Raw genomic sequence first — 115343 nt, forward strand, 5'->3', positions numbered from 1 at the left:
TATATTGCTGCGCAAGATTATCATTGTAGATTTTAATCCAATTACTTAGAAATTGAATAAAATAACCTGAAACCCTCATATCATAACCTCCAAAAGACAGGTCATTTTTGTTTCTTTGTTGTATTAAATAATCAATTAAGGGTTTTGTTTCTTGATTATTCCACGGAGAAAGAAATTCAGATAATATTTCATTTGAATTCATATACGGATTGATTGAACTTTCTGCAGAAACAGCAGCTCCCTCACCAATATTTCCTTCGAATAACACAACATCAAATCCTAATTCTTCGTGCAAGTATTTTATTAATCTTACTTTGGACTGGCTATATTCAGAGATGCCATGTGAACTTTCACCGAGAAATACATACTTTTTGTCCTTTAAAATTGGCGACAAAAATTTCAAGTCTGAATAATCATTGGATGTCAACGAGTTAATTTTATGACTATGGGTTATTAACCATGATTTTTCAGCATTTTTATGAGTATAAATGACAGATATTACTACGATAATAAGGAGAACTATAATCGTAAACGAGTATTTATTGAAGTTCTTAATGACTTTTCACCCCTCCAAATTTAGCATTATTTGTAATTACTTCTTTTATATAGGTTCGTTATGAAAGAGTCTATATCCTTCATGAGACTATATAAATAATCATCCGAAATTTCAAAGACTAATTTCAAAGGGAGCAATGATATGAAAACAATTTTATTAATCCAATTCGCTCTTTTTTCAACGTTTATTGGTGATATTTCACATAATGATTTAGATCAAAATACGAATAATAAACATACGATCTCTACTTATTACAAATGGGGACAAGTTGCTATTCAAAAAACAAAAGAACAATATCCTCAAGCTAAAATTATTGATTATTTTCACATTGGAAAAGTTTCCATCACAGATTACTCTATAGAAAAGTTTAGATTTTGGATAAAAGATAGTAATAAAGAATTTGGAGTGTATGTTGATCTTAAAATTAATAATTCAACTGGAGAATTAATTGAAATTCAGTTTAAAGAAACAAAAACCGAACTGACCCAAGGCACTTTATCAGCACCGTGAACAGTTCGGCTATTTTTATGGATGAATAAGTACTTATCAAGTTTTGTATGTGATTTCAGTAAAATATAGGTGGTCAACATCGTAAAGAAACGTATTCTTTCATTTTCATTGCATGTTTCCCTTTCTTCTAAACGTTCCTCCCTTTTTTACTATTATAAAAACTACAGGAACTAATATAGGTATCATTGAAATAATAGCTAGAGACACCGCTAAATGGTTTTCAACCCACTTAAGATTGCCCAAAACATAGCCTAAAGTAACCCAAAAGAACGTCCATAGAACTGCGCCTATACTATTGAATTTTAAAAAAGTATAAAAGGGATAATTTGTATACGCACTTACACAAGGAATGGTTGTTCGCATAAACGGAATAAACCGAGAAAAGATTATAGAAATATTTCTATAACGTTGGATAAATGCTTCTGCTGATTGAACTTGGTTCTCCTTTAAGAAATTCAGCCTCGGTTTTTTTTGCTGCCATTTTCTTATTAAAGTACCTATATAATAGTTCTGACTATCTCCACTTATTGTTACAAATATAAAGAGAGCTAATAAAATCCATAGATTCAATTCCCCTACTGCAGCTAGTGCAGCGCTTGCAAATACTATAGAGTCCCCCGGCAAAAATGTTAAGACGATAAACGCGGTTTTTAAATAAACAACGAGAAATAAAAAAATGTAAATTTGTACACCATATATATCTGTTAAATTATCTAAGTTTTTATCTAAATTAGAAATGATATGCCCTATGTTCATTATTTCTTCTCACATCCTTGTTATTTAAAGTTTAGTATATGATGAAGAATCTTATAAAATCCTTAAGTTTACTCCCCCCTTTACCCCTCTTAAATAAAACAAGACAATTTAGATACAAATTTAATTGCGTATAGACTTTATTATCTGATAATATAAATTTAGAATATTAAGCATCTATAGTAGTCCACCCTGTTTTAAATTGAGTGGATTTTATTTTAACTATAATCCTAGTAAACCTCTAAGTCTTATTTATTTTAATTGTGGGGTGTATATATGAAAGAGATATTTATAAGAACTGATCTACAGCGTAATTGGCTGCACAAAATTAAAACATTACGAGCCGAGCTTTCCGCAGATTCTTTAGAAATTGATAAAAATGCTCTTTTTCCAATAAGAAACTTTGAAACTCTCAGAAAAGCGGGTTATCCCAAAATTACTTTACCTAAAGAATATGGCGGAGAAGGTTTTTCTGTGTATGACATGATTCTTCTTCAAGAAACGTTAGCAAGCTATGACGCAAATACTTCGTTAGCAATTGGCTGGACACTAGGCATTATCGGCGAGCTTTATGAACATAAGCTATGGGATCCAGCACTATTAGAATCATTTTCAAAAGAAGTACAGAAAAATATCTTTATTAATCGGGCCGTAAGTGAAGCTCATACCGGTAGCCCAACGCGGGGCGGCCGTCCTGCTACACATGCTGTACGTGCAAAGAATGGTTGGACTATAAACGGCCGTAAAATTTTCACAACTGCTTCACCAATTTTAGACTATTTCCTAGTAAGCGCTTGGATTGAGGAACAACAAATAATCGGCTTTTTCCTCATCAATAAGGATGTTCCCGGGTTATCAATCGAAGAAACTTGGGATGTAATGTCCATGCGAGGTACGGGCAGCCATGATTTAGTGCTTGAAAATGTCCAGGTGGAAGCTTCAGCACTTGTTGAATATCCGCAAAGTCCCTTTGGAGGCACGCATATCAATGGCTGGATTTTGCAAATCCCTGCCACATATCTTGGGATTGCCCAGGCTGCACGTGACTATGTAATAAACTTTGCCAATCATCATCAACCTAATAGCTTGAATGCGCCGATTGCTACTCTTCCTAACGTACAGCAGCATATAGGAAATATTGAATTAAAGCTGGATCAAGCACGCTTTACTTTATATGGGGCTGCCGAGGCATACGATGATTTAGAAAGGCGTCCATATTTAACAAATGAACTGGCTGTGGCGAAACACACTGTTACTAACGCAGCAATTGAAATTGTAGATATTGCTATGCGAATTGCAGGCGCAAAAAGTCTTCAGAATTCAAATCCTTTACAACGCTATTATCGAGATGTCCGGGCTGGTCTTCATAATCCACCAATGGATGACATGACTATTACGAAGCTGGCACAAACCGCGATTGACCAGGGTAAACAATCAAAATCATAATCATAAATTCCATATAAACAAAAATAAAAAAGCCTATAAAATCTTAGTAAAAGAATTTACAGGCTTTTTATCAACTTTTGTCTTGTTCATCTATTAGTTCACCAGGAAATATTGTTAATTCATTTATAAAGATCTCTTTGGCCAAATAAAATATGAAATCGATATTACAAAGTCAATACCTATTATCAAAGTCCATAATTGTAGGATTTCATAAAAAGGCGCATTTTGTACGTGATTATTTGTTATTAAAATCATACCAAATAATAATAATGCACCTATTATATAAGCAAAAACATGTTGTCCAAATGATTTCATACCATGACGAGCAAATTCCATCCCATATCTTTTAACAGGTTTAGAGCCATCTTTCATAATATAATACCGAAATTTCTCATCAAGCCAAGCAATCATGCTTTTACCAAATGCGATAGAACTGCCAATATAAACAGCGGCGATAGCATGTGCAGCTGTAGGCTTAGCACCAAAGTAAATATCCAATCCTGCTACAACCAGCAATATTAAATCGATTAAAGGGACAGACGTAAAAAACAATAGGCTTAACTTTTTTCGCTTAAATACATACCTTAAAGTCAGTCCGACTAATATAACCACCCAAAATGCGATTTCACAAGCAACGATCAACCAGGCGATCAAGTTCAATTCTTCACCTCCACTTTTCTCTTGTACTTCGTTCAATGTTACAAGTTACGTTCTCTTATAAATTTTCTTTGGAAATTAGTCCTGTACTTCATTATTATTACTGTATTTTACAAATAGCAATTTGACAATCGTTTTTTAAAAGAAATTAAAATATTCTGTTACTGTCATTTTTTTCATTTTTATATAGACTAGCAAGGTTTATAAAATTGCTCTTATATAAATAAACTAGATAAGGTTAATTGAAATTAAGTAAAAAATTGTAAGGATTTTTTAAAACTAAAATGGTGCCTGCCCATTTTTATAAAAAATGAGTCAGACACCATTAAATAATTGTTCTAAACTATTATTTCTCTTAGTCTTACGCAGCTACATCTCGTTTTGTAAATACACCAAATGCAAGAAGCATAAAGACAATAAAGTAAATTAATAACATTGTAATAGAGAATCCTAGTGTCATACCATCAACCATTGGGATTCCATCGAAGTATTGAGATAGATCTGTATTAGCAAATAAGATGTATTTAGCCCAATTATACTGAGCGGCAATAATCGCTGTGACAGTACTACCCATAAATAAAAGGAAAATCGATAAACCTGTAGCTAATGAACTATTTCTAAATACAGCTGAAATCATAAATGCCATAGTAGTAATCATGATAACATCGATTGAAGCCAACAAATATCTTTTGATTAAATATAGAAGCATATTCTGCTCTACAACTGTTCCATTGGCATATGCAAGATGTGCATTATTCCCATCACCTGTACCGAATAATGCAAATCCTAAAATGGCAGCGCTAATAAATAAGATAGCTAATAAAAATACATCAAATATAATAACAGTTAAATATTTGGATAACAGAATTTTCGTTCGTTTAATAGGACGAATAAGCAACAGCTTGATTGTTCCCCATCCAAACTCGCTTGCCACAATTCCGGCTGCGACAATAATCGTAAACAATCCAGCAAATGAAATGAATGACGCACTGTCATAAATAAATGACCAACCTGTTTCAGCTTGCTCAGGAGGTAAATTATGATCTAAACGATATTGATTAATAGCTATATCTCTTTCTAAGCTTTGCTTATAGGTATTTGCTGATTTTGGAAGACCTTTCATTTCCTTCTTATACTCTTTTGTTTCCTGTTGTAATTCCTGCTTCCATTGCGGATTTGTACTCTGGCCTGAATCTCCATACACCTTTGTCAGAATGCCAGTCCCTAACACCGCAAGGACTAGTAGCCCAATCATTACGTAAGTTCCAGGTCGTTTAAATATTTTAATCCATTCATTTTTTATAAGATTAAGCATGCTTCTCCCCCCCTGTCGTAACTTCCATAAAGCGATCTTCTAGCGTTTTTGCTATTGGTTTTACTTCGTAAATTGAAATGCCTGCTTCAGTGAATTTTTGAATCATTTTTGGTACTTCTTCTTTTTCAAGCTCAATTTCATATCCTTTGTCCACTTTTTCATATGGAATGTTATCTAGTATACCAACATTCTCCAAATTGACCTCGAAGAAGTATTTTTGTTTTGTGTCATTTACATAATCGTGAACTTTTTGTATGTCTACGAGCTTCCCATTTTGGATAATTGCTATACGATCACACATCATTTCCATTTCAGATAATAGATGGCTCGAAACAATTACCGACATTCCTTTTTCTTTCGTCAGCTTTTTCAAATGATCTCGAATTTCTCTTATTCCCGCTGGGTCAAGACCATTTGTAGGTTCGTCTAAAATCATTACTTTTGGGTCATGAAGCAAACTTTGGGCCAGGCCTAATCGTTGTCTCATTCCAAGTGAATACGTTTTAACTTTATCGTGAATGCGTTCTTTTAAACCGACAAATTCGACTACTTCGTCGATCTTTTGCTTTGATATACCTTTTATCATACGAGCATATTGCATAAGATTCTGATAACCAGTTAAAAATTTGTACATCTCTGGATTCTCTACGATTCCTCCAATATTCATCAGAGCCGCTTCGAATTCTTTTTCTACATTTTTGCCGCAAATTAAGATTTCGCCTGATGTAATTCCCATCAATCCTACCATCATACGAATAGTTGTTGTTTTTCCCGCTCCATTAGGTCCAAGAAAGCCAAATACTTCTCCCTCTTCAATAGTGAAGCTCAAATCATCAATAATTTTCTTCCCTTTGATTACTTTCGTTACATGGTTCAATTGTACAACCGGACTAGCCATTCATCTTCGCCTCCATATTCTTTGCAGTATCCTTAAACCAATCTAATACCGATAGTCCTTCTTCTTCTCTTAACTCCTCTACATTTTTCTGACCAATTATGTTCCCGTGGAAAATGACAATCGCTTCATCAAGTAGAGGTTCGATTTCATCGATTTCATGTGTCGCAATAATCATTGTTTGTAAATCAAAATTAATGTAGGACAATAAGCTCTTCACGATGGAATCGCGAACCATTGGATCAAGACCTGAAAATGGCTCATCTAAAAGAAGTACAGGTGCATTTCTTGAGAGCGCCAAAACAAGTTTTAACCGGCCCCTAGTTCCCTTTGATAATTGTTTTATCTTTTTTTCTCGTTCCAGCTTCATTTCTTTCAATAATTCTTCGGCTTTTACAGAATCAAAATCAGTAAATTGGGTTGCATAATAATCTACCATATTCGCTACTGTAAAGCCTGGATAAAACATATCAAGTTCAGTTAAATAAGCCACATTTTTAGAAATTTTTCTTGATACTTCTTCATTTCCAACTTCCACTTTGCCGCTATTTGGATAAACAAGACCAGCAATCATTTTTAGAGTAGTGGACTTCCCACTGCCATTAGGTCCCAGTAGCCCATAAATTTTGCCTGTTTCGAATGTAAGAGAAACATTCTTTAAAGAAAATTCTTTTCCATACTTTTTCGAAACATTGCTTAGTTTAACGGCCATCCTGCTCCCCCCTTAAATATTGCTTTAATCCTTCCGTTATATCTTCTTCCGAGAGCCCAAGTCCTCTCATGCTTTGGACAAAACGATCAATAATTTCTCGTTGTAACTGAGTTTTTAATGAATCCACAATCTCTTCATTTTGTGTGACAAATGTTCCTTGGCCACGCTTCGTTTCCACAATTCCCATCCTTTCCATCTCACTATACGTTCTTTGGACTGTGTTAGGGTTAACACCTGATACGATCGCCATTTCTCGTACAGACGGAAGTTTCTCGCCTGGTCTGATCTCTCCTCTTACGATTTGGGATGACAAATGATCGGCTATTTGGATATAGATGGGCTTTGATGCTTGAAATTCTTTTGTCATCTTCTACACCTCAACTTTCCGGTCGAGAAGCAGGCAGGATATTACAAATAATCCAACAGAAATAGCCACATACAAAACAAGAGTTAAAACCGGTAAATTCATTGTATTTAATCCAAGCGTATAACCCGCATGACTGTATTTAAAACTCGCACCCATTATAACGGGGATCTTCCATTTAGTTAATATGTCTTGTAAAACATCGATACTTTCTAAAAAAGAAGAAATTAGGCTCAGCAGTATGAACAAAACAAACACGAAGAGCCAGCGCCAATTTTTCATTTTCGGATATTTACCTAATGAGTGATAAACCGTCCAATAAAAAAAACACCAGAGAGAAAAATATAAGCTTATCAATACTAAACCGGCGTTTAGTGTGGTCAATTCGATAAATAAATCTGCTTTATCCAAAATAAATAAATCTTTGAAGAACAGATAGATCACTAACCCAACACAAGTTATAAATAATTGAGCGATCAGCTGATATGCAATGGAAATAACTATCTTTGACAGAATCAATAATTTGCTGTTTTGAGGGTTATAAAGCCATAATTGGGTTTTCCCTTCTAAACGAAGCATAGATAGTAGCATCCCCGGCAAGAAAAATACATGAAAACCAAGTAGCATGATGACGGCTATCGGTAGAAAAGATAATGGCTGGTGAAAATAAACTTCTAAGGCGAATGGTAAAATCAAAAACAACGCAAGAAATCCAATCCATAAAAAGAACCAATTTTTCGAAATATGAAAGTCCTTTTTCAATAGCCCTTGAAAAGCTAACATGTAATACACATCCTTCTGTCACTCTGTCTTAGTGTCCTAATTAAATAGTACACTAAGACAGAAATAAAAATCAACAGAAATTTGAAGAAAAATTATATAACTGTAAAATAAAGTATTAATCTATAGCATGCTATAATTCTTTTCTAATTCTCTTTAATAAATTCAGTGCATCTTGAGTCGATTGAATTAAAGCTGGTCTACCCTTCTTGACCCTTAACTTCATAGCTTCTATAAAACAGGTTTCTGCTTCATCTAATCTCTTTAACTCTAAGAGACATTTCCCTTTGTGCTGCAAAACAAAGTCCAGATATTCATCGGTTTTATTTTCTTTGCCTAATTTCATCGCAAAATTAAAATGCTCTATAGCTATTCCATGTTCATTATCATACTTATACGCCTCGCCAAGTCGAATGGAAGTAATAATTTCTTTTGTTGTGCTTTTTTCTTTCTGAGCATACAAAAGACAGTACTTTAAACAAGCAATGGCCTTCTTTTGCTTTCCATTAATTCTATATAAATTGCCTAATGCTCAATTTAAAATATATAATTCCTCCTCTTTCAAATCCTGTTTCAATAAGCATTGAGCTTGAATAATCAAATCTTTTACTTTAGAACCGTCAGTAGGTTTTTCTCTTAAATAATCTGTTGAATCAAAATATGTTAGATTATTTATCTCATTCATTTTTTCCCTAAAACTTTGTATCGTCAACTTAAAGTCCCCCTTGGAAACTCGTTCAGTCTATATATTAATACAATAACTCCCAATTAAAAACCTTGTTTTTTCAGAAAATAAAATAATTTCTCCACTAGTATGTTTTACAAAGTAGTTAACATATGATACAGTACTATTATGTTATACAAAGTAGTGAGGCGAGCAAATGAAAGAAACCCAATTGTTAAAGGGCGTACTGGAGGGCTGTGTCTTAGCCATCATTAAGCGACAACAAGTTTATGGCTATGAGCTGGTACAAATTATGAGGGATTATGGATTTACTACAATTGTCGGCGGGACCATCTATCCTTTGCTACAGAAATTAGAAAAACAAGGGCTTATTAAGAGCAAGGAGTTAACTTCACCAGATGGGCCTAATAGGAAATACTTTTTTATCACAGCTTATGGTGAAGAGCAATTAATGAATTTTGAAGAACAATGGAATTCATTAATAATAAAGGTTAACCGAATAGTAGAAAATGAGGAGAGTGAATAAAGTGGCAAATTCTTCAGCCGAACAATTGGTTGAACAAAATAATCATCTTAGAGAACTGTTGTCCAAAGAAAATAAGGCGTACTATGAAGATATTTTAATATATATGCGTACTCTTGGTCTTTTCTATAATGAATTGGAAACAGAAAAGCAATTAATGATGATATTACAAGATATATTAGAAGCACAGAAACATGGTGAATCTGCAGAAAGCTTTTTTGGAAAACATCCTAAAGAATTGGTAGACCAAATAACAAAACAGTATGATAGACCCTCTTGGAAATCCATCTTTAAAATGAGTGGCTGGCTATTCTTAATTAGTTCTTTGTTTGTATTCATAGGAAGTTTTACAGCTCCCCTTTTACAAATAAACATCTTTGTTCTTTCAATGAACGGGGTGTTTTCAATTGCTTTGATCTATGGTGTGTTTAAATTAATACATGTGAGTATTTATATGAAGGCAAAATTACCGAAGTTTATACAATTTTTCATATTATGGTTGATATCTATGCTATCATTCGGCGTCTTTTTCCTCATTCAGTTTTATGCACCTAAGCAAGGTATCGTGAAAGTTGGTCCTCCAATAGATTGGATTCTGATCATTGGTGTCGTTTTGACTGCTGTCTTGTATATCTCTACCAAAAAAAAACGAGAATTCTATGGCGCCCTTGCTTTTATCTTAACCTTAGGAATCTTTGGTCTATTATTTAGAATTCCTCAAACAAGAGAGTATCTGCAAAATGATCAAAATCAGATTTATATGATGCTTGGCGTTATTCTCCCATTTGCTTTATTTATATTGATTAATTTGTTTACACTCTGGAAAATGAAGGATGATCAAAAGGCATAATTTTTTTAAAATTTGGTTGAAAGGCAGAAAATCTTTTGAAATCTTTTTATATTCTTTGTAGAATAAGAAGAGAAAGATTTAACGAGGAAACGAGGTTGTCTCATGTCATTACAACATCCAGATAAAAAAACTTATTCACCTGAAGAACTACTAAAGGAAATACAGCGATTAGCAGAACTCTTACAAAAAGAGGATTTGACAGAAGAAGAGTATCTCAAAGAAAAAGAGAAACTCATGGAAAAATTAAATAAATAATTAAACAGGCAATTCTTAAGTTCTTCGGACTTAAGAATTGCCTGTTTTCTTTTCTACTACAATACTTTTTCTAAGAAATCCTTTGCACGCTGTGTGGAAGGATTGTTAAAGAAGTCTGTTGGTGCAGCATCTTCAATGAGTTGGCCACCGTCCAAGAAGAATATCCTGTCTGCCACTTCACGAGCAAATCCCATTTCATGCGTGACGATCAACATGGTCATCCCTGTTTTAGTCAACGATTTCATTACATCTAGCACTTCTTTGACCATCTCTGGATCTAGCGCTGATGTAGGTTCATCAAATAACATAAGATCAGGTTCCATCGCCAATGCTCTTGCTATGGCTACACGCTGCTTTTGACCGCCAGATAACCGATTTGGGTATTCATCTTTTTTCTCCAAAAGACCTACTTGCTTTAACAGCTCTTCTCCCCTTTTTTCAGCATTCTCCTTTGAGATTTTCAATACTTTCATGGGAGCATACGTCAAATTCTCCATTACCGTCTTATGTGGAAACAGGTGAAAATGCTGGAATACCATGCCTACTTTTTCACGGATTTTCAATAAGTCTGTTTTTTTCTCAGTGATCAACTGATCGTTAATTTGGATATCACCGCTGGTTGGTGTTTCTAGCATGTTGATACAGCGTAAAAATGTTGATTTACCAGAGCCGGATGGGCCGATGATCGCAATTATTTCTCCATCTTGAACAGTTGTTGAGATTCCTTTTAGCACTTCATTATTGCCAAATGTTTTGTGCAAGTCTTGTACTTTAATCACCTATTCTCATCCTTTTCTCAACCAATTTTCCTGCATATGATAGTATCAGTACAATAATATAATAGATTAAACCTGCTACTAGCAATGGCTCGATATAGTGGAATGTAGCTCCACCCACAATATAAGCGCGTCTCATAATATCGAGTGCTCCAATTACTGTAACGATAGCGGATTCTTTTGTTAGCGAGATGAACTCGTTCATTAAAGCAGGAATAATATTTTTTAATGCTTGTGGCAAGATAATGTCTTTCATCATGCTCGTATAGGATACGCCAAGCGCTTGGGCAGCTTCACTCTGCCCTTTATCTACGGCCATAATACCGCCACGAATAATTTCTGAAATATAAGCAGCTGAATTAAGTGAGAAAGCTAATATTGCTGCTGGCATAGGGCTTATGTCAATGCTTGGGAACATTTGCGGAATTCCCATATAAATAATGATTAATTGCAAAACAAGCGGTGTACCGCGGAATACAGATGTATAAAAATCTGCAAGCCATTGTAACGGTTTTATTCCGCTTAACTTAATGAGTGATAATAATACACCCAAAATAAAGCCAAAAACACATGCGAACGCGGCTATCTCAAGCGTCACGCCAATCCCTTTTAATATATAAGGGATGGAGTCTGCAATGGCTGAAAAATCTAGATTCATCTAAACTACCTACTTCCCTTAATTAATCAACTTTGAACCATTTGGCTTTCATCTTATCGATTTCTCCAGAGTCATTTAATTCTTTTACAGCTTTATTGAAATCTTTCACTAATTTACTTCCTTTAGGGAAAGCTGCTGCTTTTTTCTGGTTATCGACACCGTCAATCGTCGAGAATTTTAGATCTTTATTTTGTTTAACATAATTTTTAGCTACAATATCTTCTAGTACAATGGCGTCTAGTCTTCCTAATTTCACTTCTTGAATCAATTCTGGTACTCTGTCCCGTGTTTCTACTTTTACGCTTGGAACTTTATCTGCAATTTCGTTGGCTGTATCTTCTTCAATGGATGAAACCTGCGCACCGACTTTTTTACCTTTCAAATCCTCAAGTTTGTTGTATGTCACATCTTTTTTAGTAATCAGATAATCTTCTGTATCATAGTAGGAATCCGTAAAGTCCACCACTTTAGCACGTTTTTCATCTGGGGTAATACCCGCCATCGCAAAATCAATTTTTTTTGCTTGTACGGATGGAATTAAACTATTAAACTCCATATCTTGTATTTTCAATTGATAACCCATTTTTTTAGTTACTGCATTGGCGAAATCAACGTCAAATCCAATAATTTCATCTGACTTTGCTGCATCGATGTATTCAAATGGTGCGAAGTCTGCTGATGTGCCCATCACTAAAACCTTTTTTTGATTGTTATCGGAAGATGAACCATCCTTGCTGGAATCTGATCCGCACCCTGCGAGAGTTAATGATAATACTGCTGCTGCTGTAAATAACCATTTCTTTTTCATTGTCCAAATCTCCTATCTCGTCATTGTTTCAATAAAACCACTCTATGTAACGTCGTGTTTTATTATGAATTCAAATGAATAATTATAGATTTTAATTTATAATTATAATAACATATTAATAAAAAAATAAAAGTATTTTTTGCATAAAAATAAATAGATTCTATTAAAAATATATTAACAGAATCTTTAATTAATTACAATTGCATTTGTATTATTTTGTCTAATTACCTTATTCCTCAGGCAATAATCATCTCGGATTCAATTGATAATGTTATGAAGGCAGTCTAAAGCAAGATTCAGCGAGGTTTCTATCAGAAAACTCATTTAGTCGTGATACTCTGCATTTCCAATCTGTATTTTATGATGTCAACGAGTTTATTTCGTTAATTTATTGCCATCCCATGCATTGGCGTATTCTTCATTATCCTGTATGAAATTTATTTTATACAGCTAGCCAAATTAAATTTACCTACATTTGAAAACCCTTCTTCAAACTAACCACCATTCGGACACTCATTAAAACGATAGCTTATGCATTCCATCAATGAATGTTTTTTGTATGAGAATAGTCAGATTAATACAAACTGATATTAACATTTACTTCGCAAAACCTGATTATGAGGAAATTGAAAGGAGTATTCATCAATGCCACTTGTCACAGTACTTGGAGGAGAAACATTTGAAGTTGAAGCTGGTAAAAAATTAGTTTTAGCCCTTGAAGATAATGGAATAGAAATCTTTCACCAGTGTGGTGGAAAAGCTAAATGTACTACTTGTAGAGTGGAAGTCTTAGCTGGAGAATACAAAGACATTTCGAAAGTAGAAAAAAACGCCTTTGCTATTAAGAATATTGACGAGAATTTATATGAAGACTGTTTACGTTTATCTTGTCAAATTCGTGTCATTGAAGACATAACTGTTAAGCCAATTATAACTTCAGAAAATAAAAAAGGCTCTAGAGGACCTAGACCTGCAGATTAACTATGCTTAGATAAAAAACGCGGTGTTTAAGGCAATACCGCGTTTTTTTTATAATTGAATTATATGATTATTGTAACCTTTCTTAGCTTTTTTAAAGCTACGTTACATTTTGATAACCAGGTAGTTGGATATCAATAAAGCATCAATTGGCTTCTTGCCAATTTCTTCTCGATTACTCTTCCAAATCTAAACCTATTCATTAGCTATATGCATAGTAAAATACTTTTTAACCTTCGTTTAAAGTGTAATTCTTCCTCAACAAAGGCACTTCTATATCTATTGTTTTTTATACATAAAAAACCAGTTCCATTTAGGTACTGGTTAAATGCTTTATATTACCTCTATCGTAATTTGTAAATTTTTACCTTTAATAAACAACTTACCATTAGTATGGCTTCAAACAAAAAGAAACCTATGACCACATATTTCCCTACATCGATAATGTAATATCTAATTGAACTTAATGGACCCGTCGGCAAATGCATCGTAAAGCTTAAGTACATACCAAATGTAAAGTTTCTTGCCCATTGTGAAGTTTGGTATTGAAGTATGCCCTCTTTTATTCCATATGCCTTCAACCGTTCAATTAAACGTAATATTTCAATGCTCTCTACTATAAGAAATATAAGTGAGACAATAATCCAAAGTACAAATAAGCTTTTGCCGTCTGATATTTTCGTAATACATAACGATAATCCAGTGATTGAAAGAGCTCCGTGAATAATACAATTTGTGCTTTTCCACTCTTTTATCTGTTCACGAAATGATTGTGAACGCATCGCTCTTATAAAAAGCCATATGCTCAGGCAATAAAGGATCAGATCTATAAGCAAAATGAATGAAATACTCCCTTTATTAAATAGGTCCGGGAATAATGTAAAACCTGCAATCACTAACGATTGGGTCGCTACGCTTGGCAATAGTGCTACACCATTTATCTTATTTGCAAAAGATTTATTTTTAAATAAAAATAAGTAATTCCGAACTACTATGACAATATATCCTACATACAGAAGAATAGCCATAGAATAGAGAAATATTTGATCCCATTTCATCTGAGATAAGTGATTGTCCATATTCAATAAAACAATGGATGTAGCAGCAATCCATGTCCCTATTCCAAAACTGTTGATTGGGTCTATAATATGTTTCTTTGCAAAATCTCCTCTCTTTAGATTGAGAAGCAATAAAACAAATAGTAAAGTATAGATGATGAATAAAACACAAGCATATATCAAACCAATCACTTCATGATAATGGGGAAATAACTGAATAATACCGATTGATAAAATCCCCATTGCCATCACCACAGCTCCTGCAGGGGTAGGAATAGAAACTTCACTTACTTTAAAAAATAAATTCAAGAGAATAAATATACAGACTATCGTAGTTAGTACCATCATAATAACACAACCCTTAACAGAAAATACGTCTTCTAGTATACCTCCATTCTTAATTAGATACAAAAAAGCCCCGCTCTCGTTAAGAAAACAGGGCATACGATTACTTTACTTTAAACCATTTATTCTTCAATTCTTCTACTTTGCCTTCCCTTTCTAGCTCTTCCATAGCACGGTCAAATTTCTCTGTTAGTTTACTACCTTCAGGAAAAGCAGCTGATTTGGATTGATCTTCTTGCTCCTCAATAACATAATAGGTTAAATCCTTATTATCTTTTAGATAATTGTCTGCTACTATATCTTCTGTTATGATGGCATCTATTCTCCCTAACTTTACTTCCTGAACAAGTTCAGGAATACGATCTCGGCTTACTAATTTAACACCTTTGTACTTTTTCGCTAATGTTTTCGCTAATTTCTCTTGAATAGATGCAGTTTGAGATCCCAACACTTTCCCTGCAAGATCTGAGTCTTTTTCTATACCGCTTCCTTTCTTCTTAAGAATGTATTCCTTTGTATCATAGTAGGAACTTGAGAAATCGACTACCTTATCACGTTCTTCATTTGGCGTCATACCAGCAAGTACGAAATCTACTTTGTTCGCTTGAAGCGCAGGAATAAGGCTACTAAACTCCATATCCTTCACTTGAACTTGATAACCTAATTTCTTCATAACCGCTTTGGCTAGATCAATATCGAAACCTATTATTTCATCAGAAACTTTCGCATCAATATATTCGAAAGGTGCATAGTCTGCTGCTGTGCCCATAACAAGAACTTTTTCTTTATTTTCTGCTTGTGCATCTGAATTTTTCTCTGTATCTTTTGTTCCACAGCCTACTAACAATACTGCTAGCAAGGCTATTGCAGCAAATAACCATTTTTTCATTCTACTCACTCCGTTTATCCATATATTTTTGTATTGCATGATCAAGCATTGTTAAGCCCTCATCTATTTGTTCTTTCGTTACTGTTAAAGGCGGTATCATTCGTATCACATCGTTGTCATTACCACAAAGATAAAAGAGGACGCCTTCTTCTAGTGCATTATCCAATATCTCCTTTAATGCTATCCCATCCCCTAACCCTGTTTTTGGATCGATTATGTTAATACCAATCATTAAGCCAATTGCTCGAACTTCCCCGACCACGTCATATTTTTCTTGAATGTCCTTTAAAAATTCGACTGCATAAGCCCCTACTTGTTTTGTATTCTCGAGCAAGTTTTCTTCTTTCATTACTTCAAGCGTTGTTAAAGCAACTGAGCATGAAATTGGATTACCACCGAATGTCGTCCCATGTGAGCCCATTGGCCACTTCTCCATAAGTTCTCGGCTTGCAACAGTTGCACTTAGAGGCAGACCTGAAGCAATCCCCTTCGCTATTGCCATAATATCTGGTGTGACACCGAATGTTTGTGCAGCAAACCATTCTCCTGTGCGCCCGAAGCCAGTTTGAACTTCATCGAATATAAGCAAAATACCATACTGATTGCAAAGTTCCCGGAGTTTTTGTAGCCATTCTTTCGGCGGTATAATATAGCCCCCTTCACCTAGCACAGGCTCTACAATAAATGCCGCCACTTCTTCCGGTGTAACCTGATGCTTAAAGAGTGTCTTTACATTTTTCTCAAGCAGATCCACCGTATATTGAATTGAATCAAAGCCTCTTGGAGCTTCATTTACATTGGCATACGGTATCGTATAGACATTAGATGGGTTCAAAAATTTACGGTATTTACTTTTGGATGTTGTCACACTTAATGCACCAAGAGAACGGCCATGAAAACAACCTGTGAAAGAAATTATATAAGGTCGCCCTGTAGTAAATTTCGCTAATTTGATTGCTCCTTCAATTGCTTCAGTGCCACTATTTCCATAGAAAAAGCAATCTAAATTTCCCGGTGTGATTTCCGCAAGATTCTTCGATAACTGTAATATAGATTCATACATAATAACGCCAGATGGACCATGGACTAATTGATCTGCTGCATCTTTTATACTTTGAACAATTTTCGGATGACGATGACCAGTATTTGCTACAGCAATGCCTGCAGTGAAATCAAGATATGTCTTGCCGTCTGCTCCAAAATAGTAACACCCTTCTTCCTTTATCACCGGTAAATTTGGATGATCCTTTGCCATACTAGGAGCTAGATAATCGCCCATCTGTTCATATAATTCTAACCAACTCTCCATGATGTCCTCCTTATTAACTGAATTGACTTTATATTATATTTATAAATATAATAGCATAAATATTCATTTAGTAAAGAGTTTTTTAAATTGTTAGAAACAGTATATAAAAAAACGCATCTCTTTTTTTGAAATGCGTCCTTGTTACTTTATGTTAAATATCTAAAAGTGTGCCTAATTGTCCTTTTTCTTAGACGATTTAAAAAGTGTAATGGTATTACTTATGAAGAGTTGCAGTTATAGGAGCTAAATTCTTAGCACTAATAAAACTCGTAAAATCAAATTGCAAAATTGTATTTTTGAAATTGAAATTTTCTATTTTCTCTTCTCCAGCAATATTAAATGTAGATTGGTAGCTTATTGTTTTTCCGTCGATTATCTTAACTTTATTATGAGAAACACTATGATTAGTAAGACCAGGTGAATAAGCATCCTCTTTTCCATTTAAGTATCTGTTATCTATCAATCTAAATGAATATTGTAGGTTGTTTGCTATTATATCTAACCGATGCTTATTCAATTTTCCTCTAAAACCCATTAGATGATAATCAATAATAATTTGATTGTTCACTCTTCTTATTTGCTGTACTTTCATAGCAAGTTTTGATCTTTTACTTTTAATCATGAATGGATGGTCAGCAAATTGATGATTCACATATGGCTCACTAATAGTTAATTGCGGATAAAAAGTAAGTTTTGTACTATCAGCACGGAGTTTATCCATTACAACCCGGATGGTACTATGTGAAATATTACCTTTCATTTTTTCAAAGAGGGTTGTTCCATTTTCAAAATGATATATATTTTGATTGTTATCTACTGCTTTCATTATATAAATATCATCGTTTTTATATATCTTTTCGGTTTGATAGATCAGAGAAGATGTAGCTTTTCCTGTAAGAATTTTATTTGTATTAATTTTTAAATTATACTTTGGATAGTTTTTATTTTTAATTAATAAATCAGTTCTGTATTTTTCTTGCTGAATTGGAATATTAAATTTCCATTCACCCTTAATCCCATTGATAGAATGAATAGTAATAGGTAAATTAAATCTCTTTTTGATCTTCTTATATGGATAGTCTACTTTCCACTGAAAATTATATCCCTTATTTACTTTCGAAAGTCTAGTTGTCATTCCATTTGTCCAAGAGTCATGATCGCCTTTACTATGATTAAAATTGACATCAAAGCTAACTTCTCCTTTTTCATTATGACCACTATCCACTTTATTATTTACAAAACCCGTAATAGAAACCATATTTCCATCAAAGTAAGCACTAGTTAACTTTACGGTCACTCCATTCTTTTTGGTAGACTGATTTAGTTCTGTCACAGCATTTTTATTCGCTAATATTACTCCTATAGAATCGTTAAAACCTTTAAAAATTTGACTTATTAATGGTGTGTTTGCTAAAACTTTATTCATCGTTGGATTATACAGTCCTAAAATAAAAGAAATGAAGAGAATAACAGCTATAGCTGCAGTATGTCGAAGTACTTTTCTTCTTTTAATTTTTTGGGAGTTTATCCCTTTTTCTATCGACTTAAAGACTTTATCCTTTGGGACTTCTATATTCTCTATTGCTCTTATGATTTTCTTTTTATCCATAATATTCCTCCTCATTTTTATAGATTTTTTTTAACTCTGCTTTACCTCTTCTTAAAAAAGTTTTTGCTGTGCCTTCAGGTATTTCCATGAGCTCGCTAATCGTTTTGATAGAGTAATCAAAATAATAAAATAATATTATGGCACTTTTATAATCGTGCTTTAGCTGATGTATAGCTTGTAACAAGCTCATTGACTCGTCTTGGTCAAAACGCTCTCTTTGGGAAAAATTTGATATTACTTCATCTGTTACAAAAATATTATTGTTGTTTCTTTTTAAAATCTGACTAGAACATCGGATAATAATTCTCGTAAACCAAGTTAAAAAGTATTCTGGGTGCTTCAGAGATTGAATACTTTTAAAAGCTTGAAATGTCGCCTCCTGCACGACATCGAGAGCATCTTCCTTATTATGTACATAAAGGAAAGCAGTCCTATAAATACGCTCATAATGCTGCTTTATCAGTTTTTCAAAGGCATTCTTATTTCCTTTTATCGCCTTTTTTATAAGTTTTTCATTATGTAAATCCATTCCTCATTCAACTCCTTTCACATATTAGTGCTATTACATTGAATAAAAGTTTCACTAGTTTTAAATGTTTTTATGAAGAGCTCCTATATTATACTGCTAAGTATGCAAATCACTGAACCAATAAAAAAGCCACACTTATAATAAGTGTGGCAATGTTCTTAATCTATTTTCCTACGATTAATAATAATTCACGAATCGTTTTACATGCAATAGCAGTGGATGCGCCTGTTGGGTCATAAGGAGGGGATAACTCCACAACATCTGCTCCTACCACATGATTCAAATCATCAAGTACCTTTAATCCAGTTAACAATTCTTTATACGTAATCCCACCTGGTTCAGGTGTTCCAGTGCCTGGGAAAGTGCCCGGATCTAATACATCGAGATCGATAGTTATATATATAGGAAGATTCTCTAATTTTTTTACGATTTCAGGTAAAGTTTCTATTGAAAAACGTTCCATATAGGTATGGTCTTTCGCCCATTCGAATTCTTCTTTAAGGCCTGAACGAATGCCAAATTGAAAGATGCGTCCGTCGCCTAAGAATTCATGGCAGCGTCTAATAACAGAAGCATGTGATAGTTTTTCACCCATATAGTCTTCTCGAAGATCTGTGTGTGCATCAATATGAATAACATGTAAATCCGGGTATTTTTCGTATGCGGCTTGGATGGTTGGGTAGCTTACCAAGTGCTCTCCACCGACCATTACAAACTTTTTCCCGTCATTAACAAGGCCTCTTGTAAATAGTAGAATTTCATTCATTGTTTTTTCAGTATTACCAAGTGGTAAATCAAGATCGCCAGAATCATGCACAGCAATATCTTCTAAGTCTCGATCAAGGTAAGGAGAATACGTTTCTAACCCATATGAGTCAGGGCGAATAGCTTGCATTGCAAAACGGGTACCTGGACGAAAACTAGTTGTCCCATCAAATGGAATCCCAAATAGAGCCAGTTCAGACTCCTCATAGCTGTTGTCACAGCCAATAAATGTTGATATATTCATTGTTTTACTTTGCAATCTTCAATGCCTCCCTTACATAGCTAGGCAATGCAAAAGCCCCAAGGTGTAAATCTGTATTATAATATTTCGTTTTCAACCCGAATGCATTCCACTTTTGTGCATCTAAATTAGTAATTGGGTGTTTTGTTTTTGATGCAAATCCGAATAGCCAATGGCCTGAAGGGTATGTTGGCATATGATATTGGTAAACTTCTGCAATTGGGAAAATGGTTGATAGTTTATGCCTTGCTTTTTTCATATTGTCCGCATACTCTGCAAAATAAGGTGATTCATGTTGATTGATTAAGATTCCATCAGTATTTAAAACTCTGTAGCATTCTTGATAAAAGGCAGTTGTAAACAAACCTTCTCCCACAGAAATTGGATCTGTTGAGTCCACAATAATCAAGTCAAATGATGCATCAGCAGCTTTTTTTACATAAGCTAGGCCGTCTTCAAATTTTAGAGACATGCGCGGATCTTCTTCTACCCCTTCAGCAGTGACAGGTAAATATTCTTGGCACAAGCGAAACACCCGCTCATCAATTTCCACCATAACTACTTCTTCGACTGTAGGATAACGCAATACTTCACGCGCTGTACCGCCATCCCCTCCCCCAATGATCAGAACCTTCTTGATATTTGGGTTTGTAGCAAAAGCAGGATGGACAATCATATCGTGGTAGATGAATTGGTCTTTTTCATTTACCATCATTAGTCCATCAAGTGTGAAAAATGTGCCAAACTCTTTACCTTTATAGAAATCGATTTTTTGAAAGGGCGATTGCTCACTATGCAAATGCTCATCATAGGAAATTGAAAACTTACAGTCTTCGCTCCATTGTTCTGTATACCAATTCATTATTTTGCACCTTCTAATTCATATTCTTCTGGTTTCACTTGAATTTTGCCTAATTCACGATTAGCAAATTGGCGAATTTTTTCAACGGTTCCTCGAGGAAAATCAAAGGATTCCACTTTTTTTGCTTTAAGCTTTTCAGCTAAGTAATCTCCGGCTTTCCATGGGCTAACTGACTCCCCGCACGTATAAACATCTACAGATGCAAAACCATACTCAGGCCATGTATGGATGGTTAAATGAGATTCAGATATAATTACAGCTCCCGAAACTCCATACGGATTGAAATGATGAAAAACAGATTCAACTATCGTTGCACCAGAATAGTCTGCTGCTTCACACATATATTGTTCAATTAATGCGTTATTCTCTATTATTTCACTTGGACACCCGTATAACTCAATTAATACATGTCTTCCTAAAGTATTTAATTCTAAACCCATTTACTTTTTCTCCTTTACGACCGTAATATGATTTTTTCTAGGTGAATCTGATAAAATATTACCAAAATTCTGGATATAATAATGATACTGTTCGATAACTTCTTTTGAAACGTATTCTCCAGGTATAACAAGAGGTATTCCTGGTGGGTAAATCATGAGAGAATCAGCACTTATTCTTCCTATTGCTTCGTGAATGGGTATTTCTTCATGTTCTGCATAGTAAGCCTCTCTCGGTGTTAAAAGTAAAGTGTTTGCACTAAAAGGCGTAACATGCGGGTATCGGATACTTTTCCCTTTGCCGTATTTGCGCTCAATATCAACCAAAGCAGTCACTAGCTTTTCTAGAGATTCTTTTGTATCAGCTGGAGTGATTACAGCCATAACAACATAACCTTCTGCTAATTCCATTTGAATATTATATTTTTCTTTTAGAAGCGTGTACACTTCAAAACCAGATAGTCCGCTTTCATTCACTCTGATGACAAGCTTTGTATAATCATGCAATTGACTAAATCTATGTTTTACATAGCTATTCTTTAATACTTCAAAGGAAGTATGTTCTTCTATTTCAATGATTGTTTGTTCAATGATTTCTTTTAAAGAATGATAACGAATGGCACCATATAATGCTAACTCGTGCCTAGCAACATCCAAGGAACTCATTAAAAGATAGCTAGCACTTGTCGATTGGAGCATATTCAATGATTTTTGAATTTGTTCTCTCGAAATTCGATCGCTGTTTAAAAGCAAGATAGAACTTTGCGTAAGCGAACCACCAGTTTTATGCATACTCATTGTGACCAAGTCTGCTCCTGCTTGGATGGGGTCGGGCAAAGAGTCAACAAATGATAAATGCGTTCCATGGGCGCTATCCACAATTACTGCTATATTTTGCTTATGTGCAAGTGTGCAAATTTTCTCCAAGTCATTCATCGTCCCAAAATAAGTTGGATACGTAACGAGCAAAGCTTTTGCCTTTGGATGTAATGTTAACGCCTTTTTTATCGTTCTTACAGAGACACCATGGGAAATTCCAAAGTGTTGATCCACTTCAGGCTCTAAAAATACTGGACAGGCGCCGCTCAAAATTATGCCATTCATTACTGATTTATGACAGTTTCTAGGAACCAGTATATGATCCCCTGGCTTACACGCCGATAGAATCATAGCTAAGATACCAATCGATGTTCCATTGACTAAAAAATACGCCGCTTTTGCCCTAAAAGCTTCTGCTGCTAACTGTTGTGCCTCTTGAATGACTGATGACGGATGGCTTAATAAATCCAATTCTTTCATCGAATTGACATCCATTTTCATCGTAAAGTCACTAAAGACATCGTTTAATGGGCTTTTTAAAGCTCCCATTTTATGCCCCGGCACATCAAAAGGGGTTGTATTTTTCTTTGCATAGTTAACGAGGGCTTCAAACAACGGCATCCGTTCTTGGGAACAAATATCATATTTTTCGTTAAGGATTTCTTGCAGCACTTGTGCCATTAACGAGTTGCTCCTGCTAAATCGCCTGCAACGGCTTCCCTTAAAGCACTTACTTTATCAAGCTGTTCCCATGGTAAATTTAAGTCATGTCGCCCAAAGTGTCCATATGCTGCTACCTGTTTGAACTGAGGATTCCGAAGATTAAGCATATTGATAATACCTCCAGGTGTTAAATCGAATGTATTGCGAATAGCTTGCAGTAGTTGATCTTTATCTACGGTTTCTGTTCCGAAGGTATCAATTGCGATACTTATTGGCTCACTAACCCCTATGGCGTAAGACAGCTGGATTTCACAACGTTTGGCAAATTTAGCAGCTACAATATTTTTAGCAACATAACGAGCTGCATAAGCTGCTGAGCGGTCTACTTTTGTACAATCTTTCCCTGAAAAAGCGCCGCCTCCGTGTTTTGCTGCTCCTCCATAAGTATCAACAATAATCTTACGGCCGGTAAGACCTGCATCGCCATGTGGTCCTCCAATAACGAAACGTCCTGTTGGATTAATTAATGTATTTATATCTTCATTCATTCCAAATGTGCGAATTGTTTCTTGTACAATCTGTTCGTTTATATAATTCTTGAATTCAGCCATATTTATATCTTCATCATGCTGAATAGAGAGTAATATTGTTTCTATTCTTGGTTTAGTCGGATTTGTATAGTCGATCGTCACTTGAGATTTCATATCTGGGCGTGCCCATTTAAAGTCTCCAATTTTTCTTAAGAAAGAAGCTTTTTTCATCAAGGTATGAGCGATTTCAATTGCAAGCGGCATATATGTTTCTGTTTCATCCGTTGCATAACCAAACATAATCCCTTGGTCTCCTGCTCCAATCTCCTTTAGATCACTTGAAGAATCGACACCCATTGCAATATCTGGTGATTGTGTATGAACAAGTACTTGAATATTGCAAGTATGTCCGTCAATACCGAATTGTGCATCACTGTAACCAATCTCAAGTAATGTGTCACGAGCAATTCTCTCAATATCTAATATGGCAGAAGTTGTGATTTCTCCCCCGATAATAACCATATTTGTTGTCGTAAACACTTCACATGCAACTCTTGAAAATGGATCTTGAGCTAAAGCTGCATCTAATACAGCATCCGAGATTTGGTCTGCGATTTTATCGGGATGTCCTTCTGACACCGATTCCGAAGTAAATAAAATTTTTTCAGTCAATATAATCCTCTCCTACTAAAAAATGTAAATATTAGCATACAAAAAAGCTCTCCAACCATTAGAAGGAAAGCTTCGATTAATATCAACTGCTTATCCTCTTATCGTTCACAAAACTTTGTACATTTTGTGCTCAGGTTGAGCCCCATGAACTGATAAATTTCAGTTTGGTTTGCCACCGTATCTTAGACCCCTCGTCTCAACGGTTTTTAATAAGAGCAACTTTATTTTGCTAAGGCTTATAGTAATTGAATTTTTTTTGACTGTCAATCTATTTTTAAAACTTTTTTTATTTTGTTGAATTAAAAATCTACTAAAAAAGCCCTCAATAATGATAAATAAAACCCCAAAACTCTTTTAACACTTAGAGTTTTGGGGTTCTCACGATAGAAAATTAGCGGTTCGGTACTCGAAGGACACGCATGGCATTTAACACAGCTAGCAATGTAACCCCAACGTCAGAGAATACTGCTTCCCACATAGTGGCAATGCCAAAGGCACCTAATAGCAGGAATATACCTTTCACACCTAATGCAAAGAGAATATTTTGCCACACAATCACTCGTGTCCGTTTTGCAATACCTATAGCTGCTGGTATCTTAGAAGGTTCATCGGTCATTATAACGATATCTGCTGCTTCAATGGCTGCATCTGATCCTAATCCTCCCATTGCCATTCCGACATCAGCACGAGCTAATACAGGTGTATCATTGATACCATCCCCAACAAAAATTAACTTTTCTTTAGGATTTTTCTGGGCATCAATTTTTTCGATTTCTTCTACTTTGTGTTGCGGCAATAATTCAGCATGCACCTCATCAAGCCCAAGTTTCTCGCCCACAGATTTCGCTACAGATGCTGCATCACCAGTCAGCATGATGGTCTTTTTTATGCCTAGTTCTTTTAAAGAACGAACTGCTTGAACAGAATCTTCTTTTAGTTCATCTGCTATAACAATATACCCAGCATAATTACGATTTAGGGCAATATGAACAATCGTTCCAATCTCACTAGGTTCCTTGAATGCTATGTTTTCTTTGTTCATTAGTTTTGCATTTCCAGCTAAAATTTCTTTCTCATCAACTGTTACAGCAGTACCGTGGCCTGAAATTTCATTGTACTTTTGTATCTTGTCAACGCTTAATTCTTTCCCATATGCATTTCGTATTGACTTTGCGATTGGGTGATTGGAATGAGTTTCAGCAAAAGCAGCATATTCCAATAGGTCTTCCTTCGAAATATTACCAGATGGGCAAATGGTCGTAACTTCAAATACGCCTTTGGTTAAGGTACCCGTCTTGTCGAACACAACATATTTCACATTATTCAGAGCTTCTAAATAGTTGCTGCCTTTGACCAAGATACCCATCTTAGATGCTGCTCCTATTCCACCAAAGAATCCTAATGGAATTGAAACCACCAACGCACATGGACAAGAGATAACTAAGAATACTAGCGCACGATAAATCCAATCCGAAAAAGTTGCTCCATTTAACAAAAGCGGTGGTATGAAAGCTAATGCAGCAGCTACAATAACGACAACCGGTGTGTAATAACGAGCAAATTTCGTAATAAAATTTTCTGTTGGCGCTTTTCGACTGCTAGCATTTTGTACGAGATCTAGTATTTTAGAAACTGTCGACTCTCCAAATACCTTAGTTACCTCTACACTTAATAACCCACTTTTATTGATAAACCCACTTAGTACATCAGAACCAGACTGTACCTCTCTTGGAACTGATTCACCTGTTAGCGCAGATGTGTCTACCATGGAGTTTCCTTCGATGACCTTTCCATCTAATGGAACCTTTTCGCCTGGTTTAATGACAATGATATCCCCAATCTTTACTTCATCAGGCGAAACTCTTTTTATTTCATTTCCGACTTTTATGTTGGCATAGTCTGGTCTGATATCCATCAAATCCCCAATGGATTTGCGAGAACGGTTTACAGCAATGCCTTGGAATAATTCACCCACTTGGTAGAACAGCATAACAGCCACACCTTCTGGATATTGCTTGATTGCAAACGCGCCAATAGTTGCAAGAGCCATAAGAAAATGCTCATCAAATACTTGCCCACGCAAGATATTCCTAAAGGCCCTATAGATGACATCCCCACCTACGATTAAATAAGCAAGAAGAAATAGAGCTAACTCATATATACCTGAAACAGGAGTAAACATACCAAGCGAGCCTATAACTATACCAATTCCCAGTCGAACCAACACTTTTTTTGTATTTCCAGTTTCATGATTGTGTTCATGTGGATCTTTGTCGTATTCTTCAATGGCTTTCACGTGTGGTTCAATCCGGTTAATTAGCTTCACTGCTTCATTTATCACCAATTGTTCCGAAGTGGCGGATTCGGAAACTTCTATTATTAATTTTTTCGATACAAAATCTACAGAAGAACTGGTAACTCCTTCTAATTCTCCTACACTTTTTTCTATCTTTGCTGCGCAATTTGCACAATCTAGTCCATCCAAGTACAGAGTGTGGTTATGAGTATTTCTCGCTTTCCGTCCTTTTTCTAATATATTGATGTGTGGCTCTAGCCTGTGAATATTACGCCTTGCTTCTACAATGGTATCTATTTCTTTTGCCTTATCCATCTCTATCGTCAATGTCTTCGTGGCAAAATTAACATTACACGAAGTAACGGATTGAATACCATTTACACTTTTTTCAATTTTCATCGCGCAATTTGCACAATCAAGTCCTTCTAACAGAAGTTCATGCTTTACTTTTTTGTTTTCCAATTTATTCACCCTCCTTTCTCTTTTTTCTGCTCTTTCATACAATCCCTACCCTTTTTAACCAAGCTATTTACTTTTATTTGCATTTCCATCACCTCTCAATAATATATGATCAAATATTCATATGTTAAATGTATGCAAACTTAAGCTCTTAATTACTTCACTAGCAATATATGAACAAATGCTCATATATAGTATTGACTACATTATATTCATTAACATAAAAAACGTCAATGAATAAACAGAATTTTAATTAAAATACAAATAAAAAGGATTTGGATAAATAAAAAACCTACACAAAAGTGTAGGTTTTGCCAAAGGAAAGGATTTTCCCAGCCTATTATAAGGAAATGACAAGGAATACTAGTTAGAATTTTGCTTTGATTTTTTAATCCATGATGGTGATTTTGTGTTCATAAAGTTCACCAGGATATTCAATCGACAGAAAAGAAAGTAAAGGCAATCGCAAATCCTTCGTTATACGAAAATGCACATCGTTAAGATGAATGTTGCGACCTAGCTTGTAAATAGATTCGTAAAGGGAATCCTTAGACAGCCATAAAACCCCTTTTTCTTTCTTAGAAAGGTACTCTACTACATAATCCTTATTCTCCTTATTAATAGTTAACGTTAGCATTACATCAATCCCTTCCTCTAACTACTATTCAGTAATGAATAGCCATATTATTATTTCGCAAAAAATGAACCTTATAACTTGTCAGGCCACGTAACTGCGATTTAAGTTTTCTATAATATGGTATGCGCACTGAAAAATTGACTGTTTTTTGATAAAAAAGTATTTTTGTTTAAATTCAAGAATAAATCCATAAATCAACACTAATACTTGAATACTTGAAATAAGAAATAAATACCAGTACCAATTTTGCTTAAAATACCTATTTCCTCAAATGTGCCTTGAAAAGTAAGTTATTACTATAGGCACCTGTTTCATATCAATAATAAACAAAAGAAAAATCCTTCTCATTATTTTACATTTACCATCTATCTAAAAGAATCCCCACTTGCCCTTTCTAATCGTAGAGATGAACAAATCAAAGTCAACTTATTGCCGACTAATCTATATGCTTGGATCAATAACTTACTTATTCCATATCAAAATTTTATATAGTTCATTTATCATTTACATCAGAAGAAGTAAAAAAGAAATATTAAATATTGCTCTTGCGCTTATTGAATTAGACAGAAGCTATACTATCCCAACAGGTTCTATTAGAAAATCATCATTCTTTCTGGAAGATGATGAAAATGTTATGATTGAAATTATTACTACTGTTTCTAACCTTCATGATTTTTTATCCAGATAGACCACGGAGAATGTAGTATTTAAAGTTTCAGTTCGAGCGTATTGGAGAAATTAAAATTAAAGTTAATCTAAAAGAAAGCCTATATTATTTTGAAGACAATTGTGTGAATAGCTTTTAAACTATAAAGAGGAAAAGAGGATTATGATGGATATAAAATACCCAATTGGTAAACTAAATGTTCCTGATAAAGTAACAGTTGAAGATCTACAAGAATGGCTGAGAAAAATCGAGACTTTTTCAAATCGATTAAGAGAAACAGTAGGAACATTAAACGATCAGGAATTAAGCAAAACCTATCGTGATGGTAGTTGGACAGTTCGTCAACTTGTACATCACATCGCAGATTCACAGTTGAACATGTATCAACGACTAAAACTAGCTTTAACAGATGAGAATGCAAATGTACCCGCTTTTGATGAAGAAAAGTGGGCGATACAACCAGATACAAAACTTCCTGTAGAAGCTTCCATTAAAATGTTAGAAGGTATAAATGAGCGTATCGTGTACTTAGGAAATAGTTTAACTGAAGATCAATTAGTTCGATACTTTACTCATCAGATTAACGGTAAAATAACAGTTGCGACAAAACTGGCCAAATTAGCTTGGCATGAGGAGCATCACTTAGCTCATATAAAAATCGCATTATTACAATAATACAATTTTTATGGAAGTGGCTTATCAGTTCGATGAGCCGCTTATTTTTGGGGATTATTTAACCATTCGCTACTTCTCCCCTTACATATACTTCTTCAGGATGTTTGCTTTTATTGCATCAACTCGTAGGATTGTACATATTTTTCGTAATTACTGTTTCAAATGTTCTTAGTCCTACAAATAATACATATATAGTTCAAGTCCTCTCTACCATAATCAAACTATTAAAACTAATAATAATACGATTGCCTAAATTCATTACATTTTTTAAATTCCAAACTTACAATAAAGATGCAATGACAATTATCACCATTCTATATTCATTTGTAGGATATCCAAAATTGTCATTCCCAAAAACAAAAAACCTGAGAGAAAACTGAAAAACAGTTTCTCCCAGGTTTTTATCTTTCTGTGGCATAGCAAGCTGAGGTTTTCTACCAGACAGCCCATTACTATCATTGCGTAATCCTAGAAAAATTGCCTAGAGTGGCAACTTAAAAATTATGTCAGCTAATTTCATCCATATAATAAGTGATTAATGCTTACATATTTATTTAGGATTTCCCTCTTTAGCTGGTAGTTTTAAAATATGAGATATGAAGCCGTCTGTTTTAACATCAATTACATAAGATACATTTGAATATCTTTCAGACAAGCTATAATTTTCTTCTCGCAAATCTTCTTTTAAGCCATTCTCAGTAATTATTTGAATGCCTTCCCCTTTTTCTACATAGACAACCGTATAAATACGGTGTGGTTGCTTTTTGAGCTCTCGAAGTGTAAGTACACCACGTAGTGCACGATTGCCTGTCTCTACTTCATCAAGGGCCATTTTTTTAACGCCTCCGCGTTCTGTAACAATCATTACCTTGCCTTTATGGTTTGGCGGAATAATATTTGCAGCTTTTACCATATCCCCATCCAATAAATTCATCGCTTTTACGCCAGCAGTCCTTATGCCTGCCACCGGTACTTCATCGAGTTTAAATCTTATTGCATAGCTCAGATAGGATGTTAAATAGACTTCCGCACCTGAATCTGCAATTCCAGAAGCTATTATAAGATCATCTTTCTTAAGATTCATCATTTTAAATGGCTTATTATAGCGTTGTACCTGGAAATCTGCCAAAGCAGTTCGTTTAATTTGTCCATTCTTCGTAATGCTGACAACATATTGATCGGTATTAAAATCTGCAACGCCTTCAACATTTATAATTTTTTCTTCAGAGTCTAAAGGAATGATACTTGAAATATGCTGCCCTAAATCTTTCCAACGAATATCTGGTAACTCATGGACTGGAAGGAATATATAATGACCTTTATTTGTAAAGGCCAATATATGCTGTTGCGTATTTAATTGCGCCTCGTACAGTAAATGGTCGGATTCTTTCATGGCAAAATCTTCACCATTTGAAGCATTATACGAACGAATACTTGTCCTCTTTACGTAGCCATCACTAGTAACTGTCACGACTACGTCTTCACTTGGTACTAAAACATCTAAGTCTACTTTAATTTCTTCAATTTTTTCTTCTATTTCTGAGCGTCTTGGTTCTTGGAACGTTTTTTTCACTTCTTTTAATTCCTTTTGTAGCACGCTCACAAGCTTCTTCTCGCTCTCTAATATACTCTTTAGCTCGAGAATCTTTTCTTCAAGTTCTTTCTGTTCTTGCCGAAGTTCCGTAATATCTGTATTGGTCAATCTGTAAAGCTGTAATGAAACAATTGCTTCCGCTTGAATTTCAGTAAAACCAAACTTCTCTTGCAAATTATGCTTAGCATCTTTTTTATCTTTTGAAGCACGGATAGCTGCAATAACTTCATCTAGAATTGATAGTGCTTTCATCAACCCTTCTACAATATGTAAACGGTTGTTAGCTTTATCTAAATCATACCGAGATCGTCTTACAATAATTTCTTTTTGGTGAGCGATGTATGCGTCTAATAGCATCTGTAAACTCATCATAGTTGGACGACGATTGTATATAGCAATCATATTGAAGTTATATGTAACCTGTAGATCGGTATTTTTCAATAAATATTTTAAAATCGGTTCTCCGCTGATTTCTTTCTTTAATTCAACTACTATTCTTAAGCCTGAACGGTCAGACTCGTCACGTACTTCTGCAATGCCATCTAAGCGTTTATCTAATCGCATTTCATCCATTTTTTTAACAAGATTTGCCTTGTTTACATCATATGGAATTTCAGTGATAACGATTTGCTCTTTAGCACCCTTAAGCTTCTCAATTTCTGCTTTAGCTCTAACAATGATCTTTCCTTTGCCTGTTTCGTAGGCTTTTTTAATCCCGTCAACCCCTTGAATAATGCCACCTGTTGGAAAGTCAGGTCCATGCAATACCTGCATTAGTTCTTGAACAGAAGCTTGAGGATTTTTCAAACGCATTAATACTGCATCTAACACTTCAGCTAGATTATGCGGTGGGATGTCGGTCGCATAGCCCGCGGATATCCCTGTTGACCCATTGACTAATAAATTAGGAAAACGTGAAGGCAGTACAGTTGGTTCTAAATCTTGATCATCAAAATTTGGCACTAAATCCACTGTATCTTTTTGAATATCGCGCAGCATTAGAGCTGCAATAGAAGATAAACGGGCTTCTGTATAACGCATAGCAGCAGGCGGATCACCATCGACAGAACCGTTATTGCCATGCATTTCGATTAACATGTGGCGGGCTTTCCAGTCTTGACTCATACGTACCATAGCCTCGTAAACAGAACTATCACCATGTGGATGATAGTTACCGATTACATTTCCGACTGTTTTAGCCGATTTTCTAAAGGGCTTGTCGTGTGTATTGCCTTCCATAAACATTGCATATAGAATACGGCGCTGTACTGGTTTAAGACCGTCTCTTGCATCTGGCAAAGCACGGTCCTGGATAATATATTTACTATAACGACCGAAGCGATCACCGATGACTTCCTCTAAAGGCAAGTCTTGAAATATCTCTGACTGCGTCATGTAAGATCCCCTCCATCATGTTGTATAAATTCGCTTTCTAATATCGTACTGTCTTCTTCAAGGCCAAAGTCCACATGCGATTCAATCCATTTTCTTCGTGGTTCTACCTTATCACCCATCAATGTGGCAACGCCTTTTTCTGCTCTTTCAACATCATTGATTTGAACGCGAACCAATGTCCGTGTTTCAGGGTTCATGGTTGTTTCCCAAAGCTGCTCAGCATTCATTTCACCAAGGCCTTTGTAGCGTTGAAGAATATAACCCTTACCAATTTTCTTAATTGCTTGTTGAAGATCTTTCTCTGTCCAAGCATATTCAATTAATTCTTTGCGCCCAGTCCCTTTTGATACTTTATAAAGTGGCGGCAAGGCAATATATACTTTTCCTGCTTCAACAAGTGGTCTCATATAACGGAAGAAGAAAGTTAAGAGTAATACCTGTATATGAGCGCCATCCGTATCGGCATCCGTCATGATTATAACTTTATCGTAAGCAGCGTCTTCAATGTTGAAATCTGTACCAACTCCAGCACCGACTGCATGAATAATGGTAGCAATTTCTTCGTTTTTCATGATGTCCTGAAGCTTTGCTTTTTCCGTATTGATTACTTTTCCTCGAAGAGGCAAGATGGCTTGGAAAGTACGGTCACGGCCTTGTTTAGCTGAGCCGCCCGCAGAATCGCCTTCGACTAAGTATAATTCATTTTTGGCAGCATTCTTAGATTGTGCTGGCGTCAATTTTCCTGATAAGATAGTTTGTTTTTTGGATTTTTTACCATGACGTGCGTCTTCTCTTGCTTTCCGTGCTGCTTCGCGAACTTGCTGTGCACGAATAGCTTTACGTACAAGCGATGCACTAAGCTCCGCATTCTCTTCCAAAATATACATTAATTTTTGGGATACGACACCATCGACAGAGCTACGTGCTTCTGCTGTGCCAAGTTTGCCTTTAGTTTGACCTTCGAATTGTAATAGATTTTCAGGAATTCGGACTGAGATGATGGCAGCTAATCCTTCACGTATATCTGAGCCATCCAAATTTTTATCTTTTTCTTTTAGGAGTCCGACTTTACGTGCATATTCGTTAAACACACGAGTCATTGCAGCTTTAGCGCCTGTTTCGTGTGTGCCTCCATCACGTGTGCGAACATTATTAACAAAGGAAAGGATAGTTTCGGAATAACCATCATTGAATTGAAAAGCAAATTCAATTTCAATTTCATCTAGTTCGCCTTCAACATATTTTACTGGATGCAATACATCTTTTTCTTCGTTAAGATAGGCTACAAAGGCTTCAATTCCATTTTCATAATGATATACTTCTTGTCGCTCGGTTTCTTCATCAATAAGCTCTATTTTTAAGCCCTTTAATAAAAAAGCAGATTCACGTAAACGTTCAGCTAATGTATCGAATTGATACTTAGTTGTAGAAAAGATTTCTGGATCAGGCTTAAAATGAATAAATGTGCCTGTTTCTTTCGTTTTGCCTAGATTAGCAAGTGTAGTTACGGGCTTACCGCCATTTTCAAAGCGCATGCTGTATTTATGGCCATCTCGGTAAATGGTTACATCAAGCCATGAAGAAAGGGCGTTTACAACAGATGCTCCTACACCGTGCAAACCACCACTTGTTTTATAACCACCTTGTCCAAATTTACCGCCTGCATGCAAAATGGTAAAGATTACTTCAGGAGTTGATTTACCTGTCTTGTGCATCCCAGTTGGCATGCCACGTCCATAATCTCTTACACTAATACTTTGATCTTTATGGATTTTCACTACAATATGTGAGCCAAAACCCGCTAATACCTCATCTACAGCATTGTCGACGATTTCGTATACAAGGTGGTGCAAGCCTCTGCTGTCTGTAGAGCCAATATACATACCCGGACGTTTTCTTACGGCTTCTAAACCTTCTAATACTTGAATATCATCTTCACTATAAGAGGTGATTGTTTGTTTATTTGTCAAAAAATATTCCCCCTAAACACAAACATCCGTTCTACTTTTATAAATCATATACACAATAATAGATACTGTCAACTTCTTGTTCAGTTAGACTCAGGTTTTATTGTATCATTCGTTTAATCTATTGGACAATAAGAACCGGCAATTATTGAGAAAGTTGGTCATTGTGTACGCTTACAGTCTCGTGATAAAATATTATTACAATCTAATAATACCAACTACTAATGTTGGAGGGAGTTTTAAATGAATAGTATTTTAGTTGTTGTATTGGCTTATCTAATTGGTTCCATCCCATCCGGTTTATGGGTTGGTAAAGTTTTTTATAAAACCGATATCAGACAGCACGGAAGCGGAAACTTAGGTGCTACTAATACCTTCCGTACTCTTGGAAAAAAAGCGGGTATAGCCGTTACACTTATGGATATATTAAAGGGCACACTTGCAACTATACTTCCTATTCTAGCTGTTTTCCAAGGAAGTGGTATCCATCCACTCGTTGCTGGCATCATTGCTGTCGTTGGGCACATGTTCCCTATCTTCGCTGGCTTCCGAGGAGGCAAAGCTGTGGCTACGTCTGCAGGTATTTTACTTGGCTACCATTGGCCAATCTTTATCTTGCTCCTTATCGCCTTCCTTCTTTGCTTAAAAGTGTATAAAATGGTGAGTCTAGCATCTATGTTTGCAGCTGTTGTGGCTTTTATTTACGCACTTATTTATGGTATTTTATATAATGAATATCTTTTACTTATCATTATTTCCATTATTGTAGTCTTTATTTTTTATCGCCATAGATCTAATATATCGCGCATAAAAAAAGGAACAGAACCAAAAGTAACATGGTTATAAAAAAGGAGTGTTCTTATGAAAATTGTCATGTCTGAACAAGCATTTCAGTGGTTTTCCGATGAAATGGATGTAGCGCAAGGAGATACCATTCGTTTTTATGCTAGATATGGTGGCTCAAATCCTTTCCATGAAGGGTTTTCTCTCGGCATGAGTCAAGACTCGCCAATTAATCCAAGTGCTGTATTAGAGCATAATGGCACTACTTTTTTTATTGAGCAAGACGATACATGGTTTTTTAACAACCATGATTTATATGTAGATGTAGATCGCCAATTAGATGAACTTAAATTTGATTACAAGTAGATAAAAAATGCAAAAAGCATGCCTAATTCGGGCATGCTTTTTTAAACTATTCATCCAAGAGTTATTTGATTTCTGCAATTTCTTTATATTTATTAAACCACACCGGATTAATTCGTTCAAAAGCAACTGGTCGGAAATTTTCTTTTTTCACCACAATATGTTCGGATGTTGCTGTTGCTGCAATCGTTCCATCACTATGTACGATTTCATAGCCATACACAGTACGAAGACGTTCCTGTGATACAATCCATGTACGTATAATCGCTTTTTCACCATAACGTAGTGCAGCTTTGTAGCTAATATTGACATTCATAACAGGCGATACATAGCCTGCTGCTTCTAATTGAGTCACGCTAAAGCCTAAATCATGAATCAGCTGCGTCCTCCCTAATTCCATCCATATAACATAATTAGCATGGTATACAACGCCCATTTGATCTGTCTCCGCATAACGAATTTCAATTTCTTTTTCACTTACAAACATGTTGTTCACCTCATGTTAAGTATACCGTTATTTTGAGAGAAAATCCTTCCATAGCTTTTCTTCTTTCATTAAATCTCCTTTGTCTTATAAACTAAAACAAGTGCACAAAATTATTGTGCACTTGTTTGAACCATATTATTTAGATAATTTGTTACGTAAAACCATTTGTAGGATACCGCCGTTACGGTAGTAATCTACTTCTACTTCTGAGTCAAAACGAGCAAGCGCTTTGAATGTTTTAGTATCGCCATCTGGAGATGTAGCAGTCACAGTTAGGATATCACGAGGTTTAACTTCATCTGTAATATTAACTGAGAATGTTTCTTCACCAGTCAATCCTAGTGATTCTGAGCTTTCACCATCAACGAATTGTAGTGGTAGAACACCCATCATTACTAAGTTTGAACGGTGGATACGTTCGTATGATTCTGCGATAACTGTTTTAACGCCAAGAAGGTTAGTACCTTTAGCTGCCCAGTCACGTGAAGAACCCATACCGTAGTCTTTACCAGTAAGTACAACTAAGCCTACACGGTTTTTAGCATATTTCATTGCTGCATCGTAGATATACTCTACATCACCTGTTGGCCAGTAAGTAGTGAAGCCGCCTTCTGTACCAGGTGCGATTTGGTTGCGGATACGGATGTTTGCGAAAGTACCGCGCATCATTACTTCATGGTTACCTCGACGGCTACCATAAGAGTTGAAGTTTCGTGGTTCTACGCCATGTTCACGCAAGTATTTTCCGGCAGGTGTATCTTTACCAATTGCACCAGCAGGAGAAATATGGTCAGTTGTAATAGAGTCACCAAATTTCGCTAACACACGCATACCCATAAGCTGTTGAATTGCTTCTGGTTTTGCAGATAGGTTTTGGAAGAATGGCGGATTTTGAATGTAAGTTGAATTCTCATCAAACTCGTAAAGTGAATCTGTAGAAGTTTCAATTGCATTCCATTTTTCATTTGCATTGAATACAGTTTCATATTCTTTTTGGAACAATTCACGTGTAACAACTTTTGAAAGAACGGCATTTACTTCATCAGATGATGGCCAGATGTCATCAAAGAAGACATCATTTCCATCTTTGTCTTTACCGAATGAATCTTTACGTAGGTCTACATCTACAGTACCAGCAAGCGCATAAGCTACTACTAATGGTGGTGAAGCCAAGTAGTTAGCTTTCACTAATGGATGTACACGGCCTTCAAAGTTACGGTTACCTGAAAGTACAGAAGTCACGAATAAATCTTTAGACATGATTGCTTCTTCAATTTCTGGTAATAGTGGACCTGAGTTACCGATACATGTTGTACAACCGTAACCAACTGTATTGAAACCTAGCGTATTTAGGTAATCTTGTAAACCAGAATCTTCTAAGTAGCCAGTAACAACTTTTGATCCTGGAGCAAGTGATGTTTTAACCCATTTAGGAACAGTTAAACCTTTTTCCACTGCTTTTTTCGCAACAAGACCTGCAGCGATTAGAACGTAAGGGTTAGATGTGTTCGTACAAGAAGTAATCGCAGCAATTGCTACAGCACCTGCTGGAATTTCAACATCACCCTCTGCAAATTTAGCAGTTGAAGTTTTTGTGAATTCATCTGGAGTTAAGCCAAAACCTTGAACGCCAGCTGGAGCCACTACTACTTCGTGGTAGCGTGTTTTCATATCTGAAAGCGGAATTAAATCTTGTGGACGTTTAGGGCCTGAAAGATTAGTTTCGATTTCATCTAAGTTAATTTCTAATACATCTGTGTAAGTAGGTTCTAATTCTGGGTCAAAGAACATGTTGTTTGCTTTTAAGTAAGCTTCAACAACGTTGATATGTTCTTCGTCTCGGCCTGTAAGACGCATGTAGCTTAATGATTCATCATCGATTGCGAAATAACCACATGTAGCGCCATATTCAGGTGCCATGTTAGAAATTGTTGCACGATCCGCTAAAGGTAATGCAGAAACGCCTGGTCCGAAGAACTCAACGAATTTGCCGACTACACCTTTTTTACGCAATTCTTGAGTTACTTTAAGCGCTAAGTCAGTAGCTGTTGAACCGCTTGGCAATTTTCCAGTTAATTTCACACCAATTACTTCAGGAATTGGGAAGTATGATGGTTGGCCTAACATACCAGCTTCTGCTTCAATACCGCCAACACCCCATCCAAGAACACCAATACCATTGATCATTGTTGTATGAGAGTCAGTACCCACAACAGAGTCTGGGAATGTTTCGTAAGTGCCATCAGCATTTTCATTCACGTGAACTACTGGAGCCAAATACTCTAAGTTTACTTGGTGAACGATACCTGTTGCTGGTGGTACAGCACGGAAATTATCGTAAGCTGTTTGAGCCCATTTCAAGAAATTGTAACGCTCAGCATTACGTTCGAATTCAAGATCCATATTCGCTTTAAGAGCTGCTTCGTTACCGTATTTGTCAACTTGAACAGAGTGGTCGATAACAAGGTCAACAGGAATTGCTGGATTGATCTCGTTTGGATCTCCGCCCATTTTTTTCATTGCATCGCGTAATGATGCAAGGTCAACTACTACTGGTACACCAGTGAAGTCTTGAAGAACAACGCGAGAAGGTTTGAATGGCACTTCAGCATTTTCGTCTGCATCTTTGCCCCATTTCGCTAAGTTTTCTACATGGTCTTCTTTAATTACATAGCCATCATATTGACGTAATACAGATTCTAATAAAACTTTGATTGAATAAGGAAGGCGTGATACTTGTGCAATACCAGCTTCTTCGATTGCAGCTAAACGATAATAGTTGTAAGATTTACCGTTAACTTCGAATGAAGAACGACTGTTGTGCAAGTTATTGTTTGCCATGTTCGGTTCCCCCTTTAATTATCTACTGAAAAGGGCTTCGTATAAGCTTCTTTTCTCCAATACCAATAATAATAGAAAACAACACATAAGTAAATAACATTAATTTTATAGATTGATATAAATTTTTCTTATCACTTCTCACTTTTCATAAAAAAACATAATCCCACATGATATTACTACCCTGTTACAAGGATGAATACACCTATTTTTTAGAAAAATATATAGAAGATAGGACATTTATGGGAATATAGAAATAAAGAAGTAATATATATCAAATAACCGCAGTTTTAATTATATGTGATAATTTAACTTACACAAAAATTATAAGAGTTTGCACAAGAGGTTTTGCTAATAAAAAAACGAACTAAGTATGACATTTAATCTCATACTAGTTCGATTTCTGATTAATATTTTGCCTGATTACTATTCAATAAGAAAAACTCACACGAAAATTTAGTTTTGTGTTCATTCCAGCTAGTGCTTTCCGCGGGCTTGGCTTCAACCTCCTAGTTCTCCTGCGGGGTTTCGACTCAAGCTTTTGCCGCAGCAGCCGCCGTCTCCAATTCACATCGTTAGATATAATCATCACTACTTAGGACTATGTTCTAAGAAAATGCTTATATGAATATAAAATCTAATTTTATTCAAAACTCTTAAGGAAAATATTATCGATCAAATGTAACTCCCTCTGTAACACCATCTAGCATGATTTTCGTATCTCTAGGCTTTGTTTCAGCTATTATTTCACCATTCCTAATTGAATATAGAACAGAAGCTTGTTTGCGGATTGCATCGTATTCACTCGCTGCTTCTAATACAATCAAGTTCGCTGGCTTCCCTTCTTCTATTCCATATTGTTCTTCTATATCAAGTGTTCTTGCACTGTTGTTTGTGATTAAATCAATTGAATTCACAATTTGGTCATAGCCCATTAGTTGAGTAACATGCAAGCCCATATGTAAGACTTGTAGCATATTGCCAGTACCTAGTGGATACCACGGATCAAATATATCATCATGGCCAAAGCATACGTTGATACCCTCTTCTTGTAGTTCTTTCACACGAGTAATACCTCTGCGTTTCGGATAAGTATCAAAACGTCCCTGAAGGTGTATATTTACCAGTGGGTTTGCAACAAAATTGATATCTGCAAGCTTTAATAGTCTAAATAATTTTGATGTATAAGCTCCGTTATAGGAATGCATAGCTGTCGTATGGCTTGCAGTTACTCGGCTGCCCATCCCGAGGCGGTACGCTTCGGCTGCTACTACTTCCACAAAACGAGATTGTTCATCATCTATTTCGTCACAATGTATATCAACAAGGCGATCATATTTTTCAGCTAACTGAAAGGCAGCTTTTAATGAATCCACACCATATTCACGTGTAAATTCATAGTGTGGAATACCGCCAACCACATCAGCACCCATTTTTAATGATTCTTCCAACAATTCATAGCCATTTGGGTAAGAAAGAATCCCTTCTTGTGGGAAGGCTACCAGCTGTAAGTCAATAAACTTCGCCATCTCTTCTTTTACTTCTAGCATTGCCTTTAGTGCTGTCAGATCTGGATCTGTGACATCAACATGTGTGCGGACATGCTGAATCCCCTGCGCTATTTGCCATTTCAATGCTGTTTTTGCTCTAGTTTTTACATCTTGGGCTGTTAAAGATTCTTTTCTCTCCGACCATCTTTGAATCCCTTCAAACAATGTACCGCTGACGTTCCAGTTTGGTTCGCCTGCTGTCAATGTGGTATCCAAATGAATGTGTGGTTCAATAAATGGAGGAAGCACTAGGCACCCTTGCACATCTATAATTTGTTGGTCGTTCTTTTCAATTTTTTGAGCTATTTTTACTATCTTCTTATTTTGTATATGGATTTGCCATAATCCTTCTCTTTTTCTAAGCTTCGCATTTTTAATGATCATGCTTCTTTCACCTCATTGATTGTCATTGGTTTTACACTTGAAGTAGATTCCGCTTCCTTATTTAATAGAAGGGATAACACTACATAGATTAGAGCTGCGCTGATAAGTCCGTTCAATGGCGGTATGCCCGGTATGAATTTCGCTGCTACAAAACCGATTCCCCATGATACAATTGCGTTCCAGTTGAACGCTTTAAATTTCATTGTTTCAAACTCTTTATACTTGCCTCGGTGTACGATAAAGAAATCTGCAATAATAATCGCACCAATTGGCGGCAGTGCAGCTCCAAGCATAGTGAGGAATCCAACAAAATTGTTGTATAGCCACATAGCTAGAAATGTCCCAACAATGCCGTTAACAATAACTACCTTACTTTTCTTTATTTTTGTAATGTTAGATATCCCTAAACCTGATGCATAAATGGCGTTGTCATTCGTTGTCCAAATATTTAAGCCTAGCACGATAATTGCTGGGATGATTAGCCCTTGTAAAAACATCACTTCTGAAATATCTGATTGCCCTGTTGCAATCGCTCCAATCGCCCCAAACAAGAACATTAACGTATTTCCAACAAAGAAAGCTAGTACTGTAGTGATTACACTTGTCTTTTTCGTATTTGAAAATCTTGTAAAGTCTGGCGTTAAGGTACCACCACTGATGAACGATCCTACACAAATTGTTAGAGCAGCTGCAAAACTCATTGTTTCTTTTGGCTGATGCTGCATGAGAGCGTCAAATCCGCCAAGCATGTCCACTGCATCCCACGCAGAGTAGCTTCCTAATATAACAATCAAAGGTACGGCAATAAAACTTAAGATCGTGAGTGCTTTCATGCCGAAAAAGGCAGTTGCCGTCATAAGTAATCCCATGATAATGATTAAAAGATACGTATCTATGCCAGTTGCTTTATGAACAGGTACAGCGAACATCGCAACCCCTACTCCAAACCAGCCAATTTGGGTTAAGCTTAGGATAAAAGAAGACAGATAAGAACCCTTTAATCCAAATGCGTAACGCGTCAATAAGTGTGTAGATAAACCTGTTTTCGCAGCTATATAAGCGAGAGTGCCTGTGTATGCACCTAGTAATAGATTACCTAAAAGAACAATGACAATAAATTGTTTCATTGATAAGCCTAAGCCAAGTGTTCCTCCAGAGAGCATACTAGCTGAGAAGAAAGTAAAGCCAAGCATTACTACCAACATTCTAAAGAAACCGTTTCGGTGTGACGCGGGCACCGCCTGCAATGAAAAGTCTGCGTCTACTTTTTTGTTTTCCATACAAAACATTCCTCCTGTTTTAGAACAATCTAAAACTGGTACCGAGAATAGGATCTTCGGTATCGTACCTGCAGGGAAAACAAAAGAGGCTTCTTGCCATAATTCTGACAAGAAGCCTCTTTTTCAGCATAGAAAAAGGGCATAATCTAACACCATCTTTTTCTAAGCAATTCCGCTGTCCTTGTCAGCCTCTCTGGACTGATTTAAAGGTACCAGTATTAAGTTAAATCTATTATCACAAATAACAAAGCTATAGTCAATAGATTTTTTATTTAAAGCGAAAGTGATTTTATTTTTAAAACTCTAAATTATATGGTAATGTGGGTAGATTCATTAACATCCTTCCGTTTCTCTAAAATCAAAAGTGCACCGATGACACCAATTAATGAGAAAATCACCGGTATAATAAAGCCGTATTGATAACCAGTATTTACAGACGACGAATGAAAATGATCTAAAACACTACCAAAAATGCTTGGCAATAATACAGCGCTTAAAAAACCACCCGTATTTGCAAAGCCTGATACTACGCCCACTTCTTTCATATCGAAAGAATTTCTTACCACGGCGAATGTCAACGCACTCGCTCCATTACCGTATCCAATAATAAAGAAAAGTACATAAAGCATGCCCATGGGAGGTTTACCCCCTAAAAACAAGAAAGCGGTCCAGCATGCAAAGACAAACAATTGAACAATTATATAAGGCCTTTTTATTGTACCTATACGGCTAGTTATCCAGCTTGTTAGCGGAGCGCCGATTATTGCTCCAAATAACCCAATCATGACTAGCTGGCTCGCATCCTGACGACTCATACCATATAGATGCATACCAAATGGAACTGCCCACGAACCAATGAAACCGACATAGGTACCGACCAACCCAAAATGGCATAAGAAGGTTGCCCAAGCTTGGCGCTCGGTAAAGATTCTGCGCAATAAAATCAAAGTCTTTTCTCGCTGTGGCTTTTCTTTTTTAATTGACTGCGTGATGTCTTGAGAAATACTCTTCTCCATCTTTTTAGGATGTTTAACTAGCACTAAATAGAGAAGAATCCCACATAGGCATAGTAATATGCCTACTGTTAAGAATGGAGTTCTCCATCCTGTAGCAGTAATCCATGATGAAAATGGTACAGTTGCAAATAAAAATCCAAGACTCCCACTCATACCTGCTAACCCTAGCAAACCTACAAATTCTTTCAATTTGAACCATTGACTTAATATTAGTACTAGATTAATCCAGATAGTAGCGTCACCTATTCCTACTAATAACCTCGCAAAGAAAAGGAAAAACTCATTAGAAGAGAGACTGTACATAAGGGTGCCTAGCCCATTTACAATAGCTCCACCAACCAAAAAATAGTTTGGACCAAATCGATCAGAAAGAATTCCAACCGGTATTTGCAGACCAGCGTAGGCCATAAACTGGATGCTTGTCAAAAGTCCAATTGTTGAGGCAGGTATACTAAATTCACCCATTAATTGATCTGTTATTAAGCCTGGGGCAGTTCGCTGACTTGCAATTAAAAGATATGTAACTAAAACGGTTGTGAAAACAACCCATCGGAACTTGCTATCCTGCTTTTTCAAAAGCAACACTCCTGGCTTTATAGATTTACTTTTTTCATTTTACTATACATTCTATGAAAAACTGTATTACCATTTTTTATATTTATATCGCTACTGATAAATAAAAACAGACGGAGAAATATGAACTCTTCTCCGCCTGCTTTCACTTTAAAATTTTATAATGTTACACGAGTACCTGTTTTACCTTCAAGAGCTTCTTGAAGTTTGTCGATAGAAGTGATTACGACATTTTTGCCGCCTTTTTTCAAGAACAAAATAGCAGCTTCGATTTTCGGACCCATGCTTCCTTTAGGGAAGTGACCTTCGTCCATGTAACGCAATGCTTCATCAATAGTCATTTCTAATAGGTTTTGTTGTTGTGGTGTACCGAAATGAATCGCTACTTGTTCAACACCAGTCAAGATGAATAGGTAATCAGCATTGATGTCAGCTGCAAGCAATGCACTTGCAAAGTCTTTATCAATAACTGCTTCTACACCTTTAAGCATACCATTTTCTTCAATTACAGGAATACCACCGCCACCAGCAGTAACTACTGTGATATCTTTTTCTAATAAAGCTTCAATTGCTTCTTTTTCTACAATGCGAGTTGGTTTTGGAGAAGCAACTACGCGTCTGTAGCCTCTACCGCTGTCTTCAACGAAGCTTACATTTTCTTCTGCAGAAATTCTATCAGCTTCTTCTTTAGTAAAGAAAGGACCAATTGGCTTAGTTGGATTTTCAAAAGCTGGATCGTCTTGAGAAACAACTGATTGAGTGATAACAGTTGCAACAGTTTTATTAATGTTTTTCTCTGTCATTTTGTTTTTAAATGCTTGTTGAATTAAGTAACCTAAGTTACCTTCAGTTTCGGCATCTAAAACATCAAGTGGATAGTTAGGAATAACAGATTCTGCCATTTGAGATTTAATTAATGAATTCCCTACTTGTGGGCCGTTACCATGCGTGATAACTACTGTGTTACCTTGTTCAACTAATTTAAGAACTGGTTCACAGCTTTCATTGATATTTTGTTGTTGTTCTTCAATTGTACCTTTTTGGCCTTCTTTAATAATCGCGTTACCGCCGATTGCTAAAACGATTTTGTTCATTAATTTCTCTCCTTAAAAGTAAAAATAATAATATTCTTGTCAGAAAGAAGGAGAGGACGATGCCTCTCCTTCATCATTTGATCAGACTATTGTGGGTCGATAAGACCTAATTTAACTGCATAAGCATCGATTGCTTTTTCGAAGCAAGCTAATGGTGCACGAACAGTACCTGCGCCGATTTGGCCAACTCCAGCTTCTTTGTGTGCAATACCAGTGTTGATGACTGGTTCAATTCCTAATTCAACAACTTTTCTTGCATCGATTCCTAGGCAAGAACCTTGGAAATCCCAAGTTGGAATAGAGAAGTTTGGGTTTTGGTCAATACAAATTTCAAGCATTTCATTACTTGTTTTTAGTGCATCTTCAAATCCGCCTGCACCTACAAAACGTGTAACACCAGGAGCAGCAATCATAGCAAAACCGCCGACACCGAATGTTTCAGTGATTGCGCTATCACCCATATCTGAGCATGCCATGTCTTGTGAATAGCCAGTAAAGAACAAACCTTGTGGTGTGTTTACAGGAGCAGTAAACCATTGGTCGCCCATACCTGCGATGCGGATACCAAATTCGTAACCATTACGGCACATAGCTGTTACAACAGTACCATGTTGGATAGTTCTAGCAGTATCCATAATTGATTTACCTGTCGCCATTGCAATATTTAGGAAGAATTGATCTGTATCTGCTAAGAATTTAATTACAGCTTGTTTTTCTTCTTCGCTTGCATCTGTTTTTAAGATATAAGGAGCGATCTCTTTTAAGAAAATAAGTGAACCAGCGATATTACGTTGGTGGAATTCATCACCCATTGTGATAGCTTTAGCGATCATTACGTTGATGTTCATGCCATCTTCAGTTTCTTTAAGAGCTTTAGAAAGAACTGGTCCAAGAACATCTCTCATCCAAGCTAGACGATTTGTTACTTCTTCAGAGTAAGCACCGAAACGAAGAACTTTACCGATACCTTCGTTCATTGTGCAATAAGCACGGTTTCCTCCGTCACGGTTTTCTACAACTAGAACAGGCATGCTTCCAGAAGTGATACCGCCCATTGGTCCAACAGCATTTACGTGGTGGCAAGGAATGAATTCTACTTCACCGTTTTCTAACATTTTGAAAGCTTCATCTGCATTAGATGCCCAGCCTTCGAATAATGCAGCACCTACGCAAGAACCTTGCATTGGGCTTGGCATGTTTTCCCATTTAGTTGGAGGGCCTGCATGAAGCAAGACCTTTCCGTTTAATTCTTCAATAACTGATTTTGCTGGAACCACATCTAATAAGAATGGTGCACCTGCAACAATTTTATCTAACACGGCGCGGTTAGCTTCATCGATTGTATTATATTGTCCGTACATACTATTTTTCCTCCAATTTCAAGAACTGTACTTCCACTTTTTGATTCTCTTGCTTAAGCAGATTAACGAAGAACACTTAATACTTTGCGCATTCTTTCATTTCCGCCAGCAACTGGACGCCAGTCGAACTGAACAACTCTACCATTATTAGCAGTAATTGCTTCTGTGAATTTTTTCAAACCAACATTGACTACACTTGGTTTTTCTTTCAATAATTTTTCAATTGCTTCTGAAACAGTGAAGTCTTTTGAAGCTGTTTCTTTACCAGCAACCACTTCTTTATCTTTTTCTTCAATTTGAATATCAAGCATGCCAAGTGCAGTGCGAACAGCTTGGTTGTTGCTGTCTCTTAGAATAACGCCAGCACTTTCAAGTTTTGCTTTTTGATCTGCAATATCTTGAGGATCTTGGTTAGTACCGCAAACAGTTGCAACAAAGTAAATTTCTTTGCCTTTTGCTTTTGCTTCTTGTTGAATTTTTTGGATACCAGGAACCAAAGCGCTTGCCATATCTTCATGAGAACCATAACCAAGTACAACATCGAATAAGATAATTGCAGTTGAGTCATCTTCTGCAGCTTTTTTGAAGAATTGAATTCTTGTATCTGGATCGATCATTGGGTGTGGTTTACCTTGTGTATAAATATCATCACCAAGGTCAGCTACTTCAAATCCATCTGCACTTAATAGGTACCCTTCATCATGGTGACCGCTTTGAGCCAATCCAAGGCCTCTGCTGATAAGAGTAGCAGCTTCATAACCTAATGTACCGCCAGAGTATAAACCTTTAATTGTTTTTTGGTCAGCATTTAGGTTCACAGATGGAACTTCAATAGCTGCACCATAGTAATTAGGTTTAACTGTATTGCCACTTGCAAGATCTACTGCGATAGCTGCAGTTTCTTCAAGTGTATTTGCATAATAGATGTTACCTTCATGGTTGTGTGGTTCTTCACCTAAGAAGATAGCAACTACTGGTTTTGAAACGCTTTGTAGCAATTCAACAACTTCATCGCGCACTTCTTTTGCTGGTGGCTTAGAAATCATTGTGATGACTTCTGTATCTTTGTGATTAGCCAATGCTCTGATTGCATCCAACATTGTAATTGCACCAATCTTATCTGAAAGGTCACGTCCACCTGTACCGATAGCAGAGGAAACGCCTCCGCCTAAACGATCGACTTGTACAGATACTTCTTGGATACCAGTACCAGAAGCACCAACGATACCGATGTTGCCTGGTTTTACAACGTTAGCAAATGCAACTGGAACACCAGAAACAATAGATGTACCGCAGTCAGGTCCCATTACAAGCAAGCCTTTATCATGTGCTTTTTCTTTTAAACGGCGTTCGTCTTCTACAGTTACATTGTCACTGAAAATCAAAACGTGCAAACCATTATCTAGCGCTTTGTCAGCTTCTTCTGCAGCGTATTGACCTGGAGTAGAGATAAGAGCCATGTTTGCATTTGGCAAAGCTTTCATTGCTTTATCCCAAGTTTTTACTGTTTGGAATTCTTCTTTGCTGTTGTTGATAGATTGGTTATTTAAATAAGTGTCAATCTCTTCAAGGATTTCTTCGATTTTTTCGTCTGCATCTGTATCGACAACGATACACATATCGTTTGCAGCTGCTCTTTCAAGATCTTCAGAGTATAGACCTGATGATTTGAAAATATCTTTATTCGCAGGAGTCCCCATCATTACTTGGACTTTATTAACGCCTTCCATTGTAGAAAGTTTGTTTGTGAGAAGCATTAAGTTTACTGAATCCTGGTAGGAGTTCTGTTTAATAATTGTATGAAGCATGTTGTTATGCACCTCTTTATAAAATTTGCTTTTGTAATAAGGGTGGCAAATAATTGCCCCTTATTCATATCCTTTATTCCGCGAAAGGATTTTTATGGTCATATGCATTATTGTGAATGACATCTGAAGTTAAGTACTCATAAATATCGTCAACAATTTCAATGCCATTTTCTTCGTACTTCTTAACTCTTTCAGCACTTCTTTGTCCTGGATAATAAACTTTGTCATAACCAGGTGCAGGTTTTATGTTATTCAAATCCTGCATAGTAGTAGAAATGCCTTCTTGGAATGTACTTAAAGTTGTGAAGAAATCTGGATTAATGACAATATGCAATTGGCCAAGATTACGATACTCAGTCAAATCATGGTACATAGAAGACACCTTGCCGCCAAATGGAAGGCCCAGCAAGATACCTGAAAGCACATCCACCATCATCATAAGACCGTAGCCTTTAGGACCTGCAATAGGCAATAATGCATTAACTTTAAATGGATCAGTTGTAGGTTCACCATTGCTGTCTACTGCCCAAGTTTCAGGTATTGGTTCATTTTTTGAACGCGCATGTAAAACTTTTCCCCAAGCTTGAACGGTAGTAGCCATATCAAATGTGATTTGGTCTCCATCTTTACCAGGAGCAGCAAAGGCAATAGGATTGGTACCATAGTAAGGTTCCGCTCCGCCAAATGGCACAACCATAGGATCAGATTGACAAACAGAAATTCCAATTAAATTTTCATGTGCTGCTTGCCCCACAAAGTAAGAAAGTGCCCCACTGTGGCTTATTTTCTTAACACCAACAACAGCAATGCCGTTTTCTTTCGCCATTTTGATAGCTTCATCCATAGCTAGCTTAGCAGCTACATGACCTACCCCATTGTCGCCGTCAAAAACAGCAGTACAAGGACCTGTTTTTTCGAACTTGAAGTTAGGTTTATTATTAATTCCGCCTTTAGCGATTCTTTCGGCATAATACTCAACTCGCATAGCTCCATGTGAATGAACGCCTCGAGCATCAGCATGAACAAGAACGTCTGCAACCCCATTGGCATGCTCTTCTGTGAGTCCAGCTTTATTAAGTTTTGTTGAGATTAAGTCTTTTAATTTTTCCTTTGTTACTTTCATTGTGCTCCACCCCTATGATCCCCATTTGTTTTATTCTGCAAAAGGATTTTTATGGTCGTATTGATTGTTATGAATAACATCCGATTTTAAATAATCATAAATATCATCTACAATTTCAATGCCGTTTTCCTTATAATCTGCAATCACTACATCGTTGTTTTGTCCTGGATACAATACTTTGTCGAAACCTGGAGCAGGCTTAATGCCATTCAAGTCATCCATAGATTGTGAAATATCTTTTTGGAAGCCTGTGATTCCCATAAAGAATTCTGGATTAATAACAATGTGAAGTTGACCTAATTTACGGTATTCCGAAAGGTTTTCATACATAGAAGACACTTTATTACCGAATGGAAGGCCTAGTAATACACCAGATAGTACATCTACCATCATTGCTAAACCATAGCCTTTAGGACCTGAGATTGGCAATAATGCGTTTACTTTGTAAGGATCTGTTGTAGGTTCACCGTTTCCATCTACAGCCCATGTATCAGGAATTGTTTGATTTTTAGAACGAGCATGTAGAATTTTACCCCAAGCTTGAACAGTAGTAGCCATATCTAATGTCATTTTACGATCGTCAGTGCTTGGTGCAGCAAAAGCAATCGGATTTGTACCATAGTAAGGCTCTGCTCCGCCGAATGGAACTACCATAGGGTCGGATTGGCAAACAGAGAATCCAATAAGGTTTGATTCTGCCGCTTGATTTGTGAAGTATGAAATAGCTCCACTGTGTGAAATGTCACGTACGCCTACAATAGCTACGCCACTTTCTTTAGCCATTTTAATGGCTTCGTCCATAGCAAGTTTAGCTGCTGTGTGGCCATTACCGCCATCACCATGGAAAACACCTGTTGCAGGACCTGTTTTTTCAAATTTGAAATCAGGATTTGTATTCATGCCGCCTTTAGCAATTCTTTCAGCATAGTACTCTACACGCATTGCGCCATGAGAGTGAATTCCTCTTTCATCCGCAAATACAAGAACGTCAGCTGCTGTTGAGGCATGTTCTTCATTTAAGCCTGCTTTATGAAGCTTATTTTTGATTAAACTTTTTAAATCTTCTTTGCTAACTCTCATCGTAGCACCTCTTTGCTTTCGATATTATCTCTCATTAACGGGCTTTTAACCCCACCTCAAGCTTTTAGGCATAGGTGGAGTTCCGTACAGCCCGATTGCTATATTAACCCTCAGCAGAAAATCAAAATGCGCTGAGAATAAGGCAAAATGATATTATAGTGATGCGTCACGGTTGCAGTCTTTAGAGTACACATAAGTTAATGGTTCTCTACCAACTGCATAGCCAGCTTGTTGTACATAAGGACCCATGAAAATGTAGTCGTCTTTTTTAACTGGAATCCATTCGTTGTCTAAGTTATACATACCTTCACCAGACAACAGGTAAGCGCCATGTTCTTGAACATGAGTTTCGATGAATGGGTGGCTTGCTGCAGGATCGAATGATAAGATATGGAAGTTCATATCGAAATCAATATCCATTGGTAATAAGTCTTTGATATGAACATTTGTCATATCATCGTAGTCTCTGTAGTCGATATCATTTGAATGGCCAGATACAACCCATGGTTTACGGCCTTCAAGTGGTCTATATTTTTGTTTGTAAAGGAACAAACGAGAATCGCCAGCTTCTACATTTTCTAAATACATTGCAACGCCTGGAGGGCAATATACATAGCCGCTTTCTTTTAGTGTGTACTCTTCATTGCCAGCTTTTACTTTCACTTGGCCGCTAAGTACATAAACAAAGCTTTCTACATCGTCTTGGCCGCAGAAGCCTTCGCTGTTTTTCCCGCCTTCATGCATTGTTACGATGTAATCAACGAAGCTTGCGCCTAATTTTGGTGAACCTAATATTGACATAGAGCAGTTTTCAAAACCAGGTACCACATTATTTACTAATCCTTCTGGAGCGATTAATGCATATAAACCATGTTTAATAATTGATCTGCTTGAAAGTAAGTCTTTAGGATAACCCATTTAAATACATCCCCTAATCTATTTTTTATATTATTTTTGAAGATTATTTATAGCCTAATTCATACAATGCACCAATAAGTGCTTTTACACCTTCAGCTAAATCAGCAGGCTCTGTAAATTCTGCAGGGTTGTGGCTGATTCCTTTTAGGCTCGGTACAAACAACATAGCTGTTGGTACAAACGGTGCAAAGATTTGTGAATCATGGCCTGCACCACTGTGCATTACTTTATAGTTCAATCCATTTTCTTCACATTGTTTCTCAATAAGTTCAACCACGTTTTTATCCATTGGAACAGGATCTGCGTCCATCCACATATCAATATCTGTTTCCACACCATGCTCTTTTGAAATCTCGTTCATTCGAGCAGTCATGCTTTCTGTAAAGGATACAATTGCATCTTTATCAGTATGACGTACATCAATTGTGAATAGTGCTTTCCCTGGTACTACATTGACAATGTTTGGCGTTACTTCCACTTTGCCGACTGTAGTTACAAGAGGATCTCCAACTTCTTTTGCCATATTGATGATTTCATAAATCATATGGCTTGCAGCATACATAGCGTCTTTTCTGTAGCCCATTGGTGTTGTACCTGCATGGTTTGCTTCACCAGAAATTTCGATTGTATATCTTCTTTGACCGACAATACTATTGACAACTGCCACTGATTTCTTTTCGGTCTCAAGAACGCTACCTTGTTCTACATGCACTTCTACAAATGCTTTTAGATCTTCGCGAGGTCCTTTGCTTTCATCTCTGAAGCCAAAACCTGCATTCTTCATTGCATCTACAAAAGGAACGCCTTCGAAATCGCTAATTGATTCAACTTCTTCACGTTTAGCGCTTCCAACAATGTTTTTAGAACCCCAGAATGCATAAGGGAAACGACTTCCCTCTTCTTCTGCCATTGAAACAATCTCAATGTTTCGAAGTGGCTCTCCGTAAGTTTCTTTTAAATATTTAATCGCAATAATACCAGCGATAACCCCGTATGCTCCATCGTATTTACCGCCGTTAACAACGGAATCCACATGAGAGCCGGTTAAAATTGTTTCTGATTCATCTTTACCTTTTAATGTACCGAATAGGTTGCCGACTTCATCAAAGCGAGCAGAAAGACCAAAGCTTTCCATCCACTCTTTTAAAGCGTGTTGTGCATCGACCCATTCTTTTGAGTAAAGCAGACGGGATACACCGCCTTTAGCATCCTTACCAAAACTGCCTAGCCATTCTAGCTTTCCAGCTGTTTCTTCAGGTAATGCAGAAAAATCCATTGCATCTATTGCCAAATCACTCATCTTCCTTTCTATCTTTATAGGGAAATCACCAGTACATATTCTCCAAAAATGGGGTTGAACTGTACTATGTAATTTGCGCATAGCCTGTAAAAAGCTGTGTTAATAAAATGCCGCATTTAATTTTGGACATTCGTACTTGTTTATTTTTACCCTATATCGTGATAAAAATTCCACTTCCTATTGTAAGTTTTTTTAGCCAAATAGTCTTTATGATATTTTGATAAATATTATTTATTTTTTTATCCTTATAAGACAAAACCCCACCAACATCCTCGTTGGTGGGGTTTTTAAACACAATGTGACTACTTTTCTCTCTCGCGCTTCAAAAAGTTGATGATTTTTAGACCAACTTGTACAGACAGAGTTTCCTCTGAATCATCAAAATTAATGCCAGTTATTTCTTTTATTCGATCCAATCGATACATTACAGATTTATAATGGATGAAAAGAACTTTTGCAGTCTTAGATGCATTTTGTTGGCATTCCAAGAATGTTTGCAATGTAACCAGCAAATCTGTTCGATTCGATTGGGGATATTCAAGCAAGCGCTGTAATGATTGTGGGATAAATTGAGTTAACACTTGTGGATCATCAAATTGGCTTAAAAGCCTGAAAATACCTAGCTCTGCGAATGCAGTAATGGATTTTTGACCATTTAGCTTTTCACCAACATCGAGAGCATCTTGCGCTTCTTTGTAGCTTTTTGAAATTTCGATAATACTTTCTGCAACATTTCCTATTCCCACCTGTACTGCTACATCTTGAATTTGTTTCTCGATAATGTGTTGAATATTTGCAGCTGTTTTTTGAACGCCCTTTCGCCATGACTTATCATCATATTCATTTTTCTTTTTAACTTTCCACAGCACAGTTACCATATTGCCTTTGTTGGTAATAATTCCCCCAGGAAGATAATGATTTACCGCATCATATAGTGCTGCATGGCTTCGATCTAAGAGATTACTTTTGTTACTCTCTTTAGAATACGACGTTTCAGTAAGTGGATGAATTTTAAATAAGACAGCTACAAAAGAGCCTTCAAAATCCCAGCTGATGACATTAGCCTTTTCGTATATGGACTGCATTGAACGGATTTTACCGCTAATTAACTCATCAACCAAATCGTTTTTAAATTTCTTCTCAACTTCGGAGACCGCAAATTGTTTAACTAATTCAAGCGATAATGCATTAGCAGAGTTTTCAACAGCGATAAAATCAAGTTCTTCTAACGATTTATTGATTTCACCAATTAGCAGATATGTCTTTATATGATTGATGGTTTCAAGCGGAACAACGATTTGGTGACTTTTTTGATTTGGGATCTCTTGATATTTTACGATTTGACGATAATGCGGATATTTAATATTGATCGTTTCCTCATAAAAATGAACCTTTTCCACCAATTCAAACGTTTCAAGGTAAGGTACAGTTGAAACGATGCAATGAAAGTTTCTATCGAAGAGCGCAACAGGATTACCGATCAAATCTGAAAGAGTCGCAATTATACTGTCTATACCTTTATCAGCCAGAGAGATTTCAGTAAAACGGTCATGAATTTCTTTATAGTATTGCAATTTTTTCACTTGCCGATTAAATAGTTCGCCCATTACAGGATACATTACATCGATAAAAGGGATTTCTTTCGACATCTGTATGACTGGCATGCCTAATTGTTCAGCAGCACCAACCAACGGATTAGAGATATCTGTATCAAGATTCTTAATGACAAGAGCACTAACTTTCTTTCTTGCCAAACTTTCAATAAACTCAATTTGTTCTTTGTCATTGAACGAGCGAATGGAGTAGAGGCTAGTTAATATAACTTCACCGCCTTTAATCCATTCAACGATATCAGGTCCTTCCATAATGGTAATACCTGAAACATCATTATTTAAAAAACGCTCACCACCTAATACAATTGCATTTTGAAGTGGGGCTAAGTTTAATAGGTCGGATACTTTAAATTCCATTTGCCATGGTCCTTTACATTAGTTTATTAATCATTAACCTGCTAAGCTTTTAAGCAGCATAGCTTAGTTTTTGATAACGCACGTTTAGTTAAGAAACGACTACTACATGAATTTTGCTTTATACATGCAAACATTCATCATATTATTATACAATAATAACACAGCAAATGAAAAACATAGATCATTTAGCTGTAATCAAATGATCGTTTCTAGCCAGTATATGGTTATACGATTTAAAGAAAGTGTGAGTGAAGTACATGTTAAAAACGACTGTTTCCTTTAAAAAGGAATTTAACTTCGAGTTGAAGGGAGACTTCTATCCAGCTGATGAAGCAAATAAACCAGTAATTGTCTATATACATGGTGGTGGCTTGTTTTGGGGCTCACGCGAAGATTTGAAAGCAGAACAAATTGAGTTTTACCATGAAGCAGGCTACAATATTTTTTCTATCGATTATCGTCTAGCACCTGAAACGAAAATTTCAGAAATTCGAACGGATATCGAAAGTGCTCTCTCATGGCTTGAAAATAAAGGCACTCATGAATTTGAATATGATCCAGAAAGAATAGCTGTTATTGGTGGTTCTGCAGGAGGGTATTTAGCTCTCTTATCTGGATTATTTAATCAAAAGCCTAAAGCAATCGTTTCTTTCTATGGCTATGGCGATATTACAGGCAATTGGGCAACAAAACCTAGTCCCCATTATCAAAAAATGACAGCTGTACCGGCAGAGCTTGCAAAAATGCTTGTTTCAGACCAACCGATATCAGTAGGACCTATAGAGAAACGCTATGCGATCTACATGTATGCTAGACAAAGTGGCAATTGGATTGAACAAATCAGCGGTCTTCATCCCGTAATATTCAAAGATAAACTACTACAGTATTGTCCTGCAGCTTTAGCAGATGCTGAATATCCTCCTACTTTGTTGCTTCATGGGACAGACGATGAAGATGTCCCATATGAACAATCTGTCGTAATGCAAGAAAAACTGCAAGAAGCTGGTGTACAAAGTAAACTAATCACCATTCAAGGTGGAAAACATGTTTTTGACGAAAATTGGGGTAATTCTGACGTCCAAAATGCCTTTAAAGAGGTTGTTCAATTCTTAGATCAATACCTATAAGAAAAAGAGCTAAAGAATTTTCATTCTTTAGCTCTTTTTAGCATTACATATTTTTACGCTTTTTTACTATCGTCTTCTACACCATAACGATCCCATTTGATTAAGTTTTCCATTAAGAGTGCTAAAATAATTCCCATTAGCAAACCACTGCTAAGCAAAGGTCGGATAACACTTGGAATACTTTCAAAATAAGAAGCAGGAAGTGTCATTATGATTATACCTACGAATAATGGAACCGCAGAACGGTATGCATTGATTGTATTGAACTTAACTTGTCTGAAGAAAGCGAAAGAAGAGTTCAAAAGAAGCAAGTAAGAAACAAACAACGCTGCACTACCAATGCTCAGCGGCAATAATGAGAAGAAATGACCAAGCGGCGGTATTAACCCCATAACTAAGAACATAAATCCACCTAAAATAAATGGCATTCTTTTCAAGATACCTGTTTGGCTTAAAAATCCAATAGAAGACACATATGGAGAATAAGGTACAAGTCCAAACAAACCCGCAATAAAAGTGAATATGCCTGTAATAACGAATGAAACTCTATATTCTGAGTTCGTCGTTTTCACCTTATACATGCTTTCTGTCCCTTTTAGTGCTCCAAATGTATTGGCTGAGTTTAATAAACCCGCTAAGACAGCAGTTATGATAATACCTGGATCCCATGCAGGTTTACCTAAAGGAAACAAATCAAGACTAAATGATCCTGATTCGCTTGTTGTATTACCTGAATGGAAAATCAATGAATAAGCAATCCAACCAACAATAATACCTATTAACAAACCATAGCGTCTTATGCTGACAGGAGCTTTAACACTAATCACAATAACAAGTATAGCAATAATGATAGATAACAAAGAAATCGGCAAATCAATATGTGCATTATCTGCTCCGTTACCAAAAGGAATACCTAGCATTCCCTTTAAGAAAATCCGAATAATTTGGCATCCAAATAAAAACATAAATACGCCCATAACCGCAGGTGTAAATAGCTTTGCAAGATGTGGCCCAAGACCAGTAATACCAATAAGAAATGTTAAAATTGCTGATATAATGACACCTACAGTTAAACTTCCGCCTAAAACGTCCAAAGGCATACCTTGAGCAGCTGCGGTAGTGCCAAGCGCTAAAATTACGCCCCACCATAGACCTGATTGCCCTTCCATGATTGCCCGTTTATGTCCTACAAGTGCCTGAACGATACAAGCAAGACCCGTTACGATAAATGATAGTTGTAGCATACTGACAATTTTACCTTGTGGTAAATCAAATGCTGCACCTACCGTAATCGGGATTACTACTATATTTGTAAAAATAAAAAAGAGCCATTGCAAGCCCGAAATCCAGTTGCTAGATTTTAATAATTCTTTCATGTGTACACCTCTTATACAATATTATTCCAAAATAGAAAGAGCTTTAATGCCAAGTAACATCCCTAATAATGTGTCTGTACCGGATGTATGCCCTAACTTTTTCATTTCCAAAAGCGCGTCTTGTAAATTTTCATTTTGTGGATTTGTCATGATTTGCATCATGTTTATTAGATGGGAATGAAATTTACCTTGTGTGGCGTACATTAAGTATTCTAAGGCAATAGAAGTTGTTCGCTTTATCCCATATTCCACTAAATACGAGTGTAGCTTTTTTTGGAAACTATTCTTTTGACTACCGAGTGCCGTAATAGCAGCACATAAACCAGTTAATAAATCATCTCCACTAGGTGTTAAGCCCAATCCTCTACCAATCCAGAAATCGAAAACGCTTTTCGGTTCTACTGATTCATCACCAGAGGCAAGCAAACTTAACTTATCCAATTCCTTTAAAATCGGCTGAACCGGTTTGAAATTCTTAGTTAAGATATACTCCTTAATTAGTTGATTATCTTCTAGGTTTTGTGTAAGACCCGTTTGCCAGTTGTCTGAAGTAAGCTCTACTGCAATTGCCCGGATAATTTCATTTATGCTAGTAGAATTAACCTTTATATGTTGAAGAACAGGAATTGTTATAGCTGCCTTCTTCAATGAAATGGAAAGATTCGGTGCTAAAACAAGCGCATCCAATACGGAATTCCACATTACTTCTTCGTTTTGGATTACCTGTTGGGCAAGCTTTTGGGCTCCTTCCTTTAAGGTAATACCAAATGGAGGGGTACCGTTCTCCGATGTCCCAATATGAATGAGATGTTCACCGAACACCAAATTAAAACTGTTGTTAAATACACTATGGACGTTGCCTTGCGGATTATTTTTAAGTATAGGATGAATCTCAGCACTTATTGTGCGAGCTTGCCACTCCATGATCTTCCCTCCTATCGATATATTGTTCCATATATTAAAACATCCTTATAAGTTTAGTACATTACCACAAACTTGTCATTGTTTAAAATGGCTAAAAAACCATTTGTTTTTTGTTTATTGTTAACGTATAATAGTTACCTACACATAACCTTACAATGAGGGATTAACTATGAAAACAATGAATGACTTATTTATATTAGATGTTATGAAGGATTGTGTTGTGCTAGCTGGACATAGAGGTCTTGGCCGTTCAGTACAATTTGTGAACATTTCTGATACACCCGATGTGATCCAATTTTTAAACGAAAACCACTTGCTTCTAACAACTGGTTACGCTTTTAAAGACGATACAGAAAAGCTATATGAACTTATCCAGCAAATGCATGCACGTAACTGTTCAGGTATTATTATAAAGACACATCGTTTCTTAGGCCAATTGCCTGAAACAGTTAAAATGCTGGCTGATGAATTAGCCTTCCCTATTATCGATTTGCCAACTGAGCATACATTAGGAAATGTATCGAGACATATACTAAATTATTTAAATGATGCGGAGTCAGAACAATTATATTATGCCATGCATGTGCATAAAGAGTTCTCTGATATGTTAATTAAAGGGTACACTTTGTCAGCTCTTGTGGAACAGTTAGGATTCTTCCTTAAACGCCCTGCCTTATTATTAAATCATCGTGGAGAAAAAATTGCTCATACACATGAATTTAATAAAGAGCCGATGAAGATTGTTGAACAGGAAATCATCCAACTGGTGAAAAATGATCTTCATGAAGCGCGGCATGGAACAACGTATACGCTCACTTCTGAAAGCTATAAGTCAGCTGCAAGCTATCCTGTTAAAACAAAACGACAGCATGAAAGTATGCTAGTAATTGTAGATGCTTTGACTCTTCCTTATCCTGCTTCTAAAGTGGCGATTGAACAAGCAAGCAATGTCATCTCTTTTACTCTGGTTAAGGAGCAAGCAATTGAGGAAAACTCTCGATTATTTAAGAATAACTTTTTTGCAGATTTAATTGAAAAAAGGATTAGCTCCGAGGAAGAGATCATTGGAAGATGCCAATATTATGGATTATACCCGCAATTAGAAACTATTTGCATTGTTTGCAACATTGATCCTGTGGGAAGAAATTATGAAACGCTTCAACTGTATGAAAAAAAGGTAAGCGATTTGCATAATAGTATTTATGATCAGTTAGAAGATGAAATGGTTAACGGTGAAATGAACGGAACATTATTTACAAAGGAAAAGTATTTTGTACTGCTCTTGCAATTTGAACAATATTCAGAAGCAGAAAGACAAAAGTTACTAAATATTGTACAGAACATTCAAAGTATTGATGGAGATTTTTCATTGTCGTTTGGAATTAGTAACCCAACTCCATCGCTCAATGACATTTCACTGATCTACCAAGAGGCAGCCGAAGCTATTTCAAATGGGTACGATTTGAAAAAAACTTCTTTCATTCATTTTTATAAAACAAGAGAAATAAAAGAATTATTCAATATGATACCTAAAAAGAATTTAAAAGAACTATATGAAAATACACTTAAAACCCTTGCTTATCCTAAATCAAAAGAAGATGTGGAATTAGTAAAAACTATTCAAGTTTATCTCGATTCACATTGCGAGATATCTGAAACCTCTAGAAAATTATTTATTCACCGAAATACAGTAAAGTATAGGATTGAAAAAGCAGAAGATATGCTAGGCCGTTCTTTTCACGATCCGCAAGACTCTCTGCGAATAAGAGTGGCATTATTGATTGGTACCCTTCTTGAAGAAAATGAAGATCCGTCAATATTATTGTAAAAAAAGGATTGGAGATAAATCTCCAATCCTTTTCCTTTTATTTCTCGAATATTGTTCCTTTTTTGAAAGGAGAATTTTTAAATCCAAATTTCGTGATTAAGTAATAAGCAATACCAGCTACGAAGAAACCAATAATCCAAGCTAAGTCTACTTCAATAAAGGCTGCTGCTGCACCAACCAGCATTGCAATGATCGCTGCAGGGTTAAACCCTTTATATGGGCCGTTCGCATTATATAAATCCGCAACGTCGACTTTACCTTTTCTAAAGATATGGTATTCAACCAATAGAATAGCAACGATTGGTCCTAAGAATGCTGAGTAGATTAAAACGAACATATTTAAACCTTTTGCTGAAGATTCTTGAACAAGCATCCAAGGGAATGAAACAAGTGCAAGTACCCCAGTTACAGTAACAGCTACTTTGTATTTCGCTTTTGTTAACAATGTAATAACGTATGCAGGCGGGATAATATTAGCAACCATGTTTGTTGCAATAACACCTAACACAATGAATGCTGAAACACCGATTGTGATTGCATCATTATTAATAATGATTGCTAATGCTTTTGAAGGGTTTGTAATACCAGTTACTGATGCAAGCATTGCACCAATTGTAATAACAAATCCATAAGCAATCACGATTGGAGAAAAGTATAAGAATCCTCGTTTCGTATCACTATAACCTGCTTTTAATTCACGAGAATAGTCAGCAGCACTTAGGAAAATCGCTGCGTAGTTACCTAAGAATACCATGATGAAACCGAAGAAATGTAGACCCCAAGAACCTTGAACATGGATCCAATTTTTCGCTACTTCAGCGCCATGTGAACGCACTAAAATGATGAATACATACAATAATGCTACCATGATAACGACAGAAGCAAGAGTTTCTACCCATTTAATAGCATGGAAACCGAATAAAGATAGAACAATTTGCAATAATACAAGAGCAACGAAGCAAATAGCAATATTATCAAAAGCACCATTCGTTGCAATTGTTAGGATTTCGTTTAATGCAGTACCACCAATCCAGCTTTGAATACCATACCAGATAATCGCAGGAACGCCTCGCAATAAGGATGAAATGATTGTTCCTTTAAAACCGAATGACATTCTTAATTGTACAACATAAGGAACGCCTTCTTTGTAGCCTAGTCTGTCATTTAAGATGAAAATGGTTGAAATAATTGCGATGGCAATAATAGCTGCCGCAAATGTTTGGAACATGTTTAATGTTGCAGCACCTGCTACTACCAAACTCGCTCCCAAAGTCATATTCCCAAGGTTAACACCATCACCAATCCACATAAACATATATGAAAGTGGATTTACTGTTCTTTTGTCAGCCGTTTTCGGGTGTAGAGTTTCGTCTTCACCGCTGTGTGGCTGTACCTCATTTGTATTATTTGTCATTCTAAAATACCCTCTCATTTAACACGGGCATTGCACAGCAATACCCGCGCCCATTTCACTTTTTTAATTTAAGGAATTATTTTTGAGCAGCCATCAATTTTCCGATTGGCTCCCCGACAATACCTTCATTTAAGTCGAACACAACGTTACCGCGTACAATTGTTTTAGTGACACGACAATCAATTTGTCTGCCTTCATAGGCACTAAATTTGTTTTTATAGTAAAGATCTTCTCTTTTCACTACATAAGATTGGTTAGGGTCAACAAAAATAATATCCGCATCTTTACCGACAGCGATTTCACCTTTGTTTGGCAAGTTAAAGCGTTCAGATGGATGCGTCGCAATTAAGTCAACAAACTTGTTAACTGGTAAACCGCGTTGTTTTACAGCTAAGTCAAACATCAAATCGACATTATTTTGAACACCACTAATACCGCCCCATGCTTCAAATATATTGCCTTGTTTTAAGTTTTCAGTACAAGGAGAGTGGTCAGATGTAATCCAGTTAATATTGCCTTTCATTAGCTCATCCCAAAGTCTTTCTTGGTCTTTTGCTTTTCTTAGTGGCGGCTGACATTTTGCACGTGGCCCAATTTCTTCCACTTGTTCAGCAGTAATAGCCAAATAATGAGGACAAGTTTCTAGTGTTACGTCCACACCTTCTTGTTGCGCTTTTACGATAACTTGTACTGCTTCAGATGTACTAATATGCACAAGGTGAAGTTTACAACCTGTCTCTTTGGCAAAAAGGATTGCACGGGAAACTGCTTCTACCTCAGTAAAGATAGGACGTGATTCCACGTAATCCATTGCAGTAGTACGGCCTTCTCTTACCATGTCTTCAGCAAGTTTTTTTGTTACAGATGGGTTTTCTGCATGTATGCAAAGCAGTTGGTCTAACTCAGCCAATTTTTGCATTCCTTTATACAATGTATAATCATCTACATTTGTAAAGTCACCAGGAATATCACTCGTTATGTCAGATAAGAAACATTTAAATGCAAGTACTCCAGCTGCATCTAATTCTTCCAACTTGTCCAAGTTATCAGGAACAAGACCTCCATAAAACGCATAATCCACATAGTTTTGTGTTTTGGCTGCTTCCAGTTTAAGATCTAATGCTTCTTTATTAATTGTAGCAGGAAGAGCGTTTAACGGCATTTCTACATAACTTGTAGTACCACCGGCTGCCATTGATTTAGAGCCTGTTTCAAAACCTTCCCATTCTGTACGTCCTGGTTCACTGATATGCACATGCGTATCAATCATACCTGGCATTACAAATTGACCTGCTGCATCAATCACTTCTTTAGCATCTTCAGTGATATGTTCTGCAATGCAAGAAATTTTTTCATCTTTGACTCCAATATCTACTTTGCGAACGCCATCATGAAAAACAACGTTACCGCCTTTTATTAATAAATCAAACATACTTTAAGTACTCCTCTCTCGAATAAAGAATAAGCTTATTGCACTTTATCGACTATAATTTTGCCGTTTTCAAAGACAACTTCGCCATTTACCAATGTGTTTTTAACTTTCCCTTTGAAAGTCATGCCCACATATGGAGAGTGTTTGTGGCGATAGTATAAATCTTCATTATGAAGGGTAAAGCTTTCATTTAAATCAACAATTGCCAAATCAGCATCATAGCCTGAAGCTATTTTACCTTTTGTAGAAAGTCCAAAACGTTTCGCTGGGTTTTCAGCTGTTAGTTTTACGATTTTTTCTAATGGCAGATTGCGTTTATAGTACCCTTCTGTAAGCAAAATATTCAGTGTTGATTGTGCACCTGAGATTCCGCCCCAGCCTTCAAAGAAATTATCTGTAATAGTTTTCATAGAAGCTGGTGCTGGAGAATGGTCTGAACCAATGACATCAATTTCGCCATTAGCTAGTGCAGCCCATAACTCTTCCACTTCATCTTCATCGCGTAAAGGAGGAGCACATTTTGCTAAGCCGCCTTTTTCTTCTAAATCTTTTACTGTTAATGCAAGATAGTGAGGACATGTTTCAACGGTTACATTCACGCCTCTTTGTTTTGCTTCTTCAATGATTTTTACAACTTTACGGCTGCTCGCATGTACTACATGTAGTTTACAACCTGTCGCTTCTGAATAAGAAATAATTCTTCTAACTGCTTCAATTTCAGAAATGATAGGTCTAGACTCTACATAGTCTCTTGCAGAAGTTTTACCTTGACTAATTTTTTCTTCAGCAAGCTGCTCACAAATGACAGTGCTTTCAGCATGCACAGCAAGAATAGAACCGAATGAAGCAATTTCTTTCATTCCTTTAAAAATGGTTTCATCATCACTGTGATTAAAGTCAGCAATGCCGCTTGGAGACATGAAAGCTTTAAAACCGATAACACCATTGTCATGCAATCCTTTTAAATCTTTAATATTTTCAGGGACTAGACCACCCCAAAAACGAGGATTAACAACAGCTTTTTGATCAGCAAGCGCTTTTTTCAAAGCTAAGTTTTCAGCGTTAATTGTCGGAGGAGTACTATTTAACGGCATATCGAAAAATGTTGTTGCGCCACCTGCAGCTAAACTCTTGCTACCTGTCTCTAAACCTTCCCACTCAGCTCTACCTGGTTCATTAAAGTGAACATGTGAGTCTATTAAACCCGGAAAGACATGAAGACCTTCTGCGTTAATTTCTTTAAGGGCATCTCCGTCAATTTTTCTTCCGTATGCCACTTCTTGAATTTTTCCGTCCTTAATCGCTATATCTCCTAGCTGAACAGAATCAGCACTTACTATATTGCCGTTTCGTATAATCAAATCATATGAAGTCATAATTCCTTCTCCTCTCAATGTCTGTTTTGACTATTTCTAATATAGTTTGCATGGCTTAGCTAGTTTAATACGCAAACACTTATTATTCAAGCAGCGTATAAAGAGGCAAAGTCTTTACTAATATTCTTGAAATGTTCAAAGATTCGTCGTAAAAACGCTCGAATTTTGTCATATACTAGATACATAGATTATTATAATCATTTTGTATAAGTTGGTCGTTAGACACTTTAAACAAATTACACAATAGCTAGTGTACATTTTTTCTAATAGATTTTCAATTTTTGTTCACTTTGAACAAATCGTTTATTTACAATAACTATCTTAAAGTAATATTTATTTTTGTTTTGTTTACCCGTTTTTGCTAAATTTTACTTAATAAAAACCAAAATATTCTATTCTTTGTATAATAAAAGCCTCCAATTCTAAAAGAATTGGAGGCTTTATAAATTTCTATTTATATAGTTGAATGCCTAGCAGCAACGTGAAACTTTACCATCTTTCCCATTGTAACGTTCTTCCTGCGCTTCGCAGAAAAACTCCTTCCTGCTTTTTATTTGCTGATCTGGATTTGCTTCTTTCATATGTTTTACATATGTTTCATAGCTCGGAACTCCAACTAATAGCGAGATAAATTGACTTCGTTGTTCTAGAACCTTTTTTAAAATAGTTAGCATATTAGCTCCTCCTATCCTTTATGCACTTCGTTTATAGACGGTTTCATGAAGCGTTACTTTTTTATTACCTAATACTTTGAACCAAATTCGTAGAGCGGAAATAAAGACAGTAATCACGACAATCATAAAGATGGCACAAAGAGCTGCATCTACATAATCATTGACTAAAACTTGACGCATTTGAGCTATAGTAGCTGCAGGTGCCAATACTTCCCCTTTATCAAGCGCATTTTGAAATACTTTCGCATGTGATAAGAAACCGATTTTAGGGTTGTCATGAAACAGTTTTTGCCACCCCGCTGTCATTGTTACAACTAACAATAGAGTGGTTGGTAGCAATGTGACCCATGTGTAAACTTTTTTCCCCATTTTAAAGAGAATAGTTGTTCCCAAGACGAGCGCAATCCCCGCGAGCATTTGGTTGGCGATACCAAATAACGGCCAAAGTGTATTAATTCCACCTAATGGGTCTACAACACCCTGATAGAGGAAATACCCCCACCCTGCAACACATAGTGCCGTAGCAATAATGTTCGGTATCCAGGCATCTGTCTTTGCGAATGGTTTATAGAAATTACCTATTAAATCTTGAATGATAAAACGGCCAACCCTAGTACCCGCATCGATAGTCGTCATAATAAACAACGCTTCAAAAAGAATGGCAAAGTGATACCAGAAAGCCATCATAGTCGTTCCGCCAATTACTTTCGAGAATATGACTGCCATTCCGATTGCTAATGTAGGAGCTCCACCCGTTCTTGAAAGAATAGAAGCTTCACCTACCTGATCGGCAAGCCTTGTTAAATCATCAGGAGTCAATTTAAAACCCCAATCACTTATTGTAGCAGCTACAGTAACAGCATCAGTACCAATTGCAGCTGCAGGGCTGTTAATAGCAAAATAGATGCCTGGTGTAAGAACACATGCTGCAATCATGGCCATCACAGCTACAAAGGATTCAGTAAGCATAGCACCATAGCCGATCGCTCTCGCATGTGACTCACGTTCAATCATTTTTGGAGTAGTACCTGATGAAACTAATGCATGGAACCCTGATACCGATCCACAAGCTATAGTAATAAATAGGAATGGGAAAAGGTTACCCGAAAAGACAGGACCAGTACCATCAATAAATTTGGTTACTGCAGGCATTTCTAATGAAGGAGCTACAATTAATATGCCTAGCGCCAAGCCGGCAATAGTTCCTACTTTTAAAAACGTACTTAAATAATCACGCGGAGCCAGCAAAAGCCAAACCGGCAATACAGAAGCAATAAAACCATAAGCGATCATCATAAGAGCAATTGTTTCGCCTTTAAAGGTAAACATTTGCGCTAACGTTTCATGTTCTGATACATATTGTCCGAAATAAAGAGATAATATTAATAGAATAATACCGATGATTGAACCTTCGCCCACTCTTCCCGGACGGATATACCTCATATAGATCCCCATTAAAATAGCAATAGGAATCGTTGCTGCGATGGTGAACATACCCCAAGGGCTACCCGCTAAAGCCTTAACAACGACTAGAGCCAATACAGCTAATAATATGACCATAATGCCTAAAATTCCTACCATTGCAATAATGCCTGTTACTTTGCCAATTTCATCTTTAATCATTTCACCTAACGATTTTCCGTTGCGTCGCATTGATCCGAATAGAATAATAAAATCTTGAACTGCTCCAGCCACCACAACGCCTACCACAATCCAAAGTGTTCCAGGCAAATAGCCCATTTGTGCAGCTAAAATTGGCCCAACAAGCGGACCCGCTCCTGCAATAGCCGCAAAATGATGTCCAAATAAAACCCATTTATTCGTAGGAACATAGTCTTTTCCATCATTGTTCACTACTGCTGGCGTTTGTCTAGAATCATCGAGCTGAAAAACCTTATTCGCTATAAATTTACTGTAAAAACGATAGGCAATAGCATAAACGCAAAGAGCTGCGGTCAAAATCCATATTGCATTGATACTTTCACCACGTTTTAAAGCAACATAACCAAAACTTATTGCCCCAATAGCAGAAATTACTCCCCATAATAAGATGGATCTTAATGCTTTCAATTTTCCTGCCCCCTTATGATTCTAATTCTGTATAAATCTCTTTTTCTCTCCTCCTGACAAAAGATTAATATACAGTTTATGCTGAATTATATAATAATATAATCTGGAAAACAAAATAATTTTAATGTTTATATATATAAAGAAGAAACTCGACAATTTTAAAAGTATTTCTCCAAAATAAAAGGCCTTAATCTTTCAGATTAAGGCCACTCATTTTCTATTCTATTTATCTAATTTGTTAATACTTAAAGTTGATTGTAGTTGACAGCTAGTTTTGCACCAATCACTGCATTATTTTTCACTAATGCAATGTTGGCATCAAGACTTTTACCTTTTGTTAGTTCTTTTACCTTTCCTAATAAGAAAGGAGTTACATTTTTACCCGTAATTTGTTTTTCTTCTGCTTCTTTTAATGCAGATTCAATCACTTCATTAATTACAGATTCGTCCATTGCATACTCTTCAGGAATTGGATTGGCAATAACAGCTCCGCCTTTAAGGCCTAAATCCCATTTCACTTTTAATGTTGAAGCAATTGTCTCTACATCTTCTGCTTTAAAGTTGACGGGGAATTCGCTTTTGCGTGTATAGAAAGCTGGTAGTACGTCCGTGTTATAACCGATTACCGGTACACCTTTTGTTTCAAGATATTCCATAGTTAATCCTAAGTCTAGAATAGATTTAGCTCCAGCACAAACTACTGCCACATTTGTTTGACCCAATTCCTCTAAATCTGCTGAAATATCCATGGTGTTTTCAGCACCTCTATGAGCACCGCCAATACCACCCGTAACAAATATATTGATTCCAGCTGCTTCTGCACAAATCATTGTTGCAGCTACAGTAGTTGCTCCAAGTTTTTTTGTAGCAAGCAAATAAGCTAAATCACGACGTGACGCTTTCGCTACATCTGAGCTCTTGCCGAACATTTCTAATTCCTCATCTGATAGGCCAATTTTTATTTTTCCATCCACTATAGCAATTGTTGCTGGGACTGCCCCATTATCACGGATTATTTGCTCTACTTCACGAGCTGTTTTTACATTCTGCGGATAAGGCATGCCATGAGAGATAATGGTTGACTCTAAAGCCACTACTGGTTTCCCTTGTTCTTTTGCTGCGCGTACTTCCTCAGATAAAGTGATGTATTCATTCATGATAATTCCTCCATGTCTTTTTGTAATTGTATTGGGGATAAATTTTGTCTAACCGTATATGGAGATGCTAATGTTTTTGAAGCATTCACACTTGCAGCTCTAGCTATTTCGGTTAAAGGTTTTCCTTCTAGCCAAGAGTAAATTACAGCAGATGAAAACGCATCTCCCGCTCCTGTTACATCAGCAATTTCATCGACTGGGATGGGTGGGATATGTAGGATTCCTTCATTTCTATTACCTATCATAGACCCCTCTTTGCCATTTGTGATGACTACATTAGCAATACCTAAATCTAGCCACTTTTCAACAGCCTTTTTCCAATCTTCATTTGTTTTAATTTCAGTATTAAAGTAAGTTTCCGATTCATCTCGGTTGGTAATTATCCATGATACCCCTGCCAAATCATCTGGCAAGCGAATCATTTTCGGAGATGAAACAGGAATTATTACAATTGGCAAGTTATGACTTTTAGCAAAGCTGCACAAAAATTGGATGGTTTCCTTAGGGCAATTCAAATCTGCCACAATGCATTTGGATTGACTTAATAAAGCTTCATTTTTCAACAGCAAATCAGGCGTGATAGCTTCATATACTTCCATATCTGCAAGGGCTATTATTAATTCACCCTGTGCATCCAAAACAGCAGTATAAGAACCTGTTGCCTTTTCAGGGAATTTAGCTACTGTATCAAGCTTCATATAAAGAGATGATGCGTCTTCAATGAATGACCAATCCATATCAAGACCACTTGCAGATAACAGCGACACATCACAACCAAGTCTTCCTAAATTCTCTGCAATATTACGGGCTACTCCTCCAGCATTTTGGGTAGTGTAACTTGGATTCGAAGTGCCTAGTTGAGCGCTATCTTTGATATGAAATTTACGATCAATATTGGCTCCGCCAACACATATGATTTGTTCGGATTCACTTAAAATATAGGCCCTACCCAAAATATTACCTCGTTTAGTTAAACCAGAAATCATATTAGCAATTGATGGACGCGATAAGCCTAACATCTCTGCAAGCTCTTGCTGCGACACATAAGGATTCTTGCGTATTGCATTCAAAATCAACTGCTCTTTATCAGTTATTTTTTCAGGCATCTTATCACCTTTCAAACATTTGTTTATTAACCAAACATTTGTTTAATCATAATATGTTTTCTATCTGTTGTCAATAAAAATATGAAAGCCTTTTCATTTTAATCAACAAAAAAAGAAGCAGGAATATACCTGCTTCTTTGTATCGTTAATCTTTAAACGTAAAATCCATTTCCTCTGGTTTAACAATTTTAGACTTTCTGACAAATTTATAACCAAAGAACAAGATTAAAAATAATGGGATACCTAGATAAGCTGCTACTACACTTCCCCAGTCAACTTTATCAGCTAAAAAGGCTTGGAAGTTTTGTGCAATAATCACAATTATACCGCATGCAACTGCGAAAATCGGTCCAATCGGGAACCACTTGGCACGATAAGGCAATTCATCTAATGAATGTCCTTGCGCTAAAAATCCTTTTCGGAAACGATAATGGCTTACTGAAATACCTAACCAGAATATAAATCCAGTAATACCAATGGCATTCATTAACCACAAGTAAACAGTTCCATCACCGAAAAATGATGCTAAGAATGCAAGTGCGCCAATTGCACAAGTGAAAATCATACTCACTACTGGTACACCGCGTTTATTTAATTTACCAAAAATTCGAGGTGCTTGTCCCTCCTTCGCCATTGAAAACAGCATACGAGTTGAAGCGTAGACACTTGAATTTCCTGCTGATAATACGGCAGACAATATAACTGCATTCATAAGAGACGCAGCGAAAGCAATCCCTGCTTTTTTCAATACTAATGTAAATGGACTCACCATAACTGAATCATTTTGTAAATTGGCATTTGTATATGGAATTAATAATCCTATTACAAAGATAGCAAAAACGTAGAATAACAAGATACGCCAAAATACGCTTTTGATTGCTTTAGGAACATTTTTGGCAGGGTCTTCACTTTCCCCTGCTGCTACACCGACAATCTCAGTCCCTTGGAAGGAGAAACCAGCCGCAATAAAGACTACGAATACTCCTAGAATACCTCCTGAGAAAGGCGCGTCACCCATTGTAAAGTTTTTAAACCCTACTGCTTCGCCACCCATAATTCCGAAAATCATTAAGACTCCGACAATTAAGAAAATAACAATGGCACTAACTTTGATTAACGATAGCCAATACTCACCTTCACCATAGCCCTTAACTGATAAATAATTTAGCAAGAATATAATAGCTAAGAATCCGCCGCTCCAGATCCATGAGGGGCTATCCGGAAACCAAAATTTCATAATCATTGTAGATGCGGTCAATTCTGCAGCAATTGTCATTGCCCAGTTAAACCAATATAACCAACCTATTGAAAATCCAAAAGCAGGGTCAACAAACTTGGAGGCATACGAACTAAACGATCCACTAGTTGGCATATATGCAGCCATTTCTCCTAAGCTTGTCATAACGAAATACACCATTGCTCCAACTAACATATAACCGAGCAGTGCTCCACCTGGTCCTGCTGTATGAATGGCTGATCCACTGCTTAAAAATAAACCAGTACCAATTGCACCGCCAATTGAAATCATCGTCAAATGGCGAGATTTTAATTTTCTCTTTAAATGTGTTTCTTCCTGTGCTCCCGCAGATATTTCCCCTTGTTTAACCAACACTTTTTGTTCATCTTGTTGCAAAGTCAATCAGAACACCCCTTTGTAAGCGGTAACATTTATTAGTATGAGGCTTTAAAGCAGCAAATTTGCTAATCATTGTGTTCTACAAATATAGTTTTCAAACCGCTATACAATAAAGCGACCTAAAATAAAGTGTCAGCCTACTGATTTCTAAAACTTTATACTAGAAATATAATTTAAAATTGTCGAAAGTGTCAATGTTTTTTTCGACAACTTTCGCTTCTCCATAAATATAACCATATAAAAAAAGCTTCCCTTGCGCAGTAATCTGCATAAGAAAAGCCTAGAAGATCATCTTTTATTCATGTTTATTTTAATGAATCGGGATTTCGATAAAATCAAAAGCAAGATTTAGAAAGAAGATAGAATGTATAAAAACAAAGAGCAATGCTTGCTTATTTAACTTTTTTCCTACAGTTTGATCCATTAGCTCCAACACCCTTCTTGTTTTTTGTTATTATAGTCTAGATAATATAAATATGCAAAATATTTTTTATTTTAAGTTTTTTCGTAATTACCCTTCAATTATGTCATGATATATGTAAAGACACAAAGGAGCTGTTTATTAAATGGAGAAAGCATTAATTATTATTGACTATACGTATGATTTTGTAGCTACAGATGGTTTGCTTACTTGTGGAGAGCCTGGACAAATGATTGAAGAAAAGATGATTGAACACATCAATGAATTTGTAAACAAAGGAGAGCTAGTGATTTTTGCTTGTGATTTGCATGAAGAAAATGATCCATTCCATCCAGAAACTGCACTTTTCCCTTCTCATAATATAAGGGGAACAAAAGGCAGAGAATTATACCATAGCGTCCAGACTCTGTACGAAGAGATAAAACACCTGCCTAATGTCAAATGGATGGACAAAACACGTTATAGCTCTTTTGCCGGAACCAATTTGGAACTGCTATTACGAGAAAGAAAAATTAATGAATTATATTTGGCTGGCGTGTGTACAGATATCTGTGTATTGCATACAGCTGTCGATGCTTACAATTTAGGATATCACCTCCATATTTATTCTGATACAGTTGCAAGCTTTAACGAAGATGGCCATACATGGGCTCTCAGACACTTCAAAGAAGCTTTGGGAGCGAATGTTTTATAAAAAAAGAACCCATTAAACAATTACTCGTTTAATGGGTTTCTTTTTGTTATGCTTCGGTTTTTCTTTTAGCGATAAAGATGGAGAAAATAAATCCTATAATCGCAAAAATAAACGCCCCTGTATAAACAGAGTGAATGCCGCCAGCTATAATATTTATAATACTTTCGATTTGTTCTGGCGAAAATAACTTCGTGTCAAATGTACCGTTTAAATTGATATGGCTTGCATGCATGTCAGCAAGTTTACTACTTGTAGCAGTATTGAACAGTACACCAAAAACTGCTGCACCAATAGATTGGCTAAATGTATTCGTGAACGAATTCAAACCTATTCCAATTCCAAACTGTTCTTTTTTTACAGAGGCTTGTACTGTAATAATTAGCATTGGTGCGATAAAACCCATGCCAAGTCCTAAAAGGCCTGTTGATAGATAGACAAATAACGGTTGTGTTGTAGAAGATAAGAACATCAGCATAAATGTCGCAATCAATAAAAAGACAGTACCTGTCATAATGTTTGTTTTACTTGTAACACGTCCAATTAAATTACCTGCAATGATGGCGCCAACTGTCCACATCACTGATAACGGCGTTAGCATTAAACCAGCTGCAGTAGCGTTTTTTCCTAAAACAGCTTGTGCATATACTGGCAAGTATGCCGATAAGCTAATGACGATACCAAAGCAAAATAACGTCAAGCCATTAACTATATTTAACTTCTTATTTTTAAATAATGAAAGTGGGATAATTGGCTCACTTGCCCGTCTCTCAACAGCAATAAATAAACCTAAGAATAATAAAGCTAGAATGTACATAATAATTTGTTTGACTGTAAGCCATTCTTGTGTATTACTCCCTGTAATCAGAGCATATAGCAAGGAGACCATTCCAACAGAGAAAAGAAATGCCCCAGCATAGTCGATTGAGCGTTTGACAATTACACGTTCTTCTTCGTAGTATTTAGCAATTAAAAATATAGCACCGAGTCCAAATGGTATATTTAGCAAGAAGATAAAGTGCCATGTTAATTGATCGACTATGAAGCCCCCAATCAACGGACCTACAACTCCGGCAACTCCCCATACCATACTGATATATCCTTGTCCTTTTGCGCGTTTTTTCTCTGTTTCGAAGAGTTCGCCAACAATAGTTAAGGTAATCGGTAAAATGGATCCTGCTCCAATCCCTTGAATAGCACGGAAGATAATGAGCATTTCCATTGAAGTCGCGATACCACACAATAAGGAACCTAATAAGAAAATACTAATACCTATCATGATCATTCTTTTTCGGCCAAATAAATCTGCTAATTTACCAAAAATAATAGCGGCAATCGCGGATGTTAGTAAATAAGCAGAATAAATCCAACTAATAAGTTCAGCCCCTGAGAGGTCTGAGGTAATACTTGGAATGGCAGTCGATACGATTGTCCCTTCAATCGCTGCCAGCGCCGTTGCTAATAAGACAGCGGCAAAAACTTTATTCATATATACAACCTCTATTCTAATAAATAATCGTCAAATATTAATATTATCATGAAATAAGTGTTTTACCTAGAGGTGAATTACTAGATTTGATATGATGGGTGTGACTTTAAATAGAAAGAGGAAATTAGTTTGTGGGAAGATTTTAAGAAGTTTGCTTTAAAGGGTAATGTCATACAGTTAGCTATAGGGGTAATAATCGGTGGAGCTTTTAGCAAGATTGTCTCTTCTTTAGTGAATGATATTATTATGCCGATTTTTGCACTTTTCCTTGGAAAAGTAGAATTTAAAGAGTTACATTACCATAAAATCATGTATGGTGTTTTTATTCAAAATGTTGTAGATTTCTTTATTATCGCTTTTTCCATCTTTTTCGTGACAAAAATAGCCTCGAAACTTGAATTTCGTAAAAAAGAAGAAACAGCAGATGATGTACCAGTGGAGACTACAGAAGATGTTTTGAAAGACATAAGAGATTTGCTAAAAGAAAATCAAAAAAAGAATACTTAAATGGAACAGGAAAGGCGAACATATACAATCTGACTTATATGATTCGTCTTTTATTTATACTTGGGGTTTAGTAAAAAATAAAGAAAACCCAATCCACGCGCCATTTTTACGCGATGATTGGGTTCAATTTGGTTTTAAAATATTTATAAAGATAATTTCAATTTAATTATTTTCCATCTTCAATGATTGTTTCCATATCTACAGCAATCGTATCATATGGTACTTCTTTATAACCACTATAACTCTTAACAACGACGCCTTCTTGGTTAACTAGGAAAAAACTTGACCCGTGAATTACTTGATTGGAGTTAGGATCATCTTTGACAAATGTTTTAAAGGATTTAAGTGCAAGATTAGCAATATCATCTTGTGAGTACCCTGTAAGTAGGTCCCATTTAGAAGTGTCTGGAACAGGATATTGTTTTAAATATTTTTTAAGCTTTTCAGGTGTATCTGTTTTAGGGTCCACACTAAAGCCGACAATATTATAATCCTTTAATCCCTTTTCTTTAAAATCCTTTTGAATCGCTGTCATATTCATAGTCATCGGTGGACACACTGTTGTACAGCTCGTAAAGATAAACATGGCAAGCCAAGGTTTTCCCTTTAAGCTGTCGAGTGAAACTTTCTCACCATTTTGGTTGGTATAGTTAAAATTTTGTACTTTCCAATCTGTTTCAGCCTTAAAATTGCCACCGCCGCATGCAGATAATAAAATCGCCGATACGATTAATAAGCATGGTAAGAATAGTATTTTTTTCATATAACTTTCACCTCATGTACGATATTCCTAACTAAATTGTATCATAGAATAGACTCGCACAAAAAAATTCTTTGGTCAACTTTGTGAATCTTCTACTTCAAATCTAAGAGTGCCTCGTGAATTGCTTGTAACTTGGTTTCCACTCGATGCATGAGATAGAATGACACAAAAATAGGGAAACCTATTTCTTGTATGAGTGAGACCCATTCAGCCAACGCATTTCCTCCTCCCTTATTAAAGCTCCTACCTCTTTAACACAAATAGCTTCTTTAATTCTTTAACGGAAAATCACTCTCCATCCATTGAGCAACTTAACTTTCCTGAAGTTCAATTATAAAAGGTATTCAATTACTCCCCCTCCTTATTTCCTATATAGACATTTCTAGTGAAAAGGAGACTAATAGATGCAAATTTATTACTTTCCTTTTATAATGGTGATGAGGTGAATAGTGTGTTAAACGGCTGGTTTTTAGTCTTTATATTATTTTGGGTAGTTGTACTCGTTGGTCTATTTGCTATTGGTGGTTTTTTCATGTTCCGCAAGTTTTTAAAATCTATGCCAAAAGATGATGGCAAATCCACACTAGATTGGCAAGATTACTATGTACAAAAAACTTTGCACATGTGGCAGCCAGAAGAAAAAGCGTTGCTAAATGAGCTAGTAAGCCCAGTTCCAGATTTATTCCGAGATGTAGCAAAACAAAAGATAGCTGGAAAAATTGGTGAGCTTGCTCTTGAAGAAAGAGCAAAAAAAATTAACATGGACCTCATCATTAGAGGATACATACAGGCCTCACCGAAAAGGGATCATAAGTTTTTGCGCAAAAAACTTAATCAAATGCAAATTGATATATCCCCATACGAAGATATTTTAGAATAACAAAAGGTTCTTTTCCTTTAGGGAAAAGAACCTTTTGTTATTTATGGCTGTTGCTGTAAATGTAATTGTTTTTCCAACTTTTTGTATTGGATCAACATAGCTATACGCCAAGGTGCAATCATAGAGTATGCAAGCAAGAAGAAAATTCCTCCAAGCTCTCCTAAATGGATAGTGTTGCTTAAATAAACTTTAACAACAGTTCGTATTATCAACAACCCTATTAAAATAAAGAAGAAAGCTTTTGATGGTTTTAGATATACATCTCCATCGACAATATGGAATTTAGAAGTAGCAATCAATACTGTTGAAAAAATCACTCCAACTATAACTACCTCAAATACTTGCGGCCACGGCACTCGGAAATAATCAAAACAAAACATTAAAGCACCTGTAGACATAGCAATTGGCGGTATAATTATCTTCCTTGCACTTGCAGGCTTTTTAGCAGATCTTGCACGGATAAACATCATCATGATGCCCATGAATACGACAGCCACTGTTGAGCCTACCAACATATATTGAGAAGGTATGGATTGTAGCATAAAGGTCACCTATCTTTTAATAATTATTCGGTCATTTGACGTATAGTTGCGGCTAAACGTTCCCTCTCAAAAGGTTTAATAACAAAATCCTTTGCTCCATATTTCAGCGCTTGAAGGATCAATTTTTGTTGGCCTAATGCACTTACCATACAAATTTTAGCATTAGGATCTTCTTTTATGATTTCTTTCGTTGCTTCCAAACCAGACATAATAGGCATTGTCACATCCATCGTGACAATATCAGGGTTCAACTTAAGGTATTGCTCAATTGCTTCTTTGCCATTTACTGCTTCACCAACAACTTGAAATCCCGCTTCTACTAGCATGCCTGATATCGCTTGACGCATGAATGCTGCGTCATCTACTACTAAGACTGTTGACACCTTTTCACCCCATCACCATTCCTAAACTAGAATCCTTGGAAACCACCAAATAGTGGCGATATTAACCGGTTAAAATAAGTCATACCATCGAAAAATAGAACTATGCCGACTACTATCATAATATAGCCGCCGACTTTAACGATTTTTTGGCTATTTCTTCTAATCCAATTCATACGAGAAATAAAGAACGAAAGAACAAAGAAAGGAATAGAAAAGCCTAAAACATAAGCCAACATATACCAAATCGCTGAATCTGGATGGGTAGAACCCAATAGCATAATAGACCCCAGAATTGGACCGGTACATGGAGTCCATCCAGCCGCAAATACTAACCCAATTAGTATAGACCCAATGTATCCTGATGGTCTACTTTTTAACTCAAATTTACGGTCTTTCATTAAAAATTTTGGTGTAAAGATGCCAGTAATCACTAAACCAAAAACAACGATAAGAATTCCGCCTACTTGGCGTATTAACTCATCATATCTTACGAATATACCTTTCACAAATGAAGCTCCAAAGCCTAAAGCGATGAAAATCATTGAAAATCCAATTAAGAAAAAGACAGTATGCAAAATAGCTCTTCTTTGCATCATTCCTTTTTGACTCTTTAGCTGATCAAAGGATACACCTGTTATGTAAGATAAAAACGCTGGATAAAGAGGCAGCGTGCACGGCGAAATAAAGCTTAAAAATCCAGCTCCAAACGCCAGAAAAACATTAACGTCAGTATTCATTTATGTACGTCGCTCCTTTTGATTATTGTTTCTATCGTAACAAACTTTGTACGAAATAACATAAATTTAGGGTGTGACATATTTTTGAACTTTGTGATGATACACCTATTGATTTAAGTTATAGTTGTTAAAACGCTTGCTATAGAGAAGGCTTTTCTCGTTTTAACACAATACTTTTTGGCCCTCATTTGGATACTTTCCACAGAATATTTCAATACTTGGGCAATCTATTGCTATTATTATAAGGCGGAATGACAAGAAAAGGGAAGTCTTTTTGGTGCAATATCTTGAAATCGAAGAAAAACCAGCCCCCCATTGGAAACTGGTCGTGATTTTCATTACATACTTATTAGAGAACTTAAGATATCTTGTGCTTTTTCAATTTGCTTCCGAACTTCTTCAAATCCTGTTCCACCCTGAGAGTTACGGCGACTAACTGCTGTTTCAGGAGCTAATACTTTGAATACATCGCTTTCAATAAGAGGGCTCGCTTGTTGCATCTCTTCTAATGATAAATCCAGTAAAAAATTGCTATGTTCTATACAGTAATATACTAACTTACCCGTAATTTCGTGTGCTTCCCTAAATGGCAAACCTTTTGTCACTAAATAATCTGCCAATTCGGTAGCATTTGAAAAATCATTATGAACTGCTTTATTTAAACTATCTTGGTTTATGTTCATAGTACGAATCATTCCCTCAAATATACGCAGTGAGCCAGTAATTGTATGAAGTGTATCAAACATGCCTTCTTTGTCTTCTTGCAAATCTTTATTGTAAGCAAGTGGCAAGCCTTTCATTACCGTTAGCAAACCGATTAAATTGCCATATACACGGCCTGTTTTTCCCCTTATTAACTCTGCCATGTCTGGATTCTTTTTCTGCGGCATAATACTCGAGCCAGTTGAAAAAGAGTCATCTAATTCAATAAATCTGAATTCCTCGCTCGACCAAAGAATAATTTCTTCCGCCAATCTAGATAAATGTGTCATCAGCATTGAGCTATTGCTTAAAAATTCGATTATGAAATCACGGTCGCTTACAGCATCTATGCTATTTTGGTAAATATCTGAGAATCCCAATAGATTTGCAGTCAACTCTCTATCAATTGGAAATGTAGTTCCAGCCAAAGCTCCTGCTCCTAGAGGTGATAGATCAATTCTGCTGATTGACTCACTAAACCGTGACTTATCTCTTTCAAGCATCCAAAAATAGGCCATTAAATGATGCGCAAACGAGATAGGCTGAGCACGTTGCAAATGAGTATAACCAGGAGCTATCGTTTCAATATGTTCTTTTGACTTTTCAATAATTGTATTTTGCAAAGATATGATAAGAGCAATTGTTTTCTTTACGTGTCTTTTTAAAAACAGATGCATATCCGTTGCAACTTGGTCATTTCTACTTCGTCCCGTATGCAATTTTCCACCTACAGGGCCTACAATATCGATTAGCATTTTTTCTAGATTTAGATGAATATCTTCTTGCTCAACGGAATAGTGGAGCTCATTTTCTTCTGCCTTCTTCTGTAGTGTATGAAGGCCTTTTTTGATAGCGACAACTTCTTCGTGGTTAAGAATTCCCGTAGTACCGAGCATCGTCACATGGGCAATACTTCCTTCCAAATCTTCCAAGACTAATTCTTGATCGAAGCTGATGGATGCGCCGAATTCATCTACCCATTGTTCGGCTGATTTTTGGAAGCGCCCTCCCCATAGCTTGCTGCTCATACTTGCACCTTCTTAGTTTCCTTGTTGTTGATCATAGCATTAACTTTTGTAGGAAGACCAAATAACTCAATAAATCCAATCGCTGAATTATGATTAAAAGCATCATCTTTTGTATACGTAGCTAGCTTTTCATCATATAAAGAGTTAGGTGATTTACGACCTTCTACAATTGCATGACCTTTAAACAATTTAACGCGTACGGTGCCGTTAACAAACTTCTGCGTTTCTTTAATAAAGGCTTCTATGGCAATACGTAATGGTGAGAACCAAAGACCTTCATAAATTAATTCGGTTAACTTCTTCTCGACTACTGGTTTGAAATGAGCCAATTCTTTTACCAGCGTTAAATCTTCTAATTCTTTATGCGCAAGAAGAAGAGTGTGAGCACCAGGCACTTCATATACCTCACGTGATTTAATACCAACTAAACGATTTTCCACATGGTCAATGCGTCCAACTCCATGTTTGCCTGCTAGTTCATTTAGTTTTAAAATCAGATCTGCCAACTTATACTCTACTCCATCGATTGCAACAGGTACTCCTTTTACAAATTCAATTTCTAATGTATCTGCTGTTTCAGGCGCATCTTCTAGGGATACAGTCAACTCATACGCATCTTCTGGCGGTGCTGCCCAAGGATCTTCTAATATGCCACATTCATTTGCACGTCCCCAGAGATTTTGATCGATTGAAAAGGGGCTATCTAAATTGATAGGAATAGGAATGTTTTTAGATTTTGCATAATCAATCTCTTCCTCTCTACTCCATGCCCATTCTCTCACAGGCGCCAATACTTCTAAATCTGGGTTTAAAGATTGTATAGATACTTCAAAACGAACTTGGTCGTTCCCTTTCCCTGTACAACCATGTGCCACTGCAGTTGCTCCTGTTTTTTCTGCAATTTCAACGAGTTTTTTTGAAATAAGCGGTCTTGATAATGCTGATACAAGCGGATATTTTTGTTCATACCATGTATGACCTTGTAATGAGAGGAGCGCATATTCCTCTGCAAATTCATCTTTCGCATCTACCATATACGACTCTGAAGCACCGACCTCGAGTGCTTTGTTCTTTACAAAATCCAAGTCCTTACCTTCCCCTACATCTAAACAACAAGCAACCACTTCATATCCTTTGTCCTTCAACCATTGGATTGCTACAGATGTATCCAAGCCTCCTGAATAAGCTAATACTACTTTTTTTGACATTGCCCATTCCTCCTTTATGTATTTTTATACATATTTATTTTATATTTATGCATTTATGTTAACATGTAATATTTATTAATTCAAGTGAATGTTCATGCATTTTAATAAATTATTTGTTTTTTCACTTGAATCAGTCTTTTTTACTCAAATTTCATTCAGTACTATCCACATAGGAAATCTTCATTTTCAAAACACAAAAATAGCGGTAATACGTATAGTACGTATCACCGCTATAAGAATAAAACTCTTACTTTTTATAAAAAAAACTCTTCCCCAGCTTCTCAATCAACGCCGGTGCTACAGCATAAAATTTGCTTGTAATGCCCATAACTCTCGGCAAATTGACTTCCCTTATTCTTGTTCCTATTGTACGGATTGTAGCATCCGCCACTTTCTCAGGTTGGAGTAATATGTTTTTCATAGCACTCCTATAGGAGGCTGTACGGTCCGCTTTATCTAGAAACGGTGTATCAATAGGACCTGGATGTATACAGGTTACAGCAATGCAATAGGGTTTCAGCTCCATTCGCAATGCATTAGTATAACCAATGAGTGCATGTTTTGTCGCTGCATAGATAGCGGACTTTGGAGTTGCTACTTTCCCTGCTTGCGAGCCTATATAAATCAGCTGACCGTATCCTTTTTCTTCTTTCATTTTTGCAGCTAAATACTTCGTTAATAAAATGGGTGCCTGTACGTTCACTGAAATCATGTCCATAATATCCTGATTCTCTGTTTCTGCGGCATACTCAAATGTACCAATACCAGCTGAAAAAATTGCAACATCTAGCTCTGGCAACTGATTTACTAACCCCAACACACCTTCTGCATTTGATAAATCACTTTGTATTACGGTAATACCTTTTGAACGGATCTCTTCTAAAGCCGATAAATTTCGGCCTGTTGCAATTATATTATCACCACGTTCAGCAAGCTTTAATGCAATGAGACGTCCTACTCCAGACGTTGCACCAGTAACCAAAATGGTTTTATTTTTTTTCATACCAAAATACTCCATTGGAATCCGTTTCTTCTCTAATTAACTCACAATCTAGCAAATAATCGATTTGACCGATTGTTTGGGAAAGGGTCAGACCCAGTTGTGATTCATAATGTGTAGGGAAGATTATTTTAGTCAGCTCAAATGTATTTTGAGGCTTTCCTTCTAATAAACTTAATACTTTCATTGCTCGAAGATGCTGCTTTTCAAGCCTTGCATTCACTAGTTCTGAAACATTATGAATATCGCCACCATGTCCACTGTATAGGACATCTATTGGTAATGTTAATAGTTTTTTCAATGAATTGTTATATTGTAACAATGACTTAGCTCTTTTAGACTTTGGATTCAACGGTGGTTCTATTAACGGATTAGAAGCGATACGATCCAGGAGCAGGTCACCACCAAAAATACATCTTTTCTTTTCGTTCCAAAAAGCAAAATGACTTTGTGCATGACCTAGTGTTTCTATTGCAACGAGTCCAGGATGACCTGGTATTTCATCTCCTTCATGAATAAGGTCGGTCAAAGTACGCTCCCCAAGCATTTCTATCGAACGAGTCATTTTTTTAACCCATCCAAAGTATTTTTCTGGTACCCCTTCCTCTTTCATCCGATCGAGGTAAAAATCATAATGTGAATTAAGGAAAACGGGGTCACGTCGTAGCCACGCATCTATATAAACATGCCCTAATACTTTGGCGTTAGGAAATGCATCAATTAAACCAATATGGTCTGGATGGTGATGCGTTAGAATTACTTGTTCAATATCAGTCATTTGATAACCGGCATTTTTTATTCCCGCTTCCATTGCTTCTAAAGCAACACTTGTTTTGGTTCCTACATCAATAATGGAAAGCGCATCATCTTTTAGTAAATATGAGTTAACCGTTCCTTCTGGGTATGGAACAGGTGTCGTTATTTTTTGTATCATACCAAAACCCCTTTTGCTTAAATGAATTACTATTCACTTTATTGTATCTCTTTTTAGAGGAATCGTCATTCATTTGATTTGACAGATTTAACAATTTTGCCTATAATCTCATTTACATATCTAAAAGCGAAGACGAAGAATAGTACACAGAAAATTTGTTTCAAGAGAATGCGGCCCCGTGCTGAAAGCTGCATATTCAAATTTCTTTGGAACCTGCTTCCGAGCTGCTATGCAAACATAGCCGTAACTCTGCGATAAAGGGCAATAGTTGTGCTGCACTCGCAGCGAAACAAGGTGGTACCGCGGATTCTGCATTTTCGTCCTTTTTAGTTAGGATGAAAATGCTTTTTTATTTGCAAGTATAATTTCCGCGCTTATAGAAAAATTACATGTAGGAGGCGATTATATGGAGACAATTGTATTTGCAGGCGTTGGAGCAATGGCAGAAGCAATCATTCAGGGCTTTGTGAAAGAAGGTGTCGTACCGCCGAGAAACATGTACGTTATGAATAAATCGGATAAAGAAAAGCTACAAAAAATTGCTCATAAATATGGAGTCCAAATCGTCTGTGAAGATCGCGCCATTTTAGCGAAAGCAGATCTTTTAATCCTCGCTATGAAACCAAAAGATATCCAAGGAGCGATGGAGAATCTATTTCCTTATCTAGGTGCAAATACCACTGTGTTATCGGTGGCAGCTGGTGTCTCTATGCAGTCCATTGAAGAGAAACTTGGCAAACGCCCTGTTGTGCGGGTCATGCCAAACACATCTGCTTCAATTGGCATGTCTGCAAGTGGTATAGCGTTTAATCGCTTAGTTACTGATTCACAAAAAGACGTATTTATAGGCATGCTTGAAGCCATTGGATTAGTTATTGAAGTCGAGGAAGATGAGTTGCATGCAGTCACGGCATTATCGGGCAGCGGTCCTGCCTATCTATACTATTTGGTCGAGGCTTTCGAACAGGCTGGTATGAAATTTGGGTTAAGCCAAAAAACAGTACGCAATTTAGCTGTTCAAACGATTGCCGGCGCTGCAGAAATGTTAAAACAAACCGATGAAGAGCCTAGCGAATTAAGAAGGAAAGTGACAAGTCCCGGCGGAACAACAGAAGCAGGCATTAAAGCATTAGAAGAACATGATTTCAAAGAAATTATTATGGCCTGTGTACAAAATGCGGAAGCTAAATCGCGCGAACTATCAGCTTTATTGGATAAATAAAAATGCAAATCTGTAATAAAAAAGCTATTGATGTATATATACATCAATAGCTTTTTGTCTTAAATAGACTAATTTATTTATTTTTAGTTTTTTCATTGCTACGATTTGCTGTTTTAGAACGACTTGTAATCAAAGCCAATAATAAAAAGAACCCTGCAATTGAAAAATATAAACCTGAATGGTTTGCTTCTACACCTGTTTGGGGTAGTGTATTTTGTACAAATTCTGCTTTATTAACATCATGTGAGCTAGCAACAGTTGCTGTATTACTTTCCACACTCGTTGAATTGGTAGAAGAAGCCGTTTGTGCATGGGCATAAGAACCTTGTCCCATCAAAAAAGTGAGTCCTAGAATACCAGAACATACTAGATTTATACAATATTTCTTTATCATTTTTTCACACCTCAACATTAATATACAAACATGCTCTTTGTAGACTTTACGTCCCATCGCCCCATTATATACCTAACATCGAGATTAGGCTATTTTTTTCTTATAAGTTTGCTATTTTAAAACGAATTTTGTATGACTATGCCCTTCCTTGCTTTTCTTCACTTCTAATAGAGCGGGCATTGCGTCTTTTAATTCGGCCACATGCGAAATAATACCAACAATCCTACCATTATTCTGCAGATCAATCAGTGTTCGAATTGCTTTATTTAATGCTTCTTCATCTAACGTGCCAAATCCTTCATCAATAAACATCGTGTCAATTTGAATATTGCCTTGGAATGATTGAATAACGTCGGACATACCAAGAGCTAATGATAAGGATGCGTTGAACTTTTCGCCACCTGATAGAGTTTTTACATCTCGTTTTTGTCCAGTATACGCATCATAGACATCTAAGCCTAAACCACTCTGTTTTCCCCTTGCTTCTTGTCGGTCACTTCTAACAAGTCTATATTGTCCCCCTGACATTGGATGCAATCTCGTATTGGCTGCATGGATGATTTGCTCCAAATATTCAATTTGCAAAAAGCGTTCAAAAGAAATCTTCAATGAATTCTGACCACGTAAGACATTATACAAGTCTATAATTTTCGCAGTTTTTTCTTCTAACTGCTGTATCTCTTTACCGCTTTCTTCTATTTCTTTTACCAACCTGTGCCCATCTGCTTGATACTTTTTAATAGCATGGATTTGTTCATTTAAACTCTTTGCTTCCAATTGAATAGCGGCAAGCTGACGCTCTAAATTAGTTTCATCTTTTGTTTGTTGGCCTGCATATTCTTCCACGCCTGCTTTAATTTGCTCCTTCAATGCATATAAATGCAATTTATATGCTTCATAGGAAGATTCCAATGTTTCAATGTCTGAAAGCTTCAGCCTCGCTGCTTGATAGGCGCTTCCTTGATCAAAACCCGCAGAATAGACCGCTTCTTTAAACTGACTTTGCGCCTCTTCTAAGGCTTGTTTAGCCAAGGTATAATTTTTCTCTGCACTATCGATTGTTGCTCTAAGAGAGACAACCTTATTCTTCGATTGTTCTATTTTCTTTTCTATTACTTCATAATGCCTAACTAACTCAGCTTTTTTAAAAGATAGCTCTTTAATTTTTGAAGTCAATGCTTGTATAGAGGAAAGGCCAGCTGGAATCTCCTTTTGTAAGCTTTCGTATTCTCCTCGTACTTGATAAAAGCTCTCAAGATTTGCATTTTTCTCTAGTTCAAGAGTTGAATATTTTTGTTGTAACATTTCCCTCTTATCATCAAGTAGCTGCTTCTCTTGTCGAAGTACTTCTAACTTCTTCTTTTGTCGCTTTAAATCGTTGACTTCTTGCTCTAATAGTTGAAACTCCTGGGAGACTTTTTCACCATCTGTCGGCTCCATATCCAATCTACGTAGCTCTTCTTCCCACTGAAGACTTTGTTGTCTACCGGCATTTACACTGGCTTGGTATTCAAAGTAAGCTGTAGAAGCTGTATCAGCCTCGTATTTCAATGCAGACAATTGCTGCTCTGTTAGCGAAATATCATGATTGCCTTCTAGCGATCGATGTTCCAAGCTTCCGCAAACAGGACATGGTTCACCATCCACAAGCTTTGTGGCAAGGACACTTGCTTGGTTATTAATCCATTTCTTTTCTTCACGCTCATAGTTTTCAAGTTTTGTTTCATACATTTGCTTTTTGGCTTTTTCATCCATGAGCAACTGTTCTAAAGATAACATTTGTCTCTGCCACTTTTGCCAAGTTGATTGTTTTTCTTTTAATTCTGTTAGAGTGACGACCTTTTCATCATAGGTTTCTAATTGTTTATGAAGTGATGTAATTTGTGTTGCATGCTGATTTCGTTGATTATCAACCGTCTCTAAGTCAGCTGTAATCAACTTCAATCGATTAGTAAAGTTCTCAACATCAAGTTGTCTTTTCGATAATTTTTCAGAAACCTTCTCAAGTTCATTGAGCTTCACTTCAAGCTTTTGCAATGTTGAAAGCTCAATAGTGAGCTGCTCTATCATTGGCATATTCTGTTTTGCTTCGTTGAATTCCACTTCTAGCTTTTGATGCTCCATTGTTGTGAGTCGAAATCCTTCTTCCAACTTGGCTAATTCTTGTTCTTTCTGCTTCTTTTCTTGTAATTTTTCATAGTATCTTTCTTCTATCGGAATAATATGGCTGGCTTTTTTAGCATTTTCAATTCTTTGCTTTATTTGTTCAAAATGCTCTTTTTGTTCTTCTAACCGTTTCAGCTCTGCTTCTTTTTCCTTATAAGATATTAGACGTTTGTTAAACTCTTTTGTTTCAACAAGAAGGGTATGATGTAAGTTGATTTTCAAGTTAAGCTCTTGGATTAAAGCTTCTTTTTCAGCCTGCTGCTCTTGGTAATATTGTACCTCTTCAGCTAACGCAAATAGCAACTGGTAAATATTAATATGTTCTGCGCTTAACACTTCGTTGAGATGTGAATTACGTTCTGGTATTACGGATTGAATTTGTTTAATATATAAGTCTCTCTTTGCATGCGCTTTTTCTAAAGAATTCATTGCTAAGTCTCTTTTAATTTTTAAACTATCCGCTAAATGGCGATAGGATTCCGTTTTAAAAATTTTCCGCAGAATAGCTTCTTTATTCTCCGTTTCTGACGTTAGCAACTTACGGAATTCTCCTTGTGGCAACATAACTATTTGTTTAAATTGATCCTTCGATAAACCTATCAGTTCTTCCATTTTCCGATTTATTTCTGTGAGTTTTTGTGATTCAACTACTGGCTTTTCGCCATCAGATTCCACTTTAACAAATTCCAATTTATCGCCCGTAGCATTTTTATTTCCTTTTTTCTTGTGAGCTAGTTGACGAAAAATACGGTAAGTGCTGCCCTTAATTGTAAATAAAAGTTCAGCTGATGTATGAATATCCTCTGCTGCAAAATGGCTACGTATTTCCCTTATTTCCGCTCTGTCTTCACCACTTGCAGAACCATATAAGGCAAAACAGATTCCATCAAAAATTGTTGTCTTCCCAGCACCAGTCATTCCAGCAATAACGAAGAGTCTATGTTCCCCAAGCTCCCTAAAGTCAATGATTTCTGTTTGTTTGTATGGACCAAATGCGGTTAATTTCAGCTGTAATGGCTTCATTTGGATTCCACCTCAATTTCTTGCTTGATAAGTAATTCTTCTTGTAATACTTCTTTGAACAGGTCAAGCGTATCCGAATCTGGTTCTTGTCCCGTAATTTCATAATAAAAAGCCTCAAACAATGTCACATCATCCATTTTTCTCTTTGAGATATTTTCTTGTAATGGTTTATTTCTATAATCTAACAATGATATGCGTTCCACATGCATCGCATTTGGATAGACGGATCTAATCTTTTCCATTGGAGATATAATGGGACTTTCATCTAACAACTTGATAAACAAATAATCTTCGCAAGTCGGTGACAGTAATATTTGTTCCATTGTATTTTCGATCGTTCTCATATCTCGTTTTGGCAATAAGGGTTTCTTGGTTGTTGTAATTTGCCCAGCACCATCTATTTCAACAATTAAATAACTCTTTTTATGATTTTCTTCAGAAATAGAATACTTCAACGGCGAACCCGAATATCTAATTTTTTCTGAATCGACAAAGTGTGCTTGGTGCAAATGCCCAAGAGCAGTGTAATGAAAAGGCTCAAAAAGCTTGGAATCAATACATTCAGATCCCCCAATAGATAACGGTCTTTCAGCGTCAGAAGGATTTTGTTCTTCCGCCCCATTCTTTGTAACGAAAGCATGTCCAATAAAAACATGTCGGGCTTTAGGATCCATCTTAGGGACAATTGATTCGATAATCTTTTCCATCGCTTGTTGCTGTGTTCTTATAGCTGGATCTTGGTAAAGATATCGAACTTGCGTTGGATCTGTATATGGTACAAGGTGAAAATGAACTTCTCCCGTATCATCTTTTAAAATAACCGGTGTTTGATCTAATGACAGATTCCCGATTAAATGAAGCCCACGTGAAGCCATAAAACGCGCACCAAAGTGGATACGATTAGGACTATCATGATTACCTGCTATTGCAAGAACTGGTATCTCACGTTTGATCACTATTTCAAAGAATATGTTATCTAACAGTTGGACTGCCTCAGTTGGTGGAACAGCACGATCATATAAATCTCCTGCTATGATAATAACGTCGGGTTTTTCCTTATCAATTTCTGCAATAAATTGTTGTAGTATATATGCTTGGTCTTCAATCATGGAGACCCCTTGTACATATTTCCCTAGATGCCAATCAGCCGTATGGAAAATTTTCAACAGTCTCACTCCATTCGATAAATATTTTCTTTATCATACCATATATGTAGCAAACGAATGTTCTGAAATAATAGGGCTTTTTGATGACTCTTTATATAAAAAAAGAACATCACGTTATAAAAGTGATGTTCTTTCTCTGTATAAATATTTTCACCGCTATAATACTAGGCATGAAGAATTTGTGCTTCTGTAGACCAATCTAATTCATCAAGGAAATGTAGAGTATCTTCAAACACTTTTTCACGTTCTTTACCTAAAGTTATAATATGGCCAGAATTTTGATACCAGATGATTTCTTTTTCATCTGCTTCAACAGTTTCATATATATATGGTGCACTCTCTTGGTATAAAGAGTCATCCAATTTGCCTTGTAGTACTAATGTAGGTGAATGGATTTCTTCTATTTCATCAGAAGTATGCTGAATCATCTTTTGGACCTCATCCAAAGCCTGTCTTGGCATAGCTTTTAATGCGTCTAATTCAATTTGAATTTGATTATCGTCTTTACCCTCTAGTTTTTTATATACTTGCGCATAATTGTATAAGCGTTCGAAAAGACCTTCTTTTGATTTACGTTTGATCGGTGCACACATTGATACCACACCTTTAACAGGAAATTCTGCTCCTACTTTTAAGGTGAAGACTCCACCTAAAGAAATACCTGCTACTGCAATTTCCTGATAGCCAAGTTCTTTCAAGTGATGATATCCCCGTGTTACATCTTCCCACCAATACTTCGCACCATATTTCAAGATTTCTTCAGCGCTGACCCCATGACCACGATACATTGGCGCATGACAAGTATAGCCTTGCTTGTTTAAAAATTGACCTAATTTTTTAACGTCTTTTGTGCTTCCTGTAAAACCATGCAATAATAAGACAGCTCTGTGGTCCCCTTTTAATGTAAATGGTTGAGGTGCTAATAACTTCATTGTTTAAAACTCCTTTTTATATAATGAGCATATAATAGTTAATTCCTTGTCAAACAAAAATCACTATTTTAATCTTTATTTTGAGGAAAACGCTCAATATTTGTTCACAATTAGATTACATCAAGACTAACACCTTTTATTTATAATGTACAGTATATTATCTTATGTTTTATCATGCATTTTTGTAATGGTTATTATGAGAAATATGCCTTGTTACGCTGATGAGTTAAAGTCTCTAATAATTCTACAAGGCGTATTGTATACGCTATAAAATGCATATTTTTTATAAACAACGGTTGAGAAAGAAAGGCTATAAATTTTTCTTCTTATTATAAGTTGAACGTAAAAATAATAAACTACGATTGGAATCTCCTAATAACATATACTTGTTTTATTAAGGAATCTTCTTATACATGTTTTTCACCAATCCTATATAGTAAAAAAAGAAAACCTAGTAAGAAGATAATATCTCACGAAGTTTTCTTTTTCTTCAGTATTTAACTATTGCACTATTGATCATACTCTAAATTTATAGGTCAAATCCTGGAGACCTGTCGCTTGTTTATTAAGTTCTTGTACAACTCCATTAATTTCTTGCAGTGTTGCATTTTGCTCTTCCACAGAACCAGAAATATTTTTTGCTGAGGTGGCAGACATTTCTGCTCGTGTGGCTATCTCTTCTACAGATGCGGTAACTTCTTCAGCAGCAGCTGAAAGTTGCTCTGATGTTGTAGTTACATCTTCTAGGCGTGTCGTCATTTCATCTACTGACTCTACTATATCATCAAAAGAGTTTGCAGCATCCGTTATTATATGAACACCTTCGTCTACGTTTTTAAGATTCGAATTTACCGATTTTGCAACTGTCTCAGTGTCCATTTGGATTGTGGTAGTTAGTTTTACAATTTGTACAGCAGAGTTCTTGGATTCTTCTGCTAATTTTCGAACTTCATCCGCTACTACTGCAAAACCTTTACCATGGTCACCAGCTCTTGCCGCTTCAATAGCTGCATTTAAAGCTAAAAGGTTAGTTTGTTCTGCAATATCCGTTATTAAATTCGTCATATGCTGAATCTCTTCAGCTTGTTTTTTCAAACCGATAATCAAGTTATTTGTCTGATTAGTAGAATCTGAAATTAACTGAACTTGGTTCTTCGCAACATTTAAGATTTTACCGCCCTGATTTGCTAGTTCTGTTGCATTTTTAGCTCGATCAAAGAGTGTCTGTGAAGCCTCTGCGATCCGCTGAACACCAAGTGATGTTTCTTGCATGGCTTTCGCTGCTTCCTGAGCTACATCTACCGAGTCCTGTGCTCCTCGGGATGTTTCATCAACATTATCTGAAACCTTATCTGCGGCATGTGAAATTTCTTCTGTGGATGCAGCTAATTCTTCAATCGAAGATGAGAGCTGGTGAGACCCTGCTGCAATATGCCGAATAATACCTTGCAAATTCTTTTTCATTTCATTGAAAGAAGCAGCCAATTTCCCTACTTCATCGTTAGATTTTATAGGAATATCATCTTGCAACAAATCACCTGCTGCAATTTGTTGTGCACCTTTAACGACATCCAACAGTGGCTTAACAATGATTCTTCTTACATTATTAATAAATAGCAAGGCAGTTAAAATACCGAGAATCGCTATTACAAAGTTTAAAATTTTCGCATTTTTTGCGATATAATCTACCTGATCTTGTGCAGCCTTCAACGAGTCTTGTTCATACTTATCGGCTGATGCTACAATCCCCATTAAATCATGGCTAGCAGATTCTGCACTCGTTAATTGTGATGCTGCATTATCATCCATATTTTGTTCTTTAGATTGAACAATCCCATCAATAACTTTGTTGTAATCTGTTGTTAAGTCATTCATCATCTCAGAATAGTCACGAAGCTTTTTAGTATTAGCATTCTTTTTTAAATCATTAATCGATTTGGTTGTTGCTTCTTGGTAAGACAATAATTTTTGCTTATTTGATGCATTGCTGTCTAACAAATAACTTCTCACATATAAACCTTCAAAGGCAAGATTTGATTTAATTGCGTTGATTTGGTTAATCGTATGTATATTTGTATTGATTAGTTCATTAAACGAACCAACCAATTTGTTCATTCTATTTGCATTTACACCCATCAAAATCAGTAGAAAGAGTAATAAAGCAATAAATCCTACACTTATTTTCTTTTGAACAGACATAATTCTCTCATCCCCTTTATTATTCCAAATAGAAGTACAAACAAATAAAATCCAGTAATTGTCTTACTAACTTCTACTTATAGAATTCCCACCCTTCAATATCTACCTAGAGTTATAGTGACATATCTAAGTACTAATATAATAGCATTATTTTACACTAAAATATATTAGTCCAAAGTACCCAAATTTATTGATTTATTTAACTTGAATAAATTTTTGAACTTTTTATAAGCTATTCTATCAAATTCCTATCAAAACCAAGATATTTAATATAGTTTCTTGAAAAATATATTTACAAATAGCAGCTAAATGACATTGTAAACTCGATGAACTAGCATAGATTAGAGCTTGATTATGAATGGCCGAAATAATGTTAAAAAACAAAAACCACAGGCATCTGTAAAAAAATTACAATGTGCTGTAGTCTCATGTTTACTATCAACAATACAAATAATATTTACCTTTTGGCATCCCATTCAGCATAAAATTGTTCTAAATAAGTTTCTAGGAATAGATGCCTTCCTTCTGCTAGTTCCTTGCCCATATTAGTATTCATTGTGTCTTTTAGTTTTAGTAATTTCTCATAAAAATGCATAATCGCTGTATCTTTACCTGAACGATATTCTTCTAGTGTTAAGTTATCTCTAGGTTTCATATCAGGGTGATGTATTGGTCGACCTTTAAAGCCCGCATAGCACATAACTCTAGCGATACCTATGGCACCCATTGCGTCTAATCTATCTGCATCTTGTACAATTTTACCTTCTAGTGTATTCATTTCTTTTTTCTGTGTTCCACCTTTAAATGACATAGTCGTAATGATTTCTAGAATGTCAGCTGCAGTGACATCATCGACTCCATTATCCTTCAACCACAGTTTAACTTTATTAATTCCAGTTTCTTCATCTTTATTTAATTTTTCATCTGCGACATCATGCAATAAGGCTGCAAGCTCACATATAAAAATATTTGCACCCTCTTTTTCAGCAATTGTCTTTGCCAATTCTGTTACTCTGTGAACATGCCACCAATCATGACCACTACTATCTCCACCCAATTCTGCGTATACAAATTCTTTTGCTGAGTTAATAATCTTTTCTTTACCAGCACTACCGTATGTATTCAATTTCTTTACCTCCTTTAAAACTTACTTATATAAAATAGCCATTTTTATATTTCTGAATAACATAGTCTTTTATAGACTGAATGCATTCAGCTGATAAAGGGCTCTTGTTTTTACTAATTATATCTCCATATGGTGTACCATCCACCATACGTATCATTCCTGAAAATTTTTGTTCTTTTGTTTCGTCATATCCTTGAACATGAATAAAACAGGTTATCGGCCCGTGAAAGGCATAATCAATAATGGTGATTTGTTGTTTCATTCTTCCACCTTCTTTTGTTTTAAAAAAACCGACTTCCATTTAAAGAAGTCGGTTTTGCTATCATCGGCTTAGTAAGCTAGTCCGTATAATGCTTTAATATGTGATAAGTAGCGAATATTACTTGCTTCTTTCATTAACGTAGCTGACAAACCTTTAAGTTGTGTGTTATTAGCACCAACTGTTGCTACGCCATCTTTACGACCTAAAGATGCAAGTGTACCAGAGTTCACTGCTACAAATGTTTTCATTGGTTGACCTTTCAATAGAGCAAACAAGTTATAACCCGCTGTTTCACCCATTTGCCATGCTACTTGAGCTGTTGGAGCATATAGTGGACGTGCACCTGGCTCAGGAATCATAACAGAAGAGTCACCTACTACGAATACATCAGGGTGTGAAGTAGATTGTAAGAACTCATTAATTGTTGCTTTACCACGATCTACTTCTAAGCCAGACTCTGCTACTACTGGAAGTGCTGCAACTCCGCCTGTCCATACAAATGTATTGGCAACGATCACTTGACCATCTTTTAATGAAATTTGGTTACCTTCTACAGAAGTAACAGGAAGTCCTGTTAAGAATTCAACACCGCGTTTTGATAAAGATTCAGTAGCTCGTTCAATTAAAGTATCTGGTAATACAGGAAGCACTTTAGGACCTGCTTCAACTAATTTTACATTGAACTCTTTAAAGTCTACACCATATTTTTCAGCAACTTTTGGCATATTGTCGATAATTTCACCAACAAGTTCAATACCAGTCAAGCCGCCTCCACCGATTACGATAGTTGCATCTGCAGGATCTTTTGTTTCTGCAAAAGCTTTAATTTTTGATTCAATATGGTTGAAGATATTGTTTGCATCGTTAACAGATTTAAGTACCATACTGTTTTCTTCAAGTCCTGGAATTCCGAAGAATCCTGTTTGGCTGCCAAGTGCAACTACAAGGATATCGAAAGAAAGAGATGAACCATCATCTAATTTAACGAATTTGCCGTCTGGAGAAATTTCAGTCACCTTAGCAATGTGAAGGTCAATGTCTTTACCTTTGAATAGTTTTTCAAGTGGGAAAGAAACTGCTTTTTCATTGATTGTGCCGCCAGCTAAACGGTGAAGTTCTGTAATAATTTGATGAGTAGGAAATTGGTTGACAACCGTTACTTCCGCGTCATCTTTTGTTGCGTATTTGCGGAATGTTAATGCAGCTAAAACGCCACCGTATCCTCCGCCTAAAATGATGATTTTTTTTGACATAATAAATCCTCCATGTTCAGAATTAATAATTCTATTTTAAATGTTTATGTTCTTCGTTCACTTGGATGAAAGCATTCGCAAAACGGAAAAGTTGTTGTACTTGGGGTTCTTTAATCAAGCGAAGCATACCGAAAAGGCCAATTGTTTCAGTGCTAGCATCAGCACGGTCTTTCGCTTCGATTGCTGTTGCTGCTAGTCCTTTAGCAGATTTTACTACTGGGTTGGCCATTTCACTAACAGCACCAACGATATCGTTTTTCAAAACTTCATCTGTTGTTAAAGATTGAGCTAAGTCATAAACTTTTGTAAGAGTAGTCATCATTTCTGTCAATTTTGGCAATTCATTAACCAAAGCAGTGATTGATTCTTGTACCTCAGGTTTCAATAATTGATCCAATACATCCAGTTTTTCTTGGCTTACAGCTTTTTGTTCAGCTTGTAATTGATTAGTCGTTTCTGACATATCCAATTCTCCTTTGCAATAACTATTATTAACTACATATTTCAAAGTAACCTAAAGAAGCATTACTTGATAATCCTTAGACATCTAACAATAAGACGCTTTTGGCCAAGCATGCCAAAAAACATCCAAATTACACACTTTCACTCAAAAAGTGTGTTTGCCAATCATGTTAAGCGCCTTGAAAATCAGTATGCTTCGAATATTTAAATGGAGTATACTCCCCACTTTTAACCTACATAATGAATAATACACCTTTCTTCACAGACTTTCCATCTTAAAAGAGTATTTTCTGTGAAAAAAGTCAAAATGCATAGTTTTCTTTTGGTAAATTTTATATAATTAATTTCTTTATATTATTGAAATTCTATTTCAGGAACGAAGTGTATATGCTAGAATAAAATAGTAGAAATAGAAAACACTTAGAGTACGATAAAGGCTAGGAGGCAGTTGTATATGAAAATGAATTACTTTGTCCCCCCTGTACTAGCTTATCTGATTGTTTGTATAATTTGTACCACCCTCCCAGCTTCTGAAGGATATAATTCAGTCGGCTGGAAATTATTTATTGGTCAAATTTACGCAATACCCATGTTGATCATTGTTTCCATGATCATGTTCATTTTAAAGAAAAAAACACCAGAAGCAAAAAAAAGAATGGATTGCTAAAAGCAATCCATTCTTTTTTTAAAATACATACGTGTATGTAATACCTTCAAATACTGTTTTCTCTTATACGTGTACTAAACCGATTCGATTAGCTACACGATTCGTCAACATACTTGTTGCCTTTGGCAGAACAGCCTGGAAAATCGGGTTTAACACAGGTGCAGCAAACCCTCCAGCTTTCACTTCTAGATAACCAGTCATTTTCGTTTTTTCTTCACTAATTGCTTCTCCTTCAAAGTAACCGTTACCAGTAAACTTATCAGTCAAACCTGTTAATGTAAATGAAATTTTATTAGGCTCATCCCAGCTTGTAATAGTAATCTCCACTTTTACTTCTTTTTTCAATACACCAACATTTCCTGCAAATGTCCAATTTGAATGTTGCTCATCCATCATTTCATGTTCTCTATAGCCAGGCACTAAAGTTGCCCAATTTTCCATTTTGCTAACAAATTCCCAGACATCTTTTTGTGGAACATTTACTTCTACAGTGTGTGAAGCTGTTGCCATTATGATCACTACTTTCTATATTTTTAGTCCACCATCATTATACATAAAAACATTTCAAAGGAATACTGCTAAACCATAATTCGTATAGCAATACAATTATTGCACAGTTTAAAAAGACAAATTCAATTGAAAAGAGTGAATGATGTGGCATTAATCTTGAAAACGTTGCTTCTCATTTTATCAGGTGTAATCTTATTAAGAATTTCTGGCAGAAAATCCATTTCACAGATGAACTTAAGCACCACCATTTTAATGATTTCTACTGGAACAATTCTTGTTCAACCGATTGCAGGTCAAGGAGTCACTCATACAATTATGGCTGTAGGAATTCTTGTATTATTAGTACTTTTTTTAGAATATCTCCAATTAAAATTTAATGCCATAGAAAAACTTATTACGGGAAAAAGCAAAGTTGTGATTGAAAATGGAAAATTAAACATTCGTAACATCAAGAAAGTTCGATTGACAATAGACCAGTTGGAAATGCGACTTCGCAACCAAGGTGTATCGCGTTATCAAGATATTAAAACAGCTACTATTGAACCCAATGGTTTACTTGGTTACGAATTAATGGATGAAGCCAAGCCCTTAACTGTTGGAGAATTTAAAAAAATAATGGAAACTTACCAACGAGAAATTTCTTCACAAACAACTACAGATGCTGCAACACAACAACCAACAATTTTTGATGAGTTAACTGAAAAGCCTAAAGAATATGATCACCCTGATTATCTTCAATAAGATTACTTCATATTAAAAGCCTAAAAAGTGCCCAGACGGTACAATAAATAAATTGTATCAAGTGGGCACTTTTTATTTAATCGTTGTTTTTAGTAGTATCCGCCTCAGTTTGTTTACCTACATTATACGTATCACTTTTCGCCTTGGCAGCATTATCATGTTTTGTTTCCTCAAAATCATCTGGGTTCAAATCAAAACTCAAACCAGTTTCCTCACGATCTTCTTTCTTGGTAGATAAATTTTTCTTTTCATTGTTTGCCATGTTTCTTCACCTCCACCTCTAGAATGCTCGAAAAGCATTCATTCATGCAGATAAATGTCCACAATTGGACAAGGGGTATATCTGCCGTTATGCATATATACCCCTTGAATCAATATTCTATAAGCTAATATAAAAAAAATTCTTATTTTATCCTGGCCAACCGGAAATATCTATCAGTATACTGATACCACAGTTAAATCCTGCTATAAGTTCTTCCCTTTAACTTAAGCAATGCGAACGAACCCTAACTACTTTCGAGTTCCTATACCTGTAGAAAAATTGCCTAATTGTAATAACACATTGAATCAAATGGATACTTTTTAATTATTCGTTGAGACGTGAAGGATTTGTTTTATTTGTTGGTCTATCCTTGTTTTCATTATCATTTTTAGCTTTTGCTGAGTTATTTTGCCCTATTACATCTAAATCGTCTGGACTTAAATCATAGCCGTAACCAAATTCCTCTCGGTCTAAATTGTTTGACTTTTTCTTTTTGTTGTTAGCCATGTTTTTCACCTCCACCTCTAGAATGCGCAAAAAGCATTCATTCATGCGGATAAACTCCCTAAATTGGACAAAGGGTATATCTACCGTTATGGCAAATATACCCTTTGGATTTGATATTTTATTAGCTAATTTAAAAAAGTTCTTATTTCAACCCGATCATCCGGGGAATATCTATCACGTTTACTGTTGCCGCGGTAAAATCCTACTGGAAAGTTCTCTAACTTAAGCAACGCGAACCCTACCTACTTTCGCGTCCTTGTAGCCCTATAGCCACGCCAGTATGAATAAGTATCTTCAAAAACACATCGTAGAATGCCAATAACTTTAAAATTAGCTAATCAGCATAAATTATATTATCTCTTACTTATCTCAAATTGTCAACCCAATTGAATGATATTAAATCAACAAATATGAAAAGACCAGAATATCTATCGATTTTCTTTTAATAGCCACCACTAATTAAATACAAAGGTTACTTTCCCTTGTTCAAGCTTTAACTTAGCCGAAAAGGTCGTACCTTTTTTTGATTTAAAACCCTTGATTTCTTTCGTGATTCCATTCTGGCATAGTTCTTTAATCTGGTTTGGTGATAGCATTTTGCTGGCCACTCTTTTAGATATAATTAAGCTACAGCCTTCTTTATAGTGAGAACAACCATAAAAATTCTTTTGCGAGACCAGCTTACCCTTATGGCAAAGTGGACATAAAATATCTATTTTTTCTTTACATAAAGATTCTTGTGGGATCTGAATTGTAGTCTTCTCCACTTTATCAGGCGTGGTCTCTATCAAATGATGGAGGAATTTTTTTACACTGTTTAAAAAAGCTTCTTGCGTGCCAGTATTATTTCCAATTTTACGCAAATAGTTTTCCCATTTAGCAGTCATAGATGGACTTGCGAGAAGTGAGCCTTCTAATGTTTCACAGAGTATGCGTCCTTTATCTGTGATGGAAACAATGTTTTTAGCGACATCAATATAACCGTGTTTTTTTATTGTTTCAATAATACCTGCTCGCGTGGCCTCTGTCCCTAATCCCTCCACCTCTTTCAAAATATCACTTTCTCCTGAATCCTCGATTATTTTGCCACAGGTTTTCATCATTTGAATTAGTTGGCCTTCTGTATAAGGTTTTGGAGGTTGAGTAGTACCTTCATGGATATGAAGAATGGCCTCCACACTTTCATTCTTTAAAACTTTGGGCAAATACTGTTCTTCTTTCTTTTTCGTTGGAGCTGGCCATAATTCCTGAAAGCCTCGAACAAGTTCAATTTTCCCTGTAGTTTTAAACTCAATACCAACTACATCTGTGATAATGGTTGTCTCTTCATATAGATAGTCATGGTGGAACATTGAAATAGTCGTACGGACTACCTCTAGGTAGAGATTTTTTTCTTGAAGCGACAACCCGTTCAACTTAGCTGCAGTAGGAATCGTTTTAGTAGGAATAATAGCATAATGCTCTTCCACTTTAGATCCATCAACATACCTTCTTTGTGGTTTGGTATGAGTTGCTTCAAATCGCTGGCCGATGAGTTGTTGATATCCTGATAGCCCTCCTGAGATATAGGTAAATTCTGCATCCGTAATGTACTGGCAATCTGAGCGTGGGTAAGAAATCAGTTTTTTTTCATACAAGGATTGAGCAATTTCCAACACCTTTGCGGGGCTATATTTCCACGTCTTGTTGGCTTTTGCTTGTAATGTAGAAAGTGAATGCAACTTTGGCGGTCTAATGGACTTCTTTACTTTCTTTACATCTTTAACAATACCATTCAACGGAGTATTTTCATGCACTCCTGCTTGCTTCAACAATTCTTCTACTTCTTCGCGCTTGTCCTTTTTTATATTAGCTTTCCCTTGGTATTTTCCTTGCTGCGAAGCAAATTCACCAGTTAGCTCATAAAATTTGGCAGGCTTAAAATCTTCAATCTCGAGTTGTCTTTGATAAATCATGAAAACAGTTGGTGACTGAACACGGCCGATGGACATCGTTTCATTGTACCCTTTTGCTTTCAGAAGCATTGTATATAAGCGGCTTGCATTCATGCCGACTAGCCAATCACTAATTTGGCGTGTTTGCGCTTCTTGATAGAGCAACAGATCTTTTCGGTTATCGCGTAAGTTTGAGAAACCTTTTCTGATTTCCTCTGCTTCTAAGGAATTAATCCAGAGCCTTTGAACTGGCTTATTTCTTACACCTGTCTGTTTTAATATAGAATAAAAGATATTAGAACCTTCCCGATCGACATCACAAGCATTAATTAAGAGGCTCGCTTCCTTGAACAACCGTTTCACCTCTTGAAATTGTTCCCACTTTCCCTTCCCTACTCTAAATTCATAGCGATCCGGAATCATGGGCAATTGTGAAAGCGACCACTGCTTCCATTCAGCTTTATAATCAGCAGGCTGCTTTAGTTCTACCAAATGGCCGATACCCCATGTAATCGTTGCTCCATGAGGTAAAACTGGAGAAGGTTTTAATTCTATGTAATGTTTTGTTTTTCTAGCAACTTGAAAAGCCTCTGCATAAGCCTTAGCCTGCGAAGGTTTTTCAGCGAGTATAACAACTTGTTCTATTGTCATTCAACCTCCTGTCTCTCTCCTAACTATGACTGTCAGTCCTAAAAAGAACACATATTCTTATAATGCTACTCTTATTGAAATAAATCAATATATGTTGTTTAAGAAATAACCTGCCAAATGCGAATTTCAAGACGTTAATGTTCTGGTAAATGTTCTACTTGTTACTAAGCTAGTTGTCATGCCTGCAAAGAAGATAGCCACAATCGATAGCAAGAATGTATTTGCAGAAAGCAATAACCCGCCAAGTGTGATGACGAAACTATCAAAGATAAAAATAAGCAGGCCTACATTTAGACCGGTCTTTCCATTAATAAAGAGAGCAAGTAAATCACTACCACAAGTACTGATACCCGCACGTAACATGATTCCAATGCCAAGGCCTATAAGTATACCTCCTATTATTGCACTAAACATGGCATCCATCCGAATAAGCACTCGTAAAGGCTTAAATAAATCAATCATCAAAGAAGAAATAATTAAGCCATGGATACTATTATAAAGATAAGCACGATTTTTAAACCAAGCAATTATAAAGACAGGTATACTTAAGATGATTATCATTAATCCAGGTGTTAAATTGTAAAGATAATAGAGAATTAATGATAATCCAATAAAGCCACCGTCCAATATTTGATTAGGTGCCAAAAATAAATTAATTCCTATAGACAGTAAGATACTGCCACTAAATATAATTTTCATCTTTCTAAGCAGAACAATGCCGCCTCCTTGCAAATATTTATTAGTTAATCTTATGAGTAGTTAAATTAATATAGAATTGCCTTCCCCACCCTTATGATTTTTGGTTTGTCTTTTCTGAAGTACACCATGAAAACAAAGTTACAGAAGATTAATTTATAATAGGCCATATCATGGCTGCTCTTTTAGTAGTATGGAGTGTCGGTCTTTTTAGCGAAACAGCAATAAATATTACCTTTACAGAATTAAGTCACATTTTCATTGTAGATGCCTCTGTTATCCCATGGTTAGTGTCAGGATATTACGGCAGCTAGTGCATCTTTCTATTTACTCTTGGAATAATTTACGAAAATAAATGCAATTAATTTTAGCCCTACAAAAGAGACATTGTCTGTTCTACATTAGACAATGTCTCTTTTTATATCTTCAAAAATGTAGATCTGGAATAGTTCGATATATCGCACTGAGTCCTTTAATTCAAACCCTTTTATGTGTAGTAAGAACATTGCCATTTAACCCAACCTCCGAACAATGAACAAGCATACTATACATAGAAGGAATAGGAGGTGAAAATATATGATTTCAAGTTGGTTGAGAATAGCATCCATCTACTTTGCAATTAGCGTAGGATATGGGATCTACATGTATGCAACCGATACTTATAATTGGGTAATATATGCACATCTGCTTGTACTCGGATGGCTTTCCAATGTGGCAATCGGTTACTCTTATCAGCGTAAAAATTGCAAATCGAAGGAATTAGAAAGATGGCAGTTTTACCTATTTAATATAGGGCTGCTCTTATTCTTCATCGGGCTAATATTTGGCTCAGTTGTCCTTGTTTGGATAGGGATTGTGCTAATCGCATTATCTATCCTTCTCTATTTAGTTCGGTTGTTCTTGTAAAGCTTAACAGCAGATTCCTTCTAAAGGAATCTGCTTTACATAGTTTATTTGTGGTTTAAAGGAATGAATTTGAACTCTTTCGTATTAAATAATCCTTGATCAGTCAGTCTTATAGCTGGAATGGCAGGGAGGGCTAGAAACGATAGTGTAATAAACAAATGAAATGATAGGTTTGTATCTATTTTTCCAAGTGCCTTATGAAGCTCTCTCATTTGTTCAACCACTGCTTTTGCTTCTAGATCTGACATTAATCCACCGATAGGTAGTGGGATTGAACTCAACACTTCACCATCTGCTGTAATCGCATAGCCGCCTTGTATCTTATTTATTTCATCTATAGCTAGCAACATATCTTCATCGTTCGTTCCACATACTATCAAGTTATGAGAATCATGTGCAAATGTTGTAGCAATGGCTCCTCTTTTTATCCCCATTCCCTTTACAATTCCCTTTCCTATGCAATTTAGATTATGATGGCGTTCAATGACCGCTAATTTTAATAAATCGTCTTTAGGTGAAGGATTAAATTCATTATTTTTCACAGGGACTTTTTCTACTTTTAATTTAGTCTCTAATTCATTTGGGATAATTTCAATTATGTGTACTTGCTCGTTCGGGTTAAGTGGTATCGCCAAATCTTCTTTTTTCACGAGTGGCAGTTTAACGGAGTGTAAAATTGAATGAGGTACAGGGATTCTTTTCTTTCTCTCGGTTAGCATTTTTCCATTTTCAGCGACTTTTTTCCCGTTTTTCCATACAGCTTGAGATTCGCATTTTTTCAAATCCTTTAAAAGAACAAAATCTGCTAGATATCCCTCTGCTAATGCACCTTTTTTATGTAGCTTATAGCATTCAGCCGCATTCAACGTAGCAATTTGTATTGCTAACAACGGTGCCATTCCTGCTTCAATCGCAATTGATACAGCATGATTAATACTGCCTTCTTTCATTAGTTCATCAACATGCTTATCATCGGTACAAAAGCAAAATCGCCTAGCATTAGTTGCGGTAACAGCGGGTAAAATAGCCAAAACATTTTTAGCAGCAGACCCTTCTCTCATAAGAACATACATCCCTTGTTGTACCCGAATCCTTGCTTCTTTTGCTGAAATACTTTCATGATCAGTATGTATGCCAGCCGCCCGATAGCCTCGAATTTGAGTCTTCGTCAATTCAGCTGCATGACCATCTACAAGTTTTCCAAGGTTCTTTGTTTCCACAATCTTTTTTAGGATGTCATCTTCCATCTTAAAAAAAGCTTCATAATCCATTACTTCAGCTAATCCAAGCACATCATATTCATTCATAAACAACCCAACAGCTTCTGCATCTAGTTTAGCGCCTGCATGTTCAAAGGAAGCAGCAGGGACACTGGAAGGGACCATTGTATATATATCCATTTCTGCCTGACGTGCACTTAAAAGCATATATTGAACCCCAAGTGTACCTGCAACATTTGCAATTTCGTGGGGATCTGTAATAGCAGTCGTAACGCCAAATGGTAAGATTACACGGCTAAACTCAGAAGGGGGCAGTAAAGTGGATTCTATATGGATATGAGTGTCTATCAACCCAGGAATAACATGTTGGCCTTTCGCATCTTCCTCTTCTAATGCTTCAAATTCCCCCTCTTCATCAATCGCTACAATCATTTCATTTTTCACTACAATGTCAGCCTTTCGCCAAACAAGGTTAAACACATCCGCTACTTTTGCGTTACGTAAAATAAAATCTGCTTGCTTTTTTTGCTGAGAGCTTGAAATCTTATCTTTAACTTTTTGTATTTTGCTATCCACTTCTTCTTTATTCATCTAAAAACCTCCTTTTATAATTGAGCAATCACTACCTTTATATGCTACCCTTATAAAAAAATGAATTATAAGAAAAAAATGTAAATCTAATTATTTAAGAAGAGTTCACTTTAATAGAAAGTGAACTCTTCTTACCATCATTTATGAATATGAGTGCTATCTGAATAATTAGTGCGCAAATGCACTTTTTGTATTTTGCCAGAAGCCGTTTTAGGTAATTCCTCAATAAATGTAACACTTGTTATTGCTTTAAAATGCGCTAATTTGGATCGAGAGAACTCAATTACCTCAGACTCTGTTAATGTGCTGTCTTTCCGTAAAACAATGTATGCATGTGGAGTCTCTCCCCATTTTTCATGCGGAACAGCGATTACAGCTGCTTCAAGGATATCTGGATGATCATACAAGACACCTTCTACTTCTATAGATGAAATATTTTCTCCACCGCTTATAATGATATCTTTTTTACGATCCGTAATAGTTAAATAGCCCATTTCATTTATATGGCCTACATCTCCTGTATGCAGCCAACCATCTTTGACTGTTTGAAGAGTAGCTTGTTCATTTTTCCAATATCCTTTCATTACACCATTGCCTCGAACAATGACTTCTCCGACTGTTTCCCCATCGTGTGGCACTTCTTCACCTAGTTCATCTACAACTTTTACTTTTGTGCCAATCATGGGTGTTCCGGCTTTCGCCTTTAATTCATACTTTACCTCTTTTGGTAGATGCTCATATTGAGGTAATATACGTGAAATTGTACTTAGTGGAGAGGATTCTGTCATGCCATATACTTGGACAAATTCCCATCCGATTTCCTTTTCTACTGTTTCTACAAATGCTACTGGAGGAGCAGAACCCGCTATTACTACACGAAGTTTATCAGACCGTTCAGGCTGTTCTTCATCGAAATATTGAATTAAACTGTTTAATACGGTAGGAGCCATATGGACAACGGAGACATTGTGTTCAGCTATTTCATCAAAAATTGCTTTTGGAGAAGATTTTCGTAAAAATATTTGGGTTGCTCCATTGGCTGTATAATAAAATGGTGACCCCCATCCATTCACATGGAACATTGGTAAAACATGAAGGAGCACATCTTCATCTGTCACTCGTAAATGGTGCATTGTTGTAATTGCATGTAAATAATTGTTTCTATGTGTTAGCATCACACCCTTTGGATCTCCTGTTGTTCCACTTGTATATAAGAGGCTTGCTACGTCATTTTCTTCAAGCGTCTCTCTTGGAAAAGGAGCTTCACTAAAACCAGTAAGCCACTCATCATAACCAAGTTCGGATGTTCCATTCTCTTTATAATGAACTACAATATGCTCTACTGTTTCTAGTTTATCTTTAATAGGTAAAATTAAATGATAAAAATCTTGATCAACAAACAATATTTTTGATTCACTATGATTTAGGATAAATAGATAGTCTTCAGGTTTCAGTCGAATATTAAGAGGTACCATGACTGCTCCCAATTGATAAATGGCATAAAAACCTTCATACATTTCAATTGTATTTGAAGCTAAATAAGCAACATGATCGCCTTTTTTAACTCCCATTGAATGTATCCCTCGTGACAATCGGTTTACCCGACCATTCAGCTCATGGTATGTAAGCTCTCTATTTTCATCTATAATTGCTTTTTTCTCACCATATAATTCCACTGCACGATCTAAAAAATCTGTAAGCACTAATGGTACATTCATCGTCCTACACCTCATTATCTTTTAATATACCATTTATTTTACAATATTCAGATAATTATGTCATTAAAAACATTGCGTATGATTTTTATAGTGTAAAAAATACTCTTCTAGTATTATGCCATACAAAAAAACCAGTGAATTATTCTCACTGGTTCATAATATATACCTTTCTATTATCCGCCACTCTTCTATCTTTTCATTGAATGATTTGATGTTCTTTCCAGGTATTGGACTAGTAGAAGGCATTTTAGCAAAATCAACATCTACATCTTTTAAAAAATCTAAACCAATATACTTTTTAAATACATCAAAAGACTTTCCTCCATTAAATAAGATCAAGCGAATAGATGGATATATTCGAAGTATTTTACTAAAATCATTCGGAACAATCTCTTTAATCGTAGAATCAAGGCTTCCCTGCCGTTCACAGGATTGTATAGTGTCCCACAAGCCAATCCTGTGCTGAATAAGAAGTTGGATTTTCAGTTGATAGTCATTTGGAATATCAGAACCTAGAATTTCACCTATAATTGGCCAAAAATGGTTGCGGGGATTGCCATAATATTGCTGCTTGGTAAGCGATTGTTGGCTGGGCATAGAACCAAGGATCAGCATACGGGTATCTTGGTCGATAATTGGCTCCAAAACATTATGAATTGGCATTCTTCAACCACCTTTTCTAAAATCTTTTGGCATCTAGTCTGCGATCCAACAAATTAAATTCAATCACCATCTCATTATAAGAAGTGAAGGTTGCTTCATAAATAGAATCTACTAAAGAAATATCCATTGTTTCATCAAAGTTTGTACTAACTACCTGGAAGGTATCTCTAAAAGCTTCCATATTCTCTTGGAAAGCCTTAATTTCACCCATCTCTTGTATAGTTGGATCAGTAAATGTATATACGCCAAAAGAATGTTGGTTCGCACAAAATTTTTCAAACGCATCAAATCTAGCTTTTCCTTTTTTCTTGGCGAGACGTTTTAATTCCTTCATGCTTTTTAAAACATTTTCACCCTGTTCAGCCAGTAAGGTATTGATTGTTGAATTCATAAAATAACGGCCCTTCTATTTAAATATTTTTGCTTACTTTTATCATATCATAGCGAGGATTTTTTCACATATGAGCTGTTTGATTCCACTAAATAGTGTATTAAAAAGTAATTCTTTAGCCTGAATGCCTAATCTATTTTCTTTAACTAAAGAATTGTCGATAAAAATCGAATTAGTAGTATTGACTACATTTATCAATCTAGTTTATAGTAATAAAGTTGTTTAATAACTACATTACAGAAAAATTTTACTAAGGCAGGAGATAAAATTGAAAAAAAGCAAGTTAGCGCTTTCATGGCTGAAAAAAAGTATTTCAACCAAATTGTCACTTTCACTGCTAGTTGCCATCATCATTGTTTTTTCAGTAACTGGCGTGATGAATTATACCTATACGAAATCTCTTCTTATACACGATATTGAAGAAGAACTTTCAACAAAAAGTAATGCCACTGCAGAGTCCGTTAATAGCATGTTTTCTGAAAAACAAGCGATTGTCCGGCAAATTGCTGCAAACCAAGAAATTACGGACTATTTACATACTACTCATTCACGTAACGAGGCTAGAACAGATTCTCATTATAAAACGGTTATGCAATCACTTGACAGGATACCTAAAGCTGATGAGTCTATTGCTATGGTATGGGTTGCCAGTATCGATGGGAACTTCTTAATAGGGAACAACAATTTATTGCAGGATAAGAGTTTTGATATTAAAACTCGGCCGTGGTATCAGCCTGCTTTAGCAGATGATGATGTTTATTTTACTGAACCTTATATGGACCAAGTGTTTGGCAAGGTTATTTTAAGTGCCATTAAACAAATAAAAGATGGCAATAAAACGTTAGGATTTGTTGCAATTGATTTGTTTTTAGATGATCTACCTGGAATTATGCAGTCATATAAACTAGGTAAAGGTGGCTATTCATTTTTACTAGATAATAATGGAACCATTTTGTATCATCCTGATAAAAAATTAATCTTAGAAAAGAAATTGTCTGATTTAACAGGCGATATGGGTAAAATCGGACAAAAAATGGTAACTGGAAAAGAAGGTCTACAATTAGCTTCAGTTAAAGGCCAGAAACAATATGTCGGTTACTCCCAGGTACCAGCTACAGGCTGGTCAGTAGGTACGTCTATACCTCAAAAAATAGCACTTGCTAGTCTAGATGAGTATGTTAAAAAGATGATTTTATTCTTTGCAATCGGCGGCTTGCTTCTTATATTAATAGTCTATTTGCTTTCTAAAAAAATGCTTCAATCAATACCGTATATGTCCAAAGTTATTAAAGTGCTAGCAACTGGAGATTTGACACCTAGATTGAAAGTACAATCAAGCGATGAGCTTGGACAAATGGCAACAGATATTAATCTTATGATTGATTCATTTGCTGACACTATTAATCAAGTGAACGACTCTGTGGGACAATTAGCCGCTTCATCAGAAGAATTGACTGCTATCTCAGATGAAACCGTGAAGTTTTCAAATGAAGTAGCTTCTTCGACTCAGCAAATTGTAAAAGGTTCTGAACAACAAATTGAGGGTGCAGACCAAACATCCTACTCAATGGAAGAAATGGCTAACGGCGTTCAGCGAGTTGCAGAGTCAACAACAAATGTTTCTGAACAGACAAACATGTCAGCAAATGAAGCAACAGAAGGCTATAATAATATCCAACATGCCATGGACCAAATGGAACAAATTAGAAACTCAGTTGGTGATGCTTCAAGCGAGATCCAAAAGTTAGAAGTGTATTCGAAAAATATTGATGAAATGGTATCAGGTATCACCAATATTGCCTCACAAACACAATTGTTATCTTTAAATGCTTCAATAGAAGCCGCTCGAGCAGGCGAACACGGTAAAGGATTTGCAGTAGTGGCTGCAGAGGTGAAAAAATTATCTGCAGAATCACAGGAATTCTCCTCTCATATCGCTGCTATCATTCAAAAAGTGCAATCGTCTACAGCGGCTGCTGCCAAGTTAATGAATAAAGGCGTAGGAGATGTCGATGAAGGCTCTGCTATTCTTAATACAGCGGGAAGTTCATTTAAACAGATGACAAATGCATTCCAAACTATAGCGGACCAAGTTTCTGAAGTTTCAGCTGCAGCAGAAGAAATTTCTGCCGGCACAGAAGAAGTTTCAGCTGCTATGAATGATATTTCATCAGTAACCCGCAATACCTTTGAACATACTAAAGGCATTGCAAGCGCGGCAGAGCAGCAATCTGTCTTTATGGAAGAAATCTCTTCTTCAGCCAAGACTCTTAGTGAAATGGCAGAAGATTTACAAACAGCATTAGCTAAATTTAAAACTAATCAATAAAATTAAAAAGCAAAAATATGAGGAGCATTGCTCTATCATGTCTTTGCTTTTTTTCTCTTTAATTTCTTCAATTTCTGTTAGCTCCTTTTTGTTTTTATTTTAAATAGACTAGCGAGGTTTATCTTTTTAAAAAAATTCAAGTAATAACAATATTATTGGCTATACCCCATCCTTTTCATCATAAAATCATGTATAATATCGTTAGCATAGAGAAAAAGAGGCGATCAATTTTGCATAGTTTAGCAAAAGAATTAAATGAAAAAATTCAATCAGAAAATCCATTTGTATTTGAGATGCTATCGGATCTAGGAAAAGCATTATACTATCCAAAAGAAGGAATCCTAAGCCAATCAGCCGAAGCTGGGAAAAAGGCTCATAAATTTAATGCGACTATCGGAACTGCTCTTGAGAATGGACAGCCGATGCATTTAAACGTAATTCAAGAAACTTTATCCGCTTATAAGCCTTCTGACCTTTATCCTTATGCCCCACCTGCTGGCAAACCTCAACTTCGTGCAGAATGGCGTAAAAAAATGCTAGTGGAAAATCCTTCATTAGAAGGTAAATCCTTTGGTAATCCAATTGTGACGAATGCATTGACACATGGTTTGAGCACTGTTGCTGATTTATTTGCAGATCAAGGCGATGCGCTTATTATCCCTGATAAAAACTGGGAAAACTATGATATGGTATTTGGTATTCGACGCCATACAAATACTGTCACTTACCCTTTATATAATAACGAAAATAAATTTAATGCAGATGGATTGTACGATGCGATTATGGCGCAAAAAGAGAAAGGCAAAGCCATTGTCTTATTGAATTTCCCAAACAATCCAACAGGCTATACACCTCTAAAAGATGAAGGCGATGCGATTGTGGATGCTATCCATAAAGCAGCAGATGCTGGTATCAATGTTGTAGTTGTTACAGATGACGCATACTTCTCCCTTTTCTTTGAGGATTCTTTACATGAGTCTTTATTTGGTGCATTGAGCAATTTGCATGAACGCGTCCTAGCAATTAAAGTAGATGGCGCTACAAAAGAAGAATACATTTGGGGATTCCGAGTTGGTTTTATCACTTACGGAAATAAAAGCGAAGCAATCCTAGCTGCTTTAGAAGATAAAACAATGGGGATCATCCGTGCAACAATTTCAAGCGGTTCGCACCCTTCTCAAACATTCTTGCTTCATGCATTACAAAGTCCAGAATTTGAAGCGCAAAAACAAGAGAAATTTGATATCATGAAAGCCCGCGCCAACCGTGTGAAGGAAGTCTTAAATAATAGCAAATTTAACGCTGTATGGGATTACTATCCATTCAATTCTGGCTATTTCATGTGCTTGAATTTAAAATCTGTTGATGCGGATACACTCCGCTTACATTTGTTAGACCGCTATGGTGTAGGCACAATCGCACTTAGCGAAACAGATTTGCGCGTTGCATTCTCATGCATTGAGGAAGAAAATATTGAAGAATTATATGAATGCATCTATCAAGGAATTAAAGATTTAGAAGCGACTAAATAATTTAAAGAAGAAAAACCAAAATAAAAAACCGAGCTTCATGTGATAAAAATTCACATATGCTCGGTTTTTCTTTTTATTTTATTATAATTAAATCCAATCATAATAGAGAACTTAATTTAGTACTCCGCTGTCGATGCGATTACCAATCTTAGAAGGAATTCTTCACTTTTAAAATTGATTTTGAGAATGGCTAATCTTAAAAACTACCATTTTTATTGAGCTTGCTGCAATTGAGTTTCATTTACAGCACTCTCTTCTACTAAATTACTTTCTGTATTAGCAACGTACATTGCGCACACGGCATCTCCTGTGACGTTTACAGCTGTACGGGCCATATCTAGAATTCGGTCAATACCAATAATGAGAGCAATCCCCTCTACCGGCAATGAAACTGCATTTAACACCATTGCCAACATAATTAAGCCTGCTCCAGGAACAGCAGCTGTACCAATACTTGCCAAAACTGCAATGATAACAACAGTAGCTAATTGCATAATTGTTAATTCCACCCCGAATACTTGTGCGATAAAGACAGTTGCTACTCCTTGCATAATAGCAGTTCCGTCCATATTGACAGTTGCTCCAAGTGGCTGAACAAAACTTGAAATCGATTTAGGTACACCTAATTTCTTCTGTGCAATATCCATTGCAAGCGGCAAAGTGGCTCCACTACTTGATGTACTAAATGCGACAGTCATTGCTGGGAAAAAATCTTTGACAAATTGAATCGGATTCCTCTTCGCCATAAATTTTACCGCTCCACCATAGACGAAAATAAAGTGCACAATCAACCCTAAAATAACAACAATCATATAAAGGCCCATTGCTTTAATTGCATCAAATCCTTGTTTACCAATGGCCGACGCAATCAGGCCAAAAGTACCGAACGGAGCAAATTTCATCACTAAAGTCACTAAGTACATCATGATTTCATTACCTTCATCGATAACCTTCCATGCAGTCTTTACCCGGTCGCCTAAGAACGCCAGGGCAATACCGATAAAAACAGAGAAGAATATGATTTGAAGCATATTGGCTTCCACAAATGCTAGAACAGGATTTGAAGGAATAATGTTTAATAATGTATCAGTTACTGCAGGAGCTTCATTTGTTTCGTATTGAAGCCCATCTGTTGCAAAAGTTCCGACAGTTCCTGGTTTTATAACTGAAGCCAACACAATTGCAATAATAATAGCAATCGCCGTTGTCGTTAAGAAAAAGACAATTGCCTTTACGCCAATTTTCCCAAGTTTCTTTGGATCACCAATATTTGCCGTCCCGAGTGCAATAGAAAAGAATACAAGTGGAACAACAAGCATTTTAATTAAATTAATGAAGATCGTTCCAAGTGGGGAAAAGAAATACTGATCAACTTTAGGGAAAATGGATGGTGCTGCAAAATTCATCACTAAACCGACAACTGCGCCGACAATTAACGCGATTAAAATATTTCTAGCCAACTTCATCGTAACGCCTCCTTTTTATAGAATATTCTAATATATTGAAATATTAATAAAATTATATATCATTACATCGAATTTTGTAAACAAAAATCCAAATTTTATAATCATATTCTATAAAAGGATATATATTACATTCACTCAACTTCTTATAAGAGCTTTAGTTTTTCTCTTGCTTCTTGATCTCCTTGTAAGGCTGCTTTTTGGTACCAATATTTTGCTTTCTTAAAATTAACTTGTGTACCAATCCCTGCTTCGTAGCAAAAACCAAGATTGAACTCCCCATCTACATCTTGTTGATCTGCCGCAAGCTGATACCAGCGCATCGCTTCTACCCCATCGCCATTTTGAAATGCCTCATGTCCTAGACGATTAGCAGCAAATACATCCCCTGCTAGCGCTGATTGTGTAAACCAATGGTGCGATTTGGTTTTATCTAGATCGACACCCACCCCATTTTCGTACATATAACCAAGCGTATACATCGCCTCTGCAACGCCTCTATCTGCAGCAATTGAAAAAAGTTCAAATGCGCGCTGTTCATCTTTTTCAACAAACTCTCCTCGTAAATACATATCTGCATAGTTATTCATTGCATCAGCATGTCCTTTTAAAGCCGCTTCTTTATAAGCAAGGTATGCCTTCTCCCAGTCTTCTCTTACAACCACTCCATCATAATAAAAATTGCCTAGCCAATAGATCGCATCCAGATTTCCTGCAGCTGCAGCTTGTTCATACCATACAAATGCCCAATCATCATGGCCAATAGTTTTATAGATTTGACCAAGTAATAATTGTGATACAGAGTCTCCTTTCATGGCTTTTTGATATAGATGATTTGCTTCCTGTAATTCTTTTGCATTCCAATAGCTGTTTGTTTCAGTTATTTTTTGCTCAAGAAATGCCTCTAACAATAAAAGAAAATCACGATGTATAATTTCACAATATTTTCTATCGTATACAGTCAGTTGCTTGAACTGTCGGAAGAGCAATATGTAGTTGTTATCGAGACCTTCCTCTTTGAAAAATGCTAATATCTCTTTTAACTCATTAAGTGAGCATTCTTTCAATTCTATTTGTGAAATATTGTTAAGGATAGTTTGGTATTCTTTTATTTCAATTAGCTGTTTCAATTTTTCTGTATTCATTTGGGGATTGTTCTCCTTTTTATTTACATAGTAAAAGGCTACGCAAGAATTCCATACTCACATAGCCTTACCCCTTATTTGAGCTTCTATTACTAATATTAAGAACTAAGTATCTTCCGCTGTTTAAAATTTTTTGAACAATGGAAGCCACGGTTTTTGGCCTTGAGTTTGTTGTTGCTGCTCCATAGGTGATTCAACTGGTACTTCATCTTGTGTTAATGCTTTTGTAGCATTTGGCTTAAATGGAGGCGGCCCCATTGTTGTCTGCACTGCTTTAATGAGCGGCGGAGGGGGTACATCTGTAACATTCTTATATTCTTCGCCATTAAAGGGTGTCATAGCCAATCCAATCCCTCCTTTCTTCATACCATAATATATGAATGAAAGGAGTAGGGATTCTTGGCGACCGCCCGGCAGCATGTATGGATCTGATAAATGAAAAATAAAATTGATTGTGGTATTACAATTTGTTTAACTTTTTTTAATCACTTGTTTGTAGAACTAACGAAGTATTTATATATTGATCAAAAAATTGAATAAAATTTTCAAAAGCTACTTCAAAATCTGGTCCTATGGTGGAGATTTGAAAGATATGCTTCTCCTTCAAGTATACACTTTCACCATGTAAAAAGAATCCGTTTAATTTAGCATCATCACAAAAGTTTTGAAGAGAATTAGGAAAAACAAAAGACATAATGGTCGGATAATTTGAAGAAACACATATTTTATAACGAGATATACTGGAATCCTCTACACTATCTAAGCGATTCTTCAATATTTTATATCGTTCTGGATATTCCTTTAATGCCTCGACTGTATTAGATACGAGGAATGCTGGAATTGTAAATGGGATTGGATGGTAAAAATAATGTGCTAAATTTAAATAAAGTGGCGCATTGTTAGTTTGTGGTACTTGATTTAAAAATACAAAGGAAAGGCCACTTAATGCTCCGAGTGCTTTCCCGCTGACAGCAGATGCCATATAGAGCCCTCTCATTGAAAAAGCTAAAGCACCAAATGTGCTAATACAATCTACACATACCTTTACTTGGTATTGTTCCGCTAATCTCGTGATTGCTTGGAGATTATTGCATTCACCTGTAGATGTCTCACCATGTACAAGGGCTATCCACCGATACTCACCTGTTTTAAACATTTCTTCAATTTCCGCTAGTTGAAATGTCTCACCCCATTGATATAAACAACTATGAAACTGTAAATCCCAGTGTCTTGCTTGCCTGATGAGACGTTCTCCAAATTCTCCATTTGAAAGAATGATACCCTTTTGTTGTTGGAAGTCAGCTTTCATTTGTCCAAGCATTGCTTCATTTGCTAATGTTCCAGAACCGACAATTGTTGTAACAAATTTCGCTTGTGCTTCTTGTAAAAGCCGATCCAATAACTCTTGATAAAGATTCTTAAAATTCCCCGACCTATGAGACAAGCTAGTATTGGTCAAAGTGCTTGTTTGTAAAACTGGACCAGGATAAAAATAATGTTGCTTTAAACGAATTTTTTCAGCCATTTGAGCACAATTTTTTCGAGTTAAAATCATAGGAATAAATTTCGCTTGTGATGTTCCGACTTCAGAACCAAAAGGTGTAAAACCTAAGTGCTTATACAGCTTCTCTTCCTTTGTAAAACCTGAAATTATAGCTCCAGAATAATTTCTTTCATATACGTACGTATAAATAGCTTTTGCTAACTGTCTGAATACACGGCCGTTCCTAAATTGTTTTTTCACTGCTAATAAGCGAATTTCACAAAGTTTTTCATAGTCACTGCTATCTAAATAATCTTCCACATTCCCTATTTTCTCATCTAATGAAAATGGACGTTGATCCCGAAAAGCGAGCATACCTACAATATCGTTATTTCGATATACTAATATATATGTATTTTCATTATGAAAGCGATCTTGTAATTTTCCATCTTCATTTGGCGAATGCTGAGCGATTTCTTCTACAAAAGTTTGATAATTAAACCGTGCAATTTCATCGAATTCTTTATCTGTTCGTGCTATTTTGCAATAATACATGATTAGCTCACTCTTTCCCTAAGATTTTTGCGGTGCTTATATGTAATGAGCAAAAAGCTCAACAATAACGGTGTATAGACAGGTATATGGAAGGTGAGAATAACCAAACTGCAAGCCACAAAACCAAAAATCATTCCCCTTGTAAGGTTTTTGAAAAATGGCAGAGCGATAGCAGTAGAAGTAGCCAATATCATTAAAAGCATTGGATTCAATACGGCCACACCACCAATCAATGCTGCTACCCCTTTCCCACCTTTAAAATGGAGCCAAACTGGAAAAAGATGCCCTAAAATACATAGACATACACCACAAGCAATTACAAACTCATCAAGCAATAGTATATGACCTATCATGGCTGTTACAGCAGCTTTAGCTGCATCTCCTATAAAAGTATAAAGGAACGCAAGCTTCCCCAATGTTCTGCCAGCATTCCTTGCTCCTAAATTACCGCTGTTTAGATTAGCCAGTGATACACCATACCATTTGCCGATAAACCATGCTGCCATGATACTTCCTATTAAATAAGAACTCAAAAGATAGATAAGTATTATCATTTATTTCAGCAATTACACCTTTAAGGATAGTTGCTTTTTCACCTGCCTTCTAGGTTCTTTTTATATTTATTCGCTATTAGTACCCTAAACCCTTGCTTTTACAATAAAACTTTCGCAAATTTTTTCTTTTCGCATATGTTGTATATGAGAATGAAAGAGAAGGTGGGGGTTATTTGTTTATTTATGTTGTAAAAACTGGAGAGTCTATTTTTTCTATCGCCAGAAAATATCAAGTAACCATGGATAGTATAAGAACTATCAATGGATTATCGACTGATACAATTGTTCCGGGCCAAGATTTATTGATTCCAACAGACCAGTATGTAGTACAACCTGGAGATTCACTTTTTACAATTTCCCAAATGGCGATGGTCTCAGCTGATCGAATAAAAGCTTATAATGGACTTCAGTCTAATGAACTATCAGTCGGGCAAACATTGTATCTACCTCCAAGAGAAAAATACAGCGCCTATAGTTTTGGCTATATTACCGTTTCCACTCCTGAAAGTAATCAATTAATTACACAAACATATGCACCACTGAACACCTATTATGGCATTTTCGAACACCACGTTCTAGCTGATGGCAGCTTGAGCGAGCTGAACGATCAAGGCATCGTTAATATGTCCCGTGACAATTTTGTTGCACCTATAGCAGTGGTTACAAACCTAACAAGCACAGGATTTGATCCAAATTTGACCGTCACTATATTATCAAATGCCACAGTTAGACAGCGTTTGATTACAAATATTTATAACCTACTCCGAAACAAAAATTATTCAGGTGTCAATATAGATTTTGAACAAATCCCTGCTTCACAGCGTGATAACTTTACAACTTTTTTAAGAGAACTTCGCACTCGCATTCAACCAGGTGGGTTTTCACTATCTGTTGCTTTACCGTTTAAAACAGAAGAAAACGATCCGCCTTGGAGAAGAGGATATGATTATAGGGGAATTGGAGCAGCTGTTGATTTTGTATTCTTGATGGCTTACGACTGGCATGAGCTTGGTAGTGATCCTGGTCCTGTAGCTCCTATTCAAGAAGTAAGAAAAACGGTAAATTATGCGATTCAAACAATCGGGGCAAGAAAAATTCTCTTAGGCGTCCCTAGATATGGCTATGATTGGACTGTTGCAAACGGCCAAGTAGTCAGTGCAAAAGCTGTATCAGTGGCTGAGGCAATCAAAACGGCTATGCGACATAATGTACCTATCTCCTATTCAAGAGAGTACCAGCAACCGTTCTTTACTTATTGGGATGCAACTGGTGCTGAGCATAGGGTATGGTTTGAAGATGCAAGGGCACTTGCTCAAAAACTACAAATGATTGTTGACAAACGATTAAG

At 36.2% G+C, this 115343-nt stretch carries 104 protein-coding genes, 1 riboswitch and 1 other annotated feature (2 of these 106 cut by a window edge); of the genes, 21 read left to right on the forward strand and 83 right to left on the reverse strand.

All coding sequences use genetic code 11. The features are described 5' to 3' along the window. A protein-coding gene (locus tag RST01_RS00880; RefSeq protein WP_184117484.1) for an erythromycin esterase family protein crosses the window boundary here: on the reverse strand, nt 1-403 show its beginning. Its footprint begins 785 nt before the window's first position; the window shows 403 of its 1188 coding nt (coding positions 1-403); it begins with the start codon at nt 401-403; its stop codon lies beyond the left edge, outside the window. A 294-nt stretch (nt 404-697) separates the two neighbouring features. On the opposite strand from RST01_RS00880, the gene RST01_RS00885 reads away from it, so the two are divergent. Next, complete coding sequence (locus tag RST01_RS00885) at nt 698-1066, forward strand: DUF3889 domain-containing protein (RefSeq protein WP_147193470.1); 369 nt, start codon at nt 698-700, stop codon at nt 1064-1066. Nucleotides 1067-1171: 105 nt separating this feature from the next. Here the strand turns inward: RST01_RS00885 and RST01_RS00890 are convergent, their stop codons facing one another. Beyond that, the gene (locus RST01_RS00890; RefSeq protein WP_147193471.1) at nt 1172-1822 is read right to left on the reverse strand and encodes a DedA family protein; all 651 of its coding nucleotides are present in this window, start codon (nt 1820-1822) and stop codon (nt 1172-1174) included. A gap of 273 nt (nt 1823-2095) precedes the next feature. Between RST01_RS00890 and RST01_RS00895 the strand changes: the two genes are divergently transcribed. Continuing rightward, nucleotides 2096-3265 (forward strand): acyl-CoA dehydrogenase family protein, encoded by a 1170-nt coding sequence (locus RST01_RS00895; protein ID WP_147193472.1) that lies wholly within the window; start codon nt 2096-2098, stop codon nt 3263-3265. A gap of 123 nt (nt 3266-3388) precedes the next feature. Here the strand turns inward: RST01_RS00895 and RST01_RS00900 are convergent, their stop codons facing one another. From RST01_RS00900 to RST01_RS00935, 8 genes are all read right to left on the reverse strand, one after another. After that, complete coding sequence (locus tag RST01_RS00900) at nt 3389-3925, reverse strand: hypothetical protein (protein ID WP_147193473.1); 537 nt, start codon at nt 3923-3925, stop codon at nt 3389-3391. Between the two features lie 358 nt (nt 3926-4283). Beyond that, entirely contained in the window at nt 4284-5237 is a 954-nt protein-coding gene (locus tag RST01_RS00905; RefSeq protein ID WP_147193474.1) for an ABC transporter permease, read from the reverse strand. Continuing rightward, entirely contained in the window at nt 5230-6135 is a 906-nt protein-coding gene (locus RST01_RS00910; protein ID WP_147193475.1) for an ABC transporter ATP-binding protein, read from the reverse strand. The genes RST01_RS00905 and RST01_RS00910 overlap by 8 nt, the downstream gene beginning before the upstream one ends. Continuing rightward, on the reverse strand, nt 6128-6844 hold the full coding sequence (locus tag RST01_RS00915; protein WP_147193476.1) for an ABC transporter ATP-binding protein: 717 nt from the start codon (nt 6842-6844) through the stop codon (nt 6128-6130). The genes RST01_RS00910 and RST01_RS00915 overlap by 8 nt, the downstream gene beginning before the upstream one ends. Further along, entirely contained in the window at nt 6834-7211 is a 378-nt protein-coding gene (locus RST01_RS00920; RefSeq protein ID WP_147193477.1) for a GntR family transcriptional regulator, read from the reverse strand. Before RST01_RS00920 ends, RST01_RS00915 begins: the two co-directional genes overlap by 11 nt. A 3-nt stretch (nt 7212-7214) precedes the next feature. Continuing rightward, a complete protein-coding gene (locus RST01_RS00925; RefSeq protein WP_147193478.1) occupies nt 7215-7991 on the reverse strand; it encodes a hypothetical protein in 777 nt (258 codons plus the stop codon). A gap of 130 nt (nt 7992-8121) precedes the next feature. Further along, the gene (locus RST01_RS00930; protein ID WP_147193479.1) at nt 8122-8451 is read right to left on the reverse strand and encodes a hypothetical protein; all 330 of its coding nucleotides are present in this window, start codon (nt 8449-8451) and stop codon (nt 8122-8124) included. A 69-nt stretch (nt 8452-8520) separates the two neighbouring features. Next, nucleotides 8521-8700, reverse strand: a complete 180-nt coding sequence (locus tag RST01_RS00935; RefSeq protein WP_147193480.1) for a hypothetical protein — start codon at nt 8698-8700, stop codon at nt 8521-8523. 169 nt (nt 8701-8869) lie between these two features. Between RST01_RS00935 and RST01_RS00940 the strand changes: the two genes are divergently transcribed. The 3 genes from RST01_RS00940 to RST01_RS15905 all read left to right on the forward strand — a co-directional run bounded on the left by RST01_RS00940 (nt 8870) and on the right by RST01_RS15905 (nt 10301). After that, nucleotides 8870-9199: a PadR family transcriptional regulator gene (locus RST01_RS00940; RefSeq protein WP_147193481.1), complete on the forward strand. Its 330-nt coding sequence runs from the start codon at nt 8870-8872 to the stop codon at nt 9197-9199. A 1-nt stretch (nt 9200) separates the two neighbouring features. Continuing rightward, a complete protein-coding gene (locus tag RST01_RS00945) occupies nt 9201-10046 on the forward strand; it encodes a DUF1129 domain-containing protein (RefSeq protein ID WP_147193482.1) in 846 nt (281 codons plus the stop codon). 102 nt (nt 10047-10148) lie between these two features. Beyond that, nucleotides 10149-10301, forward strand: coding sequence for a hypothetical protein (locus RST01_RS15905; protein ID WP_184117487.1), 153 nt, complete (start codon nt 10149-10151; stop codon nt 10299-10301). A gap of 56 nt (nt 10302-10357) precedes the next feature. Here RST01_RS15905 and RST01_RS00950 read toward each other — a convergent pair whose 3' ends face one another. From RST01_RS00950 to RST01_RS00960, 3 genes are read right to left on the reverse strand one after another with little or no spacing between them, the layout of a single operon-like run. Continuing rightward, on the reverse strand, nt 10358-11080 hold the full coding sequence (locus RST01_RS00950) for an amino acid ABC transporter ATP-binding protein (RefSeq protein WP_147193483.1): 723 nt from the start codon (nt 11078-11080) through the stop codon (nt 10358-10360). After that, nucleotides 11073-11735: an amino acid ABC transporter permease gene (locus RST01_RS00955; protein WP_066787081.1), complete on the reverse strand. Its 663-nt coding sequence runs from the start codon at nt 11733-11735 to the stop codon at nt 11073-11075. The genes RST01_RS00950 and RST01_RS00955 overlap by 8 nt, the downstream gene beginning before the upstream one ends. A 22-nt stretch (nt 11736-11757) precedes the next feature. After that, nucleotides 11758-12543 (reverse strand): transporter substrate-binding domain-containing protein, encoded by a 786-nt coding sequence (locus RST01_RS00960; RefSeq protein ID WP_147193484.1) that lies wholly within the window; start codon nt 12541-12543, stop codon nt 11758-11760. 645 nt (nt 12544-13188) lie between these two features. Between RST01_RS00960 and RST01_RS00965 the strand changes: the two genes are divergently transcribed. Next, entirely contained in the window at nt 13189-13524 is a 336-nt protein-coding gene (locus RST01_RS00965) for a 2Fe-2S iron-sulfur cluster-binding protein (protein WP_147193485.1), read from the forward strand. Between the two features lie 341 nt (nt 13525-13865). Here the strand turns inward: RST01_RS00965 and RST01_RS00970 are convergent, their stop codons facing one another. From RST01_RS00970 to RST01_RS01025, 12 genes are all read right to left on the reverse strand, one after another. Beyond that, nucleotides 13866-14828, reverse strand: coding sequence for an SLAC1 family transporter (locus tag RST01_RS00970; protein WP_184117488.1), 963 nt, complete (start codon nt 14826-14828; stop codon nt 13866-13868). A 199-nt stretch (nt 14829-15027) separates the two neighbouring features. Further along, complete coding sequence (locus RST01_RS00975; protein ID WP_147193487.1) at nt 15028-15813, reverse strand: transporter substrate-binding domain-containing protein; 786 nt, start codon at nt 15811-15813, stop codon at nt 15028-15030. Nucleotide 15814: 1 nt separating this feature from the next. Next, complete coding sequence (locus RST01_RS00980) at nt 15815-17125, reverse strand: aspartate aminotransferase family protein (protein WP_371859437.1); 1311 nt, start codon at nt 17123-17125, stop codon at nt 15815-15817. 211 nt (nt 17126-17336) lie between these two features. Next, nucleotides 17337-18731 (reverse strand): DUF4179 domain-containing protein, encoded by a 1395-nt coding sequence (locus RST01_RS00985; RefSeq protein WP_184117489.1) that lies wholly within the window; start codon nt 18729-18731, stop codon nt 17337-17339. Next, nucleotides 18724-19260, reverse strand: a complete 537-nt coding sequence (locus tag RST01_RS00990; RefSeq protein WP_147193490.1) for a sigma-70 family RNA polymerase sigma factor — start codon at nt 19258-19260, stop codon at nt 18724-18726. Before RST01_RS00990 ends, RST01_RS00985 begins: the two co-directional genes overlap by 8 nt. A gap of 163 nt (nt 19261-19423) precedes the next feature. After that, on the reverse strand, nt 19424-20269 hold the full coding sequence (gene speB, locus RST01_RS00995) for an agmatinase (protein ID WP_147195045.1): 846 nt from the start codon (nt 20267-20269) through the stop codon (nt 19424-19426). Nucleotides 20270-20273: 4 nt separating this feature from the next. Further along, nucleotides 20274-21128: a polyamine aminopropyltransferase gene (gene speE / locus RST01_RS01000; protein WP_147193491.1), complete on the reverse strand. Its 855-nt coding sequence runs from the start codon at nt 21126-21128 to the stop codon at nt 20274-20276. Then, nucleotides 21128-21568, reverse strand: a complete 441-nt coding sequence (gene speD, locus RST01_RS01005; protein ID WP_066787050.1) for an adenosylmethionine decarboxylase — start codon at nt 21566-21568, stop codon at nt 21128-21130. Before speD ends, speE begins: the two co-directional genes overlap by 1 nt. After that, nucleotides 21569-23065 (reverse strand): aminotransferase class I/II-fold pyridoxal phosphate-dependent enzyme, encoded by a 1497-nt coding sequence (locus RST01_RS01010; protein WP_147193492.1) that lies wholly within the window; start codon nt 23063-23065, stop codon nt 21569-21571. Continuing rightward, nucleotides 23065-24252 carry a methionine adenosyltransferase gene (gene metK / locus RST01_RS01015; protein WP_147193493.1) on the reverse strand — a complete coding sequence of 396 codons (1188 nt, stop codon included), beginning with the start codon at nt 24250-24252 and terminating at the stop codon, nt 23065-23067. Before metK ends, RST01_RS01010 begins: the two co-directional genes overlap by 1 nt. A 92-nt stretch (nt 24253-24344) precedes the next feature. Further along, a riboswitch (SAM riboswitch) is annotated at nt 24345-24465 on the reverse strand. Between the two features lie 175 nt (nt 24466-24640). Continuing rightward, nucleotides 24641-27007: a heavy metal translocating P-type ATPase gene (locus RST01_RS01020; RefSeq protein WP_244946631.1), complete on the reverse strand. Its 2367-nt coding sequence runs from the start codon at nt 27005-27007 to the stop codon at nt 24641-24643. 385 nt (nt 27008-27392) lie between these two features. Next, nucleotides 27393-27641, reverse strand: coding sequence for a hypothetical protein (locus RST01_RS01025; RefSeq protein ID WP_147193494.1), 249 nt, complete (start codon nt 27639-27641; stop codon nt 27393-27395). An 832-nt stretch (nt 27642-28473) separates the two neighbouring features. On the opposite strand from RST01_RS01025, the gene RST01_RS01030 reads away from it, so the two are divergent. Continuing rightward, nucleotides 28474-28983, forward strand: coding sequence for a YfiT family bacillithiol transferase (locus RST01_RS01030; RefSeq protein WP_147193495.1), 510 nt, complete (start codon nt 28474-28476; stop codon nt 28981-28983). 550 nt (nt 28984-29533) lie between these two features. Here RST01_RS01030 and parC read toward each other — a convergent pair. Next, entirely contained in the window at nt 29534-31972 is a 2439-nt protein-coding gene (gene parC / locus RST01_RS01035) for a DNA topoisomerase IV subunit A (protein WP_147193496.1), read from the reverse strand. Next, complete coding sequence (parE, locus tag RST01_RS01040; protein WP_147193497.1) at nt 31969-33942, reverse strand: DNA topoisomerase IV subunit B; 1974 nt, start codon at nt 33940-33942, stop codon at nt 31969-31971. Before parE ends, parC begins: the two co-directional genes overlap by 4 nt. 240 nt (nt 33943-34182) lie before the next feature. Between parE and plsY the strand changes: the two genes are divergently transcribed. Continuing rightward, nucleotides 34183-34785, forward strand: coding sequence for a glycerol-3-phosphate 1-O-acyltransferase PlsY (plsY, locus tag RST01_RS01045; protein WP_066787024.1), 603 nt, complete (start codon nt 34183-34185; stop codon nt 34783-34785). Nucleotides 34786-34800: 15 nt separating this feature from the next. Next, a complete protein-coding gene (locus RST01_RS01050) occupies nt 34801-35088 on the forward strand; it encodes a HesB/YadR/YfhF family protein (protein ID WP_147193498.1) in 288 nt (95 codons plus the stop codon). Nucleotides 35089-35149: 61 nt separating this feature from the next. On the opposite strand, the gene RST01_RS01055 is transcribed toward RST01_RS01050, so the two are convergent. The 13 genes from RST01_RS01055 to RST01_RS01115 all read right to left on the reverse strand — a co-directional run bounded on the left by RST01_RS01055 (nt 35150) and on the right by RST01_RS01115 (nt 53867). Beyond that, nucleotides 35150-35572: an acyl-CoA thioesterase gene (locus tag RST01_RS01055; protein ID WP_147193499.1), complete on the reverse strand. Its 423-nt coding sequence runs from the start codon at nt 35570-35572 to the stop codon at nt 35150-35152. Nucleotides 35573-35707: 135 nt separating this feature from the next. Then, entirely contained in the window at nt 35708-38413 is a 2706-nt protein-coding gene (gene acnA / locus RST01_RS01060; RefSeq protein ID WP_147193500.1) for an aconitate hydratase AcnA, read from the reverse strand. A 665-nt stretch (nt 38414-39078) separates the two neighbouring features. After that, a complete protein-coding gene (locus RST01_RS01065) occupies nt 39079-40344 on the reverse strand; it encodes a cytosine deaminase (protein WP_147193501.1) in 1266 nt (421 codons plus the stop codon). After that, nucleotides 40341-41624 (reverse strand): cytosine permease, encoded by a 1284-nt coding sequence (codB, locus tag RST01_RS01070; protein ID WP_147193502.1) that lies wholly within the window; start codon nt 41622-41624, stop codon nt 40341-40343. The genes RST01_RS01065 and codB overlap by 4 nt, the downstream gene beginning before the upstream one ends. A 308-nt stretch (nt 41625-41932) precedes the next feature. Beyond that, nucleotides 41933-43216, reverse strand: coding sequence for an MFS transporter (locus RST01_RS01075; RefSeq protein ID WP_147193503.1), 1284 nt, complete (start codon nt 43214-43216; stop codon nt 41933-41935). 155 nt (nt 43217-43371) lie between these two features. Next, nucleotides 43372-44307, reverse strand: a complete 936-nt coding sequence (gene arcC, locus RST01_RS01080) for a carbamate kinase (protein ID WP_066786998.1) — start codon at nt 44305-44307, stop codon at nt 43372-43374. A gap of 86 nt (nt 44308-44393) precedes the next feature. Then, nucleotides 44394-45668 (reverse strand): YlbE family protein, encoded by a 1275-nt coding sequence (locus RST01_RS01085; protein ID WP_066786995.1) that lies wholly within the window; start codon nt 45666-45668, stop codon nt 44394-44396. Nucleotides 45669-45730: 62 nt separating this feature from the next. Continuing rightward, nucleotides 45731-47476: an acyl-CoA synthetase FdrA gene (gene fdrA / locus RST01_RS01090; protein ID WP_066786992.1), complete on the reverse strand. Its 1746-nt coding sequence runs from the start codon at nt 47474-47476 to the stop codon at nt 45731-45733. A 73-nt stretch (nt 47477-47549) separates the two neighbouring features. Further along, entirely contained in the window at nt 47550-48599 is a 1050-nt protein-coding gene (gene allD, locus RST01_RS01095) for an ureidoglycolate dehydrogenase (RefSeq protein ID WP_147193504.1), read from the reverse strand. A 30-nt stretch (nt 48600-48629) separates the two neighbouring features. Then, nucleotides 48630-49679, reverse strand: coding sequence for an ureidoglycolate dehydrogenase (gene allD / locus RST01_RS01100; protein WP_147193505.1), 1050 nt, complete (start codon nt 49677-49679; stop codon nt 48630-48632). Nucleotides 49680-49832: 153 nt separating this feature from the next. Next, entirely contained in the window at nt 49833-50597 is a 765-nt protein-coding gene (allE, locus tag RST01_RS01105; protein WP_066786979.1) for a (S)-ureidoglycine aminohydrolase, read from the reverse strand. Between the two features lie 43 nt (nt 50598-50640). After that, the gene (allC, locus tag RST01_RS01110) at nt 50641-51873 is read right to left on the reverse strand and encodes an allantoate deiminase (protein ID WP_147195048.1); all 1233 of its coding nucleotides are present in this window, start codon (nt 51871-51873) and stop codon (nt 50641-50643) included. 326 nt (nt 51874-52199) lie between these two features. Beyond that, nucleotides 52200-53867 carry a PucR family transcriptional regulator gene (locus RST01_RS01115; RefSeq protein ID WP_147193506.1) on the reverse strand — a complete coding sequence of 556 codons (1668 nt, stop codon included), beginning with the start codon at nt 53865-53867 and terminating at the stop codon, nt 52200-52202. Nucleotides 53868-54124: 257 nt separating this feature from the next. On the opposite strand from RST01_RS01115, the gene RST01_RS01120 reads away from it, so the two are divergent. After that, nucleotides 54125-54994 carry an alpha/beta hydrolase gene (locus RST01_RS01120; protein ID WP_147193507.1) on the forward strand — a complete coding sequence of 290 codons (870 nt, stop codon included), beginning with the start codon at nt 54125-54127 and terminating at the stop codon, nt 54992-54994. A gap of 53 nt (nt 54995-55047) precedes the next feature. Here RST01_RS01120 and RST01_RS01125 read toward each other — a convergent pair whose 3' ends face one another. Together RST01_RS01125 and RST01_RS01130 are read right to left on the reverse strand one after the other, a co-directional pair. Next, nucleotides 55048-56370 (reverse strand): uracil/xanthine transporter, encoded by a 1323-nt coding sequence (locus RST01_RS01125; protein ID WP_066786968.1) that lies wholly within the window; start codon nt 56368-56370, stop codon nt 55048-55050. A gap of 21 nt (nt 56371-56391) precedes the next feature. After that, nucleotides 56392-57294 carry an oxamate carbamoyltransferase subunit AllH family protein gene (locus tag RST01_RS01130; protein WP_147193508.1) on the reverse strand — a complete coding sequence of 301 codons (903 nt, stop codon included), beginning with the start codon at nt 57292-57294 and terminating at the stop codon, nt 56392-56394. A 169-nt stretch (nt 57295-57463) separates the two neighbouring features. Between RST01_RS01130 and RST01_RS01135 the strand changes: the two genes are divergently transcribed. Further along, nucleotides 57464-59122 carry a PucR family transcriptional regulator gene (locus tag RST01_RS01135; protein WP_147193509.1) on the forward strand — a complete coding sequence of 553 codons (1659 nt, stop codon included), beginning with the start codon at nt 57464-57466 and terminating at the stop codon, nt 59120-59122. Between the two features lie 37 nt (nt 59123-59159). Here RST01_RS01135 and RST01_RS01140 read toward each other — a convergent pair whose 3' ends face one another. The 8 genes from RST01_RS01140 to RST01_RS01175 form a co-directional block, all read right to left on the reverse strand. Beyond that, nucleotides 59160-60536, reverse strand: coding sequence for an NCS1 family transporter (locus RST01_RS01140; RefSeq protein ID WP_147193510.1), 1377 nt, complete (start codon nt 60534-60536; stop codon nt 59160-59162). 76 nt (nt 60537-60612) lie between these two features. Next, nucleotides 60613-61968: an allantoinase AllB gene (allB, locus tag RST01_RS01145; protein WP_147193511.1), complete on the reverse strand. Its 1356-nt coding sequence runs from the start codon at nt 61966-61968 to the stop codon at nt 60613-60615. Between the two features lie 35 nt (nt 61969-62003). Beyond that, nucleotides 62004-63344 (reverse strand): allantoinase, encoded by a 1341-nt coding sequence (locus tag RST01_RS01150; protein WP_147193512.1) that lies wholly within the window; start codon nt 63342-63344, stop codon nt 62004-62006. A gap of 470 nt (nt 63345-63814) precedes the next feature. Next, nucleotides 63815-64018, reverse strand: a complete 204-nt coding sequence (locus RST01_RS01155; RefSeq protein ID WP_147193513.1) for a YbdD/YjiX family protein — start codon at nt 64016-64018, stop codon at nt 63815-63817. A gap of 18 nt (nt 64019-64036) precedes the next feature. After that, nucleotides 64037-66088 carry a carbon starvation CstA family protein gene (locus RST01_RS01160; protein WP_147193514.1) on the reverse strand — a complete coding sequence of 684 codons (2052 nt, stop codon included), beginning with the start codon at nt 66086-66088 and terminating at the stop codon, nt 64037-64039. Nucleotides 66089-66333: 245 nt separating this feature from the next. Further along, the gene (locus RST01_RS01165) at nt 66334-67245 is read right to left on the reverse strand and encodes a pseudouridine-5'-phosphate glycosidase (RefSeq protein WP_066786941.1); all 912 of its coding nucleotides are present in this window, start codon (nt 67243-67245) and stop codon (nt 66334-66336) included. Beyond that, a complete protein-coding gene (locus RST01_RS01170; RefSeq protein WP_147193515.1) occupies nt 67242-68351 on the reverse strand; it encodes a carbohydrate kinase in 1110 nt (369 codons plus the stop codon). The genes RST01_RS01165 and RST01_RS01170 overlap by 4 nt, the downstream gene beginning before the upstream one ends. Nucleotides 68352-68496: 145 nt before the next feature. Next, nucleotides 68497-69879: an amino acid permease gene (locus RST01_RS01175; protein ID WP_147195050.1), complete on the reverse strand. Its 1383-nt coding sequence runs from the start codon at nt 69877-69879 to the stop codon at nt 68497-68499. A 674-nt stretch (nt 69880-70553) separates the two neighbouring features. Here RST01_RS01175 and RST01_RS01180 point away from each other — a divergent pair. Next, nucleotides 70554-71102, forward strand: coding sequence for a cysteine hydrolase family protein (locus tag RST01_RS01180; protein WP_147193516.1), 549 nt, complete (start codon nt 70554-70556; stop codon nt 71100-71102). Nucleotides 71103-71148: 46 nt separating this feature from the next. On the opposite strand, the gene RST01_RS01185 is transcribed toward RST01_RS01180, so the two are convergent. After that, on the reverse strand, nt 71149-72588 hold the full coding sequence (locus tag RST01_RS01185) for an MDR family MFS transporter (RefSeq protein WP_147193517.1): 1440 nt from the start codon (nt 72586-72588) through the stop codon (nt 71149-71151). A 129-nt stretch (nt 72589-72717) separates the two neighbouring features. Between RST01_RS01185 and mscL the strand changes: the two genes are divergently transcribed. After that, nucleotides 72718-73095, forward strand: coding sequence for a large conductance mechanosensitive channel protein MscL (gene mscL, locus RST01_RS01190; protein WP_147193518.1), 378 nt, complete (start codon nt 72718-72720; stop codon nt 73093-73095). Nucleotides 73096-73261: 166 nt separating this feature from the next. On the opposite strand, the gene RST01_RS01195 is transcribed toward mscL, so the two are convergent. Together RST01_RS01195 and RST01_RS01200 are read right to left on the reverse strand one after the other, a co-directional pair. Next, nucleotides 73262-73858 (reverse strand): SCO family protein, encoded by a 597-nt coding sequence (locus RST01_RS01195; RefSeq protein WP_147193519.1) that lies wholly within the window; start codon nt 73856-73858, stop codon nt 73262-73264. Nucleotides 73859-73950: 92 nt separating this feature from the next. After that, on the reverse strand, nt 73951-74073 hold the full coding sequence (locus RST01_RS01200) for a YvrJ family protein (protein WP_084246878.1): 123 nt from the start codon (nt 74071-74073) through the stop codon (nt 73951-73953). Nucleotides 74074-74309: 236 nt separating this feature from the next. Between RST01_RS01200 and RST01_RS01205 the strand changes: the two genes are divergently transcribed. Next, on the forward strand, nt 74310-74738 hold the full coding sequence (locus RST01_RS01205) for a DUF2621 domain-containing protein (RefSeq protein WP_066786929.1): 429 nt from the start codon (nt 74310-74312) through the stop codon (nt 74736-74738). A 41-nt stretch (nt 74739-74779) separates the two neighbouring features. On the opposite strand, the gene RST01_RS01210 is transcribed toward RST01_RS01205, so the two are convergent. From RST01_RS01210 to RST01_RS01240, 7 genes are all read right to left on the reverse strand, one after another. After that, nucleotides 74780-75280 (reverse strand): CcdC family protein, encoded by a 501-nt coding sequence (locus RST01_RS01210; protein ID WP_147193520.1) that lies wholly within the window; start codon nt 75278-75280, stop codon nt 74780-74782. A 23-nt stretch (nt 75281-75303) separates the two neighbouring features. Then, the gene (locus RST01_RS01215; RefSeq protein ID WP_184117490.1) at nt 75304-75663 is read right to left on the reverse strand and encodes a response regulator; all 360 of its coding nucleotides are present in this window, start codon (nt 75661-75663) and stop codon (nt 75304-75306) included. 26 nt (nt 75664-75689) lie between these two features. Then, nucleotides 75690-76400 carry a cytochrome c biogenesis CcdA family protein gene (locus RST01_RS01220; RefSeq protein WP_147193521.1) on the reverse strand — a complete coding sequence of 237 codons (711 nt, stop codon included), beginning with the start codon at nt 76398-76400 and terminating at the stop codon, nt 75690-75692. 338 nt (nt 76401-76738) lie between these two features. Beyond that, nucleotides 76739-78130: an argininosuccinate lyase gene (argH, locus tag RST01_RS01225; protein ID WP_147193522.1), complete on the reverse strand. Its 1392-nt coding sequence runs from the start codon at nt 78128-78130 to the stop codon at nt 76739-76741. Continuing rightward, entirely contained in the window at nt 78127-79338 is a 1212-nt protein-coding gene (locus tag RST01_RS01230) for an argininosuccinate synthase (protein WP_147193523.1), read from the reverse strand. The genes argH and RST01_RS01230 overlap by 4 nt, the downstream gene beginning before the upstream one ends. Before the next feature lie 247 nt (nt 79339-79585). Then, nucleotides 79586-80341 (reverse strand): SDR family NAD(P)-dependent oxidoreductase, encoded by a 756-nt coding sequence (locus RST01_RS01235; protein WP_147193524.1) that lies wholly within the window; start codon nt 80339-80341, stop codon nt 79586-79588. Continuing rightward, entirely contained in the window at nt 80328-81272 is a 945-nt protein-coding gene (locus tag RST01_RS01240; protein ID WP_147193525.1) for an MBL fold metallo-hydrolase, read from the reverse strand. The genes RST01_RS01235 and RST01_RS01240 overlap by 14 nt, the downstream gene beginning before the upstream one ends. Before the next feature lie 120 nt (nt 81273-81392). After that, nucleotides 81393-81600, forward strand: a binding site (T-box leader). 78 nt (nt 81601-81678) lie between these two features. On the opposite strand from RST01_RS01240, the gene proC reads away from it, so the two are divergent. Then, entirely contained in the window at nt 81679-82494 is an 816-nt protein-coding gene (gene proC, locus RST01_RS01245) for a pyrroline-5-carboxylate reductase (RefSeq protein ID WP_147193526.1), read from the forward strand. 73 nt (nt 82495-82567) lie between these two features. Here proC and RST01_RS01250 read toward each other — a convergent pair whose 3' ends face one another. The 9 genes from RST01_RS01250 to RST01_RS01290 all read right to left on the reverse strand — a co-directional run bounded on the left by RST01_RS01250 (nt 82568) and on the right by RST01_RS01290 (nt 93478). Next, complete coding sequence (locus tag RST01_RS01250) at nt 82568-82888, reverse strand: LPXTG cell wall anchor domain-containing protein (protein ID WP_184117491.1); 321 nt, start codon at nt 82886-82888, stop codon at nt 82568-82570. 111 nt (nt 82889-82999) lie between these two features. After that, nucleotides 83000-86077, reverse strand: coding sequence for an AAA family ATPase (locus RST01_RS01255; RefSeq protein ID WP_147193528.1), 3078 nt, complete (start codon nt 86075-86077; stop codon nt 83000-83002). Further along, a complete protein-coding gene (locus RST01_RS01260; RefSeq protein WP_147193529.1) occupies nt 86074-87243 on the reverse strand; it encodes an exonuclease SbcCD subunit D in 1170 nt (389 codons plus the stop codon). The genes RST01_RS01255 and RST01_RS01260 overlap by 4 nt, the downstream gene beginning before the upstream one ends. 164 nt (nt 87244-87407) lie before the next feature. Continuing rightward, a complete protein-coding gene (locus RST01_RS01265; protein WP_147193530.1) occupies nt 87408-88175 on the reverse strand; it encodes an alpha/beta hydrolase in 768 nt (255 codons plus the stop codon). 516 nt (nt 88176-88691) lie between these two features. Further along, nucleotides 88692-90374, reverse strand: a complete 1683-nt coding sequence (locus RST01_RS01270) for a methyl-accepting chemotaxis protein (RefSeq protein ID WP_066786897.1) — start codon at nt 90372-90374, stop codon at nt 88692-88694. 457 nt (nt 90375-90831) lie between these two features. Further along, nucleotides 90832-91500, reverse strand: coding sequence for an HD domain-containing protein (locus RST01_RS01275; protein ID WP_147193531.1), 669 nt, complete (start codon nt 91498-91500; stop codon nt 90832-90834). Between the two features lie 25 nt (nt 91501-91525). After that, a complete protein-coding gene (locus RST01_RS01280; RefSeq protein ID WP_147193532.1) occupies nt 91526-91762 on the reverse strand; it encodes a hypothetical protein in 237 nt (78 codons plus the stop codon). A gap of 68 nt (nt 91763-91830) precedes the next feature. Further along, complete coding sequence (locus RST01_RS01285; protein WP_147193533.1) at nt 91831-93015, reverse strand: NAD(P)/FAD-dependent oxidoreductase; 1185 nt, start codon at nt 93013-93015, stop codon at nt 91831-91833. A gap of 31 nt (nt 93016-93046) precedes the next feature. Continuing rightward, nucleotides 93047-93478, reverse strand: coding sequence for a helical membrane plugin domain-containing protein (locus RST01_RS01290; RefSeq protein ID WP_066786888.1), 432 nt, complete (start codon nt 93476-93478; stop codon nt 93047-93049). A 459-nt stretch (nt 93479-93937) separates the two neighbouring features. Here RST01_RS01290 and RST01_RS01295 point away from each other — a divergent pair, with 459 nt between their 5' ends. Beyond that, nucleotides 93938-94144, forward strand: coding sequence for a DUF4017 family protein (locus RST01_RS01295; protein ID WP_147195054.1), 207 nt, complete (start codon nt 93938-93940; stop codon nt 94142-94144). Between the two features lie 63 nt (nt 94145-94207). Here the strand turns inward: RST01_RS01295 and RST01_RS01300 are convergent, their stop codons facing one another. Next, nucleotides 94208-94654, reverse strand: coding sequence for an SRPBCC family protein (locus tag RST01_RS01300; protein WP_147193534.1), 447 nt, complete (start codon nt 94652-94654; stop codon nt 94208-94210). Nucleotides 94655-94798: 144 nt separating this feature from the next. Between RST01_RS01300 and RST01_RS01305 the strand changes: the two genes are divergently transcribed. Then, complete coding sequence (locus tag RST01_RS01305) at nt 94799-95395, forward strand: DUF421 domain-containing protein (protein WP_184117492.1); 597 nt, start codon at nt 94799-94801, stop codon at nt 95393-95395. A gap of 76 nt (nt 95396-95471) precedes the next feature. On the opposite strand, the gene RST01_RS01310 is transcribed toward RST01_RS01305, so the two are convergent. The 4 genes from RST01_RS01310 to RST01_RS01325 all read right to left on the reverse strand — a co-directional run bounded on the left by RST01_RS01310 (nt 95472) and on the right by RST01_RS01325 (nt 99448). Further along, nucleotides 95472-95657: a hypothetical protein gene (locus RST01_RS01310; RefSeq protein WP_147193535.1), complete on the reverse strand. Its 186-nt coding sequence runs from the start codon at nt 95655-95657 to the stop codon at nt 95472-95474. Nucleotides 95658-95981: 324 nt separating this feature from the next. Further along, on the reverse strand, nt 95982-96164 hold the full coding sequence (locus RST01_RS01315) for a hypothetical protein (RefSeq protein WP_147193536.1): 183 nt from the start codon (nt 96162-96164) through the stop codon (nt 95982-95984). A gap of 455 nt (nt 96165-96619) precedes the next feature. Then, a complete protein-coding gene (locus RST01_RS01320; RefSeq protein ID WP_147193537.1) occupies nt 96620-98749 on the reverse strand; it encodes a type IA DNA topoisomerase in 2130 nt (709 codons plus the stop codon). A gap of 126 nt (nt 98750-98875) precedes the next feature. After that, the gene (locus tag RST01_RS01325; protein WP_147195058.1) at nt 98876-99448 is read right to left on the reverse strand and encodes a YitT family protein; all 573 of its coding nucleotides are present in this window, start codon (nt 99446-99448) and stop codon (nt 98876-98878) included. Nucleotides 99449-100021: 573 nt separating this feature from the next. Here RST01_RS01325 and RST01_RS01335 point away from each other — a divergent pair. Continuing rightward, a complete protein-coding gene (locus tag RST01_RS01335) occupies nt 100022-100351 on the forward strand; it encodes a zinc metallopeptidase (protein ID WP_147193538.1) in 330 nt (109 codons plus the stop codon). A 44-nt stretch (nt 100352-100395) separates the two neighbouring features. On the opposite strand, the gene ade is transcribed toward RST01_RS01335, so the two are convergent. From ade to RST01_RS01355, 4 genes are all read right to left on the reverse strand, one after another. Then, nucleotides 100396-102162: an adenine deaminase gene (ade, locus tag RST01_RS01340; protein WP_147193539.1), complete on the reverse strand. Its 1767-nt coding sequence runs from the start codon at nt 102160-102162 to the stop codon at nt 100396-100398. Nucleotides 102163-102299: 137 nt separating this feature from the next. Then, the gene (locus RST01_RS01345; RefSeq protein WP_147193540.1) at nt 102300-103880 is read right to left on the reverse strand and encodes a long-chain-fatty-acid--CoA ligase; all 1581 of its coding nucleotides are present in this window, start codon (nt 103878-103880) and stop codon (nt 102300-102302) included. Between the two features lie 153 nt (nt 103881-104033). Beyond that, a complete protein-coding gene (locus RST01_RS01350; RefSeq protein ID WP_147193541.1) occupies nt 104034-104543 on the reverse strand; it encodes a DNA-deoxyinosine glycosylase in 510 nt (169 codons plus the stop codon). Nucleotides 104544-104559: 16 nt separating this feature from the next. Beyond that, entirely contained in the window at nt 104560-104934 is a 375-nt protein-coding gene (locus RST01_RS01355) for a hypothetical protein (protein WP_147193542.1), read from the reverse strand. Between the two features lie 268 nt (nt 104935-105202). Between RST01_RS01355 and RST01_RS01360 the strand changes: the two genes are divergently transcribed. Further along, entirely contained in the window at nt 105203-107263 is a 2061-nt protein-coding gene (locus RST01_RS01360; RefSeq protein ID WP_147193543.1) for a methyl-accepting chemotaxis protein, read from the forward strand. 230 nt (nt 107264-107493) lie between these two features. Then, on the forward strand, nt 107494-108795 hold the full coding sequence (locus RST01_RS01365) for an aminotransferase class I/II-fold pyridoxal phosphate-dependent enzyme (protein WP_147193544.1): 1302 nt from the start codon (nt 107494-107496) through the stop codon (nt 108793-108795). A gap of 212 nt (nt 108796-109007) precedes the next feature. Here the strand turns inward: RST01_RS01365 and RST01_RS01370 are convergent, their stop codons facing one another. The 5 genes from RST01_RS01370 to RST01_RS01390 form a co-directional block, all read right to left on the reverse strand. Then, nucleotides 109008-110261 (reverse strand): dicarboxylate/amino acid:cation symporter, encoded by a 1254-nt coding sequence (locus RST01_RS01370; RefSeq protein ID WP_147193545.1) that lies wholly within the window; start codon nt 110259-110261, stop codon nt 109008-109010. A 143-nt stretch (nt 110262-110404) separates the two neighbouring features. After that, nucleotides 110405-111403, reverse strand: a complete 999-nt coding sequence (locus RST01_RS01375; RefSeq protein ID WP_147193546.1) for a tetratricopeptide repeat protein — start codon at nt 111401-111403, stop codon at nt 110405-110407. Between the two features lie 123 nt (nt 111404-111526). Beyond that, the gene (locus tag RST01_RS01380; protein WP_147193547.1) at nt 111527-111748 is read right to left on the reverse strand and encodes a hypothetical protein; all 222 of its coding nucleotides are present in this window, start codon (nt 111746-111748) and stop codon (nt 111527-111529) included. A 136-nt stretch (nt 111749-111884) separates the two neighbouring features. Next, nucleotides 111885-113441 carry an aminotransferase class V-fold PLP-dependent enzyme gene (locus RST01_RS01385; protein ID WP_147193548.1) on the reverse strand — a complete coding sequence of 519 codons (1557 nt, stop codon included), beginning with the start codon at nt 113439-113441 and terminating at the stop codon, nt 111885-111887. 2 nt (nt 113442-113443) lie between these two features. Next, nucleotides 113444-113995, reverse strand: a complete 552-nt coding sequence (locus RST01_RS01390; protein ID WP_147193549.1) for a glycerol-3-phosphate acyltransferase — start codon at nt 113993-113995, stop codon at nt 113444-113446. Between the two features lie 173 nt (nt 113996-114168). Here RST01_RS01390 and RST01_RS01395 point away from each other — a divergent pair, with 173 nt between their 5' ends. Further along, nucleotides 114169-115343, forward strand: partial view of a glycosyl hydrolase family 18 protein gene (locus tag RST01_RS01395; protein WP_147193550.1) — the 5' portion only. 88 nt of this gene lie beyond the right edge of the window; 1175 of the gene's 1263 nt are visible here — the first part of the coding sequence; the start codon lies at nt 114169-114171; the stop codon falls past the right edge of the window.

This window comes from Rummeliibacillus stabekisii, from assembly GCF_007988965.1.
Classification (GTDB): domain Bacteria; phylum Bacillota; class Bacilli; order Bacillales_A; family Planococcaceae; genus Rummeliibacillus; species Rummeliibacillus stabekisii.

Coding starts and splice junctions, on each gene's coding strand:
- RST01_RS01025 (WP_147193494.1), bottom strand. CDS start 27,641: ATGCTAACGTTAACTATTAATAAGGAGAATAAGGATTATGTAGTAGAG.
- RST01_RS00895 (WP_147193472.1), top strand. CDS start 2,096: ATGAAAGAGATATTTATAAGAACTGATCTACAGCGTAATTGGCTGCAC.
- RST01_RS01310 (WP_147193535.1), bottom strand. CDS start 95,657: ATGGCAAACAATGAAAAGAAAAATTTATCTACCAAGAAAGAAGATCGT.
- RST01_RS01150 (WP_147193512.1), bottom strand. CDS start 63,344: ATGACTTCATATGATTTGATTATACGAAACGGCAATATAGTAAGTGCT.
- RST01_RS00915 (WP_147193476.1), bottom strand. CDS start 6,844: ATGGCCGTTAAACTAAGCAATGTTTCGAAAAAGTATGGAAAAGAATTT.
- speE (WP_147193491.1), bottom strand. CDS start 21,128: ATGAATTGGTATACAGAACAATGGAGCGAAGACTGTAAGTTTTCAATT.
- codB (WP_147193502.1), bottom strand. CDS start 41,624: ATGGAAAACAAAAAAGTAGACGCAGACTTTTCATTGCAGGCGGTGCCC.
- RST01_RS00940 (WP_147193481.1), top strand. CDS start 8,870: ATGAAAGAAACCCAATTGTTAAAGGGCGTACTGGAGGGCTGTGTCTTA.
- RST01_RS01240 (WP_147193525.1), bottom strand. CDS start 81,272: ATGATACAAAAAATAACGACACCTGTTCCATACCCAGAAGGAACGGTT.
- RST01_RS01050 (WP_147193498.1), top strand. CDS start 34,801: ATGAAAATTGTCATGTCTGAACAAGCATTTCAGTGGTTTTCCGATGAA.
- RST01_RS01280 (WP_147193532.1), bottom strand. CDS start 91,762: ATGAAACAACAAATCACCATTATTGATTATGCCTTTCACGGGCCGATA.
- RST01_RS01255 (WP_147193528.1), bottom strand. CDS start 86,077: ATGAAGCCATTACAGCTGAAATTAACCGCATTTGGTCCATACAAACAA.
- acnA (WP_147193500.1), bottom strand. CDS start 38,413: ATGGCAAACAATAACTTGCACAACAGTCGTTCTTCATTCGAAGTTAAC.
- speD (WP_066787050.1), bottom strand. CDS start 21,568: ATGGGTTTAGAATTAAATACTTTAGGAAGACATGTATTAATTGAGTTA.
- arcC (WP_066786998.1), bottom strand. CDS start 44,307: ATGAACAAAATCGTTTTAGCAATCGGCGGTAACGCGATTATTAAAGAA.
- RST01_RS01120 (WP_147193507.1), top strand. CDS start 54,125: ATGTTAAAAACGACTGTTTCCTTTAAAAAGGAATTTAACTTCGAGTTG.
- RST01_RS01180 (WP_147193516.1), top strand. CDS start 70,554: ATGGAGAAAGCATTAATTATTATTGACTATACGTATGATTTTGTAGCT.
- RST01_RS01195 (WP_147193519.1), bottom strand. CDS start 73,858: ATGAAAAAAATACTATTCTTACCATGCTTATTAATCGTATCGGCGATT.
- RST01_RS00975 (WP_147193487.1), bottom strand. CDS start 15,813: ATGAAAAAATGGTTATTTGCTGCAATAGCCTTGCTAGCAGTATTGTTA.
- RST01_RS01300 (WP_147193534.1), bottom strand. CDS start 94,654: ATGGCAACAGCTTCACACACTGTAGAAGTAAATGTTCCACAAAAAGAT.
- allB (WP_147193511.1), bottom strand. CDS start 61,968: ATGTTTGATTTATTAATAAAAGGCGGTAACGTTGTTTTTCATGATGGC.
- RST01_RS00925 (WP_147193478.1), bottom strand. CDS start 7,991: ATGTTAGCTTTTCAAGGGCTATTGAAAAAGGACTTTCATATTTCGAAA.
- RST01_RS01235 (WP_147193524.1), bottom strand. CDS start 80,341: ATGAAAAAAAATAAAACCATTTTGGTTACTGGTGCAACGTCTGGAGTA.
- RST01_RS01055 (WP_147193499.1), bottom strand. CDS start 35,572: ATGTTTGTAAGTGAAAAAGAAATTGAAATTCGTTATGCGGAGACAGAT.
- RST01_RS01335 (WP_147193538.1), top strand. CDS start 100,022: ATGATTTCAAGTTGGTTGAGAATAGCATCCATCTACTTTGCAATTAGC.
- RST01_RS00965 (WP_147193485.1), top strand. CDS start 13,189: ATGCCACTTGTCACAGTACTTGGAGGAGAAACATTTGAAGTTGAAGCT.
- proC (WP_147193526.1), top strand. CDS start 81,679: ATGGAGACAATTGTATTTGCAGGCGTTGGAGCAATGGCAGAAGCAATC.
- RST01_RS00890 (WP_147193471.1), bottom strand. CDS start 1,822: ATGAACATAGGGCATATCATTTCTAATTTAGATAAAAACTTAGATAAT.
- RST01_RS01390 (WP_147193549.1), bottom strand. CDS start 113,995: ATGATAATACTTATCTATCTTTTGAGTTCTTATTTAATAGGAAGTATC.
- RST01_RS01175 (WP_147195050.1), bottom strand. CDS start 69,879: ATGATTTCAATTGGCGGTGCAATTGGTACTGGTTTATTTTTAAGCAGT.
- RST01_RS01210 (WP_147193520.1), bottom strand. CDS start 75,280: ATGCTACAATCCATACCTTCTCAATATATGTTGGTAGGCTCAACAGTG.
- allD (WP_147193504.1), bottom strand. CDS start 48,599: ATGAAAGTAACAAAGGAAAAATTAAAAGACTTAATCTCAACAAAACTT.
- RST01_RS01170 (WP_147193515.1), bottom strand. CDS start 68,351: ATGCCTGAAAAAATAACTGATAAAGAGCAGTTGATTTTGAATGCAATA.
- RST01_RS01155 (WP_147193513.1), bottom strand. CDS start 64,018: ATGCTAACTATTTTAAAAAAGGTTCTAGAACAACGAAGTCAATTTATC.
- fdrA (WP_066786992.1), bottom strand. CDS start 47,476: ATGCTTCATACAATTATTAAACAGAACTCCTACCAGGATTCAGTAAAC.
- RST01_RS01265 (WP_147193530.1), bottom strand. CDS start 88,175: ATGAAGTTATTAGCACCTCAACCATTTACATTAAAAGGGGACCACAGA.
- RST01_RS01115 (WP_147193506.1), bottom strand. CDS start 53,867: ATGGAATTTAAAGTATCCGACCTATTAAACTTAGCCCCACTTCAAAAT.
- RST01_RS01165 (WP_066786941.1), bottom strand. CDS start 67,245: ATGAATGAATACATCACTTTATCTGAGGAAGTACGCGCAGCAAAAGAA.
- allD (WP_147193505.1), bottom strand. CDS start 49,679: ATGAGAGTTAGCAAAGAAGATTTAAAAAGTTTAATCAAAAATAAGCTT.
- RST01_RS01370 (WP_147193545.1), bottom strand. CDS start 110,261: ATGAAGTTGGCTAGAAATATTTTAATCGCGTTAATTGTCGGCGCAGTT.
- RST01_RS01140 (WP_147193510.1), bottom strand. CDS start 60,536: ATGACAAATAATACAAATGAGGTACAGCCACACAGCGGTGAAGACGAA.
- parC (WP_147193496.1), bottom strand. CDS start 31,972: ATGACGCAGTCAGAGATATTTCAAGACTTGCCTTTAGAGGAAGTCATC.
- RST01_RS01135 (WP_147193509.1), top strand. CDS start 57,464: ATGAAAACAATGAATGACTTATTTATATTAGATGTTATGAAGGATTGT.
- ade (WP_147193539.1), bottom strand. CDS start 102,162: ATGAATAAAGAAGAAGTGGATAGCAAAATACAAAAAGTTAAAGATAAG.
- allE (WP_066786979.1), bottom strand. CDS start 50,597: ATGGGTTATCCTAAAGACTTACTTTCAAGCAGATCAATTATTAAACAT.
- allC (WP_147195048.1), bottom strand. CDS start 51,873: ATGGATTTTTCTGCATTACCTGAAGAAACAGCTGGAAAGCTAGAATGG.
- RST01_RS01320 (WP_147193537.1), bottom strand. CDS start 98,749: ATGACAATAGAACAAGTTGTTATACTCGCTGAAAAACCTTCGCAGGCT.
- RST01_RS01125 (WP_066786968.1), bottom strand. CDS start 56,370: ATGAAAGAATTATTAAAATCTAGCAACTGGATTTCGGGCTTGCAATGG.
- RST01_RS01385 (WP_147193548.1), bottom strand. CDS start 113,441: ATGTATTATTGCAAAATAGCACGAACAGATAAAGAATTCGATGAAATT.
- RST01_RS00960 (WP_147193484.1), bottom strand. CDS start 12,543: ATGAAAAAGAAATGGTTATTTACAGCAGCAGCAGTATTATCATTAACT.
- RST01_RS01130 (WP_147193508.1), bottom strand. CDS start 57,294: ATGGAGTGGCAAGCTCGCACAATAAGTGCTGAGATTCATCCTATACTT.
- RST01_RS01065 (WP_147193501.1), bottom strand. CDS start 40,344: ATGATCATTAAAAATGCGAAGCTTAGAAAAAGAGAAGGATTATGGCAA.
- RST01_RS00920 (WP_147193477.1), bottom strand. CDS start 7,211: ATGACAAAAGAATTTCAAGCATCAAAGCCCATCTATATCCAAATAGCC.
- argH (WP_147193522.1), bottom strand. CDS start 78,130: ATGAGCAGCAAGCTATGGGGAGGGCGCTTCCAAAAATCAGCCGAACAA.
- RST01_RS01270 (WP_066786897.1), bottom strand. CDS start 90,374: ATGTCTGTTCAAAAGAAAATAAGTGTAGGATTTATTGCTTTATTACTC.
- RST01_RS01230 (WP_147193523.1), bottom strand. CDS start 79,338: ATGTCAAAAAAAGTAGTATTAGCTTATTCAGGAGGCTTGGATACATCT.
- RST01_RS00990 (WP_147193490.1), bottom strand. CDS start 19,260: ATGGATTTACATAATGAAAAACTTATAAAAAAGGCGATAAAAGGAAAT.
- RST01_RS01285 (WP_147193533.1), bottom strand. CDS start 93,015: ATGTCAAAAAAAATCATCATTTTAGGCGGAGGATACGGTGGCGTTTTA.
- RST01_RS01350 (WP_147193541.1), bottom strand. CDS start 104,543: ATGCCAATTCATAATGTTTTGGAGCCAATTATCGACCAAGATACCCGT.
- RST01_RS01010 (WP_147193492.1), bottom strand. CDS start 23,065: ATGGCACAAGTGCTGCAAGAAATCCTTAACGAAAAATATGATATTTGT.
- RST01_RS01085 (WP_066786995.1), bottom strand. CDS start 45,668: ATGTACGGACAATATAATACAATCGATGAAGCTAACCGCGCCGTGTTA.
- RST01_RS01185 (WP_147193517.1), bottom strand. CDS start 72,588: ATGAATAAAGTTTTTGCCGCTGTCTTATTAGCAACGGCGCTGGCAGCG.
- RST01_RS15905 (WP_184117487.1), top strand. CDS start 10,149: ATGTCATTACAACATCCAGATAAAAAAACTTATTCACCTGAAGAACTA.
- plsY (WP_066787024.1), top strand. CDS start 34,183: ATGAATAGTATTTTAGTTGTTGTATTGGCTTATCTAATTGGTTCCATC.
- RST01_RS01030 (WP_147193495.1), top strand. CDS start 28,474: ATGGATATAAAATACCCAATTGGTAAACTAAATGTTCCTGATAAAGTA.
- RST01_RS01375 (WP_147193546.1), bottom strand. CDS start 111,403: ATGAATACAGAAAAATTGAAACAGCTAATTGAAATAAAAGAATACCAA.
- RST01_RS01250 (WP_184117491.1), bottom strand. CDS start 82,888: ATGATAAAGAAATATTGTATAAATCTAGTATGTTCTGGTATTCTAGGA.
- RST01_RS00910 (WP_147193475.1), bottom strand. CDS start 6,135: ATGGCTAGTCCGGTTGTACAATTGAACCATGTAACGAAAGTAATCAAA.
- RST01_RS00955 (WP_066787081.1), bottom strand. CDS start 11,735: ATGAATCTAGATTTTTCAGCCATTGCAGACTCCATCCCTTATATATTA.
- RST01_RS01290 (WP_066786888.1), bottom strand. CDS start 93,478: ATGTCAGAAACGACTAATCAATTACAAGCTGAACAAAAAGCTGTAAGC.
- RST01_RS01220 (WP_147193521.1), bottom strand. CDS start 76,400: ATGAATACTGACGTTAATGTTTTTCTGGCGTTTGGAGCTGGATTTTTA.
- RST01_RS01315 (WP_147193536.1), bottom strand. CDS start 96,164: ATGGCTAACAACAAAAAGAAAAAGTCAAACAATTTAGACCGAGAGGAA.
- RST01_RS01325 (WP_147195058.1), bottom strand. CDS start 99,448: ATGAAAATTATATTTAGTGGCAGTATCTTACTGTCTATAGGAATTAAT.
- RST01_RS00905 (WP_147193474.1), bottom strand. CDS start 5,237: ATGCTTAATCTTATAAAAAATGAATGGATTAAAATATTTAAACGACCT.
- RST01_RS01295 (WP_147195054.1), top strand. CDS start 93,938: ATGAATTACTTTGTCCCCCCTGTACTAGCTTATCTGATTGTTTGTATA.
- RST01_RS00985 (WP_184117489.1), bottom strand. CDS start 18,731: ATGGATAAAAAGAAAATCATAAGAGCAATAGAGAATATAGAAGTCCCA.
- RST01_RS01355 (WP_147193542.1), bottom strand. CDS start 104,934: ATGAATTCAACAATCAATACCTTACTGGCTGAACAGGGTGAAAATGTT.
- RST01_RS01345 (WP_147193540.1), bottom strand. CDS start 103,880: ATGAATGTACCATTAGTGCTTACAGATTTTTTAGATCGTGCAGTGGAA.
- speB (WP_147195045.1), bottom strand. CDS start 20,269: ATGAATATATCAACATTTATTGGCTGTGACAACAGCTATGAGGAGTCT.
- RST01_RS00885 (WP_147193470.1), top strand. CDS start 698: ATGAAAACAATTTTATTAATCCAATTCGCTCTTTTTTCAACGTTTATT.
- RST01_RS00970 (WP_184117488.1), bottom strand. CDS start 14,828: ATGGCAATGGGGATTTTATCAATCGGTATTATTCAGTTATTTCCCCAT.